Origin of the sequence: Burkholderia sp. SRS-25 (genome assembly GCF_004343765.1) — a bacterium.
GTDB lineage: Bacteria > Pseudomonadota > Gammaproteobacteria > Burkholderiales > Burkholderiaceae > Burkholderia > Burkholderia contaminans.
Window position 1 is genome coordinate 1 of record NZ_PTXM01000025.1, and the last position, 113,978, is coordinate 113,978.

General features: G+C 67.6%; 103 protein-coding genes, 1 tRNA gene, 1 pseudogene and 1 riboswitch (1 of these 106 running past the window's edge). Of the genes and pseudogenes, 64 read left to right on the forward strand and 41 right to left on the reverse strand.

The window, feature by feature from the left end; genetic code table 11:
* Positions 1-175 (reverse strand): annotated as a pseudogene (glyA, locus tag C5O79_RS30955) (serine hydroxymethyltransferase); the annotation flags it as partial.
* A gap of 137 nt (positions 176-312) precedes the next feature.
* Positions 313-413: riboswitch (ZMP/ZTP riboswitch) on the reverse strand.
* 180 nt (positions 414-593) lie between these two features.
* On the opposite strand from glyA, the gene C5O79_RS30965 reads away from it, so the two are divergent.
* From C5O79_RS30965 to C5O79_RS31005, 9 genes are all read left to right on the forward strand, one after another.
* Positions 594-1,340: an SDR family NAD(P)-dependent oxidoreductase gene (locus C5O79_RS30965; protein ID WP_131932022.1), complete on the forward strand. Its 747-nt coding sequence runs from the start codon at positions 594-596 to the stop codon at positions 1,338-1,340.
* Positions 1,341-1,441: 101 nt separating this feature from the next.
* Entirely contained in the window at positions 1,442-1,927 is a 486-nt protein-coding gene (gene ybgC / locus C5O79_RS30970) for a tol-pal system-associated acyl-CoA thioesterase (protein WP_039361271.1), read from the forward strand.
* Between the two features lie 130 nt (positions 1,928-2,057).
* Entirely contained in the window at positions 2,058-2,735 is a 678-nt protein-coding gene (tolQ, locus tag C5O79_RS30975; protein WP_021157170.1) for a protein TolQ, read from the forward strand.
* A gap of 10 nt (positions 2,736-2,745) precedes the next feature.
* On the forward strand, positions 2,746-3,195 hold the full coding sequence (gene tolR / locus C5O79_RS30980; RefSeq protein WP_122473594.1) for a protein TolR: 450 nt from the start codon (positions 2,746-2,748) through the stop codon (positions 3,193-3,195).
* On the forward strand, positions 3,192-4,247 hold the full coding sequence (tolA, locus tag C5O79_RS30985; protein WP_046545008.1) for a cell envelope integrity protein TolA: 1,056 nt from the start codon (positions 3,192-3,194) through the stop codon (positions 4,245-4,247). The genes tolR and tolA overlap by 4 nt, the downstream gene beginning before the upstream one ends.
* Before the next feature lie 109 nt (positions 4,248-4,356).
* Positions 4,357-5,652 carry a Tol-Pal system beta propeller repeat protein TolB gene (gene tolB, locus C5O79_RS30990; RefSeq protein ID WP_046545007.1) on the forward strand — a complete coding sequence of 432 codons (1,296 nt, stop codon included), beginning with the start codon at positions 4,357-4,359 and terminating at the stop codon, positions 5,650-5,652.
* Between the two features lie 17 nt (positions 5,653-5,669).
* On the forward strand, positions 5,670-6,182 hold the full coding sequence (gene pal / locus C5O79_RS30995; RefSeq protein ID WP_006484980.1) for a peptidoglycan-associated lipoprotein Pal: 513 nt from the start codon (positions 5,670-5,672) through the stop codon (positions 6,180-6,182).
* A gap of 19 nt (positions 6,183-6,201) precedes the next feature.
* Positions 6,202-6,951, forward strand: a complete 750-nt coding sequence (gene ybgF / locus C5O79_RS31000) for a tol-pal system protein YbgF (RefSeq protein WP_039361280.1) — start codon at positions 6,202-6,204, stop codon at positions 6,949-6,951.
* Between the two features lie 108 nt (positions 6,952-7,059).
* Positions 7,060-7,136 (forward strand) — tRNA-Lys (locus C5O79_RS31005).
* Between the two features lie 101 nt (positions 7,137-7,237).
* Here the strand turns inward: C5O79_RS31005 and C5O79_RS31010 are convergent.
* The 8 genes from C5O79_RS31010 to C5O79_RS31045 form a co-directional block, all read right to left on the reverse strand.
* Positions 7,238-8,227 carry a fatty acid desaturase family protein gene (locus C5O79_RS31010; RefSeq protein ID WP_122473593.1) on the reverse strand — a complete coding sequence of 330 codons (990 nt, stop codon included), beginning with the start codon at positions 8,225-8,227 and terminating at the stop codon, positions 7,238-7,240.
* Positions 8,224-8,841, reverse strand: coding sequence for a phosphatase PAP2 family protein (locus tag C5O79_RS31015; protein ID WP_122474501.1), 618 nt, complete (start codon positions 8,839-8,841; stop codon positions 8,224-8,226). Before C5O79_RS31015 ends, C5O79_RS31010 begins: the two co-directional genes overlap by 4 nt.
* On the reverse strand, positions 8,838-9,995 hold the full coding sequence (locus C5O79_RS31020) for a hypothetical protein (protein ID WP_122473592.1): 1,158 nt from the start codon (positions 9,993-9,995) through the stop codon (positions 8,838-8,840). Before C5O79_RS31020 ends, C5O79_RS31015 begins: the two co-directional genes overlap by 4 nt.
* Positions 9,992-10,741, reverse strand: coding sequence for a hypothetical protein (locus tag C5O79_RS31025; RefSeq protein WP_047850657.1), 750 nt, complete (start codon positions 10,739-10,741; stop codon positions 9,992-9,994). The genes C5O79_RS31020 and C5O79_RS31025 overlap by 4 nt, the downstream gene beginning before the upstream one ends.
* Positions 10,738-11,754: a hypothetical protein gene (locus tag C5O79_RS31030; protein ID WP_122473591.1), complete on the reverse strand. Its 1,017-nt coding sequence runs from the start codon at positions 11,752-11,754 to the stop codon at positions 10,738-10,740. Before C5O79_RS31030 ends, C5O79_RS31025 begins: the two co-directional genes overlap by 4 nt.
* Before the next feature lie 64 nt (positions 11,755-11,818).
* Positions 11,819-12,883, reverse strand: coding sequence for a glycosyltransferase family 2 protein (locus C5O79_RS31035; RefSeq protein ID WP_122474500.1), 1,065 nt, complete (start codon positions 12,881-12,883; stop codon positions 11,819-11,821).
* 139 nt (positions 12,884-13,022) lie between these two features.
* Entirely contained in the window at positions 13,023-13,466 is a 444-nt protein-coding gene (gene yiaA / locus C5O79_RS31040) for an inner membrane protein YiaA (protein ID WP_122474499.1), read from the reverse strand.
* A gap of 103 nt (positions 13,467-13,569) precedes the next feature.
* Positions 13,570-14,517 (reverse strand): AraC family transcriptional regulator, encoded by a 948-nt coding sequence (locus C5O79_RS31045; protein WP_046545003.1) that lies wholly within the window; start codon positions 14,515-14,517, stop codon positions 13,570-13,572.
* A gap of 129 nt (positions 14,518-14,646) precedes the next feature.
* Here C5O79_RS31045 and C5O79_RS31050 point away from each other — a divergent pair, with 129 nt between their 5' ends.
* The 4 genes from C5O79_RS31050 (at position 14,647) to C5O79_RS31065 (ending at position 18,389) form a co-directional block, all read left to right on the forward strand.
* Entirely contained in the window at positions 14,647-14,976 is a 330-nt protein-coding gene (locus C5O79_RS31050; protein ID WP_011351062.1) for a carboxymuconolactone decarboxylase family protein, read from the forward strand.
* Between the two features lie 212 nt (positions 14,977-15,188).
* Complete coding sequence (locus tag C5O79_RS31055) at positions 15,189-16,022, forward strand: class II glutamine amidotransferase (RefSeq protein ID WP_046545002.1); 834 nt, start codon at positions 15,189-15,191, stop codon at positions 16,020-16,022.
* Positions 16,023-16,717: 695 nt separating this feature from the next.
* Positions 16,718-17,314, forward strand: coding sequence for an adenylyl-sulfate kinase (gene cysC, locus C5O79_RS31060; protein ID WP_122473590.1), 597 nt, complete (start codon positions 16,718-16,720; stop codon positions 17,312-17,314).
* 262 nt (positions 17,315-17,576) lie between these two features.
* Positions 17,577-18,389, forward strand: coding sequence for a mechanosensitive ion channel family protein (locus C5O79_RS31065; protein ID WP_046545000.1), 813 nt, complete (start codon positions 17,577-17,579; stop codon positions 18,387-18,389).
* An 84-nt stretch (positions 18,390-18,473) separates the two neighbouring features.
* Here the strand turns inward: C5O79_RS31065 and C5O79_RS31070 are convergent, their stop codons facing one another.
* Positions 18,474-19,157, reverse strand: coding sequence for a DedA family protein (locus tag C5O79_RS31070; RefSeq protein WP_046544999.1), 684 nt, complete (start codon positions 19,155-19,157; stop codon positions 18,474-18,476).
* A gap of 173 nt (positions 19,158-19,330) precedes the next feature.
* On the opposite strand from C5O79_RS31070, the gene mutL reads away from it, so the two are divergent.
* Positions 19,331-21,331 (forward strand): DNA mismatch repair endonuclease MutL, encoded by a 2,001-nt coding sequence (mutL, locus tag C5O79_RS31075; protein WP_122473588.1) that lies wholly within the window; start codon positions 19,331-19,333, stop codon positions 21,329-21,331.
* Positions 21,328-22,308: a tRNA (adenosine(37)-N6)-dimethylallyltransferase MiaA gene (gene miaA / locus C5O79_RS31080; protein WP_046544997.1), complete on the forward strand. Its 981-nt coding sequence runs from the start codon at positions 21,328-21,330 to the stop codon at positions 22,306-22,308. Before mutL ends, miaA begins: the two co-directional genes overlap by 4 nt.
* A gap of 5 nt (positions 22,309-22,313) precedes the next feature.
* Here the strand turns inward: miaA and tetR are convergent, their stop codons facing one another.
* The gene (tetR, locus tag C5O79_RS31085) at positions 22,314-22,946 is read right to left on the reverse strand and encodes a tetracycline resistance transcriptional repressor TetR (protein ID WP_122473587.1); all 633 of its coding nucleotides are present in this window, start codon (positions 22,944-22,946) and stop codon (positions 22,314-22,316) included.
* Positions 22,947-23,009: 63 nt separating this feature from the next.
* On the opposite strand from tetR, the gene tet reads away from it, so the two are divergent.
* Positions 23,010-24,203 (forward strand): Tet(A)/Tet(B)/Tet(C) family tetracycline efflux MFS transporter, encoded by a 1,194-nt coding sequence (tet, locus tag C5O79_RS31090; RefSeq protein ID WP_063794572.1) that lies wholly within the window; start codon positions 23,010-23,012, stop codon positions 24,201-24,203.
* 22 nt (positions 24,204-24,225) lie between these two features.
* Here tet and C5O79_RS31095 read toward each other — a convergent pair whose 3' ends face one another.
* Complete coding sequence (locus C5O79_RS31095; RefSeq protein ID WP_047850665.1) at positions 24,226-24,621, reverse strand: SgcJ/EcaC family oxidoreductase; 396 nt, start codon at positions 24,619-24,621, stop codon at positions 24,226-24,228.
* Between the two features lie 112 nt (positions 24,622-24,733).
* The gene (gene purM / locus C5O79_RS31100; protein ID WP_006484927.1) at positions 24,734-25,789 is read right to left on the reverse strand and encodes a phosphoribosylformylglycinamidine cyclo-ligase; all 1,056 of its coding nucleotides are present in this window, start codon (positions 25,787-25,789) and stop codon (positions 24,734-24,736) included.
* Positions 25,790-26,039: 250 nt separating this feature from the next.
* On the opposite strand from purM, the gene hda reads away from it, so the two are divergent.
* From hda to panB, 6 genes are read left to right on the forward strand one after another with little or no spacing between them, the layout of a single operon-like run.
* Entirely contained in the window at positions 26,040-26,774 is a 735-nt protein-coding gene (gene hda, locus C5O79_RS31105) for a DnaA regulatory inactivator Hda (RefSeq protein ID WP_046544994.1), read from the forward strand.
* A gap of 11 nt (positions 26,775-26,785) precedes the next feature.
* Positions 26,786-27,463: an HAD family hydrolase gene (locus C5O79_RS31110; protein WP_039361346.1), complete on the forward strand. Its 678-nt coding sequence runs from the start codon at positions 26,786-26,788 to the stop codon at positions 27,461-27,463.
* A 5-nt stretch (positions 27,464-27,468) separates the two neighbouring features.
* A complete protein-coding gene (gene pcnB / locus C5O79_RS31115) occupies positions 27,469-29,019 on the forward strand; it encodes a polynucleotide adenylyltransferase PcnB (protein ID WP_046544993.1) in 1,551 nt (516 codons plus the stop codon).
* A gap of 35 nt (positions 29,020-29,054) precedes the next feature.
* Positions 29,055-29,597 (forward strand): 2-amino-4-hydroxy-6-hydroxymethyldihydropteridine diphosphokinase, encoded by a 543-nt coding sequence (gene folK / locus C5O79_RS31120; RefSeq protein WP_046544992.1) that lies wholly within the window; start codon positions 29,055-29,057, stop codon positions 29,595-29,597.
* A complete protein-coding gene (locus C5O79_RS31125) occupies positions 29,594-30,280 on the forward strand; it encodes a deoxynucleoside kinase (RefSeq protein WP_039361352.1) in 687 nt (228 codons plus the stop codon). Before folK ends, C5O79_RS31125 begins: the two co-directional genes overlap by 4 nt.
* Positions 30,281-30,325: 45 nt before the next feature.
* Positions 30,326-31,141, forward strand: coding sequence for a 3-methyl-2-oxobutanoate hydroxymethyltransferase (gene panB / locus C5O79_RS31130; RefSeq protein ID WP_046544991.1), 816 nt, complete (start codon positions 30,326-30,328; stop codon positions 31,139-31,141).
* 120 nt (positions 31,142-31,261) lie between these two features.
* Here the strand turns inward: panB and C5O79_RS31135 are convergent, their stop codons facing one another.
* The 5 genes from C5O79_RS31135 to grpE form a co-directional block, all read right to left on the reverse strand.
* Entirely contained in the window at positions 31,262-33,196 is a 1,935-nt protein-coding gene (locus C5O79_RS31135) for a bifunctional anthranilate synthase component I family protein/class IV aminotransferase (protein ID WP_122473586.1), read from the reverse strand.
* A 13-nt stretch (positions 33,197-33,209) separates the two neighbouring features.
* Positions 33,210-34,346, reverse strand: coding sequence for a molecular chaperone DnaJ (gene dnaJ / locus C5O79_RS31140; RefSeq protein WP_046544989.1), 1,137 nt, complete (start codon positions 34,344-34,346; stop codon positions 33,210-33,212).
* A gap of 267 nt (positions 34,347-34,613) precedes the next feature.
* Positions 34,614-36,566 carry a molecular chaperone DnaK gene (gene dnaK, locus C5O79_RS31145; protein WP_046544988.1) on the reverse strand — a complete coding sequence of 651 codons (1,953 nt, stop codon included), beginning with the start codon at positions 36,564-36,566 and terminating at the stop codon, positions 34,614-34,616.
* 147 nt (positions 36,567-36,713) lie between these two features.
* Positions 36,714-37,139, reverse strand: coding sequence for a thioredoxin family protein (locus tag C5O79_RS31150; protein ID WP_039361357.1), 426 nt, complete (start codon positions 37,137-37,139; stop codon positions 36,714-36,716).
* 10 nt (positions 37,140-37,149) lie between these two features.
* Positions 37,150-37,695: a nucleotide exchange factor GrpE gene (gene grpE, locus C5O79_RS31155; protein WP_039361358.1), complete on the reverse strand. Its 546-nt coding sequence runs from the start codon at positions 37,693-37,695 to the stop codon at positions 37,150-37,152.
* Between the two features lie 355 nt (positions 37,696-38,050).
* Between grpE and C5O79_RS38265 the strand changes: the two genes are divergently transcribed.
* Entirely contained in the window at positions 38,051-38,212 is a 162-nt protein-coding gene (locus tag C5O79_RS38265) for a hypothetical protein (protein WP_006476841.1), read from the forward strand.
* Here the strand turns inward: C5O79_RS38265 and C5O79_RS31165 are convergent.
* From C5O79_RS31165 to hrcA, 3 genes are all read right to left on the reverse strand, one after another.
* Positions 38,184-38,591 carry an RNA-binding S4 domain-containing protein gene (locus C5O79_RS31165; RefSeq protein WP_043189537.1) on the reverse strand — a complete coding sequence of 136 codons (408 nt, stop codon included), beginning with the start codon at positions 38,589-38,591 and terminating at the stop codon, positions 38,184-38,186. The genes C5O79_RS38265 and C5O79_RS31165 overlap by 29 nt on opposite strands.
* An 84-nt stretch (positions 38,592-38,675) precedes the next feature.
* The gene (gene hemH, locus C5O79_RS31170; protein ID WP_131932024.1) at positions 38,676-39,740 is read right to left on the reverse strand and encodes a ferrochelatase; all 1,065 of its coding nucleotides are present in this window, start codon (positions 39,738-39,740) and stop codon (positions 38,676-38,678) included.
* 147 nt (positions 39,741-39,887) lie between these two features.
* Entirely contained in the window at positions 39,888-40,910 is a 1,023-nt protein-coding gene (gene hrcA, locus C5O79_RS31175; protein ID WP_031399637.1) for a heat-inducible transcriptional repressor HrcA, read from the reverse strand.
* A gap of 131 nt (positions 40,911-41,041) precedes the next feature.
* Here hrcA and C5O79_RS31180 point away from each other — a divergent pair, with 131 nt between their 5' ends.
* Complete coding sequence (locus C5O79_RS31180; protein ID WP_046544985.1) at positions 41,042-41,944, forward strand: NAD kinase; 903 nt, start codon at positions 41,042-41,044, stop codon at positions 41,942-41,944.
* Between the two features lie 19 nt (positions 41,945-41,963).
* Positions 41,964-43,613 (forward strand): DNA repair protein RecN, encoded by a 1,650-nt coding sequence (recN, locus tag C5O79_RS31185; protein ID WP_122473585.1) that lies wholly within the window; start codon positions 41,964-41,966, stop codon positions 43,611-43,613.
* A gap of 119 nt (positions 43,614-43,732) precedes the next feature.
* On the opposite strand, the gene glnE is transcribed toward recN, so the two are convergent.
* Positions 43,733-46,534: a bifunctional [glutamate--ammonia ligase]-adenylyl-L-tyrosine phosphorylase/[glutamate--ammonia-ligase] adenylyltransferase gene (glnE, locus tag C5O79_RS31190; protein WP_131932026.1), complete on the reverse strand. Its 2,802-nt coding sequence runs from the start codon at positions 46,532-46,534 to the stop codon at positions 43,733-43,735.
* Between the two features lie 227 nt (positions 46,535-46,761).
* On the opposite strand from glnE, the gene C5O79_RS31195 reads away from it, so the two are divergent.
* The 3 genes from C5O79_RS31195 to tldD all read left to right on the forward strand — a co-directional run bounded on the left by C5O79_RS31195 (position 46,762) and on the right by tldD (position 53,404).
* Positions 46,762-50,961, forward strand: a complete 4,200-nt coding sequence (locus C5O79_RS31195) for an AsmA-like C-terminal region-containing protein (RefSeq protein WP_124473165.1) — start codon at positions 46,762-46,764, stop codon at positions 50,959-50,961.
* Between the two features lie 63 nt (positions 50,962-51,024).
* Positions 51,025-51,852: a carbon-nitrogen hydrolase family protein gene (locus tag C5O79_RS31200; RefSeq protein WP_046544982.1), complete on the forward strand. Its 828-nt coding sequence runs from the start codon at positions 51,025-51,027 to the stop codon at positions 51,850-51,852.
* Between the two features lie 85 nt (positions 51,853-51,937).
* Positions 51,938-53,404: a metalloprotease TldD gene (gene tldD, locus C5O79_RS31205; RefSeq protein WP_046544981.1), complete on the forward strand. Its 1,467-nt coding sequence runs from the start codon at positions 51,938-51,940 to the stop codon at positions 53,402-53,404.
* Between the two features lie 110 nt (positions 53,405-53,514).
* Here the strand turns inward: tldD and C5O79_RS38270 are convergent, their stop codons facing one another.
* Positions 53,515-53,814 carry a hypothetical protein gene (locus C5O79_RS38270; RefSeq protein WP_163008949.1) on the reverse strand — a complete coding sequence of 100 codons (300 nt, stop codon included), beginning with the start codon at positions 53,812-53,814 and terminating at the stop codon, positions 53,515-53,517.
* Between C5O79_RS38270 and aroG the strand changes: the two genes are divergently transcribed.
* Entirely contained in the window at positions 53,813-54,886 is a 1,074-nt protein-coding gene (gene aroG / locus C5O79_RS31210) for a 3-deoxy-7-phosphoheptulonate synthase AroG (RefSeq protein WP_046544980.1), read from the forward strand. The two genes, C5O79_RS38270 and aroG, sit on opposite strands and share 2 nt — an antisense overlap.
* A 79-nt stretch (positions 54,887-54,965) precedes the next feature.
* Here the strand turns inward: aroG and hmpA are convergent, their stop codons facing one another.
* Positions 54,966-56,174, reverse strand: a complete 1,209-nt coding sequence (gene hmpA / locus C5O79_RS31215; RefSeq protein WP_122473582.1) for an NO-inducible flavohemoprotein — start codon at positions 56,172-56,174, stop codon at positions 54,966-54,968.
* Positions 56,175-56,266: 92 nt separating this feature from the next.
* The gene (locus C5O79_RS31220; RefSeq protein ID WP_039361370.1) at positions 56,267-56,818 is read right to left on the reverse strand and encodes a cob(I)yrinic acid a,c-diamide adenosyltransferase; all 552 of its coding nucleotides are present in this window, start codon (positions 56,816-56,818) and stop codon (positions 56,267-56,269) included.
* A gap of 172 nt (positions 56,819-56,990) precedes the next feature.
* On the opposite strand from C5O79_RS31220, the gene C5O79_RS31225 reads away from it, so the two are divergent.
* From C5O79_RS31225 to proC, 6 genes are all read left to right on the forward strand, one after another.
* Entirely contained in the window at positions 56,991-58,400 is a 1,410-nt protein-coding gene (locus tag C5O79_RS31225) for an FAD-linked oxidase C-terminal domain-containing protein (protein ID WP_122474498.1), read from the forward strand.
* A 41-nt stretch (positions 58,401-58,441) separates the two neighbouring features.
* Entirely contained in the window at positions 58,442-59,935 is a 1,494-nt protein-coding gene (locus C5O79_RS31230; RefSeq protein WP_046544977.1) for an FAD-linked oxidase C-terminal domain-containing protein, read from the forward strand.
* 186 nt (positions 59,936-60,121) lie between these two features.
* Positions 60,122-61,210 carry a glycolate oxidase subunit GlcE gene (gene glcE, locus C5O79_RS31235; protein ID WP_071333943.1) on the forward strand — a complete coding sequence of 363 codons (1,089 nt, stop codon included), beginning with the start codon at positions 60,122-60,124 and terminating at the stop codon, positions 61,208-61,210.
* Positions 61,211-61,217: 7 nt separating this feature from the next.
* A complete protein-coding gene (gene glcF, locus C5O79_RS31240; protein ID WP_046544975.1) occupies positions 61,218-62,444 on the forward strand; it encodes a glycolate oxidase subunit GlcF in 1,227 nt (408 codons plus the stop codon).
* Positions 62,445-62,575: 131 nt separating this feature from the next.
* Positions 62,576-63,274, forward strand: a complete 699-nt coding sequence (locus C5O79_RS31245) for a YggS family pyridoxal phosphate-dependent enzyme (RefSeq protein WP_122474497.1) — start codon at positions 62,576-62,578, stop codon at positions 63,272-63,274.
* 53 nt (positions 63,275-63,327) lie between these two features.
* A complete protein-coding gene (gene proC / locus C5O79_RS31250; RefSeq protein ID WP_039361374.1) occupies positions 63,328-64,140 on the forward strand; it encodes a pyrroline-5-carboxylate reductase in 813 nt (270 codons plus the stop codon).
* Positions 64,141-64,299: 159 nt separating this feature from the next.
* Here proC and ubiA read toward each other — a convergent pair whose 3' ends face one another.
* From ubiA to recG, 7 genes are all read right to left on the reverse strand, one after another.
* A complete protein-coding gene (gene ubiA / locus C5O79_RS31255) occupies positions 64,300-65,163 on the reverse strand; it encodes a 4-hydroxybenzoate octaprenyltransferase (RefSeq protein WP_122473581.1) in 864 nt (287 codons plus the stop codon).
* A gap of 275 nt (positions 65,164-65,438) precedes the next feature.
* Positions 65,439-65,927, reverse strand: a complete 489-nt coding sequence (dpsA, locus tag C5O79_RS31260) for a non-specific DNA-binding protein DpsA (protein WP_039361381.1) — start codon at positions 65,925-65,927, stop codon at positions 65,439-65,441.
* 120 nt (positions 65,928-66,047) lie between these two features.
* The gene (locus tag C5O79_RS38865; protein ID WP_257791820.1) at positions 66,048-66,173 is read right to left on the reverse strand and encodes a hypothetical protein; all 126 of its coding nucleotides are present in this window, start codon (positions 66,171-66,173) and stop codon (positions 66,048-66,050) included.
* A 110-nt stretch (positions 66,174-66,283) separates the two neighbouring features.
* Entirely contained in the window at positions 66,284-68,470 is a 2,187-nt protein-coding gene (gene katG / locus C5O79_RS31265; RefSeq protein ID WP_122473580.1) for a catalase/peroxidase HPI, read from the reverse strand.
* Between the two features lie 100 nt (positions 68,471-68,570).
* Entirely contained in the window at positions 68,571-68,699 is a 129-nt protein-coding gene (locus C5O79_RS38870; RefSeq protein WP_256976531.1) for a hypothetical protein, read from the reverse strand.
* A 393-nt stretch (positions 68,700-69,092) separates the two neighbouring features.
* On the reverse strand, positions 69,093-70,052 hold the full coding sequence (locus tag C5O79_RS31270; RefSeq protein WP_039361386.1) for a hydrogen peroxide-inducible genes activator: 960 nt from the start codon (positions 70,050-70,052) through the stop codon (positions 69,093-69,095).
* 125 nt (positions 70,053-70,177) lie between these two features.
* Positions 70,178-72,508, reverse strand: coding sequence for an ATP-dependent DNA helicase RecG (recG, locus tag C5O79_RS31275; protein WP_122473579.1), 2,331 nt, complete (start codon positions 72,506-72,508; stop codon positions 70,178-70,180).
* A gap of 167 nt (positions 72,509-72,675) precedes the next feature.
* Here recG and queA point away from each other — a divergent pair, with 167 nt between their 5' ends.
* The 6 genes from queA to C5O79_RS31305 all read left to right on the forward strand — a co-directional run bounded on the left by queA (position 72,676) and on the right by C5O79_RS31305 (position 80,572).
* On the forward strand, positions 72,676-73,743 hold the full coding sequence (queA, locus tag C5O79_RS31280; protein WP_047851597.1) for a tRNA preQ1(34) S-adenosylmethionine ribosyltransferase-isomerase QueA: 1,068 nt from the start codon (positions 72,676-72,678) through the stop codon (positions 73,741-73,743).
* A gap of 214 nt (positions 73,744-73,957) precedes the next feature.
* Positions 73,958-75,145, forward strand: coding sequence for a tRNA guanosine(34) transglycosylase Tgt (gene tgt, locus C5O79_RS31285; RefSeq protein ID WP_039361392.1), 1,188 nt, complete (start codon positions 73,958-73,960; stop codon positions 75,143-75,145).
* A 256-nt stretch (positions 75,146-75,401) separates the two neighbouring features.
* Positions 75,402-75,725, forward strand: a complete 324-nt coding sequence (gene yajC / locus C5O79_RS31290; protein WP_006476868.1) for a preprotein translocase subunit YajC — start codon at positions 75,402-75,404, stop codon at positions 75,723-75,725.
* Between the two features lie 106 nt (positions 75,726-75,831).
* On the forward strand, positions 75,832-77,850 hold the full coding sequence (secD, locus tag C5O79_RS31295; RefSeq protein ID WP_046544969.1) for a protein translocase subunit SecD: 2,019 nt from the start codon (positions 75,832-75,834) through the stop codon (positions 77,848-77,850).
* Positions 77,851-77,866: 16 nt separating this feature from the next.
* Entirely contained in the window at positions 77,867-78,817 is a 951-nt protein-coding gene (secF, locus tag C5O79_RS31300; protein WP_039361396.1) for a protein translocase subunit SecF, read from the forward strand.
* Positions 78,818-79,018: 201 nt separating this feature from the next.
* Positions 79,019-80,572 (forward strand): S41 family peptidase, encoded by a 1,554-nt coding sequence (locus tag C5O79_RS31305; RefSeq protein WP_174242089.1) that lies wholly within the window; start codon positions 79,019-79,021, stop codon positions 80,570-80,572.
* 19 nt (positions 80,573-80,591) lie between these two features.
* Here the strand turns inward: C5O79_RS31305 and C5O79_RS31310 are convergent, their stop codons facing one another.
* The 4 genes from C5O79_RS31310 to C5O79_RS31325 all read right to left on the reverse strand — a co-directional run bounded on the left by C5O79_RS31310 (position 80,592) and on the right by C5O79_RS31325 (position 83,840).
* On the reverse strand, positions 80,592-81,869 hold the full coding sequence (locus tag C5O79_RS31310; protein ID WP_046544968.1) for an MFS transporter: 1,278 nt from the start codon (positions 81,867-81,869) through the stop codon (positions 80,592-80,594).
* 194 nt (positions 81,870-82,063) lie between these two features.
* The gene (locus tag C5O79_RS31315) at positions 82,064-82,645 is read right to left on the reverse strand and encodes a YceI family protein (protein ID WP_122473578.1); all 582 of its coding nucleotides are present in this window, start codon (positions 82,643-82,645) and stop codon (positions 82,064-82,066) included.
* 65 nt (positions 82,646-82,710) lie between these two features.
* Positions 82,711-83,271, reverse strand: a complete 561-nt coding sequence (locus C5O79_RS31320) for a YceI family protein (RefSeq protein WP_046544966.1) — start codon at positions 83,269-83,271, stop codon at positions 82,711-82,713.
* Positions 83,272-83,279: 8 nt separating this feature from the next.
* Entirely contained in the window at positions 83,280-83,840 is a 561-nt protein-coding gene (locus C5O79_RS31325; RefSeq protein WP_046544965.1) for a cytochrome b, read from the reverse strand.
* A 259-nt stretch (positions 83,841-84,099) separates the two neighbouring features.
* Between C5O79_RS31325 and C5O79_RS31330 the strand changes: the two genes are divergently transcribed.
* The 8 genes from C5O79_RS31330 to C5O79_RS31370 all read left to right on the forward strand — a co-directional run bounded on the left by C5O79_RS31330 (position 84,100) and on the right by C5O79_RS31370 (position 93,468).
* Complete coding sequence (locus tag C5O79_RS31330; RefSeq protein ID WP_046544964.1) at positions 84,100-84,765, forward strand: paraquat-inducible protein A; 666 nt, start codon at positions 84,100-84,102, stop codon at positions 84,763-84,765.
* The gene (locus C5O79_RS31335; protein ID WP_046544963.1) at positions 84,762-85,391 is read left to right on the forward strand and encodes a paraquat-inducible protein A; all 630 of its coding nucleotides are present in this window, start codon (positions 84,762-84,764) and stop codon (positions 85,389-85,391) included. Before C5O79_RS31330 ends, C5O79_RS31335 begins: the two co-directional genes overlap by 4 nt.
* Positions 85,384-87,003 (forward strand): MlaD family protein, encoded by a 1,620-nt coding sequence (locus C5O79_RS31340; RefSeq protein WP_047851601.1) that lies wholly within the window; start codon positions 85,384-85,386, stop codon positions 87,001-87,003. The genes C5O79_RS31335 and C5O79_RS31340 overlap by 8 nt, the downstream gene beginning before the upstream one ends.
* Positions 87,000-87,728 carry a PqiC family protein gene (locus tag C5O79_RS31345; protein ID WP_046544961.1) on the forward strand — a complete coding sequence of 243 codons (729 nt, stop codon included), beginning with the start codon at positions 87,000-87,002 and terminating at the stop codon, positions 87,726-87,728. The genes C5O79_RS31340 and C5O79_RS31345 overlap by 4 nt, the downstream gene beginning before the upstream one ends.
* A gap of 474 nt (positions 87,729-88,202) precedes the next feature.
* The gene (locus tag C5O79_RS31355) at positions 88,203-90,326 is read left to right on the forward strand and encodes a site-specific recombinase (RefSeq protein ID WP_122473577.1); all 2,124 of its coding nucleotides are present in this window, start codon (positions 88,203-88,205) and stop codon (positions 90,324-90,326) included.
* A 165-nt stretch (positions 90,327-90,491) separates the two neighbouring features.
* On the forward strand, positions 90,492-91,793 hold the full coding sequence (locus C5O79_RS31360) for a class I SAM-dependent RNA methyltransferase (protein ID WP_131932028.1): 1,302 nt from the start codon (positions 90,492-90,494) through the stop codon (positions 91,791-91,793).
* Positions 91,794-92,303: 510 nt separating this feature from the next.
* Positions 92,304-92,708, forward strand: a complete 405-nt coding sequence (locus tag C5O79_RS31365) for a VOC family protein (RefSeq protein ID WP_047851604.1) — start codon at positions 92,304-92,306, stop codon at positions 92,706-92,708.
* Positions 92,709-92,781: 73 nt separating this feature from the next.
* Positions 92,782-93,468 carry a YafY family protein gene (locus C5O79_RS31370; protein WP_046544958.1) on the forward strand — a complete coding sequence of 229 codons (687 nt, stop codon included), beginning with the start codon at positions 92,782-92,784 and terminating at the stop codon, positions 93,466-93,468.
* Positions 93,469-93,550: 82 nt separating this feature from the next.
* Here C5O79_RS31370 and C5O79_RS31375 read toward each other — a convergent pair whose 3' ends face one another.
* On the reverse strand, positions 93,551-94,474 hold the full coding sequence (locus C5O79_RS31375; RefSeq protein ID WP_046544957.1) for a carbon-nitrogen hydrolase family protein: 924 nt from the start codon (positions 94,472-94,474) through the stop codon (positions 93,551-93,553).
* 80 nt (positions 94,475-94,554) lie between these two features.
* On the opposite strand from C5O79_RS31375, the gene C5O79_RS31380 reads away from it, so the two are divergent.
* The 4 genes from C5O79_RS31380 to C5O79_RS31400 all read left to right on the forward strand — a co-directional run bounded on the left by C5O79_RS31380 (position 94,555) and on the right by C5O79_RS31400 (position 99,254).
* On the forward strand, positions 94,555-95,475 hold the full coding sequence (locus tag C5O79_RS31380) for a LysR family transcriptional regulator (RefSeq protein WP_122473576.1): 921 nt from the start codon (positions 94,555-94,557) through the stop codon (positions 95,473-95,475).
* A gap of 88 nt (positions 95,476-95,563) precedes the next feature.
* Complete coding sequence (locus C5O79_RS31385) at positions 95,564-96,073, forward strand: NUDIX hydrolase (RefSeq protein WP_046544955.1); 510 nt, start codon at positions 95,564-95,566, stop codon at positions 96,071-96,073.
* Positions 96,070-97,233, forward strand: coding sequence for a tRNA 2-thiouridine(34) synthase MnmA (gene mnmA / locus C5O79_RS31390; protein WP_047851607.1), 1,164 nt, complete (start codon positions 96,070-96,072; stop codon positions 97,231-97,233). The genes C5O79_RS31385 and mnmA overlap by 4 nt, the downstream gene beginning before the upstream one ends.
* 401 nt (positions 97,234-97,634) lie before the next feature.
* Entirely contained in the window at positions 97,635-99,254 is a 1,620-nt protein-coding gene (locus C5O79_RS31400) for an FMN-binding glutamate synthase family protein (RefSeq protein ID WP_046544953.1), read from the forward strand.
* A gap of 111 nt (positions 99,255-99,365) precedes the next feature.
* Here the strand turns inward: C5O79_RS31400 and C5O79_RS31405 are convergent, their stop codons facing one another.
* The gene (locus C5O79_RS31405) at positions 99,366-99,980 is read right to left on the reverse strand and encodes a glutathione S-transferase N-terminal domain-containing protein (protein WP_039361436.1); all 615 of its coding nucleotides are present in this window, start codon (positions 99,978-99,980) and stop codon (positions 99,366-99,368) included.
* Between the two features lie 184 nt (positions 99,981-100,164).
* Here C5O79_RS31405 and C5O79_RS31410 point away from each other — a divergent pair, with 184 nt between their 5' ends.
* The 10 genes from C5O79_RS31410 (at position 100,165) to C5O79_RS31455 (ending at position 110,692) form a co-directional block, all read left to right on the forward strand.
* A complete protein-coding gene (locus C5O79_RS31410) occupies positions 100,165-101,550 on the forward strand; it encodes an aminopeptidase P N-terminal domain-containing protein (protein WP_046544952.1) in 1,386 nt (461 codons plus the stop codon).
* Between the two features lie 40 nt (positions 101,551-101,590).
* Complete coding sequence (locus C5O79_RS31415) at positions 101,591-102,778, forward strand: UbiH/UbiF/VisC/COQ6 family ubiquinone biosynthesis hydroxylase (RefSeq protein WP_046544951.1); 1,188 nt, start codon at positions 101,591-101,593, stop codon at positions 102,776-102,778.
* 124 nt (positions 102,779-102,902) lie between these two features.
* Positions 102,903-103,970, forward strand: coding sequence for a tRNA dihydrouridine synthase DusB (gene dusB / locus C5O79_RS31420; RefSeq protein ID WP_122473575.1), 1,068 nt, complete (start codon positions 102,903-102,905; stop codon positions 103,968-103,970).
* Positions 103,967-104,200 carry a Fis family transcriptional regulator gene (locus tag C5O79_RS31425; RefSeq protein ID WP_006476892.1) on the forward strand — a complete coding sequence of 78 codons (234 nt, stop codon included), beginning with the start codon at positions 103,967-103,969 and terminating at the stop codon, positions 104,198-104,200. The genes dusB and C5O79_RS31425 overlap by 4 nt, the downstream gene beginning before the upstream one ends.
* A 44-nt stretch (positions 104,201-104,244) precedes the next feature.
* A complete protein-coding gene (purH, locus tag C5O79_RS31430; protein WP_046544950.1) occupies positions 104,245-105,810 on the forward strand; it encodes a bifunctional phosphoribosylaminoimidazolecarboxamide formyltransferase/IMP cyclohydrolase in 1,566 nt (521 codons plus the stop codon).
* Between the two features lie 154 nt (positions 105,811-105,964).
* Positions 105,965-106,507, forward strand: coding sequence for a crossover junction endodeoxyribonuclease RuvC (gene ruvC, locus C5O79_RS31435; protein WP_039361444.1), 543 nt, complete (start codon positions 105,965-105,967; stop codon positions 106,505-106,507).
* Between the two features lie 155 nt (positions 106,508-106,662).
* Positions 106,663-107,244: a Holliday junction branch migration protein RuvA gene (ruvA, locus tag C5O79_RS31440; protein WP_122473574.1), complete on the forward strand. Its 582-nt coding sequence runs from the start codon at positions 106,663-106,665 to the stop codon at positions 107,242-107,244.
* 119 nt (positions 107,245-107,363) lie between these two features.
* Positions 107,364-108,434 carry a Holliday junction branch migration DNA helicase RuvB gene (gene ruvB, locus C5O79_RS31445; RefSeq protein WP_046544949.1) on the forward strand — a complete coding sequence of 357 codons (1,071 nt, stop codon included), beginning with the start codon at positions 107,364-107,366 and terminating at the stop codon, positions 108,432-108,434.
* A gap of 24 nt (positions 108,435-108,458) precedes the next feature.
* Positions 108,459-109,412, forward strand: a complete 954-nt coding sequence (locus C5O79_RS31450) for an oxygenase MpaB family protein (RefSeq protein ID WP_046544948.1) — start codon at positions 108,459-108,461, stop codon at positions 109,410-109,412.
* Positions 109,413-109,564: 152 nt separating this feature from the next.
* On the forward strand, positions 109,565-110,692 hold the full coding sequence (locus C5O79_RS31455; RefSeq protein ID WP_122474495.1) for a ParB/Srx family N-terminal domain-containing protein: 1,128 nt from the start codon (positions 109,565-109,567) through the stop codon (positions 110,690-110,692).
* Between the two features lie 60 nt (positions 110,693-110,752).
* Here the strand turns inward: C5O79_RS31455 and C5O79_RS31460 are convergent, their stop codons facing one another.
* The 3 genes from C5O79_RS31460 to tyrS are packed head-to-tail and all read right to left on the reverse strand — an operon-like array spanning position 110,753 to position 113,135.
* The gene (locus C5O79_RS31460) at positions 110,753-111,415 is read right to left on the reverse strand and encodes a histidine phosphatase family protein (RefSeq protein ID WP_047851612.1); all 663 of its coding nucleotides are present in this window, start codon (positions 111,413-111,415) and stop codon (positions 110,753-110,755) included.
* 23 nt (positions 111,416-111,438) lie between these two features.
* The gene (dtd, locus tag C5O79_RS31465; protein WP_011350959.1) at positions 111,439-111,897 is read right to left on the reverse strand and encodes a D-aminoacyl-tRNA deacylase; all 459 of its coding nucleotides are present in this window, start codon (positions 111,895-111,897) and stop codon (positions 111,439-111,441) included.
* On the reverse strand, positions 111,894-113,135 hold the full coding sequence (tyrS, locus tag C5O79_RS31470; RefSeq protein WP_046544946.1) for a tyrosine--tRNA ligase: 1,242 nt from the start codon (positions 113,133-113,135) through the stop codon (positions 111,894-111,896). The genes dtd and tyrS overlap by 4 nt, the downstream gene beginning before the upstream one ends.
* Positions 113,136-113,277: 142 nt before the next feature.
* Between tyrS and C5O79_RS31475 the strand changes: the two genes are divergently transcribed.
* Positions 113,278-113,978, forward strand: the 5' portion of a protein-coding gene (locus C5O79_RS31475) for an anhydro-N-acetylmuramic acid kinase (protein WP_122473573.1). 448 nt of this gene lie beyond the right edge of the window; the window shows 701 of its 1,149 coding nt (coding positions 1-701); it begins with the start codon at positions 113,278-113,280; its stop codon lies beyond the right edge, outside the window.

Genomic DNA, 113,978 nt, shown 5'->3' on the forward strand with positions numbered 1-113,978 from the left:
CTTCCGCGTACTTGTTCGTGAGTTGCGAACCCTGTGCGGCCATCACCGCCGGGCTCGTGTAGTTTTCCGACGCGATCAGCTCGATGTGATCTTCCTGGCGGCGGTTTTCCTGCTCGATCGCGGCAAAGATTTCGGGATCGACGTTCGCAATGGTGCTTTGGGCTCTGTCAAACATACGGTTTCCGTTAAGTGTGTACAGGTTGACCGGAGCGGCCGAGTACGGTGCGCTGCTGGCGGGACCAGCTCGACGTGGCGGAAGAATCCGTATGACGCGAGGCAGGACAGCCACCGGCGATGCACGCGACGGCGCACAACGGCTGCCCAGGCGAACGGCAAAAACGGCGCCCCGCGCTTCACGGTGGGATGCTCCACCTTGAACCCCAAGGGTTCTATCGCCAGTCACGCGGGGGTGATGAGCGCATTAGTGTATTGGATGCGTCATGAATAGGCAACCGCACGGCGGTGCGCCGAAAGCAATTGGGGCCAGACTCTACGCGCCCGTGCGGGAACGCTGTGCCGCCTTGCCGCGGTGCGGCAATCTCAGTAGGCTTGCGGGATATCACTCGCTATTTTGTCAGCCACCAGGAGCAGCAATGATCGTGTTCGTCACAGGCGCGTCCGCCGGCTTCGGCGCCGCCATCGCCCGTGCCTTCGTCAAGGGAGGCCACCGCGTCGTCGCGACCGCGCGCCGCAAGGAACGTCTCGATGCACTCGCCGCGGAACTCGGCGATTCCCTTCTGCCGCTCGAGCTCGACGTACGCGATCGCGCGGCCGTCGAGGCCGTGCCGGCCGCCCTTCCCGCCGAATTCGCGGCGCTCGACGTGCTCGTCAACAACGCCGGCCTCGCGCTCGGCGTCGAGCCGGCCCAAAAGGCCAGCCTCGACGAATGGCACACGATGATCGACACGAACTGCACGGGCCTCGTCACGGTCACGCACGCACTGCTGCCCGGCATGATCGATCGCGGCCGCGGCCACATCTTCAATCTCGGCTCGGTCGCGGGTTCGTACCCTTATGCGGGCGGGAACGTCTACGGCGCGACCAAGGCTTTCGTCAGACAATTCAGCCTGAACCTGCGCGCCGATCTGCTCGGCACGCCGCTGCGCGTCACCGACATCGAGCCTGGCCTGTGCGGCGGCACCGAATTCTCGAACGTCCGCTATCGCGGCGACGACGCAAAGGCGGCGAACGTCTACAACAATGTCCAGCCGCTCATGCCCGAGGACATCGCCGATGCAATCTACTGGATCGCGACGCGCCCGGCGCATGTCAACGTCAATACGATCGAGCTGATGCCGATCGCGCAAGCCCCCGGCGGCCCGACCGTCCACCGCGGCTGAAGCCACGCGGGCCCCGCCCCTCGGGCCGGCCCGCAGTGTACTACGGCATACTACATTCCGTTACGAATCGGTTACGAATCAGGTCCTTGGCTTCCGGTAGAATGCGCGCCATGACCCAGCCTACCCGCTCCCCGGAAGCGCCGTCCGGCTTCATCTGGCCGGTGCGCGTGTACTACGAGGATACCGACGCAGGCGGCATCGTCTTCTATGCCAACTACCTGAAGTTCTTCGAACGCGCCCGCACCGAGTGGCTGCGCGCATGCGGCATCGACCAGCGCCAGCTCGCCGACGATACCGACGCGATCTTCGTCGTCCGCAGCACGTCGCTCGACTACCGCGCCCCGGCGCGACTCGACGACACACTGGCGATCACGAGTCGGCCCGGACGCATCGGCCGTGCATCGGTGGAATTCACGCAGGAAGCCTGGTGTGGAGACACGCTGCTCGTGGCCGGGCACATCCGCCTCGGCTGCGTCGACCGTACCGGCATCCGGCCTGCGGCCATCCCGCCGGCCGTGCTCGACGCGCTGCAGCGCGGGCCCGTCATCAACGACGGGCAGACTGCACTGTCAACGAAGCTCGCATGAGCGCCGTTTAGACAAAGCCTATGAACTTGCCTTTCTGATTCGATACTAAGCAAGGTTCGGCGCCAGGCATGGCCGGCGCGCCGCGCCACACGCATACCGGGCGCCCCGAAGGGACGTTACTCAAACCTCTATGAACACTTCTCAAGACCTGTCGATCATTTCCCTCGTCCTCAACGCGAGCGTGCTGGCCCAGGCCGTGATGGGGCTGCTGCTGCTGCTGTCGCTGATGTCGTGGACCTTCATCTTCCGCAAGTGGTTTGCGATCCGCCGCGCACGCGCGCAAACCGAACGCTTCGAGAAGGATTTCTGGTCGGGCGGCGACCTGCAGGCGCTGTACCAGAGCGCCGCCAACAACCGCCACACGATCGGCGCGCTGGAGCGGATCTTCGAATCGGGCATGCGCGAGTTCCTGAAGGCGAAGGAAAAGCGCATCAGCGATCCGGGCCTCGTGCTCGACGGTGCGCGCCGCGCGATGCGCGCGTCATTCCAGCGTGAAATGGACGTGCTCGAAGCGAACCTCGCGTTCCTCGCATCGGTCGGCTCGGTCAGCCCTTACATCGGTCTGTTCGGCACGGTCTGGGGGATCATGAACTCGTTCCGCGGCCTCGCGAACGTGCAGCAGGCCACGCTCGCGAACGTCGCGCCGGGCATCGCCGAGGCGCTCGTCGCCACCGCGATCGGCCTGTTCGCCGCGATTCCGGCGGTGGTTGCGTATAACCGCTACGCGCACGACATCGACCGCCTCGCGATCCGCTTCGAGACCTTCATCGAAGAGTTCTCGAACATCCTGCAGCGTCAGGCCCAGTAAGGAGCGCGCCATGGCAGGAAGCCCCATCCGATCCAGCATGCGCGGCGGTCGCTCGCGCCGCGCAATGGCCGACATCAACGTCGTGCCGTACATCGACGTGATGCTGGTGCTGCTCGTGATCTTCATGGTCACCGCACCGCTCGTCGCCCCGTCGATCATCAACCTGCCGACCGTCGGCAACGCCGCGCCGCAGGAGCAGACGCCGCCCGTCGTCGTCAACATCAAGGCCGATCGCACGATGAGCGTCAAGTACAAGGGCGACTCGGGCGCGACCCAGGAAGACACGATGACGAAGGCCGAGCTCGACAGCTTCATCGTGGCCCGGCAGGCTGACCATCCCGACCAGCCGGTCGTGATCGCGGCCGACAAGACCGTGGAGTACGATGCGGTCATGACCGTGATGTCCGATCTGAAGGCGCGCGGCGTCAAGCGCGTCGGCCTCCTCGTCAAATCGCAATGAACCGGCAGCAATCCACGCGCAGCTCCGCCTACCCGCCTCAGCCTCCCCGCGAGCGCGGCACCTGGCGCGCATTTGCGCTCGCCGCGCTGATGCACGTGCTGCTCGCGCTGTTTCTCTATCACGGCGTGCAGTGGCAGAACAGCACGCCGGCCGGCGCCGAAGCCGAGCTGTGGACCGAGGTGCCCGATGTCCCGGCGCCACGGCCCGTTGTCACACCCACACCGCCCGTCAAGGTCGCGCCGCCCCCTCCCCCGGTGCGCGACGAGCAGGCCGACATCGCGCTGCAGCAGAAGAAGCGGCAGCAGGAAGCAGCCGCGCGTGAAGCATTGCTCGAACAGCAGCGCCGCGCGCAGCAACTGAAAGCCCGGCAGGAAGAGGAAACGCGGCGCGCACAGCTCGCGGCGCAGCAGGCAGCCGCGCTCGCCGCGCAGAAGGCCGTGGAGCGCGACAAGCAGAAGCAGGCCGACAAGCTCAAGCAACAGCAGCTCGCCGAGCAGCAAAAGCTCGAACAGCAGAAACTTCAGCAGCAGAAGCAGGCGCAACTGGAAGCGCAGCAGGCGGCGAAGGCGAAGGCCGACGCGGCCGCGAAGGCAAAGGCGGATGCCCAGGCCAAGGCGAAGGCCGAAGCCACGGCGCGCGCGAAAGCCAACGCGGCAGCGAACGCGAAACTCGACCGCGAGCGCAGCGCACGCCTGGCACAGATGCAGGGCCTGTCCGGCGCCGGTGAAGGCGGCGGCGACGGCCTCGCGAAAAGCGGCACGGGCACGGGCTCAGGCGGCAATGCCGCGACGCCCGGCTATGCCGACAAGGTACGCCGCCGCGTCAAACCGAACATCGTTTGGGGCGGCGAGCGAGCAGGCCTGACCACCGTCGTCAAGATTCGGTGCACGCCGACCGGTGACGTATTGAGCGCATCGGTTTCCCGCTCCAGCGGGAATTCGGGGTGGGATCAAGCCGTGGTGAATGCGATCCACGCGTCGGTCCCGTTGCCGCCCGATTCTAACGGTCGTACCCCGTCGGACATTACGATTACCTTCAAGGCGGCGGAGTGAAAAGAAATGCGCTTACACTCCGGGCGTCGCTGTCGAACGGGAACGAATCGGGTATTTTTACTGTCTCTGCCGTTGCGCAGCGATCCAAGTCATACGGGAAGCAAGAAGCATGAGTTTGATGACAAAGCTAGGTTTCAGGGCACTCGTGGCCTCGTGTCTGATTACGGCGGGCAGCGCCGCTAACGCCCAGGTCAACGTGCTGATCACCGGTGTCGGGTCGACCCAGTTCCCCATCGCCACCGCGAATTTCGCGAATGAGGCGAACCTGCCGCAGCAGGTCACGTCGATCGTCCGGGCCGACCTCGCCCGCAGCGGCAAATTCACCAACATCGACGCAGGCAGCACGCCGGTGCCGGAGAGCGCATCGGTCGATCTCGGCGCATGGAAGGCCAAGGGCGCGAATGCGTTCGTCGCCGGCAGCGTGAACCGCGAGGCAAACGGCCAGTACAAGGTCAACTTCATCCTGTACGACACTGTGAAGCAGCAAAGCCTCGGCGGCCTGTCCCTGACGGCCACCGACACCACGCTGCGCACGGCCGGCCACAAGATCGCCGACTACATCTACCAGAAGCTGCTCGGCGTGCGCGGCGTGTTCGCCACGCGCCTGTCGTACGTGATCAAGACCGGCAACCGCTACCAGTTGCAGATCTCGGATTCGGACGGCCAGAACGCGCGCATCGCGCTGTCGAGCACCGAACCGATCATCTCGCCGTCCTGGTCGCCGAGCGGCACGAAGGTCGCGTATGTCTCGTTCGAGCGCAAGAAGCCGATCGTCTACATCCACGACCTGCCGACCGGCCGCCGCTACATCGTCTCCGACCAGAAGGGCAACAACAGCGCCCCGGCATGGTCGCCGGACAGCAACACGCTGGCCGTAGCGCTGTCGCTGACGGGCAACACGCAAATCTATACGGTCAACTCGACGGGCGGCGGCCTGCGCCGCCTCACGCAGAGCAGCTCGATCGACACCGAGCCGTTCTACTCGCCGGACGGCCACTGGATCTACTTCACGAGCGATCGCGGCGGCGCGCCGCAGATCTACCGGATGCCGGCACAGGGTGAAAGCGCCGGTGCCGCGCAGCGCGTGACTTTCACCGGCAGCTACAACACGAGTCCGCGTATCAGCCCGGACGGCAAGCTGCTCGCTTACATCTCCCGCACGGGTGGGGGCTTCAAGCTGTACGTTCAGGATCTGCAGACCGGCGCGGCGAACGCCATCACGAATACGAATCGCGACGAATCGCCGAGCTTCGCGGCAAACGGCCAGTACCTTCTGTACGCTACCCAATCGGGTGGTCGCAATGTTCTGGCAGCAGTGCCCTCCGACGGCAGCGCGCCGCCGCAAATCCTGTCCGTCCAGGGCGGCTCCGTTCGTGAGCCGTCGTGGGGGCCCTTCATGCAATGACCACAAGGAGAGTAAACATGATGTCGAATAAAGCTCGTCTGGCCCTGGCCGTGATGATGATCAGCGCGCTCGCAGCGTGCAAGTCGGGCGTGAAGCTCGACGACAAGGCAAACAACGCGGGCGCAGTCAGCACGCAACCGAGCGCCGACAACGTCGCGCAAGTGAACGTCGATCCGCTGAACGACCCGAACAGCCCGCTCGCGAAGCGCAGCATCTATTTCGACTTCGACAGCTATTCGGTGAAGGACGAGTACCAGCCGCTGATGCAGCAGCACGCTCAGTACCTGAAGAGCCACCCGCAGCGCCACGTGCTGATCCAAGGCAACACCGATGAACGCGGCACGAGCGAGTACAACCTCGCGCTGGGCCAGAAGCGTGCGGAAGCCGTCCGTCGTGCGATGGCGCTGCTCGGCGTGAACGATTCGCAAATGGAAGCCGTGAGCCTCGGCAAGGAAAAGCCGCAGGCAACGGGTCACGACGAAGCATCGTGGGCGCAGAACCGTCGCGCCGACCTCGTCTACCAACAGTAAGTAACGGAAGAATCGCCGTATGACGCACCGTGTATCCCTGCTGCGCGTTGCCGCAGCATTCTGCGTCGCCGGCGCGGCGTGGTCGGCCGCGCCGGCGCACGCCGGCGTGTTCGACGACAACGAAGCGCGCCGCGCCGTGCTCGATCTGCGCAGCAAAACCGACAACCTGGCGAGCCAGTTGTCCGCCGCCCAGCGTACGATCCTCGATCAATCCGGCCGTCTCGACCAGCTGAACCAGCAGGTCGCGACGCTGCGCGGCGAGAACGAGGACCTGACGAACCGGCTGACGACGCTCGAGCGGCAGCAGAAGGAGTACTACCAGGATCTCGACACGCGGCTCAAGAAGTTCGAGCCGCAGCAGGCGACGATCGATGGTGTCGAAGGCACCGTGCAGCCGGGTGAAACGGATGCGCTCAATGCGGCGCAGCAGCAGTTCCGCAACGGCAACTTCAAGGCGGCCGCGGCTTCGTTCCGCGCGTTCATCGCGAAGTATCCGCAGAGCCCCTACCAGCCGACCGCGCAGTACTGGTACGGCAATGCGCAATACGCGCTGCGCGACTACCGCGGCTCGACTGCAACGTGGCAAGGGATCGTCAGCAAGTTCCCGCAGCATCCGCGCGCGGCCGACGCCCTCGTGGCAATCGGCACGAACCAGCTCGAACAAGGCCAGAAGGCGGCCGCGAAGAAGACGTTCGAGCAGGTCGTGTCGCAGTACGCCGGGTCGAACGCTGCGCAGACCGCGCAGGGCAAGCTCGAGACGATCAAATAATTATCGCGGCGGGTTGTTGACAGCCTGACAACCCGTCGCTATAATCTTTTGCTCTTTAGGTCGTTGCCCAAGTTGTTGAAGCAACGAACCGACAGGTTTCAAGAACGTGGGGTGGTAACTCAGTTGGTTAGAGTATCTGACTTTTAATCAGAGAGTCGAGGGTTCGAGTCCCTCCCACCCTACCAACTATCTTCGATAGTGCAAATTAAAGCCTCCCAAGCGGAGGCTTTTTTGCGTCTGTCGCTTCCGTATCGCGCGCGACATCCCCATGATGTTCGTGACACACTCAGCCGCACCCGGCCGACTTGCCCGCACGCCAGCGCACACTGACGTCGCGCAGCACACCACCATATCCCGCGTACAGATTGCCGTCCGGCAGCAACCGCCGCTCGGCAAGCTGCCGATGCACGACCGGCAGGTGATGGAACGGCATTCGCGCGAACAGGTGATGCTCGATATGAAAATGAATCGCGTGCGGGCCGAACAGGAACGTCTGCCAGGAACGCCGGACGATCGTGCGCGCGTTGCGGCTCTGGTCCGCACAGGCCGGCAGCCCCGCGTGTTCGAAGATCGCCCGCACCTGCCCGGCGAGCGGCAGCAGCGTGACGGACGGCACGATCCACAACGTGACGTACAGCAGCGGATGCCCGGCCCATGCGAGCGCGCCGAACAGCACACCATTGCCGGCCAGCATCGACGCAACTTCCCAAGCGGCGTACGCACGCGACTTCCCGACCCTCGGCATCGCATGCGCAAACTCGCCGCGTGCGAGCTTCACGACGCTCGTCACGTAGCCGATCCCGCACGCGTACGCGAGCAGGCGGCCGATCAGCCGCCCGCGCGTCACCGGATAGTCGTGCACGCCGAACAGCAGCGCGACGGGATCGTCCTGCACCATCGGCGCTCGATGATGCTTCAGGTGGCCCGCACGATACGTACGCAGCGACAGCCACAGCGGGCCGGCCGCGAACAGTTGGCCCACCGCGTCGTTGACATGCCGGTTCCGCGCCAGCAACCCGTGCGCGCCTTCGTGCATCATCACCGCGAGCGCTAGCTGGCTGCGCGCGATCACGATCGCGGCCAACGCGTACACGAGCGGATGCCCAAACGCGATCGCAACCGCGAACGCTGCGGCAATCACCAGCCAGTCGCCCGCCAGTGCCGCACCCACACGCAACGCGCTCACGCGAAACAGCGCGGGATCGGGCACGAACCGCGCAAGCTCGACATTCGGCTCGACATTCGGCTCGGCATGATGAACATGGGCATCCGTCACGCGAACCTCCCCCGCAGCGAACGCCGCTCGACCCACCGCGCACTGACCATCGCGAGCGCCACGCCGCCCAGCACATCGACGACCGTATGCTGCTTGAGCGTCAGCGTCGACGCGCAGATCAGCAGGCCGACCGCCACGGTCACGAGCCGTCGCCGATCCACCAGCATCCGGCAGGCAAGGCACGTCACCGCGACATGCAGGCTCGGAAAACCATTGGCCGCGAGATCGAGCTGCCACATGCGCGCGAGACGGTGACGCACGAACGTGTTGCCGATCTCCGCGACGTCGGGCCGCGGCACGGCTTCCGGAAACAGCAGGAAGCACACGACACCGAGCACGAACGCGATCAGCACAGCCTCCTTGAACGCGGCGAACGCGGGTGGCCGTGCATACGCGGCAAGCGCAATCACGAACGGAAAGAAGCCGACATAGACGAACCACGACCACGCGATGAACGGAATCCGCGCATCGATCGACGTGGCAAACACGTAGCGCGGCGTGACGCTACGCTCCAGCACAAAGAAGATCGCGAGGCCGGCTGCCATGCCGAACGTCGCGGCCAGCATCTGCCGGATATCGGGCCGGCGATCGTCACGAAACGACAGCGAACTCATCGTGGCGCCGGCGCCTCGCATCGCGTCTCCGTATCGGTCAGCTTCGCATGCGGACGCAGCGCGAGGAGGCGTGACGCCCATGCGTCGACACGTGCACGCGCGTGCTCGCGGCCGGCGATCGTTCCTGCCTGCGTACCGGGATGGCGCATCAGTTCGGCTGCGGCCTGCCCGACGTCCCGCCGGAACGCGGCCGCATCGCCGCGCCACGTGACGACGCGATGCACGAGTTGCAACCGCGCGGCGCGCGCGGCGTTGCTCACCTGCTCGGGCTGGTCGGACTGCACGAGCAGGATCGGGCGCTGATACACGCGTGCGATCGACAACGCGGCCATGCCGGGCGCCGACACGATCAGCGGTGCATGGGCGGCGCGCGTCACCCAGTCGGCGTCGACGCCGGTCCAGCCGCCGTGCCCGGCATAGCCCTCGCCCACGCGATGGGTGGCGAGCCCCGCGTCGCGCATGCCGGCCGACAACGCATCGGCGAGCGCGATATCGCGAAAGTGCGGGTTCAGATAGATGGCGGCTGCAGCCGGTTCCGAAACCGGCCGCTCGGCGACGATCGGCACCGGCGTCGGTAGACGGTAATGGACGCACGATCGCCGAACGTCATCGGCGGCATCGTATGCAAAATCGTGTTCGATGCAGCACCGCGCCGAATCGATCTGCCAGTCGACGATCCGTGCAAATGCACGCGCCAATGCGCGCGGCAGACGTGCATCGAAATTCGCGGTCAACGCGCGGCGCAGGCTGCCGCCATACACGTGGACGATGCGCCGTCGCCAGCCCGGCATCGCCCCCATGAACAACAGCGCCGGATGAAACGAGTCGTTGATCACGAGCTCGGCATCGCAGACGATCGCACGCAGCCGAATGATGTCACGCAGCATGCGCGTCGGCCGAAACACGTAGTGCGCGACATTGCGATCGGTTGCGTCGCGCAGCATGTTCTGCCGTTCGTCGAACTGCACTGCGTAGTGACGGGACAGCACGGCCGCGTCGATGTCGAACGCAGCCAGGAACGCCTGCCCCGCATCGGAAGTCGTCAGCACGTCGACCTGCGCGCCAGCCGTACGCAGCGCATGCACGAGCAGTTGCGCGCGCATCAGGTGGCCGCGTGCGTCGGCCGTCGCGAGATAGACGATCCGCGGCATCATGCGCGCGGACGAAGCGACTGGAGCCAGCCGGCCGCGACCATCGCCAGCGCTCCCGTCACGCCGAAACCGGCTTCGATCGCGCGGATCTCGTCCAGCAACACGGCGAGATGCGCTGCCTCGGACGGCGCAACGAGACGGCGCAGCGTGTCCGAGCAGAGCCGGACATGCCGCGTCTCGTCAGCGAGCACGCGCGAGAGTAGCGGGTACAGCGGATGTGCATCGCCGATCGTCGCGCAGTGACGCGCAAGCACGCGCATCGCCATCTGTTCCGCACACAGACCCGTCGCATAGGCCGGCACGAGCACGCCTTGCGAGAAATGCGGCGCATGGCGCTGCGCGAGCCGGCGCCATCGCATGATCTTGCGCCGGCTCAACCAGTCGGGCTCATGCGGTGCTGTCGACGGCGCGACGCCGCGCTCGCGCAGCGCATCGGCGAACGCCGCGGCATGGCGACGCTCGTCCGCGAGATGCTGCTCGATCCGCGGCGCAAGCCAGTCCGGCGGCTGTCCGGTCCAGTCCTCGTGCAACGCGCACTCGGTCGCTTCCTCGCCGATCAGGTACATGCGCAGCACCCAGCGCTCGCCATGTGTACTGCGATGCAACTGCCGAATCGCCGCCCGCTTGAGGCGATCGACGAGGTACGCGCGCACCCGCGCCGCCCCGCGCGGCACGGGCGCCTCGAGACAATCGAAGCGTCCATCGTGCGCTGCCTGCAGCGATGCCGGGAGTTCGCCTGCCGCGCTCATGCCGGCTCGCCTCGAACAGAAGCAGATTTCGTCGCAGCCGCCGCAGCGCCAGCAGGATCACGACGCCATCCGAGGATCAGGCCGATGAAGCTTTCCTGCATGAACGCGTGCGCGGATGCGGTCGCACCCGCAAATGCCTCCTCGCGGCCGTTAACGCGCAGATAGCCGTTACCGTCACGCGCACCGAATTCGATCCGGTCGTTCTTTCTGAAGCCGCGCGTGAGCATGTCCTTCACCAGCGCGCTGCCGTCCAGGCCGAACAGGAACAGCTCGCGCTGGGCGACCCACACCGGAATGTGATTGCTCAGCGCATCGAAACGAATCGTCCACGTGCCGGATGCGAGCGCGCGATCGACGTCGGCATCGAGCGGCGCGTTCGACGTAAAGCTCGCACGCGCGACCGACTTCGTCAGGCCGCCGACGCCAAGCGCGATCGTGATGTCGTCCGCGGACGGCTGCTTCGGATCGGTCGCACTCACCTTCACGAGATGCCGCGCGAGTCTCGATGCCAGCGACGGATGCGCGAACAGCGCCTGCGTTTCGTCCGGCGTGAGCACGTCACGCTCGGCATCGCCCTCCTTCACGCGCACGCGATACGGATCGATCCGGACATCGGTGAACCTGCCACGCACGGGCGCATGGACGTACACGTCGCGGTCCCATTTCGCGCCGGCGCGACGCAGCAGCACGTGCACGCTCAGCGGCACGCGCCGGCCGTCGCCGTCGACACCCGTGCCCTGCAGCAGCACGTCGCCAAGCACGTCCTTCGTGCGGCGCGTCGCATCGCTCGAGAAGACGATCGCGTGCGCATCGGTGTCGATGCTCGCGTGAACGTCCGGCGCATCGAGCGCGACGCGATTGCAGTCCGCGGCGGCCGCGTTCGCGAACGGGCAGCCGCTTTGCGAAGCGAAGTGGTAGATCCCGCGCCCCGCATGATCGACCGGTGCGGCATGGGCGCCGGCGCTGGCGGCAAACAGGGCGAGGCAGGCAACACGGGTGGCGAGAGAGGGCATGGTCGTTGTCAGGATGGATGCAGGCTGCGGCGTGTCGTGGCCGCGCGTGATGCGCGGCGCCGGTTCAATGACGGTGATAGGACAGCGCTTCGAGATCGCGCCGGGCCGATGCACGCCCGGTGAGACCCAAACCGCGTGCGAGTGCGCCGAGCGTATCGACGGCGGACGCCGCGATCGTGACGCCAACGGCCGCGAGATAGCGGACGGCGCCAAGCCGCGGCAACTGCTGGCGATTCAGCGCGCGCAGGCTGTAGCCGAGCCGCATCGCCATCACGCAGAACGGGCCGAGCGGGCCGCTTCGGCCGAGCCACTGCCAGCCGCGCGGCAGGTACGCGTTCACGAGATACGGTGTCAGGCCGACGCTGTCCTCGCCGCGCATCCAGCGCAGCTTCAGCGATTCGCGTTGCGTGTCCGGCAGCCGATGTTCGGTGTGCGCGGCCGGTGCGAACTCGACGGCCACGCCGGCTGCCTGCATCCGCAGCCCCATCACCTGGCAATGCGCGCGATAGACACCGTCGAGCGGTTCGTAGCGAAATTGCGCGAACACGTCGCGCCGGAACGCGACGTTGTTCGCGTAGAAATTGCGCGTCGCACCTTCACGCAGCGGGCTCGGGAAATACATGAAATCGATCGACGTCAGCGCGATGCCGAGGACGTTCGGCGCATAGCTGGTGCGCCCCGCCACCGCGGCGGGCGCATCGCCGGCTTCGCGCGCGAACGGTGCGAGCAGTTGCTCGAGCCAATCGTCGGCCGGCCGGCAGTCGGCATCGCCGAACACGACGATGTCGCAGCGCGCCGCGTCGACGCGATCGAACCCGTCGTTCTTCGCATCGTAGTAGCCGGTGCTCGCGCCGATCTCGACGAAATCGATCGGGCGGCCGGCCAGCGCGGCAATCTCCGCGCACGCATCGGCCGGCAGGCCGTCGTGCGTGATGATCCATTGCGCGAGCGCCGCGGGCGGCACGGTCTGCTTCGACAGCGCCGAGACGAGGCGCTTCAGGCTGTCGACGGCCTGCGCAAGCCCCGCACCGCCGCGCAGGTTGTTCGTCTCCAGCACGAGCGCGGTGTGCGCCGCCACGGCATGGGCGGCCGCGCGGAAGCGCCGCGTGGTTTCTGTGAAGTCAGGCATCCGGAATATCTCCATCGTCATGCGCACCGGCATGGATGAAACGAATGGGCGGGAAGCCCGCGACGCATCGTCGAATGCGGGTCGCCCGCGACCGTCGTCGCAAAGCGGGCGGCCGGGAAGGCGCCCGCTTTGCGAGCCGTCACTCCTGGACGGACGGCGCCGATTCGGCGTCGGTATAGCGCGGCTTCGCGTTCTGCAGGTCGCGCGTATTCTTCTGCACGGCGACCGAGCCGAACAGCGCGAGCACGAACGACATCGCGTAGAAGCCCTTCTCGCTCAACTGCAGCGTCGCGTTGAAGAGGCCGACGACCAGCAGCGCGATCGACAGCAGCAGCGCGATCCAGCTGAGGCCGTAGTAGATGGCGGTGACGGGAATGCCTTCCGCGCGGTCGCGGACGCTCTTCTGCAGCGAGATTGCCGCATAGAGACCGAACACCAGCACGGTGAAGTAGTAGCCCTTCTCGTTGAGCTGCATGCCGGCGTTCCAGAGACCGATCAGGAATGCCGCGAAACCGGCGAGCAGCGCGGCCCACGACGCGGCCACGAACGCGAACGACGGCTGCTGGATGGTGGTCTGGTTCATTGCTTTGCCCTCTCTTTCTTCTTGTTCGAAATCGTTTTCGTTGAACTGCGTTTCGCGCATGGTAGCAGCTTTGGCGCGTGCCACGACAGCCGCGCTTGCAGTCTTACATGCCGCGCTGCGCGCGCCGCCAGCGTCCCGGCGTCGTGCCGAGCACCGCGCGAAACGCCTTCCCGAAGGCGGCCTCGGACTGGTAGCCGACCGCCTGACCGATCTCCGCCTGCCCGCGCTGCGTGTCCTGCAGCAGCGCGCACGCGTGCATCATCCGGATCTGCGCGACGAATGTGCCGACGCTCATCCCGGCCCGCTCGCGGAAATGCCGTGCGTACGTCGCGCGCGACATCGCGGAGGCATCGCCGAGCGACTCGACCGTCCACGGTTTCTCCGGCGCCTGCAGAACGGCCTGGACCGACGGGCCGAGCCGCGCGTCGGCCGCCAGCGCCAGCCAGCCGGACGGCACGCGCGCACCCCGACCGTATGCGCGCAACGCGTACGCGAGCAGCGCCTGGCCGAGCGCGTTCACGATCGCGCCGGCGCCCGGCTGCCCGTTCGACGCCTCGGTGCGCAGCACGCTCGTCAACAGTTGCAGCGGCGCGAACCCCGACGCCTCGCGCAACCCGACATGCAGCACATGCGGCAACGTGCGCATCAGCAGTTCGCCCGCGCCGCGCGCATAGACGAACCGCCCGCACAGCAGGTCCACGCTCGCGCCGCCCGGTTCGGCCGGATCGAGATTCGACTTGACCGGCAGCACCGCGCCGCCTCCGGCGCCCTGTTCGCGCAGCGCCGCAGCCGGCCGCGACCGGCCGGCCCCTGCGTCGAGCAGGTCGTGCGCGCCGCCCGCGGGCAGCAGCACGAAATCGCCGTCCGCGAGCTGCAGCGTGCGCCCGTCCGCGGTACGCAGCCGGCAGGTTCCGGCCAGCACCAGGTGAAACGCCGCCTCGCCGGACGGCAACGGGTCGTGCGGCATCGCGAACGGCCCGTCGAGCAGGCAGCGCACGTCGAGCTCGACATGGCTGCGGCCCAGCGACAGGAGTTGACTCAACGCATCCATGAGACGATCGCGCTAAAAATTGACACTCTAGCGTATCGAAACCCTCAGCGCGAACGATCAGAATAGCCCTGCATCGCCGAGATCGCGGCACCCGCCGCCCTCCCTCACCCAAACTCGAAAGGACGCATCATGCTGAACTGGAACGAATACCGGAAGGAACTCTCGACGCGTATCGGCGAGATCGCCAAGCTGTCGCCCGATACGCTGGCCGGCTACAAGGCGCTGTCGGGCGCCGGTGCCAAGACGGGCCATCTCGACGCGAAGACGCGTGAACTGATCGCGCTCGCGGTCGCCGTCACGACGCGCTGTGACGGCTGTATCGCCGTGCACACCGCGGAAGCGGCCAAGCATGGCGCGACCAAGGAGGAAGTGGCGGAAGCGCTCGGCGTCGCGATTGCGCTGAACGCGGGTGCGGCGCTCGTCTATTCGGCGCGTGTGATGGACGCGCTCGGCGAGTGAACCGACGGCCGCGGCGGCGCCGTCGTGTGGCGGCGCCCGGTCGGATTGCCGGATGACCGCCCGGTTGAGCGTCGCGGACGCGGAGCCGGGCAAGCGATGTATGACGATTGGCCAGCGTACCTGCCCGAAGGGCCGGCCGGGCGGTGTACAAGCACGGACGCACCGCGAAGTCGGCTACCATGCGCGAACGATCCATCGTGAAGGAGCGCTCCATGTGCCGCTGGCTCGCCTATACGGGTAATCCGATTCACCTCGAGACGGTACTGTTCCGCGCGAAGCATTCGCTGATCGACCAGAGCCTGCATTCGGAACTGGGGGCGACGACCACCAACGGCGACGGCTTCGGCATCGGCTGGTACGGGCACCCCGACGAACTCCCGTTCCGCTACCGCTCCGTGCATCCCGCGTGGAACGACCGCAACCTGCGCGAAGCCGCGCGCGCGATTCGCTCGCGAATGTTCATTGCGCACATCCGCGCGGCGACCGACACCCCCGTGCAGGAGACCAACTGCCACCCGTTCCGCCACGGCCGCTGGCTGTTCGCGCACAACGGGCTGATCCGCGACTTCCACAAGCTGCGCCGCGACCTGACGATGAAGGTCGATCCCGCGCTGTTCCCGACGCTCGAAGGTTCGACCGACTCCGAACTGATGTTCCGCCTCGCGCTGACCTACGGCCTCGAGCAGACGCCGCTGCCGGCGCTCGAGCGGATGGTCGGCGTGATCGAGGAGAGCGCCACGCAGCATCGCGTGGCCGACCCGCTCAACATGACGATCTGCGCGACCGACGGCGAACGGATCATCGCGGTGCGCTACTCGAGCGAACGGCAGTCGCGCTCGCTGTTCCACAGCACGTCGTTCAAGCACCTGCACGAGCTGTATCCGCACAACCCGCGCATCGCCGAAGCCGGCGACGACGCGTTCATGGTCGTGTCCGAGCCGCTCGTCGACCTGCGGGGTGCTTGGGAGGAAGTGCCGGAGAGCACGGCGATCGTCGCGCAGGGCGCCGATGTCCAGCAGCGGCCGTTCAGTCCGCGGCACAAGTAACTCACGAAGTCGTTGTAACGTAACGAGTATTCAGGTTGAATCGCGCGCCCTGGATCGACTCAAGTGAGTCCTCAACAGTCCGAATCTGAATATTCAAAAATAACCACACCTCCATTTCTCTGCGACTGCGACGAAATACTAATTTAATAATCCTTCGAATCCAATCAGGAGCACTCGACCCGGTGCCGCTTCCGCAATGCGCACGCCCACACATTTGATATGACGTCACATATCCTGACGCGAAATGAAATTCACCACTCCTCCAATAAATTCACCCAAAATCCGCGAAGCCATACTTGATTCATTGCCCGCCCCGCCCCGCCCCCGCCAGCGAAAGCGACAGCATCACGTTCAAAGATCACGCTCGCGTTATCGCGAATTTTCGATCGCACCCCGAATAACCTATCGCGCGTCACCTGCGCAACTAGCGCTCCAGCGGTGAACTTCCTCACGCTCTCATTCTGTGCGTGGGCGCCCAGTGTCGACCTGGGACTATAAGAGAGTAACGTTTCCGCCCGACTCCCCCCCAGCCCATTTCCCAATCCGCAGTAGTTACGACTCTATCCATGAAAGATTTCGTAACCTATGAATCACCATGAATTTTGTTAAAAATTCGAGAAAATGCGTTACAATTCTCATACATTCATATGTAGATATAAAAATGATCCCACGATCATCAGCACATTAAATCCGAGATGATTGAAGATTGTAAAAATCTACTGCCCGCCACACTATCAGGCTGTCAATTGGTACATCCTCGCGTGCAACGGAATCGAGCCTTTGTGGTGTGGTTGACTGGCGTTTCCGGCGCCGGCAAGTCGACGTTGGCGAATCTGCTGAAGGAGCAGCTTGATGCTCGCGGACTTCGCACGTATCTGCTGGACGGCGACATCCTACGTGAGGGACTGAACCAAGATCTCGGATTCAGCGATGCTGATCGACACGAAAATATCCGACGCACCGCCGAAGTCGCTCGGCTGATGGTGGATGCAGGACTCATCGTCATTGCCGCACTGATCTCGCCATTTCACGAGGCGCGCGCCAAAGCCCGTGAACGCTTTGCTGCCGGCACGTTTATCGAAGTCTTCGTCGACGTGTCATTGGAAGTGGCAGAGGCCCGCGATCCGAAGGGCCTGTATGTGTTGGCACGGCGGGGAGCGATTCGGCAGTTCACGGGGATAGAGTCGACCTACGAGAAGCCATTGTCGCCTGACGTGCACGTCAGGACAGCCGAGACAGGTCCCCTGGAGTGTGTGGCCGCAATCATCCGCAAGCTCCCGCTGAACGACTGACGCCACTGACGACGATCGGCATATTCGCTGCCGGACGATATAGTCGTTCACGGAGCGTCACGCACGTGCCATTCGAGCCGTTTCAGACGCCACTTGCACGAGACCGGCACCCGCCAACGGGCAGCACGCACACGCGTCCTGCCCGTTTTTCATTACGTCAAGCAATGTCAGGCCGGTTGCCCGCCCCTTACTGGTCAGGTTATAAAAGCGCCACCCATCCGGTGCATGCGCCGCCCCTTCTACCCCTGACTTCGGAGAACGCATGATCGATCTCGCCACAGCCCAGCAATTCCTGATGACCCGCGGCCTCGACTTCGGACTCAACCTCCTCGCCGCGATCGTCTTATGGTTCGTCGGCCGCTGGGCGATCCACATCGCCACCCGCCTGCTCGGCAAGGTCGTGCGCCGCAGCGGCAAGGTCGACCCGACACTGACCGACTACCTGACCTCCGTCGTCGGCGTGCTGCTGACGATCCTGCTGATCCTCGCGATCCTGCAGATCTTCGGCGTGCAGACGACCTCGTTCGCCGCGCTGCTCGCCGGCCTCGGCCTCGCGATCGGCACCGCCTGGGGCGGCCTGCTCGCGCACTTCGCCGCCGGCGTGTTCATGCAGGTGCTGCGCCCGTTCAAGATCGGCGACGTGATCAGCGCAGGCGGCGTCACGGGCACGGTAAAGGAGCTTGGCCTGTTCGGCACGACGATCATCACCGCCGACAACATCGTGACGATCGTCGGCAACAACAAGATCTTCTCGGACAACATCGCCAACTACAGCGCGACGTCGCACCGTCGCGTCGACCTGACCGCGAAGATCGCGAACGGGGTCGATGCGGTCGACGCGATCAACCGCCTGAAGTCGTCGATCCAGCAGATCCCGAACGTGCTGGCCACCCCGGTGCCGGACGTCGGCGTGCTGCAGTTCACGCCGGAAGGCCCGCTGCTGTTCGTGCGCCCGTCCGCGGCACCCGAGCACTACTGGCAGGTGTACTGCGACACCAACCGCGTGATCCTCGAAACGTTCCGCGACGCGCAATACCCGACGCCCGAAACGCCGGTCGCGCACCGCACCGCGTAACAGCATCGGCGAACGAAAAAAAAGCGTGGCAGTTCACAACTGCCACGCTTTTTTACTGCCGCAAAGAAATGGAAACGCGCGTGCTCAGCGCCCACCCGCCTTCGGCACATTATCCGACTGCTTCCCGCGCACCAGCTTCCACACCGCGCCAAGCGCGACCGGCACGATCGCCGCCCCGATCCCGACCAGCACGATCACGTTCAGGTACTGGCGGATGAACGGGATGTTGCCGAAGAAATAGCCGAGCAGCACGAGCAGCAGCACCCACACCAGCGCACCGATCACGTTGAAGAGCTGGAAGCGCGCGGCGCTCATCGACGACGCACCCGCGACGAACGGCGCGAACGTGCGCACGACCGGAATGAAGCGCGCGAGCACGATCGTCTTGCCGCCGTGCTTGTCGTAGAACGAGTGGGTTTTCTGCAGCGCGGCGCGGTCGAGGAAGCGCTCGAGCACGGGGATATGCGTATTGAACACCTTAGGGCCGATCCAGCGGCCGATCAGGTAGTTCACGGTGTTACCGGAAATCGCCGCGACGAGCAGCAGCACGATCAGCAGGCCGACATTCATTTCGCCCGTCGCCGCGAACGCGCCGCCGATGAACAGCAGCGAATCGCCGGGCAGGAACGGGAACACGACGAGCCCCGTCTCGCAGAACACGATCAGGAACAGCACGAGATAGACCCACGCGCCGTACTGCCGGATGAAATCGCCGAGGAAGGTGTCGATATGCAGGACAAGGTTGACGAAATGAAGCAGCGTATCCAAATGCGATTCCTCGAAGGCGATAGGGCCGGAACGGCCGAAAAAGGCTGAAGTGCCCACCGGTCAAGGCCGGGCGTGTGACGGACCCATGATACCGAAACTACCTTAAGGCTCCGTGAAAAAACGTAACCGCCGGTCGCCCCGGCACGCGTTCGCCGCCTCGCTATAATTCGGCCATGTCCGATATCACCGAAACGGCCGCGGGCACCGCGCCCGCCCCCGCTCCGCGCCCGCTGCGCGCGATCCAGCCCCTGCCCGACCAGCTGATCAGCCAGATCGCCGCCGGCGAGGTCGTCGAACGCCCGGCGTCGGTCGTCAAGGAGCTGCTCGAGAACGCGATGGACGCCGGCGCCAGCACACTGCGCATCGTGCTGGAAGAAGGCGGCGTCAAACGCATCTCGATCACCGACGACGGCTGCGGAATTCCGCCGGACGAGCTGGCGCTCGCACTGATGCGCCATGCCACCAGCAAGATCCGCTCGCTCGAGGAGCTCGAAGCGGTCGCCACGCTCGGGTTCCGCGGCGAAGCGCTCGCGTCGATCGCGTCGGTCGCCGAGATGTCGATCACGAGCCGGACGGCCGATGCCGCGCACGCGATGAAGATCGACGCGCAGACGGGCGTGCTGTCGCCGGCCGCCGGCGCAACCGGCACGACGATCGAGGTCCGCGAGCTGTACTTCAACACGCCCGCGCGCCGCAAGTTCCTGAAGAGCGAGCAGACCGAGTTCGGCCATTGCCTGGAGATGATCCGCCGCGCAGCGCTCGCGCGGCCGGACGTCGCGATCTCGGTGCTGCACAACGGCAAGGCGGTCGAGCACTGGAATGCGACCGAGCCGGCACAGCGCGTCGCGAAGATCCTCGGCGACAGCTTCGCGACCGCGCACCTGCCGCTCGACGAGCAGGCCGGCCCGCTCGCGGTGTACGGCTGCGCCGGCCTGCCGACCGCAAGCCGCGGTCGCGCCGACCAGCAATACTTCTTCGTCAACGGCCGCTTCGTGCGCGACAAGCTGCTGACGCACGCGGTACGCGCGGCCTACGAAGACGTGCTGCACGGTGACCGCTACCCGTCGTACGTGCTGTTCCTCGACCTGCCGCCCGAAGCCGTCGACGTGAACGTGCACCCGTCGAAGATCGAGGTGCGCTTCCGCGATTCGCGCTCGATCCACCAGTACGTGTTCCACGCGGTCCAGCGCGCGCTTGCTCGCCACGCGGGCGCGTCGCCGGAAACCACCGCGGGCGGCCATGCCGCGCATATCGAGCCCGCCCCGCGCGGGCCGGCATCGTTCCTCGACACGCCGCTCGGCCAGAGTCCGGGCGGCGCCGGCGGCATTGGCGGTAGCGGCGGCAGCGGCTTCTCGTCGCCGTCGTCGTCCTCATCGTCAGGCAACACCTGGATGCGCCAGGCGCGGATGACCCAGGGCACACTGCCCGTCGCGCAGCCGCTCGCGCTCTATGACGCGCTGTTCGGCCGCAAGGACACGGGCGCGGGCACGCCGGACGGCACGACGACCATCGCGCGCGATTCGGCCGACGCACCGATCGTGCCGCTGCCGGGTTTCGCCGCATCGCCGATCGCCGCCACCGCGCACGACGAGCAGCCGCTCGGCTTCGCGCTGGGCCAGATCCACGGCATCTACGTGCTCGCGCAGAATGCACACGGGCTCGTGATCGTCGACATGCACGCGGCACACGAGCGGATCCTGTACGAACAGTTCAAGAACGCGCTCGCCGACCGCTCGGTCGCCGTACAGGCGCTGCTGCTGCCGATCTCGATGACGGCCACGCCGGTCGAGATCGGCACGGTCGAGGAAGAACGCGACACGCTCGAATCGCTCGGCTTCGACCTGGCGGTGCTGTCGCCGACGACGCTCGCGATCCGCGCGGTGCCGGCGCTGCTGAAGGATGCCGACCTGCAGTCGCTCGCGCGCGCGGTACTCGCCGACCTGCACGCGTTCGGCGGCTCGCGCGTGCTCACCGAGCGTCAGCACGAACTGCTCGGCACGCTCGCGTGCCACCACGCGGTGCGCGCGAACCGGCGCCTGACGCTCGACGAGATGAACGCGCTGCTGCGGCAGATGGAAGCGACCGAACGCGCGGACCAGTGCAATCACGGCCGGCCGACGTGGTATCAGCTCACGCTGAACGATCTCGACCGCCTCTTCATGCGCGGCCAATGAGCGCAGCACCGCACGCCAACCCCAGCCCGACGACGATCGCCTGCCTGCTCGGCCCCACCGCTTCGGGCAAGACGGCCGCGGCGCTGGCGCTCGCCGCACGCCGCCCGATCGAGATCGTCAGCGTCGATTCGGCGCTCGTCTACCGCGACATGGATATCGGCACCGCGAAACCGTCGCTCGACGAGCGCGCGAGCGTGCCGCATCACCTGATCGACATCATCGATCCGGCCGACGTATATTCGGCCGCGAGTTTCCGCGCGGACACGCTGCGCCTGATCGGCGAGATTGCCGCCCGCGGTCGCACGCCGCTGCTCGCGGGCGGCACGATGCTGTACTACAAGGCGCTGACGCAGGGGCTCAACGACCTGCCGGGCGCCGATCCGGACGTGCGCGCGACGCTCGATGCCGAAGCCGAGCGCGATGGCTGGCCCGCGTTGCATGCGCGGCTCGCGCAGGTCGATCCCGACACGGCCGCGCGGCTCGCGCCGAACGATTCGCAACGGATCCAGCGGGCGCTCGAAGTGTTCATGCTGAGCGGGCAGCCGATGTCGGTGCTGCTCGCCGCACCGCGTCGCACGGACGATGCGGCCGCGGCTTACCGCTTCGTGCCGGTCGCGCTCGAACCGTCGGATCGCGCGGTATTGCACAAACGGATCGCACAGCGCTTCGATGCGATGCTCGACGCGGGCTTCATCGACGAAGTCGAGCGGCTGCGCCGTCGCGAGGACCTCCATCCCGACCTGCCGTCAATGCGCTGCGTCGGCTACCGGCAGGCATGGGAATTCCTCGACGGCGACACCGACTACCGGACGATGCGCGACAAGGGCATCTTCGCGACACGCCAGCTCTGCAAGCGCCAGATCACCTGGCTGCGCGCGATGCCGGAGCGGATCGTCGTCGACTGCATCGCGCCGGACTCGACGGCCCGCGCACTCGACGCGCTCGAACGCGTGCTCGACGGCAGCCCGCGGGGCTGACCGCGTCAGCCGCGCCTGCGCGCTGCCAGGCGCGCGCGGGCGCCGTCGACTATCCACGCGACACCACGCTCGAACGCCTCGTCGCCGCTGCGCTCGCGCAGCGCGGCCCAGCCCTCGGCGAGCAGCGGATACTCGGCCGCGTCCGGCAGCGGCGCATCGGCGTCGCCGTCCCGTTCCGCCTGCTCTTCCAGCACCCATCCGACCACGAAGCGGCCCAGCGCATACATCACGTCGACCGCCTCGTCCGGCGCGAAACCCGCGTCGCCGAGCAGTGCGACCTTGCGCTCGATCGAGCTGAAGTGCAGCGCGCGCGGCCGCGTGCCGGCATGCAGGCGCGCGCCGTCGCGATAGGCCAGCAGCGCGCGCCGGAAACTGCGCGCGTTGTCTAAAAGCCATGCATCCCACGCTTCGCCCGGCCGCGGCTGCGACGCATCGTGACGCTCGAGCATGATCGCCTCGGCCATCGCATCGAGCAGCTCACCCTTGTTCTTGAAATGCCAGTAAAGCGTCGGCGACTGCACGCCGAGCCGCTCGGCGAGCCGCCGAGTCGACAGCCCGTCGATGCCGACTTCGTCGAGCAGTTCGAGCGCCGCGCGCAATACCGTGTCGCGCGTCAGCCGCGCCCCTGTGTCCTTCATCTCTATCACCGATAGGGAAAGCTGTGGAATAATCACCACTCTATCACCGATAGAGTCACACTCTTGAATCCGTCCCTGATTGCCATCCTGGCCACGGTCCTGCTCGACGCGATCGGCGTCGGGATCGTGATGCCGATCCTGCCCGGGCTGCTGCGCTCGCTCGCCAGCGCAGGCAGCACCGACACCCATTACGGGATCCTGCTCGCGCTGTACGCGTTCGCGCAGTTCCTGTGCGCGCCGCTGCTCGGCGCGCTGAGCGACCGCTTCGGCCGCCGGCCCGTGCTGCTCGCGTCGCTCGCGGGCGCCGCGCTCGACTATCTGCTGATGGCGCTCGCGCCGACCCTCGCGTGGCTTTACGTGGGACGGCTGATCGCGGGCATCACCGGCGCGAACGTCGCGGTCGCAACCGCCTATGTCACCGACGTCACCGCCGAACCCGATCGCGCACGACGCTTCGGCCAGCTCGGCGCGATGATGGGCATCGGCTTCATCGCTGGCCCGCTGATCGGGGGCCTGCTCGGCGCGCTGCACCTGCGCGCGCCGTTCGTCGCGGCCGCCGTGCTCAACGCGCTCAACCTCGTGCTCGTCTGGCGCGTGCTGCCGGAATCGCGGCCGCGTCCGGCCCGCGAAGGCCATGCGGTTGGCGCGCTCAATCCGTTCACCAGCCTGCGCCGGCTGAGCGGCGCACCGGCGCTCGTGCCGCTGATCGGCATTTACGTGATCGTGGCGCTGGTGTCGCAGGCACCCGCGACGCTGTGGATCCTGTACGGCCAGGAGCATTTCGGCTGGTCGGCGCCGATCGCGGGGCTGTCGCTGGCCGGCTACGGCGCGTGCCACGCACTCGCGCAGGCATTCGCGATCGGTCCGCTGATCGCGCGGCTCGGCGAGCGCCGCGCACTCGCACTGGGCCTTGCGGGCGACGCGATCGGGCTCGCGGCGATTGCTTTCGCAACCGCCGCGTGGGTGCCGTTCGCGCTGCTGCCGCTGTTCGCGGCGGGCGGGATGACGTTGCCGGCACTGCAGGCGATGCTCGCGCGACAGGTCGACGATGCGCGCCAGGGTGAACTGCAAGGCGCGCTCGCGAGCGTGGCGAGCCTGATCGGCGTCGCGGGGCCGCTGGTCGTCACCGCGACCTATGCGGCGACCCGCGCGACGTGGCCGGGGCTCGTCTGGGCCGCGGCCGCACTGCTTTACCTGCTCGTCCCGCCGCTGCTGGCCGGTGCGCGGCCGGCGGGCGCGACACGGCCGTCCGCATGAGCGCCGGCAGGTACCGTCGCGCTCACGGCGCGAGCGTCACCAGATTCGCGTCGCGCACGAGCTGCCAGCGGCCGTCGGCCTTGCGGAAGATCGTCAGCGTATGGCCCGACCGCCGGATCGTCTCGCCGCCCGGCGGCGTCGCGTCGATCTCGATGAAATTGCGCATGTACGCCCAGTCGCCCAATACGCGCAGTTCGTCGATCCGGTAACGGCCGTCGATCTTCGGCGCGTTGCCGCCCCCGGCGTTCGCGTCGCGCGACGCGGCCGCAAACGCCGCCTTGTCGAACGGCGGCTTGCCGGCCACCATGAAGATCGCGTCGTCGGCGATCAGGTCGAGCACGGTCGCCAGGTCGCCGCGCCGGCTCGATACGAACCAGTTGTCCACGAGCTCGCGGATCGCGCGTTCGTCTTCGGTCATCGTCGCCCCTCCTTCATCGGCGCGCGCCCGTACGCCAAGCCGCGCCCGAAAAAAAAGCCGCCCGGATCGACTCCGGGCGGCTTTCCTTGCTGCATCTGCTGCTGGCAGTGCGTCAGACCACGACCGTCTGCGCCTCGCCTTCGCGGGTCGCACGCACGGTGCCGATCTTCCACACCTGTTCGCCGGCGGCGGTCAGGTCGGCGATCGCTGCGTCGGCATCGGCCGCCGAAACGATCACGGCCATGCCGATGCCGCAGTTGAACACGCGGTGCATTTCCGCATCGGCGACACCACCGTGCTCCTGCAGCCACTTGAACAGCGGCGGCAGCGGCCACGCGTTCTGGTCGAGTTCGGCGGTAAGGCCCTCGCGCAGCACGCGCGGAATGTTCTCGACGAGACCGCCGCCCGTGATGTGCGCCATGCCCTTCACCGACAGCTTCTGCATCAGCGCGAGCAACGGCTTCACGTAGATGCGCGTGGGCGCCATCAGCGCATCGGCCAGCGAGCGGCCGTGGAAATCGGCCGACAGGTCGGGGTTCGCGCGCTCGATGATCTTGCGCACCAGCGAGAAGCCGTTCGAGTGGATGCCGCTCGATGCGAGGCCCAGCACCACGTCGCCTTCGGCGATCGTGCTGCCGTCGATGATCTTGCTCTTCTCGACCGCGCCGACTGCAAAGCCGGCCAGGTCGTACTCGCCGTCCGGGTACATGCCCGGCATTTCGGCCGTTTCACCGCCGATCAGCGCGCAGCCCGACAGTTCGCAACCCTGCGCGATGCCCTTGACGACCGTTGCAGCGGTGTCGACGTCGAGCTTGCCGCACGCGAAGTAATCGAGGAAGAACAGCGGCTCGGCGCCCTGCACGAGGATGTCGTTCACGCTCATCGCGACGAGATCCTGGCCGACGGTGTCGTGTTTGTTCAGATGAAACGCCAGCTTGAGCTTGGTGCCCACGCCGTCGGTGCCCGACACGAGCACGGGCTCCTTGTACTTCTTCGGCACTTCGAACAGCGCGCCGAACCCGCCGATGCCGCCGAGCACGCCGTCGCGCAGGGTTTTCTTCGCAAAAGGCTTGATCTTGTCGATGAGTGCGTCGCCCGCGTCGATGTCGACACCTGCGTCGCGATAGGACAGACCCTGAGCGTCGGGAGCGGATTTCGGAGGATTCATGGGGGAATGCGAGAAGGTCGGTAAAATGCGATTTTACCCGAAGCCGGCCCGTTGGCCGGAATTCCCAGCACCGAATCGTCAGGGATTGCATCTTGGTCAACACGTCCCCGTTTTCATCGCCGAGCGAACCGCGCCGAAACCGGCGTGGCGCCGTGCGTGCGGCCGCGCGTGAAGCCCGTGAAGACGCAAGCCCCGGCGCGTGCCCGGCGTACGGCGCGCGTATTTTCAACCGACCCGCATTGTGACTGTTGTGTCCCGTCAACTGACGCTCGATCTCGGCACGCCGCCGCCCGCCACGTTCGACAACTTCATCATGAACGAGGAGAACGACGAGCTCATCTCGCGCCTGCAGAAGCTCGACCTCGCGCTCGCGGCGGGCCCCGTGCCGGATCGGTCGTTCTACATCTGGGGCGAGCCCGGCTGCGGCCGCACCCATCTGCTGCAGGCGCTCGTGAGCGACGCGTCGTACGGCTATGCGCGCTACCTGACGCCGCAGAGCCCGCTCGGCGCGTTCACGTTCGATCCGCGCATCGGCATCTACGCGATCGACGACTGCGACCGGATGAGCGACACGCAGCAGGTCGCGCTGTTCAACCTGTTCAACGAAGTGCGCGCGCACCCGTCGAGCGCGTTCGTCGCGGCAGGCCCCGCGGCGCCGCTCGCGCTCGACGTGCGCGAGGATCTCCGCACGCGCCTCGGCTGGGGGCTCGTGTTCCACTTGTCGCCGCCGTCCGACGCCGGCAAGATCGCCGTGCTCAAGCTCGCGGCGAAGGAGCGCGGGATCGCGCTCACCGACGACATCGCCGCCTACCTGCTGACCCATTTCCGCCGCGACATGCCGAGCCTGATGGCACTGCTCGACGCGCTCGACCGCTTCTCGCTCGAGCAGAAACGCGCCGTCACGCTGCCGTTGCTGCGCCGCATGCTGGCGCGTCCCGGCGACGACATCCAACCACCGGGCACGGGCCCGAACCGCTTCGAGTAAAATGCGCTTCCATGACTAATCTGGCACTCTTTGACCTCGATCACACGCTGATCCCGACCGATAGCGACCACGAATGGGGCCGCTTCATGGTGAAGCTCGGCATCGTCGACGCGGAAAGCTTCTCGCGTCAGAACGATCAGTTCTTCGCCGACTACAAGGCCGGCAAGCTCGACATCCACGCGTACCTCACGGCGATGCTCACGCCGCTCGCGAAGTATTCGCGCGCGCAGCTGGCCGAATGGCACGAGCAGTACATGCACGAGGTGATCCGGCCCGCAATGACACCCGCCGCGCTCGAACTCGTGCGCAAGCACCTCGATGCGGGCGACCTGTGCTGCGTGGTGACGGCGACCAACGAATTCATCACGCGCCCGATCGCCACCGCGTTCGGTGTCGACACGCTGATCGCCTGCGAGGTCGAAACGACCGACGGGCATCCCGATTCGCCGTACACGGGCCGGCCGACCGGCACGCCGAGCTATCGCGAAGGCAAGATCGTGCGGACCGAAGCGTGGCTCGCGTCGCTCGGCAAGCAATGGAGCGACTTCACGCACACCTACTTCTACAGCGACTCGCACAACGACATCCCGTTGCTCGAGAAAGTCACCGACCCGATCGCGACCAACCCTGACGACACGCTGCGTGCGCATGCAAGCAATCGCGGCTGGCGCATCCTCGATCTCTTCTGAACGTCGTGATCAAAAAATTCATCCGCAAGCTGCTCGGCCAGGACGAAACCGAGCAAACGTCTCCCGCAGCGGCCCCGGCCGACGAAGCGGCCCCTGCTACCCCGCGCGCCCCGAAGGGCGCCCGCGGCGGCGGCACGAAGAAACCGCGCAGCAACCATGAACCGACCGTCGTGCCGGCCAGCGTGCATGGCATCAACCCGGCGCTGATCTCGAAGAATGCCGTGCGCGTGACCGACACGCTGCAGCAGGCGGGCTTCCGTGCGTTCATCGTCGGCGGTGCGGTACGCGACCTGCTGCTCGGCATCGCGCCGAAGGACTTCGACGTCGCGACCGACGCAACCCCGACCGAGGTGCAGCGCCTGTTCCGCCGCGCCCGCCTGATCGGCCGCCGCTTCCAGATCGTGCACGTGCAGTTCGGCCAGGAGCTGATCGAGGTGTCGACGTTCCGCGCGCTGGTCGACGCGCCGCCCGAGGCGGCCGCTGCCGAGCCGCCGAAGCGCCTGAAGCGCGACGAACTCGATCGCCGCACGCACGCGGTGGACGCGAGCGGCCGCGTGCTGCGCGACAACGTGTGGGGCGAGCAGCACGAAGACGCCGCACGCCGCGACTTCACGATCAACGCGATGTATTACGACCCGTCGACGCAGACGGTGCTCGACTACCACGACGGGATGGCCGACGTGCGCGCCCGCCTGTTGCGGATGATCGGCGATCCGGCCACGCGCTTCCGCGAGGATCCGGTGCGGATGCTGCGCGTCGTGCGCTTTGCAGCCAAGCTCGGTTTCGAGATCGAGCCGCACACGCGCGAACCGATCAACGCGCTCGCCGACCTGATCAACAACGTGCCGGCCGCGCGCCTGTTCGACGAAATGCTGAAGCTGCTGCTGTCCGGCCACGCGCTCGCGTGCCTGCAGCGGCTGCGCAAGGAGGGCCTGCACCACGGGCTGCTGCCGCTGCTCGACGTCGTGCTCGAACAGCCGCAGGGCGAGAAGTTCATCACGCTCGCGCTGAACAACACCGACGCGCGAGTGCGCGCCGGCAAGACGGTGTCGCCGGGCTTCCTGTTCGCGACGCTGCTGTGGCACGACATGCGCCAGCGCTTCGAGCAATACACGGCCGAAGGCGAAATCCCGGTGCCGGCGCTCCATCGCGCGATGGACGACGTGCTCGACATGCAGACCGAGAAACTCGCGATCCACAAGCGTTACTCGGCCGACATGCGCGAGATCTGGGGCCTGCAGCTGCGCCTCGAGAAACGCTCGGGCCGCAGCGCGATGCGGCTGCTGGAACACCAAAGGTTTAGAGCGGGGTATGATTTCCTCCTGTTACGCTGCGAATCCGGCGAGCTCGATGCGGAAGTCGGACAGTGGTGGACGGATTTCATCGAAGGCGACGCGGCCGCTCGCGAGGCATTGCTCACGCAGGGCGGCACGAAGGAAAAATCGCCCCGCAAGCGGCGGCGCCGCGGCGGTGTGCGAAACCGCAAGCCGGGTGAAGGTGCCGCCGAGCAGGCACCGGACGCCTCGGGCGATACCGCGAGCGGTTCCGACGACTGACGCGCTCGCCGGCGAACGACGTAGGAAGTGATGCCATGACGGTTGCATATATCGGACTGGGGGCGAATCTCGGCGATGCGCGCCAGACCCTGAAGGACGCGGTGGTGTGCCTTGCGCAGCAGCGCACCATCTCGATCCTCGGCAAATCGAGCCTGTATCGCACGGCGCCCTTCGAAGCGGGCGGCGACGACTACTACAACTGCGTCGTCAAGCTCGACACGACGCTGTCGGCCCGCGAACTGCTCGCGCTGTGCCAGAAGATCGAACATCACTTCGGCCGCGAGCGCCCGTATCGCAACGCGCCGCGCACGCTCGATCTCGACATCCTGCTGTTCGGCGACGCTTCCATCGACGAGCCCGACCTGATCGTCCCGCACCCACGCCTCACCGACCGTGCGTTCGCACTCGTGCCGCTCGTCGAGATCGAGCCGACACTCGACATCCCCGCGCGCGGCCGGGCCGATGCCTTCCTCGCCGCCGTCGCAGACCAGCGCGTCGAGAAGGTGCAGACCTGCCAGTGCCTGATGCAGAAGGCGCTCGCTGCCAGCGAAGCCGCCGACAAGAACCGCTGCCGATGACCCCGACTCCCCTCACCGTCACCGCGCCCGACCTGCGCGCCCCGCACCGCTATCTCGTGATCGAAGGCCCGATCGGCGTCGGCAAGACGACGCTCGCGCGCCTGCTCGGCGAACGCTGGTCGATGCAGACGCTGCTCGAGCGCCCGCAGGACAACCCGTTCCTCGAACGCTTCTATCGCGACACCGCACGCTACGCGCTGCCCGTGCAGCTGTCGTTCGCGCTGCAGCGCGCGCAACAGGCACGCGAGCTGATCGGTGCGCTCGAAACGGGCCGCCCGGTCATCGCCGATTTCATGCCGCAGAAGAACGACATCTTCGCGCGGCTGAACCTGCCGGAAGACGAGTGGCAGCTCTATCGCTCGGTCGCGACGCACGTGGACGTGCCGCAGGCGCCGTCGCCCGACCTCGTCGTCTACCTGCAGGCGAGCCCGGAAGTGCTGTTCTCGCGCATCCAGAAGCGCGGGCTGCCGATGGAACTGCAGATCAGCGATGCGTACCTGCGCTCGCTCGTCGACGCGTACAACGAATTCTTCTACCACTACGACCGCACGCCGGTGCTGACGGTCGCCGCGGAACACCTGAACCCGCTGGATTCCCCCGAAGATCTCGCCCTGCTGGTCGAGCGCATCGAGACGATGCGCGGCCGCAAGGAATTCTTCGTCAAGGGCGAAACGACGCGCTGACGCGTCCTCGCCTGTCGTTCCTCACCCATTCGAACCGGATTTCCCATGACCTATCTCCAGGAATCGAGCCGGCCTGCCGTCACGGTGCCCAAGCTGCAGGCAATGCGCGACGCCGGCGAGAAGATCGCGATGCTCACCTGCTACGACGCGAGCTTTTCCGCGCTGCTCGACCGTTCCGGTGTCGACGTGCTGCTGATCGGCGATTCGCTCGGCAACGTGCTGCAGGGCCACACGACCACGCTGCCCGTGTCGCTCGACGACATCGCGTATCACACCGCCTGCGTCGCCCGTGCGCAGCCGCGCGCGCTGATCATGGCCGACCTGCCGTTCGGCACGTACGGCACGCCGGCCGAGGCATTCGCAAGCAGCGTCAAGCTGATGCGCGCCGGTGCGCAGATGGTCAAGCTGGAAGGCGGCGAATGGCTCGCCGAGACGATCCGCTTCCTCGTCGAGCGCGCGGTGCCCGTGTGTGCGCACGTGGGCCTCACGCCGCAGTCGGTGCACGCATTCGGCGGCTTCAAGGTGCAAGGCAAGACCGAAGCCGGCGCCGCGCAACTGCTGCGCGACGCGCGCGCGGTCGAAGCGGCCGGTGCGCAGGTCGTGCTGCTCGAAGCCGTGCCGACGCTGATCGGGTCCGAAGTCACGCACATGCTGCGCGTGCCGACGATCGGCATCGGCGCAGGCGCCGACTGCTCGGGCCAGGTGCTCGTGCTGCACGACATGCTCGGTGTGTTCCCCGGCAAGCGGCCGCGCTTCGTGAAGGATTTCATGCAGGGCGAGTCGAATATCCAGGCGGCCGTCGAAGCGTACGTGCGCGCGGTGAAGGACGGTTCGTTCCCCGGCCCCGAGCATTCGTTCTGACGTCCGGCGAAGTGCCGGCGATGCGTTCGCCGGCGCCTCGATGAAAAAAGCGCGGCGCCCTTTGCGGGGCGCCGCGCTTTTTCTTGCTTACGCTGCCAGTAGCAGTCGATTATCTGCTGGTTACTTCAGTACCGCGTCGAGCGCGCCGCGCAGCGCGTTGGTCAGCAATAGCGCCTCCGCACGCGCGAGATCGTCGCGAGTCACGACCCGCTCCGTCGCGCCGAACGCACGATCGTCGAGCAGCACGCCGCGCATCACGCCCGGCAGCACGCCGGACTCGAGCGGCGGCGTCACCCACTGGCCGTCGAGCTTCACGAACAGGTTCGAGCGCCCGCCTTCCGTCACCTCGCCGCGCTCGTTGATGAACAGCATGTCGAAACCGCCGAGCGCCTCCGCCGCCTGCCACGCGCGATCGTATTCGGCGCGGCGCGTGGTCTTGTGCAGCAGCAGCGCATCGTTCGCACGGGTCGGTGAGAAGCCGTGCGCGGACGCCAGCAGCACGCCGACCGGCCCCGCCGGCAGCGGCTTGAGCGGTGCCGCGATGATCTCGATCGTGCCGTCCTTCGCGAGCGCAAGCTTCATCCGGTAAGCGCCGTCGCCATCGAGCGCCGCGCAGCGCGCGTCGATCTCGCGGCGCAACGCGTCGGCGTCGAAGCGGAAGCCGAACGCATCCGCGCTACGCTGCAGCCGCGCAAGATGGCGATCGAGATGCCGGATGCCGTCCGCACGCGTGGCGGCCGTCGTTTCGAACAGCTGGAAGCCGGGATCGGCGTCCGTCAGGAATCGCGCTTTCAATTCGCACTCCGCATATTCGTCCGCCGCGACACTGTCGAGCACGATGCCCGCGCCGACACCCATCGTGCCGCGGCGCCGGCCGGCGATTGCCGTTGCCGGATTGCGTGTTTCGGCATCGGCTCCCGTCACACCCTCGCAGTCAGCGCCTTCGCCGGCTGCATCGAGCGTCAGCGTGCGGATCGCGACCGACAGGCAGAAATCGCCGCAACCGGCCGGGCGATCGACGGGCGCGTCGGAACCGGCGCGTTGCTTCGCAGCGTCAAGCCAGCCGATCGCGCCCGTATAGAGCCCGCGCGGCGTCGACTCGATCGCGTCGATCAGTTCCATCGTCTTGTGCTTTGGCGCACCCGTGATCGATCCGCACGGAAACAGCGCGCGCAGCATCTGCGCGAATGTCGTCCCGTCGCGCCAGCCGGCCTCGACCGTCGACGTCATCTGCCACACCGACGCATACGGCTCGACGGAAAACAGCGCCGGCACGCGGACCGTGCCGGTGCGCGCGATCCGCGACACGTCGTTGCGCAGCAGGTCGACGATCATCACGTTTTCCGCGCGGTTCTTCGGATCGTTCGCGAGAAACGCAGCGGCCGCCGCATCGTCGCGCGGGTCGGCCGAACGCGGCGCGGTGCCCTTCATCGGCCGCGCGCGCAGCACGTCGCCGTGCTTCTCGACGAACAGCTCGGGCGAGCACGACACGACCCACGTGCCGCCGGGCAACGCGATCAGCGCGCCGTAGCGCACGGGCTGGCGCGCACGCAGCCGCCGGTACAGCGCGAGCGGCGTGCCGAACACGTCGAAGTTCAGCCGGTACGTGTAGTTGACCTGATAAGAATCGCCCGCGCGCAGCGCGTCGTGCACCGCGGCGATCGCCGCGTCGAACGCATCGCGCGACACGCTCTTCCCGACATGCGCGACGCCCGCGATCGACGGCGTACCGCCGCCGTCCTGCTGCGCGAGCCACGCGTCGACTTCGTCGCGCGACAGGCGCTCGCAGCGCGCATACAGCAAAAAGCGCAGCGGGGCATGGCCCGGCTGCGCTCGTTGCAGGTTGCGTCCGAATTCGTAATCGCCGACGACGACCGCGTGCAGCCCGTCGCGCAGGTCCTGCGCCACGGCCGCGTCGACCTCGTCGAGCCGAGCCGGATCCGTGCACACGCGTTCGCGCACGAACCCCGAATACAAACGACTCGACTGCGCGAGCGCGGTCGAGTCGCAATCGTCCAAGAGCGCGAACGACGCGCTCTCGTTGCCTTCAGTCATGCTGTTACTCGAGTTACTCGAAGAAGCTCTTCACACGGTCGAACCAGCTCTTGCTCTGCGGGCTGTGACGCGCGCCGCCCTCGGCCAGCGATTTCTCGAACTGCTTGAGCAGGTCGCGCTGGTTGTCGGTCAGCTTCACCGGCGTCTCGACCTGCACGTGGACGTACAGATCGCCCGCGATGCTCGAACGCAGCCCCTTGATGCCCTTGCCGCGCAGGCGGAACGTCTTGCCCGACTGCGTGCCTTCCGGCACCGGGAACGAAGCACGACCGGCCAGCGTCGGCACCTCGATCTCGCCGCCGAGCGCGGCGGTTGTGAACGGGATCGGCATCTGGCAGTGGAGATCGTCGCCGTCGCGCTCGAACACCGAGTGCGGCTTGATGTGAATCTCGACGTACAGGTCGCCCGGCGGCCCGCCGTTGATGCCCGGTTCGCCGTTGCCGGCCGAGCGGATCCGCATCCCGTCGTCGATCCCGGCCGGGATCTTCACTTCGAGCGTCTTGGTTTCCTTCACCTTGCCCGACCCGTGGCAATGCACGCACGGCTCGGGGATGTAGGTGCCCGTGCCATGACACTTCGGGCAGGTCTGCTGGATGCTGAAGAAGCCCTGCGACATGCGCACCGTGCCCTGGCCGTGACAGGTCGGGCAGGTTTCCGGCTTCGTGCCGGGCTTCGCGCCCGACCCGTGGCAGACCTCGCACGACACCCAGCTCGGCACGCGGATCTGCGTGTCGTAGCCGTGTGCGGCCTGCTCGAGCGTGATTTCCATGCTGTAGCGCAGGTCCGCGCCGCGATACACCTGCGGGCCGCCACGGCCGCCGCGCGCGGCACCGCCCGCGGCCTGGCCGAAGATGTCGCCGAAGATGTCGCCGAACGCGTCCGCGAAACCGCCGAAGCCCTGTGCGCCCGCACCGCCCATGTTCGGATCGACGCCCGCGTGGCCGTACTGGTCGTACGCCGCCCGCTTCTGGTCGTCCGACAGCATTTCATAGGCTTCCTTCACCTCCTTGAAATGCTCTTCCGCATCCTTGTTGTCCGGATTGCGGTCAGGGTGATACTTCATCGCAAGCTTGCGATACGCCTTCTTGATTTCGTCGTCGCTCGCATTCTTCGCGACGCCCAGAACCTCGTAGTAATCCCGTTTCGCCATATCGATTCACTGTGCCGCCGCGCATCGCGCACACGGCGGCTCCTTTCGCCTGCAGTAAAGTCTCTCGACTCGTCTGGCGCTGCGCCCGCCGCGGACGGCTCGCGCAGCACCCGCCAAAAAACAAATGTGCCCGGAGGGCCGTGAGGCCCGCCAGGCGTGGAGTCGATCCGGCCATCCGGAAGGAAAGACAGACCGCTTGTCAGCCAACCCGTCAGCCGCGCCGCGCGCGGGTTGCGCGCGCGGCGTGCGGCACCGGGGCAACCCGGCTTAGTCCTTCTTCACTTCCTTGAACTCGGCGTCGACGACATCGTCGGCAGCCTGCTGCGCGCCGCCCGCGTGAGCAGCGCCTTCCGCTGCACCCGCTGCGCCGGCCGCACCTGCTTGCTGGGCCTGCATGTCGGCGTACATCTTTTCGCCGAGCTTTTGCGAAACCTTGCCGAGCTCCTCGACCTTCGCGTCGATCGCAGCCTTGTCGGCGGACGCGTCCTTCAGCACTTCCTCGAGCGACTTCAGCGACGCTTCGATGGCTTCCTTCTCGCCCGCGTCCAGCTTGTCGCCGTACTCGGTCAGCGCCTTCTTCGTGCTGTGGACCAGCGCGTCGCCCTGGTTGCGCGAATCAGCCAGCTCGCGCAGCTTGTGATCTTCCGCTGCGTTCGCTTCCGCGTCCTTGATCATCTGGTCGATTTCAGCCTCGGACAGGCCCGAGTTCGCCTTGATCGTGATCTTGTTTTCCTTGCCGGTCGCCTTGTCCTTCGCGCCGACGTGCAGGATGCCGTTCGCGTCGATGTCGAAGGTCACTTCGATCTGCGGCACGCCGCGCGGTGCCGGCGGGATGCCTTCGAGGTTGAACTCGCCGAGCAGCTTGTTGCCGGCTGCCATTTCGCGTTCGCCCTGGAACACCTTGATCGTCACGGCGCCCTGGTTGTCATCCGCCGTCGAGTACACCTGAGCGTGCTTCGTCGGGATCGTCGTGTTCTTGCTGATCATCTTCGTCATCACGCCGCCGAGCGTCTCGATACCGAGCGACAGCGGGGTCACGTCGAGCAGCAGCACGTCCTTGCGGTCGCCCGACAGGACTTGGCCCTGGATCGCCGCGCCGACTGCGACGGCTTCGTCCGGGTTCACGTCACGGCGCGGATCCTTGCCGAAGAATTCCTTCACCTTCTCCAGCACCTTCGGCATACGCGTCTGGCCGCCGACCAGGATCACGTCGTCGATGTCCGACACCTTGACGCCGGCGTCCTTGATCGCGATGCGGCACGGTTCGATCGTGCGCTCGACCAGGTCTTCCACCAGCGCTTCCAGCTTCGCGCGGGTGATCTTCAGGTTCAAGTGCTTCGGGCCCGATGCGTCAGCCGTGATGTACGGCAGGTTGATTTCGGTCTGCTGGCTCGACGACAGCTCGATCTTCGCCTTTTCAGCGGCTTCCTTCAGGCGCTGCAGCGCGAGCACGTCCTTCGACAGGTCGACGCCCTGCTCCTTCTTGAACTCGCCGATGATGTAATCGATGATGCGCTGGTCGAAGTCTTCGCCGCCGAGGAACGTGTCGCCGTTGGTCGACAGCACTTCGAACTGCATTTCGCCGTCGACGTCCGCGATTTCGATGATCGACACGTCGAACGTACCGCCGCCGAGGTCATACACGGCGATCTTGCGGTCGCCCTTCTCGGCCTTGTCGAGGCCGAACGCGAGCGCAGCCGCGGTCGGCTCGTTGATGATCCGCTTGACTTCGAGGCCTGCGATGCGGCCGGCGTCCTTGGTTGCCTGGCGCTGGCTGTCGTTGAAGTACGCCGGCACCGTGATCACGGCTTCCGTGACCGGCTCGCCGAGGTAGTCTTCGGCCGTCTTCTTCATCTTGCGCAGCACTTCCGCCGAAACCTGCGGCGGCGCGAGCTTCTCGCCGTGCGCTTCAACCCATGCATCGCCGTTGTCGGCCTTGATGATGGTGTACGGCATCAGGCCGATGTCCTTCTGGACTTCCTTCTCTTCGAAGCGGCGGCCGATCAGGCGCTTCACTGCGAACAGCGTGTTCTTCGGGTTGGTCACCGACTGGCGCTTGGCCGGCGCGCCAACGAGCACTTCATTGTCGTCCATGTAGGCGATGATCGACGGCGTGGTGCGCGTGCCTTCCGAGTTCTCGATGACCTTGACCTGGTTGCCTTCCATGATGGCGACGCACGAGTTCGTGGTGCCGAGGTCAATACCGATGATCTTTCCCATTTTTCCTAATCTCCAGAAATGCTTGTTTGCTGCGCAAAACGCCGCGTTTGGGGGCGGTTTCGCGCGCCAGAATTCAACTCTGTTCCCGAAATGCGTCCGTCCGATCCGTTTTCAAGACCCGACGAGCGATGCGGATATTAAATTTTTTCAATCGCTGCCGGCTAGCGGATCGCCGCCCGGCGGATCGCCGCCCGACGCGGCGATTTTCGCGCGTGCCGCCGACACCGCTGCCTGGAACTGCGCGAGGCCATGCCAGCCCGTCGCACGCCCGAGCCGCTTGCCGCGGTGGAAGAAGAACCACGTCGGCACGCCGTGCAGCCCGAAGCGGCGCCCCAGCTGGTGGTGTTCGTACACGTTGCAATGGAACCACTTCAGGTCCAGCGCGCGGATCGCGTCGGGCTGGGCGAGCATCGCCTTCTTCGCGATCTCGCAGTTGAAGCAGTCGACGCCCCAGAAGAACACCACCGCGAGCGCATCCCCCGCGCCGCCGATCGCCGCGTCGAACGTGCCGGCGTCCAGCGCCTGCATGTCGAACGCGTTGAACGCGGCCGGATCGACGCCGGCTGGCAGCATCGCGACGGCCTTACTTCGGCTGCGCGACGGTGACGAGCGCCGGGCGCAGCACGCGGTCGGCGATCGTGTAGCCCTTTTGCAGCACGGTGACGACGGTGTTCGGCTCCTGCTCGGCCGGCACCATCGAAATTGCCTGGTGCTGATGCGGATCGAACTTCTCGCCGACCGGGTTCAGCGCGACGACGCGGCCCTTCTCGAGCGCGCTCGTCAGCTGGCGCAGCGTCAGCTCGACGCCTTCGCGCACCTTCGCGATGTCGCCGGACGTATCGTTGACGGCCGCTTCCAGGCTGTCCAGCACGGGCAGCAGGTGCTCCGCGAAGCTCTCGATCGCGAACTTGTGCGCCTTCGCGACGTCGTCCTGCGCGCGGCGGCGGACGTTCTCGGTTTCGGCCTTCGCCCGCAGGTAGCTCTCCTGCAGCTCGGCGACCTTGGCTTGAGCCTCCGCGAGCGCCGCGTCGGCTGCTTCGGCCGCGGGAGCAGCGCCTTGCGCCGCCTGCTTCTCGCTGCCGATATCTTCGGCCGATTGGGATGCCGGGTTCTCTTGCGTGTTTTCCATGTCGCTGAAAGTCGATTAGAGGTTGAAGCCAAATCGGCAACCGCCGGACCGTATATCCGGAGGCACCGCACATTGCTGGTGCAAATAAGGGCAAAAACGACGATTTCAAGAGGGTTATTCGCCGGCATTCTCCAATACCGCGAAACAACCGCGCGTCACGCCGGGGCATCGGCCGCATAGTCCGCCAGATCGGGCGAAACGGCCGGTAACAACGCTTACTTGGCAAGTACTAGCTTGGCACGGGCCCGCTGCACTACACTCTCCTCAAGCGTCGGAAAAGCGTGTTTACCCCTAGCTGACCGTCGCCTGACATCCACCTGGCGCCGTTTTCACCCTTCTTCTCGAGGGGAGTACCATGAAACTGACCTTTGCGATCTCGGTGGTCGCGCTGGTACTCATTGCCGGCACCACCACCATCTGCCTGTCGGGAGCCGTCACCGACCGCACGACCGAATACGGAAGCGCGCGGGCGACGTTCGACCAGATGTTCAGCTCCCACCAGAAAATCTGTCGATGATGCGCCGGTCGCGCTTCGTCGGCCGGCCGTGCAATTCGGCTGCCGGCTCGCGATACGTGCGGCGCCGCTCCAGTTCGGCGAGCCGCGCAGCCCGCCCTGCTTCCGTTTCCGCGTAAAGCGTCTGTGCGACGCTCGCCGGCCCGCGCACGTCGCACACGCCGAGCACGGCAATGTGCCAGACGATGCCGTCGATCGCAATCTCGACCTCGTCGCCCACGCGCACGTCCTTCGCCGGCTTGACCGCCGCGCCGCCGATCTTCACGTGCCCCTTGTCGACCGCATCGGTCGCGAGCGAGCGCGTCTTGAAGAACCTGGCCGCCCACAGCCATTTGTCGATGCGCAGCTTCGCGCCCGGTTCGGTCGAAATCTTGTAGTTCATCGCAGCCTCCGCCGGGCCGCCCCAAGGAGGCTGACCGCCCCCTCGGGGGGCAGTGAACGAAATGAGCGTGGGGGTCGTTTCATCTCAACCCACGGTTTCGGGCTGCACGGCCCTGACCGGCCAGCCCTGCAGATTCTCGGCGACGATCTCGCCGAGCGCACCGATCCACGCGGGCGCGCCATTCAGGCATGGAATGCGGTGGAACGCCTTGCCGCCGCCGGCGAGGAACTCGTCACGCACTTCCATGCCGATCTCCTCGATCGTCTCCAGGCAGTCGGCCGTGAAACCGGGACAGAACACGTCGGCCCGCCGCACGCCGGCCTCGCCGAACTCGCGCAGCGTCGGCGCGGTGTAAGGCTGCAGCCATTCGGCCTTGCCGAAGCGTGACTGGAACGTGACGCGGCATTCGGTCGTCGACAGCCCGAGCGCGGCCATCAGCAGCGCACCCGTTTGCTGGCACTGGTCGTGATAAGGGTCGCCGAGGTCGAGCGTGCGCTTCGGCACGCCGTGAAAGCTCAGCACGAGCTTGTCGCCGCCCGCGAAGTCGGGCCGGCCGTGCTGCGCCCAATACTGGCGCACCTGCTCGGCCAACGCATGGATATAGGCCGGATGGTCGGCGTAGTGCCGCACCGTGCGCACCTCGGGCTGGTTGCGCATGCGCGCGAGCGCGTCGAAGGCGGCGTCGAAGGCCGTGGCCGTGGTCGACGCCGAATATTGCGGGTACATCGGCATCAGCAGCACGCGCTCGACACCCGCGCGCTTGAACTGCGCGAGCGCGTGCGAAATGTTCGGGCTGCCGTAGCGCATCGCGTAGTCGACCTGCACTTGATAGCCGTTCGACACGAGCAGGTGCCGCACGCTGTCGGTCTGGCGCTCCGTGTACACGCGCAGCGGCGACCCCTCGGGCATCCAGACGGCTGCGTATTTCTTTGCGGACGCGCGGCCGCGCAGCGGCAGGATCACCGTGCGCAGCAGCACCTGCCAAATGGCCTGCGGAATCTCGACGACCCGCGGATCCGACAGGAATTCGGCCAGGTAGCGCCGCACCGCGCGCGGCGTGGGTGCGTCGGGCGTGCCGAGATTGATCAGCAGCACGCCGATGCGATGGGCAGCCGCGGTGCTCGAAGGCGGCTCAAGATCGAAACGCATGGGCAATAACGTGCTCGGGGCACGGGACCGGACGGCTCTCAATTATAGCGGGCCGCTGCGCGCCGGTCGGCTGGCCGTTCGGCCGACTGCCGGCACACGCGGTGCCGCGGCACGATGACGGGGCAGGATCGGGCTGGCGACGGCAGGCTACTGCTGGCTCAGCGTGAGCGACAGCAGGCGCGCGGTGATGTCGACGATCGGTATCACGCGGTTGTACGCCATGCGGGTCGGGCCGATCACGCCGAGCGTGCCAACTATCTGCCCGTTCACCTCGTAAGGCGCGGTCACGACGCTCATTTCCTCGATAGGCACGAGCGTCGATTCGCCGCCAATGAAGATCTGCACGCCCTGGGCGTGGCTCGACACGTCGAGCAGTTGCAGGAGGCCCGTCTTTTGGTCGAATACGTCGAACAGCTTGCGCAGCCGAGCCATGTCGGACGACAGATCCGCCACTTCGAGCAGGTTGCGCTCGCCGGAAATCAGCACGGTGTCCTCGGTGTCCGGCACCTCGGTGCTGGCCGTCACGGCGGCATGCATCAGCGCGGTCATGTCGCCGCGCAACTGGTCGATCTCGTCGCGCAGGCGGCGGCGCACCTCGTCGAACGACAGTCCGGCGAAATGCGCGTTGATGTAGTTGGACGCCTCGGTCAGTTGCGACGGCGAGTAATCGCGCGGCGTCGCGAGCATCCGGTTCTGCACGTCGCCCTCGGGCGTGACGATGATCAGCAGGATGCGCTTGTCCGACAGGCGCATGAACTCGATCTGCTTGAACACGTGGCTGCGGCGCGGCGTCAGCACCACGCCCGCGAACTGCGACAGGTTCGACAGCACACTCGCGGCGGCCGCCACGACGCGCTGCTGCGGCTCGCCGGCCTGCAGCGTGTTCTGCACCTGCCGCGCGACGGCCTCGGCGTCGATCGGCGCCTCGACCGTCAGCATCGTGTCGACGAACAGCCGGTAGCCGCGCGGCGTCGGCACGCGGCCGGCCGACGTGTGCGGGCTCGACACGAGGCCGAGCTCCTCCAGGTCGGACATCACGTTGCGGATCGTTGCCGGGCTCAGCTCGAGCCCGGAGTAACGGGACAACGTGCGCGATCCGACTGGCTGACCGTCGGCGATATACCGTTCGATCAGGGTTTTCAGGAGGGTTCGTGCGCGAGGATCTAGCATGGTGGAAAATTTTAGCGCAACCGCGCGACCGCGGCGAGTGGCGTCGGTTGCCGTTGCGCGGGCCGGCCCGATCCGGCCCCGTCTGCGCACAGCCGGTTCTTTTCGTCAACGAGCTATGGTGTAATGCCGGCATGAAAACCGGTAATCAGTTCAACACTGTCGCGCTCGTCGGCCGGAGCAACACGCCCAACATCGCCGAGCCGCTCGCCACACTGGCCGCCTGCATCGCCAAACGGGGCTTCGAGGTCGTCTTCGAAGCCGAGACCGCGCGCGAGATCGGCATCACCGGCTATCCGGCGCTGACCCCGGCCGAAATCGGGGCGCGCGCCGACGTGGCGGTCGTACTGGGCGGCGACGGGACGATGCTCGGCATCGGCCGTCAGCTCGCGCCGTACAAGACACCGCTGATCGGGATCAACCACGGGCGGCTCGGCTTCATCACCGACATCGCGGCGGCCGACATGCAGGCGCTCGTCCCGGTGATCCTGTCGGGCAAGTTCGAGCGCGAGGAGCGCGCGCTGCTCGAGGCCCGGATCATGCGCGACGGCGAACCGATCTACCACGCGCTCGCCTTCAACGATGTCGTCGTGAACCGCAGCGGCTTCTCCGGGATGGTCGAGCTGCGCGCGTCGGTCGACGGCCGATATATGTACAACCAGCGTTCGGACGGCCTGATCGTCGCGACGCCGACCGGCTCGACCGCTTACGCGCTGTCGTCGGCCGGCCCGATCCTCCATCCGCAGCTGGCGGGCATCGTCCTCGTGCCGATCGCACCGCACGCGCTGTCGAACCGGCCGATCGTGCTGCCCGACGATTCGAAAATCGCGATCCAGATCGTCGGCGGGCGCGACGTCAACGTGAACTTCGACATGCAGTCGTTCACCGCGCTCGAACTGAACGACACGATCGAGGTGCGCCGCTCGAAGCACACGGTGCCGTTTCTGCACCCGATCGGCTACAGCTACTACGCGACGCTGCGCAAGAAGCTGCACTGGAACGAACACGCCTCGAACGAAGACGACAAGGCGTCCTGACGCCGCTCCGCCCGACACCATGCTCCGCCACCTCTCGATCCGCGACTTCGTCATCGTCGCCGCGCTCGATCTCGAATTCGACAGCGGCTTTTCCGTCTTTTCCGGCGAAACCGGCGCCGGGAAATCGATCCTGATCGATGCCCTCGCCCTCGCGCTCGGCGAACGTGCCGACGCGAGCGTCGTGCGCACCGGCTGCGGCCGCGCCGACATCACCGCCGAATTCACGCCGCACGACCGCGTCGCGCGCTGGCTCGACGAACACGCGTTCGACACCGAGGACACCGTGATGCTGCGCCGCGTGATCGATGCGAACGGCCGGTCGCGCGCGTTCATCAACGGCACCAGCGCAACGCTCGCGCAGCTGCGCGAGCTCGGCGAAATGCTCGTCGACATCCACGGCCAGCACGCGCACCAGCTGCTGATGCGGCCCGACGCGCAACGCGAGCTATTCGATACGCACGCGGGCCTCGTCGCCGATGCCGCGAACGTCGCGCGCGCATGGCGCGTGTGGCGCGACGCGACGCAGGCGATCGAGGCAGCCAAAGCGCACGAGCGCGAGCTGCAGCTCGAACGCGAAAAGCTCGCCTGGCAGCTCGCCGAACTCGACAAGCTCGCGCCGCAAGCCGGCGAATGGGACGAAGTCAGCAACGAGCACAAGCGCCTGTCGCATTCGGCGAACCTGATCGAAGGCGTGCGCGGTGCGCTGAACGCGCTGTCCGAGTCCGACGACGCGATGCTCGCGCAGCTCGGCGCGATCGTGTCGAAGCTGCGCAGCCTCGCCGACTACGATACCTCGCTCGGCGACGCGCTCGCGTCGCTCGAACCGGCCGAGATCCAGTTGCAGGAAGCCGTCTATTCGCTGTCTCACTATGCGCAGCGCGTCGATCTCGACCCCGAACGGCTCGCGCAGGTCGAATCGCGCCTCGATGCGCTGCACTCGACCGCCCGCAAGTTCCGCTTGCCGCCCGACACGCTGCACGAAGAACACGCGGCACGCCGCGCGCAGCTCGCCGCACTCGATGCGGCGGCCGATCTCGGTGCGCTCGTGGCGGTGCAGGCCCAGGCGCGGGAAGCCTATCTCGCCGACGCCAGGCATCTGTCCAAGGCACGCACGCAGGCCGCCAAGGCGCTCGGCACGGCCGTCACGGCCGGCATGCAGGAGCTGTCGATGGCGGGCGGGAGCTTCGAAGTCGCGCTCGTGCCGCTCGCCGACGGCGGCCCGCACGGGCTCGAACAGGTCGAATTCCGGGTCGCCGGGCACCCCGGCGTGCCACTGCGGCCGCTCGCGAAGGTTGCGTCGGGCGGCGAGCTCGCGCGGATCAGCCTCGCGCTCGCGGTGATCGCCAGCGCGGCAAGCCCGACGCCGACGCTGATCTTCGACGAAGTCGATACGGGGATCGGCGGCGGCGTCGCCGAAGTGGTCGGCCGCCTGCTGCACCAGCTCGGGCGCGATCGCCAGGTGCTGTGCGTGACACACCTGCCGCAGGTCGCTGCGCGCGGGGATCACCACTACCAGGTCGCAAAAGGCGCCGACGACCGTGGCGGTACGGTGTCGACCGTCGTCGCACTCGACCGCGCCAGCCGCATCGAGGAAGTCGCACGGATGCTCGGCGGGCTCGAGATCACGGCGACCACGCGAAAGCACGCGAAGGAAATGCTGGCCGCCTGACGCAGGCCACCCGTTATCCGTTCATCGAACGCAAAAAGACCGGCGCACGACGCGCCGGTCTTTTTTTGGCCCGGTGGCGCAATCGCGTCCGCCCTGCCGCACCGCATCGAACGGCCGTTTCAACTATCCGTTTCAACCGCCCCGAACACGCGCTCCCACAGCGCCGTGACAGCGGCCCGCTCGTCGGCCACCACCGCCGGATCGACCCGCGCCTTTTCCATGCCATCGAGCCGCAGCTTGTGCTGCAGCTTCCGGTACTTCCGGTACGCCGCACCCACCCGCTCGGCCTCGTCCTCGCCCATCAACCCGAAGCGCGCGACCTCGCGCAGCAGCGCGATGTTGCCCGTGTTGCGGATCAGCTCGGCATCGCTCGACGCGTGCAGCAGCACCCAGTACTGGACGATGAACTCGATGTCGACCATCCCGCCGCGATCGTGCTTCAGGTCGAACAGCTCGGTCTGGTTCGGGTGGCCGGCGAACACCTTGCCGCGCATGTCGACGATTTCCTTCGCGAGCACGCCGCCGTCGCGCGGCGTCGTCAGCACCTGCTGGCGGATCGCCTCGAAGTCCGCGCCGATCTGCGCGTCGCCCGCGCTGTAGCGGGCACGCGTCAGCGCCTGGTGCTCCCAGACCCACGCGGTATTCGCGGCGTCGCCCTCGCGCAGCTGGTAGCGGCGGAACGCGTCGAGATCGGTGACGAGCAGCCCGGCCTCGCCGTTCGGCCGCAGCCGCAGGTCGATGTCGAACAGCGCGCCCGCCCCGGTCGCCGTGGTGAGCCACGTGATCAGGCGCCGCGTGAAGGTCGTGTAGACGTCAGCCGAGCGCTCGTCGGCGTCGTCGTACAGGAAGATCAGGTCGAGATCCGATGCGTAGCCGAGCTCCTTGCCGCCCAGCTTCCCGTACGCGATCACCGCGAACTTCGGCACATCGCGATGGCGCTTCGCGAGCTGCGACCAGACGACTTCGATCGTCACGTCGAGCACCGCGTCGGCCAGCTCGGACAGCCGGTCGCTCACGTGCTCGACCGACAGTTGCCCGGCCAGATCGATCAGCAGGATCCGGAATACTTCCGCGTGCTGGGCGTGCCGCAGCAGGTCCATCTGTTGCTCGGGGCCGTCGGCCGCGGCAAGTCGTGCGCGCAGTGCGTCCTTGAACGCGGGCCAGTCGAACGGGCTCGCGATCGCCTCGTCGTCGAGCAGTTCGTCGAGCAGCTGCGGATGGCGAATCAGGTAGCCGCCGCCCCAGCGCGTCGCACCGAGCACCGACAGCACGCGGTCGAGCGCGGCCGGATATTCGGTCAGCAGCGCGAGATAGACGCCGCGCCGGCTGACCGTCTCGAGCAGGTCGAACAGGCGCACGATCGTGTCGTCGCGGCGCGCGGCGTCGATGTTCGGCGCGGCGTCGAGCGCCCGCTGCGCGACGCTGTCGAAGCGCTGCCGGCTCTTTTCCGGCAGGCCCGTGTAGCGCGACGACTGCCAGATCGCGCGCAGCCGGGCGAGCACGGTGGCCGGATCCTTGAAACCGAGGCCGTCGAGACGCGCGACCAGCGCGTCGTCCTCGCCGTCGTCGGCCAGCGCGCCGCTCCAGATCCACGCGGCTGCCGTGTCGTCGCCGGCCGCGCAGGGCGCGCCGCTCGCCTTGTCGGCAAAAATCTGGTCGAACTGCGCTTCGACGAACGTGCGGTGGCCGTCCAGCACCGTCATCAGCGCCGCATAGTCGGTAAAGCCCAGCGACGCGGCCAGCGCCGCGCGTTCGTCCGGCTCGACCGGCATCGCGTGCGTCTGCGCGTCGTTGCGGTACTGCAGCCGGTGCTCGAGCGTGCGCAGGAAGTTGTAGGCATCGGTCAGGCGCGCGCGCACATCCTCGCCGATCAGCCCGCGCGCCTGCGCATGGCGCAGCACCGCGAGCGTCGGCCGTACGCGGAATTCCGCATCCTGGCCGCCGCGGATCAGCTGGAACACCTGTGCACTGAATTCGATCTCGCGGATCCCGCCGCGCCCGAGCTTGATGTCGTCGGCCTTGTCGGGCCGCATCGACGCGCGGCGCGCGGCTTCCTGCCGGATCTGCTGGTGCAGCGAGCGGATTGCGCCGATCACGCCGAAGTCGAGGTAGCGGCGGTATACGAACGGCTTGACGAGCGACTCGAGTTGCGACTCCAGCCGTTGCGCCGCGTCGCTTTCGCCTTCCGACACGAGCCGCCCCTTGATCCACGCATAGCGCTCCCACTCGCGGCCCTGCACGTAGAAATATTCCTCGAGCATGCCGAGGCTGCAGACGAGCGGCCCCGAATCGCCGTTCGGACGCAGCCGCATGTCGACGCGAAACACGTAGCCGTCGGCCGTGACTTCCGACAACACGCCGATCAGCCGCCGGCCGAGCCGCGTGAAGTATTCCTGCGTGGACAGCGGCGAACGCGCGCCGCCGGTCGTCTCGCCGTCGTCCTCGTAGACGAAGATCAGGTCGATGTCCGACGACACGTTCAGCTCGCGGCCGCCGAGCTTGCCCATCCCGACCACGCCGAGCACGACGCGCTGGCCGTCGGCGCCGCGCGGCTCGCCGTACTGCGCCTCGAGCTCGTCCGACAGCAGCGCGAGCGAGCGCTGCACGGCCACTTCCGCGAGGTCGGTCATCGCGCCCGTCACCTCGGCGACGTCCGCCAGCCCGCGAAGGTCGCGCTCCGCCACCGCGCCGAATGCCTCCGCGCGCAGTTGCCGCAGTGCGCGCTTCAGTTGCTCGTCGGTCGGCGCGGCCGTGCCGGCCGGCGTCGCGAGCAGTTCGGTCAGGCGCGCGTCGAGCTGCGCGCGACCGAGCGGCGCGGCCGCCCACGCGGCAACCTGGTCGGTGAGCGCGGGTCGCGCGCCGGCCGCTCGGGCCAGGTAACGGGAATAGGACGTGCAGATCAGGGCGGAAGCGTCGGTCATCGAGAAGCGGGCCTGGCGGAACGGCCGGCCGGCACGGGAAACGCACGCGCGCCCCGCTCCCGACCGGCTCCATGGACTCGGCGCGGCGTCGCGGGGCGGCTGCGCCCGTCGCGAAACCGCGCGCCGGAAAGCCCGTGCCGTGCTGCCGCAACGGCCGCCGGCACGAACCCGTGTGATACATTTCAACGTCAGTCTGCAAAACTACCATATCGCCGCCCGTCCGCCGCATGTCCGACCGTCAGGAATCCGCCGTAGCTGCGCCCGAAGCGGGACCTCCGAAGCACGATCATCCGGTCCTGCGTCGCGTGTTCAGGGTGACGCTGGCAGTCGGGATCGGCACCTACTTCGTCGCGTCCGGCGCGTTCCTCGGGCTGCGCTACGTCCTGCTGCCCCGCATCGACGAATTCCGCCCGCGCATCGAACGCGCGGTGTCCGACAAGCTCCACGCGCAGCTTTCAATCGGGAAGCTTTCCCCGAACTGGTCCGGCATGCAGCCGGGTGTCGAACTCACGAACCTGACGATCCGCGGCCGTGACGGCAAGGTCGCGCTGTCGGTGCCGCATGCGACGGCCGCGCTGTCGTGGATGTCGCTGCTGCGGCTGTCGCCCGCGCTGTCGAGCCTGATCGTCGACCAGCCCGATCTGGTCGTCGCGCGTGCCGCCGACGGCTCGCTGAGCATCGCGGGCGTCGGCGTGGCGACCACCCACGGCGGCAACGACACGTTCGGCACGTGGCTGCTGAACCAGGAGGCGATCGTGCTGCGCGGCGGCACGCTGCGGTGGCGCGACGCGCAGCATGACGCGCCGGAGCTCGTGCTGTCGGGCATCCGGCTCGCGGTGCTCAATGCCGGCCGCGTGCACAAGGCCGCGCTGCAGGCGCCCGCGAACGGCACGCTGCTGCTCGGCCCGCTCGACTTCCGTGCGCGCTTCAAGCACAAGCCGCTCGCGCCGGTCGGCAAGCCGGGGAACTGGACGGGCGACGCGTACCTGTCGACGGGCCCGGTCGACCTGCAGACGCTGGCGCGCTACCTCGACGTGCCGCTCACGATTCACGCGGGCCGGATCGACAACGCGATCTGGGCTACCTTCAGCGACGGCCACCTGCATTCGGCGGGCGGCGACTTGCAAGGCGCGGACGTCGCGCTGCGCGTGCGCCCGACGCAGCCGCGGCTCGACGTGCCGACGGTCGGCTTCGGCTGGGACATGCAGCTCGACGCCGGCCACGACTACAAGCTGCACCTGACACGCTTCAACGCGGAGCTCGGCCAGCCGCCGCTGCCGGACGGCACGCCGCTCGCCCGCTCGCTCGCGCTGTCGACGCTGACGGCCCGCTACCGCGTGCCGACCGCGAACCAGGGGCAGTTGTTGAGCGTCGTCGGCGACCGCGTCGATCTCGGCATCCTCAGCGAATTCATTCGCGGGCTGCCGCTGCCGGCACGCCTGCGCAACGAGCTGATCAAGATCGACCCGCGCGGAATGGTGTCGAACTATCACATCGAGGTCGAACGCGCGAAACCCGCGCACGCGGACCTCGCCGACGAGGAGCGGCGCATGGGCGCCGCGCCGATCGTGCGCTACCGCTTCCTCGGCGACCTGCAAGGCATCAGCTTCGCGGCGCAGGAGCCGCCGCCCGGGCTCTCGCCCCGCGGCCACCCGCGCGCCGGCTGGCCGGGTGTCGAGAACCTGTGGGGCCGCGTCGACGCGAACGAGACAGGCGGCTCGGCACATTTCGACACGGTCAATGCGGCCGTCACGGTGCCCGGCGAATTCGACGAGCCGCGCCTGACGTTCGACCGCCTGCGCGGCAATGCCAAATGGACGATCACGCCCGCGCCCGGCGAGAAGCACGCGCGCGTCGACGTATCGCTGCCCGACCTGCTCGTCTCGAACCCCGATGCCGAAATCGCGGTGTCGGGCTCGTACGCGAACCCTGGCCACGGCCGCGGCTCGCTCGACCTGCGCGCCGATTTCGCCCGCGCGTCGGTGGCGCGCATCCCCCGCTACCTGCCGACCGGCATGTCCGAACACCTGCGCGACTATCTCGGCCACGCGCTGCAGGACGGCCAGGTGACCAAGGGCGCGTCGATCGTCGCCCGTGGCCCGCTCGAGAAATTCCCGTTCGAACACGAGCCGGACGCCGGCGTATTCCACATCGTCGCGCCGTTCACCGGCGGCCGCTTCGAACCGACGCCGTACCCGCCGCGCAAGCTCGCGAACGGCACGCCGAGCGTCTGGCCTGCGCTCGACGGGATCGACGGCGTGTTCGAACTCGCGCAGAACAAGCTGCGCTTCGACATCCACCGCGCACACTACAAGCGCGTCGCACTGACGAAGGTCGCCGGCCGCATCGACGATCTCGGCAATCCGACCCACTCGCCGCTCATCATCGACGGCCATGCGCAGGGCCCGCTCGCCGACCTGATCGACTATGCGGACAACAGCTCGCTCGGCACGATGAGCGGGCACATCGGCCAGCGGATCGATGCGCAGGGGCCCGCGTCGCTCGGGCTCAAGATCACGATTCCGCAGCACGTCGCGCATCCGCACACGCACGTCGAAGGCGCACTCGCATTCGGCGGCAACACGCTGACGACCAATGGCGTGCCGCCGCTGTCGGCACTGCGCGGCAGTGTCCGGTTCACCGAGGCCGGCGCATCGCTGCACGACCTGTCGGGACGCTTCCTCGGCGGCCCGGTGCGCGCGAACGGCAACTTCCAGTCGCACGGCCCGTACACGGTAGACGTCGACGGCCGGCTCGCGCTCGACGCCGCACGCGGCCTGAACCTGCACGGCCCGGCCGCCGCACTGCTCGAGCACGTGGTCGGCGACGCACCGTACAAGGTCGCCGTGCGCGGCGCACCGGGCCGCTTGCCCGACATCAGCGCGCACTCCGACCTGACCGGCGTCGCGCTGAATTTCCCCGCGCCGTTCGCGAAGGCGGCCGGCACGCCGATGCCGTTCAGCTTCACGCTGCAGCCGGCGCCGCAAACCGACGGCAAGCGCCTCGAACACGCGGACCTGACACTCGGCCCCGTGTCGGCCACCTACCTGCTCGACGCGACGCGCGGCCAGCCGCTGCGCGCGGTGCGCGGCGCGATGGGCATCCACCGGATGCCCGACATGCCGCAGGACGGCGTGAGCGCGGCCGTCGACGTCAACGAGCTGGACGCCGACGCCTGGCTCGCGCTTGCCCATACGCTGAAGCCCGACACGCCGCGCGCGCCGGAGCCGCAGGCCGCGCCGCGGGTCGATTTCGCAAGCTTCGCGCCGAAGCGTTTCGCACTCCACTTCGGCACGCTGAAGCTGCTCAAGCGCAACTGGGAAAACGTGATCATCGGCGCGTCGCACGTCGACGAGCTGTGGCAGGCGAACATCGCGTCGAACCAGGTGTCTGGCTACCTGTCGTGGGCGCCGGGCGGCGGCCACAACGGCGCGGGCGTGCTGAACGCGCGGCTCGCGAAGCTCGTGGTGCCCGACAGCGCGCAGCACGATCTCGTCGGCCGCGCGATGAACCTGCCGACACCGACCGACCGCCCGATGCCGTCGATCGACCTGATCGTCGACCAGGTCGTCGCGCGCAACCACGACATCGGCCGCCTCGTCGTCAACGCGCGCAATATCGATGAAGCCGGCACGCCGGTCTGGCAGCTCGACAAGCTGGAGCTGTCGAACCCGGACGCGAAGCTGACGGCGACCGGCAACTGGCGCACGTCGCGCCGCGCGCTCGCCCGCGGCGCCGACGAGAGCGACGCACCGCGCCGTACCGTGTTCGACTTCAAGCTCGACATCGGCAACGCGGGTGCACTGCTCGACCGCGTCGGCCTGCCGCGCACGCTGGCGGGCGGCCATGGCGCGGTGACCGGCAAGGTCGGCTGGCGCGGCGGCCCGACCGCGCTCGACTTCCCGTCGCTCGGCGGCCAGATCGCGATCGATCTCGAACACGGCCAGATCCTGAAGGTCGACCCGGGTGCGGCGAAGCTGCTCGGCGTGCTGAGCCTGCAGAGCCTTGCGCGCTTCCTGACGCTGAATTTCCGCGACGTGATCGGCAAGGGGCTGCCGTTCGACAAGATCACCGGCACCGGCCAGATCTCGAACGGAATCGCCCGCACCGACGACTTTTCGATGATGACGGGGCCCGCGAACGTCGCCGTGCGCGGCGCGGTCGATCTCGGCGCCGAGACGCAGGACCTCCATGCGCACGTCGCACCGAAGATCAGCGCGGGCGCCGCCGCGATCGGGGCTGCCATCATCAACCCGCTGCTCGGCGTCGGCGTGCTGGCCGCGAACTACGCGCTGTCGGAAACGCTGTCGCGCGCGTTCGCGCTCGACTACGCGATCACCGGCTCGTGGGCGCACCCGCACATCGAGCGGGTGCGGGGCGATCAGGGTAAGATGAATCACGGTCCGGCCGATGCGGCGAATCATTGAGCCGCGCGTCGAATCACACACGGTGCCGGGCCGCACCCCATTTATGACGCAACCGATCCTGCGATGACCGACCACACCCGTTCCGCCACGCCCTTCCAGGTCGCCGCGCTGCAGATGGTGAGCACGCCGGACGTCGCGCGCAATCTCGCCGAAGCCCGCCGCCTGATCGCGGAAGCCGCCGGTGAAGGCGCGCAGCTCGTGCTGCTGCCCGAGTATTTCTGCTTCATGGGCCACCGCGACACCGACAAGCTCGCGCTCGCCGAACCCTACCAGGACGGCCCGATCCAGCACTTCCTCGCGGACGCCGCGCGTCGCCACGGGATCTGGGTGATCGGCGGCACGCTGCCGTTGAAGGCGCCGGAGCCCGATCGCGTGCTCAACACGACGCTCGTGTTCGATCCGTCCGGCAACGAAGCCGCGCGCTACGACAAGATCCATCTGTTCAACTTCGAGAAAGGCGACGAATCGTTCGACGAGGCGCGCACGATCCGCGCGGGCGATACGGTCGTCGCATTCGACGCGCCGTTCGGGCGGGTCGGCCTGTCGGTCTGTTACGATCTCCGCTTTCCGGAGCTGTATCGCAGGATGGGCGACTGCGCGCTGATCGTCGTACCGTCGGCGTTTACGTATACGACGGGCCGTGCGCACTGGGAAACGCTGCTGCGCGCGCGGGCCGTCGAGAACCAGTGCTACGTGCTCGCGGCCGCGCAAGGCGGCAAGCACGAGAACGGCCGGCGCACCTGGGGCCACAGCATGCTGATCGACCCGTGGGGCGAGATCGTCGCGGTCCGTGACGTCGGTGCCAGCGTCGTGCTCGGCGCGATCGATCCGCAGCGCATCGCCGACGTGCGCCAGAGCCTGCCCGCGTGGCGGCACCGCGTGCTGACCTGAATCCGCCGCGCCGCTTGAAACGCCGCGCGGCCAACCCATCTGCCCAGAAGCACCCGACAACTTTTTGAGAAACCCCGATATCCGCATGAACATCATCGAACCCGGCATCCGCAACCTCGCGCTGGCGAAGGACATCCTGCTCACGCCGTACGGCCTCGACGAAAGCCTGCTCACGCGCACGATCGCCGACATCTTCACGCATCGCGTCGACTACGCAGACCTGTACTTCCAGGCAACCCGCAGCGAAGCGTGGAGCCTCGAGGAAGGCATCGTCAAATCGGGCAGCTTCAGCATCGACCAGGGCGTCGGCGTGCGCGCGGTCGCGGGCGACCGCACCGCGTTCGCGTATTCCGACGACCTGTCGCCGGAAGCCATCGCGCAAGCCGCTGCGGCCACCAAGGCAATCGCGGCCGCCGGCGGCGGCCGCCAGAAGATCAAGGCGGCATCGTCGCTGAAGGGCATCTCGGGCCGCGACCTGTACCTGCCGTCCGATCCGCTCGCGTCGCTCGACGCGACGGCCAAGGTCAAGCTGCTCGAGCGCATCGAGCAGATGGCACGCGGCCGCGACCCGCGCATCACGCAGGTGATGGCAGGCCTCGCCGGCGAATACGATGTCGTGCTGGTCGCGCGCAGCGACGGCGCGCTCGCGGCCGACATCCGCCCGCTCGTGCGCGTGTCGGTCACGGTGATCGCCGAGCAGAACGGCCGCCGCGAGATCGGCTCCGGCGGCGGCGGCGGCCGCTTCGACTACGGCTACTTCACCGACGACGTGCTGTCGCGCTACGTCGACGACGCCGTGCATGCGGCGCTCGTGAACCTCGACGCCCGCCCCGCGCCGGCCGGCGCGATGACGGTCGTGCTCGGGCCGGGCTGGCCGGGCGTGCTGCTGCACGAAGCGATCGGCCACGGCCTCGAGGGCGATTTCAACCGCAAGGGTTCGTCGGCATTCGCGGGCCGGATCGGCGAACGCGTCGCCGCGAAGGGTGTGACCGTCGTCGACGACGGCACGCTGCCGAACCGCCGCGGCTCGCTGAACATCGACGACGAAGGCAACCCGACGCAGTGCACGACGCTGATCGAGGACGGCATCCTGAAGGGCTACATCCAGGACACGCTGAACGCGCGCCTGATGAAGATGCCGGTCACGGGCAACGCGCGCCGCGAGTCGTACGCGGCGCTGCCGATGCCGCGCATGACCAACACGTACATGCTGAACGGCGACAAGGATCCGCAGGAAATCATCGCATCGGTGAAGAACGGCCTGTACGCGGTGAACTTCGGCGGCGGCCAGGTCGACATCACGAACGGCAAGTTCGTGTTCTCGGCGTCCGAGGCGTACATGATCGAGAACGGCAAGGTCACCTACCCGGTGAAAGGCGCGACGCTGATCGGCAGCGGCCCCGAATCGCTGAAGGACGTGAGCATGATCGGCAACGACATGTCGCTCGACTCGGGCGTCGGCGTGTGCGGCAAGGAAGGCCAGAGCGTGCCGGTCGGCGTCGGCCAGCCGACCCTGCGGATCGACAGGATGACGGTCGGCGGTACGGCATAACCGCATCGCGGCGCAGACATTCCGCGCGTTTTCTTCAAAATGCGCGGAATGTCCGCATTTTTGACGTTTCCCGGTTGCCAGCCGCACGGCGACGGGGTATAAATTCCGAATCAACTTTTTTGACGAACCGAATCTCCGTCATGTCCGCCAAGTTTTATTTTTACTTTTTTTGGCATCTCAGACCGCTGGCGGATCGAGAGGGTTGATAGCGCGTAAAGCGCAACCGAAATTCCCGAAAAAACCGCCGGCGAACCCGGCGGTTTTTTTTCGCCCTTCGCCACCCGGTCGGAGCCGCAGCGGTCCCGCGGCTCCGACCGAAACCACTGAATTGCTTGAATTGATGAATCTGCCGCACGCGCACTCGCACTCGCACTGACCGAACCGCGCCCGGAACCAAGGAGAAACAGCATGCCCCCGCATAACACCGACGACGTCCGCATTCGCGAACTCAAGGAACTGACGCCGCCCGCCCACCTGATCCGCGAATTCGCGTGCTCCGAAGCCGCGTCCGAGTTGATCTACAACTCGCGCCAGTCGATGCACCGCATCCTGCACGGGATGGACGACCGGCTGATCGTCGTGGTCGGGCCGTGCTCGATCCATGACACGAAGGCGGCGATCGAATACGCGGGCCGGCTGGTGAAGGAGCGCGAGCGCTTCAAGGGCGAACTGGAAATCGTGATGCGCGTGTACTTCGAGAAGCCGCGCACGACGGTCGGCTGGAAGGGCCTCATCAACGATCCGCACCTCGACAACAGCTTCAAGATCAACGAAGGGCTGCGCACCGCGCGCGAGCTGCTGCTGCAGATCAACGAGATGGGTCTGCCGGCCGCGACCGAATACCTCGACATGATCAGCCCGCAATACATCGCCGACCTGATCTCGTGGGGCGCGATCGGCGCGCGCACGACGGAATCGCAGGTGCACCGCGAACTCGCGTCGGGGCTGTCGTGCCCGGTCGGCTTCAAGAACGGCACCGACGGCAACGTGAAGATCGCGGTCGACGCGATCAAGGCCGCCTCGCAGCCGCACCATTTCCTGTCGGTGACGAAGGGCGGCCATTCGGCGATCGTGTCGACGGCGGGCAACGAGGACTGCCACGTGATCCTGCGCGGCGGCAAGGCACCGAACTACGACGCGGACAGCGTGAACGCCGCGTGCGCGGACATCGGCAAGGCCGGCCTCGCCGCGCGCCTGATGATCGATGCGAGCCACGCGAACAGCTCGAAGAAGCACGAGAACCAGATCCCCGTCTGCGCCGACATCGGCCGCCAGATCGCGGCCGGCGACGCCCGCATCGTCGGCGTGATGATCGAATCGCATCTCGTCGAGGGGCGCCAGGACCTGAAGGAAGGCTGCGAGCTGACCTACGGCCAGAGCATCACCGACGCGTGCATCGCGTGGGACGACAGCGTGAAGGTGCTCGAAGGCCTCGCGGAATCGGTGAAGGCCCGCCGTGTCACGCGCGGCAGCGGCAACTGATCGCCTCACCTGCCAGAGCAAAAAAGCCCGGCTCACGCCGGGCTCTTCTTTCATTGGCCGAAGCCCTTCCGCCCGTGCATCACTCGAGCGCGCCCGAGCCGAAGATTTCGGTGTTCACGCGTTCCGGCGCGACGCCGAGCGCGACGAGCGCGTCACGCTGCGCCTTCATGAACCCGATCGGGCCACAGATGTAGTAGTCGGCGTCCGGCACCAGCGCATATTGCTGCACGCGTTCCGGCGTGAGGCGCCCTTCCTGGTCGTGGTCGATGCCGACGCGATCATGCGGGCCGACCACCTCGTACAACACCGAGCGCTTGACGTTCGCATGCTCGCGCACCGTATCGTTCAGCCAGTCGCGGAACGCGTGCACCGCGCCCGAGCGGCAAGCATGAACGAACCGCACGTCGCGCTGGCTGCCCTCGGCGATCAACGTCGACGCCATCGACATCATCGGCGTGATGCCGACGCCGCCGGAAATCAGCACCACGGGCGTCTCGACGCCACGCTTCAGCGAGAATTCGCCCATCGGCGCGGTCACTTCGACGATCGCGCCCTCTTCCACGCCGTCGTGCATCAGCGTCGACACCTTGCCGGCCGGAATGACTTCCGGCTTGCCGGCTTCACGCTTCACCGAGATGCGCAGCCACTTGCGGTGCGGCGCGTCGGACAGGCTGTACTGGCGTGGCTGGTCGACGCCCAGGTCACCGACGAAGCGCTTCACCGTGATGTACTGGCCGGGCTCGAACGTCGGCGCCGCGCCGCCGTCGGCCGGTGTCAGGTAGAACGACGTGATCTCGTCGCTTTCGCGCACCTTGCGCTCGACCTTGAACGGACGGAACCCGCTCCACGCGGCGCCCGCGTACAGGTCGGCCTCGACGCCGATCAGGATCTGCGCGAGCTGGCCGTACGCGACGCGCCACGCCTCGAGGGTTTCGGCATCGACCGCGTCGCCCAGCACCTCGACGATCGACGCAAGCAGGTTCTCGCCGACGATCGGGTAATGCTCGGGGCGGATGTTCAGGCTCGCATGCTTGTGCGCGATCTTGGTCACGGCGCCGCCCAGCGCGCCGAGGTTGTCGATGTTCGCCGCATACGCGTAGACGGCCTTCGCGAGCGTTTCCGGCTGGCTGCCCGTCTTCTGGTGCGTCTGGTTGAACAGGTTCTTCAGTTCCGGATGGCGCGCGAACATGCGCTGGTAGAAGTGCTTCGTGATCGTCGCGCCGTGCACGGCGAGGACAGGGGCAGTGGCCTTCACGCGAGCCATCTGGTCAGCGGTGATGTGGGTCATGTTCGTTCTCCGTTAAACATGCGCACACAATACATCTTTAAAAATCCATGTCCCCCGGGCAAATTGTCGCAGTGCGTCAAAGGGGCAAACCGTCAGCGGACGCGGCCGCGCTCCCACAGCACGTCCGATCCGCCATCCGTGCGGTTCAGCACGCGCGCCAGCACGAACAGCAGGTCCGACAGCCGGTTCACGTAGCGCCGCGGCGCATCGTTGAGTGTCTCGGTGCGCCCGAGCGCGACGATCGAACGCTCCGCGCGGCGGCACACGGTTCGGCACACGTGCGCGAGCGACGCCGCGCGCGAGCCCGCCGGCAGGATGAATTCCTTCAGCGGCGGCAGCGTCGCGTTGTAATCGGCAAGCCAGCGGTCGAGACGCGCGAGATGCGTGTCGTCGAGCACGGTATGGCCGGGAATGCACAATTCGCCGCCGAGATCGAACAGGTCATGCTGGATCGTCACGAGCGCCGTGCGGATCTCGTCCGGCAGCGTTTCGGCGAGCAGCACGCCGAGGTTCGAGTTCAGTTCGTCGACGTCGCCGATCGCGGCGATCCGCGTGTCGTCCTTGCCGATGCGCCGGCCGTCGCCGAGGCCGGTGGTGCCATCGTCGCCCGTGCGCGTGGCGATCTTGCTCAAGCGGTTGCCCATGCGAATGTCCTCTCGTGCGCGGCCGCAAGGCGGCCCGGTTGCGTTCGAACGCGATTATCGCAGCCCGTGGTGGCGGGCGCAGCGGGCGTTCAGCGTAGAATGGGCCGAAACCCTGCAGCACGGGAGCCGGGCCTGCGCCAACGCGCTCACCCGGATCGACAAGGAGACGTACGTGAATCACCCTGCCCAGCCGGCCGCCACGCGCCGCCCCCTTCCCCCCGCCATGCTCGATGCGCTGCGCGCCGCCTTCGGCGAGCGCGTGTCGACTGCCGACGCCGTCCGCGCCCACCATGGCCGCGACGAATCGCCGTTCGACCCGCAACTGCCCGACGCCGTCGTGTTCGCGCACAGCGCGGACGACGTGCGCGAAGTCGTGTCGCTGTGCTCGCTGTACAGCGTCCCGCTGATCCCGTACGGCGCCGGCTCGTCGCTCGAAGGCCACCTGCTCGCGGTGCGCGGCGGCGTCTCGCTCGACCTGTCGGAAATGAACCGCGTGCTGTCGATCAACCCCGAAGACCTGACCGTGACGGTCGAGCCGGGCATCACGCGCAAGGCGCTCAACGAAGCATTGCGCGACACCGGCCTGTTCTTCCCGATCGACCCGGGCGCCGACGCGAGCATCGGCGGGATGACCGCGACGCGCGCGTCGGGCACCAACGCCGTGCGCTACGGCACGATGCGCGAGAACGTGCTCGGCCTGACCGCCGTGCTCGCCGACGGCCGCGTGGTGAAAACCGGCTCGCGCGCCCGCAAGTCGTCGGCCGGCTACGACCTCACGCGCCTGTTCGTCGGCTCCGAAGGCACGCTCGGCGTGATCACCGAGATCACGCTGCGCCTGCATCCGCTGCCCGAAGCCGTATCGGCCGCGATCTGCACGTTCCCGTCGATGGGCGACGCGGTGCGCACCGTGATCGAGACGATCCAGATCGGCGTGCCGATCGCGCGTGTCGAATTCGTCGATGCGCTCGCGGTACGCTCGATCAACCGCCATTCGAACCTGACACTGGCCGAAGCGCCGACGCTGTTCTTCGAATTCCACGGCACCGAGGCCGGCGTGAAGGAACAGGCCGAGCTCGTACAGGCACTCGCCGGCCAGAACAACGGCCAGGGCTTCGAATGGGCCACCCGCCCCGAGGACCGCAGCCGGCTCTGGGCCGCCCGCCACAACGCGTATTTCGCGATGCTGCAGTTGAAACCCGGCTGCCGCGCGGTGACGACCGACGTGTGCGTGCCGATCTCGCAACTCGCCGCGTGCGTCGAGGAAACCGAGGTCGACCTGCGCGCGTCGTCGCTGCCCTGCCCGATCGTCGGCCACGTCGGCGACGGCAATTTCCACGTCGCGATCCTGATCGACCCCGACAAGCCCGAGGAAATCGCCGAAGCCGAGCACATCAACGACCGGATCGTCGAGCGCGCGCTGCGCCTCGGCGGCACCTGTACGGGCGAGCACGGCGTCGGGCTGCACAAGATGCGCTTCCTGCCGAAGGAGCACGGCGACAACGCGATCGATACGATGCGTGCGATCAAGCTCGCGCTCGATCCGCGCAACCTGATGAATCCGGGCAAGATTTTCACGTGCTGACACGGCGGCGCGACGCCGCGCCGCCTGCTGCAGGAGACCCCATGAACGCTCCCGTCGAACTGTCGAGCGCGGCACGCGCGCAGCGTCAGCGCGAAGTCGTGCAGGCGCTGATGGCCGTGCTGCCGACGCACTGCCTGCTGTACCGCGACGAAGACACGGCGCCGTACGAATGCGACGGCCTGTCGGCGTACCGCCGCCTGCCGCTCGCGGTCGCGCTGCCCGAAACGGAATCGCAGGTGCAGCGGATCGTGCAGATCTGCCGCCGCATGGAGGTGCCGATCGTGCCGCGCGGCGCGGGCACGAGCCTGTCGGGCGGCGCGTTGCCGATCGCGCTCGGCGTCGTGCTGTCGCTGGCGCGCTTCACGCGCATCGTCGAAGTCGATCCCTACGCGCGCACGGCGACCGTGCAGCCCGGCGTGCGCAACCTCGCGATCTCGGAAGCCGCGGCGCCGTACGGCCTGTATTACGCGCCCGATCCGTCGTCGCAGATCGCGTGCACGATCGGCGGCAACGTCGCGGAAAATTCCGGCGGCGTCCACTGCCTGAAATACGGGCTGACCGTGCACAACGTGATGCGCGTACGCGCCGTGACGATCGACGGCGAGATCGTCGAATTCGGCTCGCTCGCGCTCGACATGCCGGGCCTCGACCTGCTCGCCGTGATGATCGGCAGCGAAGGGATGTTCGCGATCGTCACCGAGGTCACGGTGAAGCTGATCCCTAAGCCGCAAACGGCCCAGCTCGTGATGGCGAGCTTCGACGACGTGGTCAAGGGCGGCGAGGCGGTTGCGGCGATCATCGCGTCGGGCATCATCCCGGCCGGGCTCGAGATGATGGACAAGCCGGCCACGCAAGCCGTCGAGGCGTTTACGCACGCCGGCTACGACCTCGACGCGAAGGCGATCCTGCTGTGCGAATCGGACGGCACGCCGGAAGAAGTCGCCGAGGAAATCGTGCGGATGACGGCCGTGCTGCGCGAGCATGGCGCGACGCGCATCCAGGTGTCGCGAAACGAACAGGAGCGACTGCGCTACTGGTCGGGCCGCAAGAACGCGTTCCCGGCCGCCGGCCGCATTTCCGCCGACTATTACTGCATGGACGGCACCGTGCCGCGCCGCGCGATCGGCCCGCTGCTTGCGCGCATCGAACAGCTCGAGACGCGCTACGGGCTGCGTTGCATCAACGTGTTCCATGCGGGCGACGGCAACATGCATCCGCTGATCCTGTACAACGCGAACGATCCGGACGAACTGCACCGCGCCGAGCAGTTCGGCGCGGAAATCCTCGAATGCTGCGTGGAATTCGGCGGCAGCGTGACGGGCGAGCACGGTGTCGGCATCGAGAAGCTCAATTCGATGTGCGTACAGTTCTCGCCGCAGGAGCGCGATGCGTTCTTCGCGGTCAAGCGCGCGTTCGATCCGGCGGGGCTGCTGAACCCGGACAAGGGCATCCCGACCCGCGCGCGTTGCGCCGAGTACGGTCGCCAGCACGTGCGCGGCGGGCTGCTGCCGCACCCCGACCTGCCGCGCTTCTGAGCATCGCGCGCGGTGCGCGGCCCGTGCCGGCGGCCGGGTCGCGGCGGCGGACCGCGCCCGTGTGCCCCGCTCGCGCGACGGCGCAAGCATGCGGCCTGCAAATACGGGGCTTAGGGATAGTCGCGATGTGGATTCGCGCCACCCCGGTACAATCGACCGAACAACAAGTCGAGGCAGCAAGAGAACATGGAAGAGGACGACATCGTCGCCGGTTGGGCCGAGCGCATCCGCGCCGCCAGTGCCGACGGCCGGCCGCTGCGGATTCGCGGCGGCGGCACCAAGGACTGGTACGGCCAGGCGCTCGAGGGCGAAATACTCGACACGCGCGCGTTTCAGGGCGTCGTGTCGTACGATCCGGCCGAACTCGTCGTCACGGTCCGCGCGGGCACACCGCTCGCGCAGCTTGAAACCGTCCTCGCCGAGTGCGGCCAGATGCTGCCGTTCGAGCCGCCGCATTTCGGCCGTGCGGCCACCGTCGGCGGCTGCATCGCGGCCGGTCTCGCTGGCCCGCGGCGCGCCACCTGCGGCGCACCGCGCGATTTCGTGCTCGGCGTCACGCTGATGAACGGTCGCGGCGAAATGCTGCGCTTCGGCGGCCAGGTCGTGAAGAACGTCGCGGGATACGACGTGTCGCGGCTGATGGCCGGCGCGCTCGGCACGCTCGGGCTGATGCTCGACCTGTCGATCAAGGTGCTGCCGATGCCCGTCGCCGAAGTCACGCTGAAGTTCGAGATGACCGCGACCGACGCGGTGCGCAAGCTCAACGAATGGGGCGGCCATCCGTTGCCCGTCAGCGCGAGCGGCTGGCGCAACGGCACGCTCGTGCTGCGCCTGTCGGGCGCCGAAGCGGCCGTGAAATCCGCGAAGACGCTGCTCGGCGGCGAAGTCGTCGACGCGGTCGAAGCCGAGCGCTTCTGGGCCGGCCTGCGCGAGCACACCGACCCGTTCTTCAACGGCATCCCGCCAGGCTACGCACTGTGGCGTCTCGCGCTGCCGTCGATCACCGAACCGATGCACCTGCCCGGCACCCAACTGATGGAATGGGGGGGCGCGCAGCGCTGGTGGATCACCGATGCCGATGCTCAGACCGTGCGGATGAGCGCGAAGCAGGCCGGCGGCCACGCGACGCTTTTCCGCGCGGGCGACGCGTACGACCGCAGCGCGGGCGTATTCACGCCGCTTCCCGCCCCGATGATGAAAATCCACCGCGGGCTGAAGGCCGCGTTCGATCCCGCGCGCATCTTCAACCGCGGCCGGCTCTACCCTGATCTCTGAGGGATCGATGCAAACGAACCTCGCCGATTTCATCCGCAATACGCCCGACGGCGACGAAGCCGACGCGATATTGCGCAAGTGCGTGCATTGCGGGTTCTGTACCGCGACCTGCCCGACCTACCAGTTGCTCGGCGACGAACTCGACGGCCCGCGCGGCCGGATCTACCTGATCAAGCAGATGGTCGAAGGCGCGCCTGTCACGCGCAGCACGCAGCAGCACCTCGACCGCTGCCTCACGTGCCGCAGTTGCGAGACGACCTGCCCGTCCGGCGTCCAGTACGGCCGGCTCGTCGAGATCGGCCGCAAGCACGTCGAGGCGCAGGTGCAGCGCCCGGTGCAGCAGCGTCTCGTGCGTCGCCTGCTCGCGAGCCTCGTGCCGAACGCCGCGCTGTTCTCGCCGGTGATGCGGCTTGGCCAGCACGTGCGTCCGCTGCTGCCGAAGCGGCTGCGCGACAAGGTGCCGCCGCGCACACGGCTGCTCGAATGGCCGCACCGCACGCATACGCGCAAGATGCTGATGCTCGGCGGCTGCGTACAGCCGTCGATGCTGCCGAACATCAACATCGCGACCGCGCGCGTGCTGGACGCGCTCGGCATCGAGACGGTCGTCGCGCCCGATGCAGGCTGCTGCGGCGCGATCCGCCTGCACCTGAACTATCACGACGAAGCGCTCGACGACGCGCGCCGCAACATCGACGCGTGGTGGCCCCACGTCGAACAGGGCGTCGAGACGATCGTGATGAATGCGTCGGGTTGCGGAGCGACGGTGCTCGAATACGCACACCTGCTGCGCGACGACCCGGCCTACGCGGAGAAGGCGCAGCGCATCGTGTCGCTCACGCGCGACATCTCCGACGTGCTGCTCGCGTTCGAGGCCGAGCTCGCGACGCTCGCGCGGCGCCGCGCGATCCATACGGTCGCGTACCACCCGCCGTGCACGCTGCAGCACGGCCAGCAGTCGCGCGGCAAGGTCGAACGCCTGCTCGAGACGCTCGGCATCGACGTGCGGCTGCCGGCCGACAGTCATCTGTGCTGCGGGTCGGCCGGCACCTATTCGCTGACGCAGCCGTCGCTGTCATACCGGCTGCGCAAGCAGAAGCTGCTGAAGCTGCAGGCGCTCGAACCGCAGATGATCGTCTCCGGCAACATCGGCTGCATCGCGCACCTGCAGAGCGGCACGCAGATTCCGGTCGCCCACTGGATTCAGCTCGTCGAGCATCTGCTGTACGGTTAGAGCATGCTCATGCGAATGACGGACGGGCGCTGGGCCTCGCGCGCGGCGTCCGTATAATGGGCGGATCGATGCGTCGCGTGCCGCGGCGCATCCGCACCATGCCCGCTTCCGTGCCTGCTTTCGTGCCCGTCATGTCCGATCTCGCCGCCCGCCTCGAATCCGTTCATCGCCGCATCGCCGACGCCGCCCGCGCGGCCGGCCGCGATCCCGCCACCGTATCGCTGCTCGCCGTGTCCAAAACGTTTCCCGCCGACGACGTGCGCGCCGCGCATGCGGCCGGGCAGCGTGCCTTCGGCGAAAACTACGTGCAGGAATCGATCGACAAGATCGACGCGCTCGCCGACCTGCGTGCGGACCTCGAATGGCATTTCATCGGGCCGCTGCAATCGAACAAGACGCGCCCGGTTGCCGAGCGCTTCGACTGGGTTCATTCGGTCGACCGGCTGAAGATCGCGCAGCGCCTGTCGGAACAGCGCCCCGCGCACCTGCCGCCGCTCAACGTATGCGTGCAGGTGAACATCAGCGGCGAGGCGTCGAAGAGCGGTGTCGCGCCGACCGACGTGGCCGAGGTTGCACGCGCGGTCGCCGCGCTGCCGTCGCTGCGGCTGCGCGGCCTGATGGCGATTCCCGAACCGGCCGGCGACACCGACGCGCAACGCGCGCCGCATCGTGCGCTGCGCGCACTGTTCGACACGTTGCGCGCCGACGGCCTGCCGCTCGACACATTGTCGATGGGCATGTCCGCCGATCTCGACGCGGCCGTGCTCGAAGGCGCGACGATCGTGCGCGTCGGCACCGCGATCTTCGGCGCGCGCGATTACTCGCACTGAACGCCGCGCCCTTTTCCGCCTTTCCGTTCACTCACTCGCTCATTCCCGACATCATGAAAATCGCATTCATCGGCGGCGGCAACATGGCCGCGGCCCTGATCGGCGGCCTGATCAAGCGCGGCGTCGCCGCTGACGGCCTGTATGCCATCGACGTCAACGAAGAAGTACGCGCGCGCGCCGCGCAGCAGTTCGGCGTGCGCACCGGCGCAGCCATCGACGCGACGCTCGCCGACTACGACGCGGTCGTGCTCGCGGTGAAGCCGCAAGTGCTGAAGGACGTCGCGCAGGCGCTCGCGCCGCACCTGAAGTCGCAGCTCGTGATCAGCATCGCGGCCGGCATCCGCGGCAGCGATCTCGCACGCTGGCTCGGCGACTACGCGCGCGTCGTGCGCACGATGCCGAACACGCCCGCGCTCGTCGGCATGGGCGTGACGGGCCTCGCCGCACTGCCGGGCGTCGACGCGGCGGGCCGCGAACTCGCATCGAACGTGCTCGGCGCGGTCGGCGAGATCGTGTGGTTCGACGACGAATCGAAGCTCGACGCCGTCACGGCCATTTCGGGCAGCGGGCCCGCGTACGTGTTCTATTTCATCGAAGCGCTGCAGGAAGCCGCGCGCCAGCTCGGCATGAACGACGAACAGGGCCGCGCACTCGCGGTCGCGACGTTCACGGGCGCGGCGCAACTCGCCGCGCAATCGGGCGAGCCCGCGAGCGTGCTGCGCGAGCGCGTGACGTCGAAGGGCGGCACGACGGCCGCCGCGCTCGCGTCGTTCGACGCGCAAGGCGTGAAGGATGCGATCGTGCGCGGTGCGCTCGCGGCCGAAGCGCGTGCGAAGGAGATGGGCGACGAGCTCGGCCGCGCGTAAGCGCGCCGGCGATGTCTGGCCGGCACGGCGCTCGCTACACGGGTGAAGCGCCCTGCCCCGTCATGCTGATGTGCACGCACAACAAAAAAGCGGCCCAGGCCGCTTTTTTGTTGATGCCGCGTTCCGCACCGCATATCGCCTGCGGCGAGATCGGGAAACTCAGCTCCCTGCCAGCAGGTAATGCACCGCGATCCCGGCGAACAGCACGCCGCCGAGCCAGTTGTTGTGCCGGAACGCCGCGAAGCACGGCATCCGCTCGCGGTCCTTGATCAGCGTGTAGTGATACAGCGCGCAGCCGACCGCCGCGGCCCAGCCGGCCCAGTACGCGAGGCCGAAGCCGAGCGTCACGCCGATCCACACGTAGATGCCGAGCGTCACCGCGTAGCACAGCATCACGGCCGCGACGTCGAAGCGGCCGAACGTCAGCGCGGACGTGCGGATGCCGATCTTGATGTCGTCGTCGCGATCGACCATCGCGTATTCGGTGTCGTACGCGACCGACCAGAAAATGTTCGCGACCAGCATCACCCACGCGATCGTCGGCACCGTGTCCTGCACGGCCGCGAACGCCATCGGGATGCCGAAGCCGAACGCGATGCCCAGATAGGCCTGCGGAATCGCGAAGAAGCGCTTCATGAACGGATACGAGCCCGCAACGAACAGCGCGACGACGGACAGCTGCTTCGTCAGCGTGTTGAGCGGCAGGATCAGCAGGAACGAGACGAATGCGAGCCCGACCGCGATCGCGATGGCTTCCCACGCGCGGATCTTGCCCGACGTCAGCGGCCGGTCGGCCGTGCGTTTCACATGGCGGTCGAAGTCGCGGTCGGCGTAGTCGTTCATCGCGCAGCCGGCCGAGCGCATCAGCAGCGTGCCGAGCGAGAAGATCACGAGCAGCGGCCAGCGCGGATGGCCGTCGGACGCGATCCACAGCGCGTTGAGCGTCGGCCACAGCAGCAGCAGGCTGCCGATCGGCTTGTCCATCCGGACGAGCCGCAGATACAGGGGAAAGCGGGCAAGCATGGCGAAGCACCGGGAAGATAACCCCGGCATTTTAGAGCCGAGCGGTGCTTCGCGTCATGTCGGCGCGGCTCGCAGGCGGTAGCGCCCGGACGCCATCGCGCTGCCAGCGCCCGCCGCACGCGGCCGAGCCGCAGCGCGCATCAATCAAGGGACAGAGCCGGCGCACGCGTGGATCCGCGCAAGGCACCGGCCGTGATTCGGCCCGACGGGGGTGGACCAATCAGGGCCGGAGCCAGTATGCGCAGATCTCAGCCGGCATGCCGCGCGCTGCACGCTTACGCGAGCAACGACCGCAGCATCCACGCAGTTTTTTCATGAATCTGCAGGCGCTGCGTCAGCAGGTCGGCGGTCGGCTCGTCGCTCGCCGCATCGGCAAGCGGAAAGATCGCACGCGCGGTACGCACGACGGCCTCGTGCCCTTCGACGAGCTGGCGGATCATGTCTTCCGCGGCCGGCACGCCCTTCGCTTCCGGCACCGACGACAGTTTCGCGAAATCGCCGAAGGTGCCCGGCGCGACGACGCCGAGCGTCCGAATGCGTTCGGCAACCGAATCGACCGCGAGCCATAGTTCGTTGTACTGCTCCTCGAACATCAGGTGCAGCGTGTTGAACATCGGGCCCGTGACGTTCCAGTGGAAATTGTGGGTCTTCAGGTACAGCGTGAACGTATCGGCAAGCAGGTGCGACAGGCCCTCCGCGATCTTCTTGCGGTCCTTGTCGCTGATGCCGATGTTGATCTGGGCAGCTTGAATTTTCCTGGCCATGTTCCGGACTCCTTATTCAAGAAAGCAGAGCAATGAAAGCGAATCGGGTTACCTGCCTGTAGATACCGCACTGGCCGCATACGGGGCTCGCCACGGCGCGTGGCGCGTGAAACGCCGCGTTCAGGCGATCGCGTGCAGCGCCTGCGACACCAGTTCGGCCGCACCGCCGATAACGATGGCGGATCCGACAACGTATCGCGCGACCTCGGCCGGCGTCGCCAGTGCAGCGCGCATGTTGTGCATCATTTGCGTCATGATCGTCACTCCTTCAACAAAACTCGGGGTCGGGAGAAACGGCCGGTCGGACGACCGGCCGTTTCTCGTTACTGCCTCACCGCACTACTGCGCGGCGACGCTTACGCAAGGTCGAAGCGGTCCAGGTTCATCACCTTGTTCCATGCCGCGACGAAGTCTTGCGCGAACTTCTCCTTCGCATCCGCGCTGCCGTACACCTCGGCCAGCGCGCGCAGTTGCGAGTGCGAGCCGAAGATCAGGTCGACACGCGTGCCCGTCCACTTGACTGCACCCGTCGCGCGGTCGCGCCCTTCGAACACGTCGTTCGCGGCCGACACCGGCTTCCATTCCGTGCCCATGTCGAGCAGGTTCACGAAGAAGTCGTTCGTCAGCGCTTCCGGACGGTCGGTGAACACGCCCTGCTTCGCATCGCCGGCGTTCGCACCCAACACGCGCAGACCACCGACGAGCACCGTCATCTCGGGCGCGGTCAGCGTCAGCAGTTGCGCCTTGTCGACCAGCAGCGCCTCGGCCGGTGTCTTGTATGCGTGCTTCAGGTAGTTGCGGAAACCGTCCGCCACCGGCTCGAGCACGGCCATCGCTTCGATATCGGTCTCTTCCTGCGACGCATCCGCACGGCCCGGTGCGAACGGCACCGTCACTGCGATACCCGCATTCTTCGCGGCCTGCTCGACACCGGCCGCGCCGGCCAGCACGATCAGGTCGGCGAGCGACACCTTCTTGCCGCCCGTCTGCGCATCGTTGAACGCCTTCTGCACGCCCTCGAGCGTCTCGAGCACCTTCGCGAGTTCAGCCGGACGGTTCACTTCCCAGTCCTTCTGCGGCGCCAGGCGGATACGCGCACCGTTCGCACCGCCGCGCTTGTCCGACCCGCGGAACGTCGCAGCCGACGCCCATGCGGTCGACACGAGCTGCGACACCGACAGGCCGGATGCAAGCACCTTCGCCTTCAGCGCCGCGACGTCGGCGTCGTCGATCAGCGGATGATCGACGGCCGGGATCGGGTCCTGCCACAGCAGGTGTTCCGCCGGCACGTCCGGGCCGAGATAGCGGGAACGCGGGCCCATGTCGCGGTGCGTGAGCTTGAACCACGCGCGTGCGAACGCGTCGGCGAACTCGGCCGGGTTCTCGTAGAAACGGCGCGAAATCTTCTCGTAGGCCGGGTCGAAACGCAGCGACAGGTCGGTCGTCAGCATCGTCGGACGATGCTTCTTCGACGCGTCGAATGCATCCGGAATCACTTCGCCTGCGTCCTTCGCGACCCACTGGTGCGCGCCGGCCGGGCTCTTCGTGAGCTCCCACTCGTAGCTGAACAGGTGCTTGAAAAAGTCGTTGCTCCACTGCGTCGGCGTCGAGGTCCACGTGACTTCGAGGCCGCTCGTGATGGCATCCTTGCCCTTGCCCGTGCCGAACGTGCTCTTCCAGCCGAGACCCTGCTGCTCGAGGCCCGCGGCTTCCGGCTCGGGGCCGACGTTCGAGGCCGGACCCGCGCCGTGCGTCTTGCCGAACGTGTGGCCGCCCGCGATCAGCGCGACCGTCTCTTCGTCGTTCATCGCCATGCGCGCGAACGTCTCGCGGATGTCATGCGCAGCGGCAACCGGGTCGGGGTTGCCGTCCGGGCCTTCCGGGTTCACGTAGATGAGGCCCATCTGCACCGCGGCGAGCGGGCTTTCGAGCTCGCGCTTGCCCGAGTAGCGGCTGTTCGGGCCGCCGCTCAGTTCCAGCCAGATCTTTTCCGAACCCCAGTACACGTCGTCCGGTTCCCACGTATCGACGCGGCCGCCGGCGTAACCGAAGGTCTTGAAGCCCATCGATTCGAGCGCGACGTTGCCGGTCAGGATCAGCAGGTCGGCCCACGAGATGTTGCGGCCGTACTTCTGCTTGATCGGCCACAGCAGGCGGCGCGCCTTGTCGAGACTGACGTTGTCAGGCCAGCTGTTGAGCGGCGCGAAGCGCTGCTGCCCGCCGCCCGCGCCGCCGCGGCCGTCGGCCGTGCGGTACGTGCCGGCGCTGTGCCAGGCCATGCGGACGAACAGGCCGCCGTAGTGGCCGAAGTCGGCCGGCCACCAGTCCCGCGACGCCGTCATCAGCGCGTGCAGGTCATTCTTCACCGCCTCGAGGTCCAGCTTCTTGAACGCTTCGGCGTAGTCGAAATCCGGGTCCATCGGATCGGACAGCGCCGAATGCCGATGCAGGATGTTCAGGTTCAGCTGATTCGGCCACCAGTCCTTGTTCGTCGTGCCGCCACCAGCGGTGTGGTTGAACGGGCACTTCGTTTCGTTCGACATGCATTTTCTCCTTGTCTTGCTCGTAAGCCCCCACGTGCCAGGCGCGGTTCGTGGAGCATTGCGGGGGGATGAAACGGAACAGGCGGTTCCTCCTGTCGTACTACGGGACGTCGTGCGCGGCCTGCGACCCGCTTTCCCGCTGCGACGCGCCGCAGGCAGGGCGCTCGGGAAAGCGGCTGCCGGCAGTCGTCGTGCCGGCGAGGCGGGCGGCTTTTCGGGTATCGGACATGCAATGCTCCCTCATGGCTCGGCGGCAGTTAGTCGGGGGAACACAGGACCGGTGTGCGGCGGCGCTCAACCGCCATACACCCGGTCCGCCAGGTACGCGAACGCAATCGGACGCAGGCTGCGAACCGCCGCCCTGGCGCGATGTACGACCGCGTCGCGCGACGGGATGTTCCGCTGCGCGTGCTGCAATACCGACCGCATCATGACATCCTCCTTTGACGCTTGCATTCAACGTGCTGATCAGTCGCCGACATCACGTTGATCCATGTTGAGGATTCTATCTAAATCTATCGATTTATTAAATTTGATAAATGTTATCTATTCGATAGAGAAAAATAAACGGGGTCGCAAGACCCCGTTCATCGTGCTGCCACACGCGCATGCCGCAGCGTGCTCAGTTCATCGTCGCCGGCATGTCGAGCTTCGCGACACCCGGCAGCTCGCACGCGGAAATCGCGTCGCTGATCGCGTCGATCGCGGGCATCCGCGTGAAGCTCTTGCGCCACACGAGGACCACGCGGCGGTCGGGCACCGGCTCGTTGAACGGCACGTACGACAGCAGTTCGGCATCGGGGCCGTTCGCGCGCGGGCCGACCTCGGCGACCGACATCCGCGGCAGCACGGTGATGCCGACGCCGCTTGCGACCATGTGGCGGATCGTCTCGAGCGACGAGCCCTCGAAAGTCTTCTGGATGCCGTCGGCCGTCTGCGAGAAACGCATCAGCTCCGGGCACACGCCGAGCACGTGATCGCGGAAGCAGTGGCCGTTGCCGAGCAGCAGCATGGTTTCCTGCTTGAGATCCTCGGCGTCGATTTCGTGGCGCTTTTCCCACGGATGACCAGCCGGCAGCGCGACGACGAACGGTTCATCGTACAGCGGGCGAACCATCAGGCCCGTTTCCGGAAACGGCAGCGCCATGATCGCGGCGTCGATTTCGCCCTGCTTCAGCAGTTCGAGCAGCTTCAGCGTGTAATTTTCCTGCAGCATCAGCGGCATCTGCGGGACACGCTGGATCATCTGCTTGACGAGCGTCGGCAGCAGATAGGGCCCGATCGTGTAGATCACGCCGAGGCGAAACGGGCCGACCAGCGGATCCTTGCCCTGCTTGGCGATCTCCTTGATCGCGAAGGTCTGCTCGAGCACGCGCTGCGCCTGCGTGACGATCTGGTCACCGATCGGCGTCACGCTCACTTCGCTCGCGCCGCGTTCGAAAATCTGCACGTTGAGCTCGTCTTCGAGCTTCTTGATCGCCACCGACAGCGTCGGCTGGCTCACGAAGCATGCTTCGGCCGCGCGGCCGAAATGCCGTTCGCGCGCGACCGCGACGATGTATTTCAATTCAGTCAGCGTCATTGTGGGTCAATCAGAGATATACAGGCGATAGGTTTAATTTATACACCCTGTGACACCGGTTCGCCAAGTTTCTCTGCATCGGAATGCTTCAAACGGCGGTTTTAAATCCGGCCCCGACCCGCGGATCAGGCCTTCAGATACTGCTCCCGCGCGCCGAGCCAGCGCGCGAGATGCTGCGTGACGATCTCGGGATACGCGGCAATCAGCCGCGCCGCGGCTTCGCGGGCCGGTTCGATCAGCCAGCCGTCGGTCTCGAGGTTCGCGAAGCGCAGCATCGCCGCGCCCGACTGGCGTGCGCCGAGGAATTCGCCGGGGCCGCGGATCTCGAGGTCGCGCCTTGCGATCTCGAAGCCGTCGGTCGTCTCGCGCATCGTCTTCAGCCGCTCGCGGCCCGTGGGCGACAGCGGCCCCGTGTACAGCAGCACGCACACCGACGCCGCGGTGCCGCGCCCGACCCGGCCGCGCAACTGGTGCAGCTGCGCGAGGCCGAAGCGCTCCGCGTGCTCGATCACCATCAGCGACGCGTTCGGCACGTCGACGCCGACCTCGATCACGGTCGTCGCGACGAGCAGCTGCACGTCGTTGCGCGTGAACGCTTCCATCACGGCCGCCTTGTCGGCCGGCGACAGCCGGCCGTGCACGAGCCCGACCTTCAGCTCCGGGAGCGCGGCGGCCAGTGTCTCGTATGTCTCGACGGCCGTCTGCAGCTGCAGCGTCTCGCTCTCCTCGATCAGCGGGCACACCCAGTACACCTGGCGTCCGGTCAGCGCGGCCTCGCGCACGCGGGCGATCACCTCCTCGCGCCGCGCATCGCCGACGAGGCGCGTCAGCACGGGCGTGCGGCCCGGCGGCAGTTCGTCGATCGTCGAGACTTCGAGATCCGCGTAATACGTCATCGCGAGCGTGCGCGGAATCGGCGTGGCCGACATCATCAGCTGGTGGGGCTGGAAGTCGCGCGCGCCGTTGGCCGCATTCGCGGCCTTCGCACGCAGCGCGAGCCGCTGCTCGACGCCGAAACGGTGCTGTTCGTCGACGATCACGAGGCCGAGCCGCGCGAATTCGACCGTGTCCTGGATGATCGCGTGCGTGCCGATCACGAGCTGCGCGGTGCCGAGCGCGGCCGCCTCGATCGCCGCACGCTTCTCCTTCGCCTTCAGGCTGCCCGCGAGCCACGCGACCGTGACGCCGAGCGGCTCCAGCCACGCGCGCAATTTGCGCGCGTGCTGTTCCGCGAGGATTTCGGTGGGCGCCATCAGCGCGGCCTGGTAGCCGGCATCGATCGCCTGCGTGGCGGCCAGCGCCGCGACGACCGTCTTGCCGCTGCCGACGTCGCCCTGCAGCAGGCGCTGCATCGGGTGCGCGAGGGTAAGATCGTTCGCGATTTCGTCGACGACGCGCGCCTGCGCGCCCGTCAGCGTGAACGGCAGCGCAGCGTAGAGCCGGGTCGTCAATGCATCGGCATCGCTCGCGGCGCGGCGCGGCATCGCGGGCGCCGCACGCGTGCGGCGCTCCTCGTGCGCGCGCTTGAGCGACAACTGCTGCGCGAGCAGCTCTTCGAACTTGATGCGCGTCCACGCCGGATGCGAGCCGTCCATCAGCGCGGCTTCGTCCGAATCGACGCGCGGGTGGTGCAGGATGCGCACCGCCTGCTCGAGCGTCGGCACGTCGAGCGGCTTCAGATAGTCGCGCTGGATCTCGGGCGGCAGCAGCTCGGGCAGCGGCGTGCGCTCGACCGCGTTCTCGATCGCCTTGCGCAGATAGGCCTGCGACACGCCGGCCGTGCTCGGATAGACGGGCGTGAGCACCTGCGGCAGCGGCGCATCCGCTTCGACGACACGCACCGCCGGATGCACCATCTCCATCCCGAAGAAGCCGCCGCGCACGTCACCGCGCACGCGCAGCCGCTGGCCGACGGCCATCTGCTTGACCTGCGAGCCGTAGAAATTCAGGAAGCGCAGCACGAGGTGCTCGCCGTCGTCGTCCTGGATCTTCACGACCAGTTGGCGGCGCGGCCGGTACGCGACCTCGTTGTCGAACACGACGCCTTCGGTCTGCGCGATGCCGCCCGGCAGCAGCTCGCCGATCGGCGTGAGCGTGGTTTCGTCCTCGTAGCGCATCGGCAGATGCAGCACGAGATCGATCGAGCGCGTGAGGCCGAGCTTCGCGAGCTTGTCGACGGTCTTCACGGGTTTGTCGGCGGCGGGCTTCTTCTTGCGCTTCGCGCCGGCCGCGCCTGCCGCGTCGATTTCAGCCGCGCCATCGGCATCGGGCGCGGAGGCAGCCGGCTGCGCGAGCCTGCCGTCGGCGCCGCGCTTCGGGCCGGCGCGGCGCGGCGCGGCGCGCGCCGCGGAATCACGCTCCCCCGCGCCTTGCGCGGGCGGCGCGACATCCTCCGCGTCGAACGGATCGGCGGAATCGGCAACGGCAGCGGGGGAACGGCGTGGTGACACAGGCATCGGATCGTCTGGGTGCTTCTCAAGGCAAGTACAATAGCGGCTTTCACGTCGTCCGAACGAACGACGCCGGCCAGGCCGCGCATCCCGTCATCATAGCGGCTCGCGCGCCCCATTTACGCGTTTCCGCCCTGCCGGCGACGCCCGCCGGCCGCTTCGAACCAGCCCGCATGTTCACGCTTTCCGATTTCGATTTCAATCTGCCGCCCGAGCTGATTGCACAAACCGCGCTGCCCGATCGCACCGCGAGCCGCCTGCTCGAGGTCGACGGCACCGTCGCGCCCGCGCGCCTCGTCGACCGCCATTTCACCGAGCTGCCGTCGTGCATCGCGGCCGGCGACCTGCTCGTCTTCAACGATACCAAGGTATTGAAGGCGCGTTTCTTCGGCCAGAAGGCCAGCGGCGGCAAGATCGAGGTGCTGATCGAGCGCGTGACCGGCACGCACACGGCGCTCGCGCAAATCCGCGCGAGCAAGTCGCCGGGCGCCGGCACGACGCTGCGGCTCGCCGATGCGTTCGACGTGACGGTCGGCGAGCGCGTCGACCCGTTCTTCACGCTGAACTTCCCCGCGCCGTGCCTCGACCTGATCGAGCAGTACGGCCGCCTGCCGCTACCGCCCTATATCGAGCACGATCCGGACGCGACCGACGAGACGCGCTACCAGACCGTCTACGCGAGCAACCCGGGCGCGGTCGCCGCGCCGACGGCCGGGCTCCACTTCGACCAGCCGATGCTCGACCGGCTCGACGCGATGGGCGTCGAGCGCGCGACGCTCACGCTGCACGTCGGCGCCGGCACCTTCCAGCCGGTGCGCGTCGACAACATCGCCGAGCACAAGATGCACAGCGAGTGGTACGACCTGCCGCAGTCGCTCGTCGACAAGATCGCCGCGACCCGTGCACGCGGCGGCAACGTGATCGCGGTCGGCACGACGTCGATGCGCGCGCTCGAAGCCGCGGCGCGCTCGGCCGACGAAGCGGGCCGCCCGCTCGCGGCCACGCAGGCCGAGACCGACATCTTCATCACGCCCGGCTATCGTTTCCGCGTGGTCGACCGGCTCGTCACGAACTTCCATCTGCCGAAGTCGACGCTGCTGATGCTGGTGTCCGCGTTCGCAGGCGTCCAGACGATCCGCGCCGCGTACCGGCACGCGATCGACGAGCGCTACCGCTTCTTCAGCTACGGCGACGCGATGCTGCTCACGCGGCGCGACGTGGCGGAGGCGCCGAGCGCGTGAAGCACGGCGGGCGCGACGGCCCGCGCAGCCACCGTTGCAGCGCAGCGCCCGTTTTCCCTTTGTGCGCGCGACGCTTTTGCGCGCACCCGCTTTTCCCCGCCGCCGGTTTCTCGGCAGCGTTTCCAACATGCGCCGGACTTGCGATCCAGAGTTAGCGCTTTAGCGGTTACTCTGGTCCCATGCAGAGCAGCCCGGTAGCAAGGAGAATGACTCGATGACCGAAGGTTCATCCCACGATACGCACGCCCCCGTGCAGGACCGCCCGGCGAACGGGCTCGAATTCGAACTGCTGACGACCGACGGCCATGCGCGCCGCGGCCGCGTGAAGCTCAACCACGGCGTGGTCGAGACGCCGATCTTCATGCCGGTCGGCACGTACGGCACGGTGAAGGCGATCCAGCCGCGCGAGCTGCACGAGATCAAGGCCCAGATCATCCTCGGCAACACGTTCCACCTGTGGCTGCGCCCGGGCCTCGACACGATCGACGCGCACGGCGGCCTGCATGGCTTCATGGGCTGGAACAAGCCGATCCTGACCGACTCGGGCGGCTTCCAGGTGTTCTCGCTGGGCGACCTGCGCAAGATCACCGAGGACGGCGTGACGTTCGCGTCGCCGATCAACGGCGACAAGCTGTTCCTGTCGCCGGAAGTGTCGATGCAGATCCAGAAGGTGCTGAACTCCGACGTCGTGATGCAGTTCGACGAGTGCACGCCGTATGCGACCAACGGCGTGCCGACCACGCACAAGGAAGCGGCCGACTCGATGCGCATGTCGCTGCGCTGGGCGAAGCGCTCGCTCGACGAGTTCGACCGGCTCGGCAACCCGAATGCGCTGTTCGGGATCGTCCAGGGCGGGATGTTCGAGGACCTGCGCGACGAATCGCTCGCGGGCCTCGCCGAACTCGGCTTCCACGGCCTCGCGATCGGCGGGCTGTCGGTCGGCGAGCCGAAGGAAGACATGATGCGGGTGCTGCAGCACGTCGGCCCGAAGCTGCCGGCCAACAAGCCGCACTACCTGATGGGCGTCGGCACGCCGGAGGACCTGGTCGAGGGCGTCGCGAACGGCATCGACATGTTCGACTGCGTGATGCCGACCCGCAACGCGCGCAACGGCTGGCTGTTCACGCGCTTCGGCGACGTGAAGATCCGCAACGCGACGCACAAGAATTCGCTGAAGCCGCTCGACGCGAGCTGCACGTGCTACACGTGCCAGAACTTCTCGCGTGGCTACCTGCATCACCTGCACCGCGTCGGCGAGATCCTCGGCGCACAGCTCAACACGATCCACAACCTGCACTACTACCTGCAGCTGATGAGCGAGATTCGCGAAGCGATCGAGACCCACACGTTCGACGCGTTCCGCCAGCGCTTCGCGGAGGATCGCGCCAGAGGGGTCGACTGACCGGCGGTCGTACCGCCCTTGATAAGACAAGCACTAAACGGATCGACAATCTGCTGGGACTCGTCCTAAACAATTGAGTCCCAACTGCCGCTCGGATCCGACAAACATTACAATTGCCTTTCCATGCAAGTCGCAACGGTACCGGTTCGCGCTTTAACAGCTTGATCCGAAAGCGCATTTGCCGAGCCGTTTGCGCATGGGGCCGGTGGTAGAATAACCGGCTTATTTTTCGATCTTCCCCTACGGAGAGACCAACGTGCCGTTCATTTCCAACGCGTTCGCCCAAGGTGCCGGTGGCGCCGAATCGAGCCTGATGAGCTTCCTGCCGCTCATCCTGATGTTTGCCGTGCTCTACTTCATCATGATCCGTCCGCAGATGAAGCGTCAGAAGGAGCACCGCAACATGCTCGCGGCCATGGCCAAGGGCGACGAAGTCGTCACGAGCGGCGGCCTCGTGGGCAAGGTGACGAAGGTCACCGAAGGCTACATCGGCGTCGAAATCGCCGAAGGCACCGAAATCACCGTGCAGAAGGCTGCGGTCACGACCATTCTGCCGAAGGGCACGATCAAGTCGCTGTAAGCCCTTCACCGAGCGTCCGGCTCCCCGCGCCGTGCCCGCCTGAGAGAGCGGGCCGACGCGGCGCCGGACGCGACGCTTTCACGCCAACCACCCGTTCGGCCCCCTCATGAATCGTTACCCACTCTGGAAATATGTCGTGATGGTCGTGGCGCTCGCCATCGGCCTTCTGTACACATTGCCCAACTTCTTCGGCGAAGCGCCGGCGGTGCAGGTGTCGAGCGGCAAGGCCACGGTCAAGCTCGACTCGACCACGCTGACCCAGGTCGAATCCGCGCTCGCCTCCGCGCAGATCACGCCGGACGACGTCACCTTCGAGAACACGGCGTCCAACGCGAACATCCGCGTGCGCCTGAAGGACACCGATACGCAGCTGCGCGTCAAGGACCTGCTGCAGAAGTCGCTGAACGCCGACCCGAACGATCCGCAGTACGTCGTCGCCCTGAACCTGCAGAGCGCGTCGCCGCGCTGGCTGACCTCCCTGCACGCGCTGCCGATGTATCTCGGCCTCGACCTGCGTGGCGGCGTCCACTTCCTGCTCCAGGTCGACATGACGGGCGCGCTGACGAAGAAGCTCGATTCCGACGCGTCCGACGCGCGCACGCTGCTGCGCGACAAGAACATCCGCGACGGCGGCGTGAGCCGCGTCGACCAGTCCGTGGTCGTCAACTTCAGCGATGCGCAGACGGCGGAAGACGCCCGCAAGCTGCTCGCACTGTCGATCACCGAGCTGCAATGGGCGACGCAGCCCGGCGGCGGCGGCACTCAGGTCGTCGGCACGTTCACGCCGGCCGTGCAGAAGTCCGTCGAGGACGCCGCGCTCAAGCAGAACCTGACGACGCTCCACAACCGCGTGAACGAACTCGGCGTGTCCGAGCCGATCCTGCAGCAGCAAGGTAGCGACCGCATCGTCGTCGAGCTGCCGGGCGTGCAGGACACCGCGAAGGCGAAGGACATCATCGGCCGCACCGCGACGCTCGAAGCGCGCCTTGCCGACCCGATCAACACGCACCCGAACCCGAACGACCCGGTGCCGCCGGGTGAAGAGCTGTTCACGCAGGGCAACCAGGCGCCGGTGCTGCTGAAGAAGGAAGTGATCTTCACGGGCGACCGCATCATCGATGCATCGGCCGGCTTCGACGATCACCAGCGTCCGTCGGTCAACATCCGCCTCGATTCGGCGGGCGGCCGCTCGGTGCGCGCGGTCTCGCGCGAGAACATCGGCAAGCCGATGGCGATGGTGCTGTTCGAGAAGGGCAAGGGCGAAGTGCTGACGGTCGCGACGATCCAGTCGGAACTCGGCGACCGCTTCCAGATCACGGGCCAGCCGACGCCGCAGGCCGCGGCGGACCTCGCGCTGCTGCTGCGCGCCGGTTCGCTCGCAGCGCCCATGGACATCATCGAGGAGCGCACGATCGGCCCGAGCCTCGGCGCGGACAACATCAAGATGGGCGTCCACTCGGTGATCTGGGGCTTCTGCGCGATCGCCGTGTTCATGATCGCGTACTACATGCTGTTCGGCGTGGTATCGGTGATCGGCCTGTCGGTGAACCTGCTGCTGCTGGTCGCCGTGCTGTCGCTGATGCAGGCGACGCTGACGCTGCCGGGTATCGCCGCAATCGCGCTCGCGCTCGGTATGGCGATCGACTCGAACGTGCTGATCAACGAGCGCGTGCGTGAAGAACTGCGCGCGGGCCAGCCGCCGCAGACCGCGATCCAGGCCGGCTACGCGCATGCGTGGGCGACGATTCTCGACTCGAACGTCACGACGCTGATCGCCGGCCTCGCGCTGCTCGCGTTCGGCTCGGGCCCGGTTCGCGCGTTCGCGATCGTGCACTGCCTCGGTATCCTGACGTCGATGTTCTCCGCGGTGTTCTTCTCGCGCGGGATCGTCAACCTCTGGTACGGCGGCCGCAAGAAGCTGAAGTCGCTCGCGATCGGCCAGGTGTGGAAGCCGGAAGGCGCCGCCGCCGCGTCGTTCACCGACGCCGACGAATCGACCGACACCGCCCGCGCCGCGAAGCTCGCCGCCCCCGCGAAGGGCAACGCGCCACGCGCCGGCAAGCCGCAGTTGCGCAACCGCGCGCAGCAAGGCGTGTCGCCGAAGAAACCGGGCTCGACCCAATAAGGCCCCGGAGAAGACCATGGAATTTTTCCGCATCCGTAAAGACATTCCGTTCATGCGGCACGCGCTGGTGTTCAACGTGATCTCGCTGGTCACGTTCCTCGCCGCCGTGTTCTTCCTGTTCCATCGCGGGCTGCACCTGTCCGTCGAATTCACCGGCGGTACGGTGATCGAAGTGCAGTACCAGCAGGCGGCGGAGCTCGAGCCCGTGCGTGCGACGCTCGGCAAGCTCGGCTATGCCGACGCGCAGGTGCAGAACTTCGGCACGTCGCGCAACGTGCTGATCCGCCTGCAGCTGAAGGAAGGCCTCACGTCCGCGCAGCAGAGCGACCAGGTGATGGGCGCGCTGAAGGCGCAGAACCCCGACGTCACGCTGCAGCGCGTCGAGTTCGTCGGCCCGCAGGTCGGCCGGGAGCTCGCGACCGACGGCCTGCTCGCGCTCGCGTGCGTCGTGATCGGCATCGTGATCTACCTGTCGTTCCGCTTCGAGTGGAAGTACGCAGTGGCCGGCATCATCGCCAACCTGCACGACGTCGTGATCATTCTCGGCTTCTTCGCGTTCTTCCAGTGGGAGTTCTCGCTGGCGGTGCTCGCGGCGATCCTCGCGGTGCTCGGCTACTCGGTCAACGAGTCGGTCGTCATCTTCGACCGGATCCGCGAAACGTTCCGCCGCGAGCGCAAGATGAGCGTGCAGGAAGTGATCAACCACGCGATCACGACCACGATGTCGCGTACGATCATCACGCACACGTCGACCGAAATGATGGTGCTGTCGATGTTCTTCTTCGGCGGCCCGACGCTGCACTACTTCGCACTCGCGCTGACGGTCGGCATCATGTTCGGCATCTACTCGTCGGTGTTCGTCGCGGGTTCGCTCGCGATGTGGCTCGGCATCAAGCGCGAAGACCTGATCAAGGAAAAGAAGTCCGCGCACGATCCGGACGATCCGAACGCAGGCGCGCAGGTTTAAGCGCCACGCTGCTTCGGCACAGACCAAAAGCCGGCCCGGTTGGGCCGGCTTTTTTCATGCCCGCGCCACTGCCGTGCATCGCGCCGCCCGCTCGCCCTGCCCCGTCACGCGCGTCGGCTACAATCGTGACCGTCCCGCCGCGCCGCCCGCCGTGCGTCAGCGGAACAGCACCTTCGCTCTCCGTTCAAATGCGCGGTCCCGATGATGCCTTCCACGCGTGTCGTTCTTCGCCTTGCCGTTTGCGCTGCCGTCACGGCCACGCTCCTGCCGTGCGTGTCGTCCGTCGGTGCGCAACAGCCGGCGTCCGCCCCGCCCGCGTCTGCCGCCTCTGCACCCGCCGCGTCGCCCGCCAAGGCCCAGCCGCCCTCGCCCTGCCCGCCCGACTGGGAGCCGCAGATCTGCGAGCTCAAGGCGGCCGTCGAATTGCTCAAGAAGCAGCACCTGACCGACATCGACATCGGCGCGCTGCTCGACGCAACGACCCACGCGGGAATCAAGACGCTGCCGTACGCACGTTTCTTCGACGCGAAGGAGGAACAGGAGCGGCGCGACGACGAACGTCGCGCGCGCGACGGCACGCCCGGCATCGGCATCGTGTTCGAGACGCGGCCCGACGGGCTGCACATCGTCGACGTGACTCCCGACGCGCCCGCGGAAAAAGCCGGCGTGCGCCCCGACGATCTCGTCGTCGCGATGAACGATACGAGCGTCGTCGGCATCGATGCCGCCGACCTGGCCAAACTCGCCAAGGGCGACGCAGGCGTGCCGCTGAAGCTCACGGTCCAGCGCGGCCCGTCGCACGCGGTGCTGAGCTTCGCGCCCGTGCGAACGATCCTCAAGCCGCATCCGGCGACCGCGAAACGGCTCGACGGCGACATCCTGTACACGCGGCTGTCGAGCTTCCCGGAACCGGCGGTCGGCGACTACGTCGACGCAGTACAGGCCGCGCGCCGCGCGGGGCCGCCGGTGAAAGGCGTGATTCTCGACCTGCGCATCAACGGCGGCGGCGCACTCAATGCCGCGATCGGCATCACCGCGCTGTTCGCGGGACGCGATCGCACCGCGATGGTGACGGTCGAGCGCGGCGACGCCAACCGCCGCCGCTACACGACCAACTGGCCCGACTACGAATTGCCGGTCATGCACGGCCAGGATCCGCTCGCGCCGCTGCTGGCCGACGACTGGTGGCGCACCGTGCCGCTCGTCGTACTCGTCGACGGGCAGAGCGCATCGGCCGCCGAAGCGACCGCGGCGGCGCTGAAGGATCTCGGCCGCGCGAAGCTGCTCGGCATGCCGACCTACGGGAAGGGGCTCGCGCAAACGGGCGTCGACCTGATCGACGGCACGCGCCTGAATTTCACGTACGCGCGCAACCTGCGGCCGAACGGCTGCCCGATGGACGGCTACGGCGTCGTGCCGGACTGGCTCGTGCCGCCGCGTCGCGACTCGGACGTCGACGGCGTGCTGCTGTGGTACCGGGAAGCCGATCTCGCCCGTGCACCGTATGCGGACCGGCTTGCGCCCGATCCGTTCGCGAAGGTGCGCAAGGAACGGCAGAAGCTGCGCGAGCAGCGTGCGCTCGCGAAGATCGATACGGCGAAGAGCGCGGCGCTGCCGCAGCGCGAGTTCGGCACGGCAACCGACTGGCAGCTCGATCAGGCGCTTGCGGCACTCGCCGGGCGCCCGGTGCGGACCGTCGAAGCCAGACCGCAGCTGATGCCGGCGCAGCCCGTATGCGAGCGCGCCGGCAACTGACGCGCGCCGCTCCGTCCTGTCACCGAAAGCCGAACCGCTTGCGCAGCACGACCAGCGCCACGAGGCTCAGCACGGCCGCGAACATCAGGTAGAAGCTCGGCGCGGTCTTCATCCCGGTCGCCTTGATCAGCCACGCGATGATGAACGGCCCGAAGCCGCCGAAGATCGTCACCGCCACGTTATACGCGAGCGACATTCCGGTCGTGCGCGTCTGCACCGGAAACACTTCGGACAGCAAACCCGGCAGCGCCGCGAAATAGCCCGTCATCAGGAACGCGAGCAGCACCTGCAGCGCGATCAGCGTGCCGAAGCCCGGATGGGCGACCAGGTACGCGAATGCCGGGTAGATCAGCACGAGGATGCCGACGGCCGGCGCGATCATCACGCGTACGCGGCCGTAGGTGTCCGACCAGTGGCCGACGAGCGGCGCGAACGCCATCTGGATCACGCCGACGACGAGGATCGCCGCGAACGCGGCCGACGGCGCGAGGCCGAGTTGCTTCACGCCGTAGGTCGGCATGAACAGCACGAGATAGGTCGCGACGGTGCCGAGCACGACCACGCCCATCGCGGCGACGAGGCGCGCCTTGTGCGACGCGAACGTGTCGCGCAGCGGGTTCGCGGTGCCTTCCGCGGCGAGGAATTCCGGCGTCTCGTCGACCTTCGTGCGGATGTAGTACGCGACCGGCCCGAGCAGCAGGCCGAAGAAGAACGGCACGCGCCAGCCCCACGACGCCATCTGCGCGGCCGTGAGCTGCGCGTTCAGCACGGTGCCGAAGCCGGCGGCGAGCAGCGTCGTGAGCCCCTGGCTCGCGACCTGCCAGCTCGCGAAGAAGCCGCGCCGGCCCGGCACGTGCTCGGCGAGGAACGCAGTCGCACTGCCGAACTCGCCGCCGGCCGAGAAGCCCTGCATCAGCCGCGCGGCGACGAGGATCACCGGCGCCGCGACGCCGATCGTCTCGTACGTCGGCAGCACCGCGATGATCAGCGTGCCGCCCATCATCAGCAGGATCGACAGCGTGAGCGCGGCCTTGCGGCCCGCGCGGTCGGCATACGCGCCGAGCACGATCGCGCCGAGCGGGCGCATGAAGAACGACACGCCGAACGTGCCGAGCGTGAGCAGCAGCGACACGGTGTCGTTGCCGGCCGGGAAGAACAGCTTCGAGATCGTCACCGCGAAGAAGCCGTAGACGACGAGATCGAACCACTCGAGCGCATTGCCGATCGACGCGGCGACCACCGCGCGCCACACGCGCGGCGACGAAGCAATGGAGCTGGACTGCGTGACGGCATGCATCGGCGATCTCCTTGTCGTTGTACGTTCTGTGCGGGGCGGCCGCTCGCGCGCCGTCGGCCTGCCCGGCGCCGCATGGCCGCATGCTGCGCTCGGGCGATTATAGGCGCGCAAAAAAAACCGCCGCGCCCCCGGTAACGGGAGCGCGGCGGTTTGCACGCGGCGGCCGGTGCGACGGCCGGCCTCGCCGGGAAGTCTTACTGCTGCTTGACCGCTTCGGCCGTGATCAGCAGCTTCGTCTTCATCTTGAAGCCGTACTGCTTGCCGTAGTCGAGGCCGAAATCGTCGCGGCTGAATTCGCCGACGGCGTCGACACCGCACACTTCACGCTTGAGCATCGGGTGCGGCATGCACTTGAACGAATCGATCTTCAGCGTCAGCGGCTTCGTGACGCCATGCAGCGTCAGGTTGCCGACCACCGATACCGGCTTGTCGCCGTCGAACTTGATCGTGCCCTTGTAGTTCGCCTGCGGGAACTTCGCTGCATCGAAGAATTCGGCCGTCTGCAGGTGCTCGTCGAGCTTCGCGCTGCCGGTGTGGATCGACGCGATGTCGGTCGTCACGTCGACCGTGCCCGTCTTCGCCGCGCGATCGAGCGTCACGGTGCCGCTCGACTTGTCGAACTTGCCGCGCCAGACCGACAGGCCGCCGAAGTGGTCGGCCTCGAAGCTCGGGTACGTGTGGCTCGGGTCGAACTGGTACGTTGCGGTGTCGGCAAACGCCGAGAACGACAGCGAAGCGGCCAGCGCGCCTGCGGCGATGATCAGATGCTTTTTCAAACTTTTTCTCCTGGGAACGGCGCCGCGCCCTCGCGCGGCATTCAGTTGAGGCGGCAACCCGCCGCTTACTTCGTGGCGACGAGATGGAACTTGATCTGCACTTCGTCCGCGACGATCGACGTGTCCTTCCACTCGCCGGTACCGACGTTGAAGGCCGAACGCTTGATCGGCAGCACGCCGTCGAAGGTCTGCGTCGCGCCGTTTTGCGCGACCGTGACGGGCACCGTGACGGTCTCGGCCTTGCCCTTGATCGTCAGCTTGCCGGTCACGTTGTACTTGTTGCCGCCGGCCGGCGCGATCGCCGACGACACGAACGTCGCCTGCGGATAGGCTTTCGCGTCGAACCAGTCCTTGCCCGCGACCTGGTCGTTGTACATCTTGTCGCCGAGGTCGAAGCTCGCGACGTCGATCGTCATTTGCGCGCTGCCTTGCGCAGCTTTCGCCGGGTCGAACTTCACCTGCGCGGAAAACTTCTTGAACGCGCCTTCGGTCGGTACGTTCATCTGTTTCGACACGGCGGACACCTTGCTCTTCGCGAGATCGACGTCGGCATGCGCCGCGCCCGACGCGACAAGCGCCGCCGCGGCGAACGCGGTCAGCATGGAGCGGGAGAAAGACACTTTCATGGGATCCTTCATTTGGCAAAGGGAAGCATGCGCGACAACAGGCCGTCGCGGTCCAACAGCTGGTGCTTGAGCGCCGCGAGCACGTGCATCGCGACGAGCGCAAGCAGAATGTAATTCAAAGACACATGCAGCGTCTTGAAGGTTTCCTTGAGCGCCGGATCGGGGTCGATCAGGCGCGGCAGCGGCACGATGCCGAGATAGACGACCGGGATGTTCGACGCCGAGCTGTACAGGTAGCCCGTCACCGGGATCGCGATCATCAGCACGTACAGCAGCATGTGCACGCCGTGCGACGCCGCGCGCTGCCACGCGGGCGTACCGCCCGGCAGCGCCGGCGGCACGTGGGTCGCACGCCACAGCACGCGCACGACGGCCAGCGCGAACACCGTCACGCCGATCCACTTGTGCCACGAGAAGTACTTCAGCTTGGTCGGCGTGAAGCCGGGAATGTCCGTCATTACCCAGCCGAGCGCGAAGCCGCAGACGATCAGCAGCGCGATCAGCCAGTGCAGTGCGATCGCGGTATGCGCGTAGCGTGCCGGCACGGCCGGCGGCGATTTCGATGCCATCTTGGGTTCCTCAGTTCAGCGAACGGCTGCGCCGGTAAATTCGTCCGACGCATGTCAAGGGCGCCATGCTACCGCAACCTTTTGACGCGCGCGGACTCTGAAGACAGGCCCGCCAGCCGGCTGACAGCTTCCCGTCATGTTACCGATCAGTCACCGAACCCTCGATCGTTGACACGCCGAAAAAGGCCTTTTGGTAAGATTGGCGCGGGTTCCGGCCCCGTCGACGCGTCTCCCCAGCCGTCGCACCACTGCCTTTTCCATGCAACGAAACGACCTGATTGCCTGCCACGAGTGCGACGCACTGTTGCACAAACCGCGCCTGAGCGGACGTGAAATCGCGCGCTGCCCGCGCTGCGATGCGCTGCTCTATCGCAACAGCACCGCGCAGATCGAGCGGATCTGCGCGCTCGCGCTCGCGGCGCTGATCACGTTCTCGATCGCGCAGGCGTTTCCGATCCTCGAAATGGACGTGAACGGCAACCGCGTGCAGACCACGCTGATCGGCGCGATCGATTCGCTGTGGCACCAGGACATGGCGATCGTCGGCGTGATGGTGTTCTGCTCGACCGTGCTGTTCCCGCTCGTCGAGATGTCCGCGCTGCTGTACCTGCTGCTGCCGATACGGCGCGGCGTCGTACCGCCCGGCTTCAACCTGGTGCTGCGCGCGATCGAGCTCGTGCGGCCGTGGGGCATGATCGAGGTGTTCATGCTCGGCATCCTCGTCACGATCGTGAAGATGGTGAGTCTCGCAAGGGTCGTTCCCGAGGCCGCGCTGTTCGCGTTCGCCGCGCTCACGCTGATGATCGCCGTCGTGCTGATGTTCGATCCGCGCACGCTGTGGGACATCGCCGACGACCTGCGCGCCGGCCGCTCGCCCGGGCAGCCCGACGATGCCGCCCCGCCGCCGGAAGCCGCCCGCCGATGACGATCCCGACCGCCGCCCGCGAGGGCTACGCCAGCTGCCACGCATGCGGCCTCGTGCAGACGCTCGACCACCCGCACGCACATTGCGCGCGCTGCGGCAGCGCGCTCCATTTCCGCACGCCGAACAGCCTGATGCGCACGTGGGCGCTGCTGCTCGCCGCCGCGATCCTCTACATTCCCGCGAACCTGCTGCCGATCATGCGCACCGCGTCGATCGTCGGCTCGCAGGAAGACACGATCATGAGCGGCGTGATCTATTTCTGGGTCTCCGGCGACTGGCCGCTCGCCGTCGTCGTGTTCGTCGCGAGCATTCTCGTGCCGATGCTCAAGCTCGGCGTGCTGCTGATCCTCGTGATCAGTGCGCAGCGACGCACCGCCTGGCGGCCGCTGCAGCGCACGCGCCTGTTCCGGATCGTCGAACGCATCGGCCGCTGGTCGATGCTCGACATCTTCGTCGTGACGCTGACCGTCGCGCTCGTCCATTTTCGTTCGCTCGCCATCATCACGGCCGGCCCCGGCGCGCTCGCGTTCGGTTCCGTCGTGATCCTGACGATGCTCGCATCGATGCAGTTCGATCCCCGCCTGATCTGGGATCCAGTCGAAACCTCAGGGAATCACCATGAATAGTCCACAAGGCCCGCAGCAGGACGCGCCCCGGCCGCCCGATCCGACGATCTCGACGAAAAGCGGCTGGCTGCCGTCGCTCGTCTGGCTCGTGCCGCTGATCGCCGCGCTGATCGGCATCGGCCTCGTGATCAAGTCCGTGCGCGAGCGCGGCCCGGAAATCACGATCAGCTTCCATAGCGCCGAAGGACTCGAGCCCGGCAAGACCCAGGTCAAGTACAAGGACGTCGAGATCGGCATGGTCAAGACGATCAAGCTGTCGAAGGACCTGTCGCGCGTGCTCGTCCAGGTGCAGCTCAAGAAGGAAGCGGAGGACTTCGCGGTCAAGGGCTCGCGCTTCTGGATCGTGCGGCCGCGCGTCGGCGCGACCGGCGTGTCGGGGCTCGGCACGCTGCTGTCGGGCGCGTACATCGGCGTCGACGCCGGGCGCTCGGAGGATACGCTGACCGACTTCACGGGCCTCGAGACGCCGCCCGCCGTCACGGGCGACCAGAAAGGCACGCAGTACGTGCTGCGCGGCGATTCGCTCGGCTCGGTCGACATCGGCTCGCCGGTCTACTACCGCCGCGTGCAGGTCGGCCAGGTGGTCGGCTTCTCGCTCGACAAGGACGGCACGGGCGTCACGTTCAACGTGTTCGTCAATGCGCCGTACGACCAGTACGTCGGCGTGAACTCGCGCTGGTGGCAGGCAAGCGGCGTGGACCTGCGGCTCGACTCGAGCGGCCTGAAGCTGAACACCCAGTCGCTCGCGACGGTGATCCTCGGCGGCATCGCGTTCCAGACGCCGCCGAACCAGGGCTCCGGCGCGACGGCGCCGAACAACACGACGTTCCGCCTCGCGTCCGACGAGGGCGACGCGATGCGCGACCCGGACGGCCAGCCGCTGCAGGTCGTGATGAACTTCAACCAGTCGCTGCGCGGGCTCGCGGTCGGCGCGACGGTCGACTTCCGCGGCATCGTGCTCGGCGAAGTGACGAATATCGGCATCGACTTCGATCCGAAGACGAAGAACTTCCGGATGCCGGTGACGATGAACGTGTATCCGGAACGCCTCGGCCGCCGCTTCCGCGAAACGATCGAGAGCAAGGGCGAGCCGGCCCGCCGCGAGATCGTCGAGCGGCTCGTCCAGCACGGGCTGCGCGGCCAGTTGCGCACCGGCAACCTGCTGACGAGCCAGTTGTACGTCGCGCTCGACTTCTTCCCGAAGGCGCCGGCCGTGAAGATCGACACGGCGCGCCAGCCGCTCGAGCTGCCGACCGTGCCGAATACGCTCGACGAGCTGCAGCTGCAGGTCGCCGACATCGCGAAGAAGCTCGACAAGGTGCCGTTCGACCAGATCGGTGCGAACCTGAACAGCGCGCTCGCGAATGCCGACAAGCTGTTCAAGCAGCTCGACACGCAGGTCGCGCCGGAAGCGCGCGACACGCTGTCGGCCGCGAAGCAGACCTTCTCGACCGCCGAAGCGACGCTGCAGCAGGATTCGCCGCTGCAGTCCGACGTGCGCGGCGCGCTGAAGGAGCTCACGCGCACGCTGCAATCGCTGAACGCGCTCGCCGACTATCTGGAGCGCCACCCCGAATCGCTGCTCAAGGGCAAGCCAGGAGATAAACAATGACGACGACACGCGTGAACGGTTTCGTGAGCGGCGCGGCGGCGGCTGTCGCCGCCCTCGCGCTCACCGCGTGCAGCTCGCCGCCCGCGCGGTTCTACACGCTCAGCCCGGCTGACGCCGCGGCGCCGCTGCGGACCGCGCCTGCCAACCCGGCGTTCCTGATCGAGGTGCCGGCGGTCGGCGTGCCCGAGCAGGTCGCGAAGAGCCAGTTGGTCGTGCAGAAGAACGCCGCGCAGGTCGACGTGCTCGAGCAGGAACGCTGGGCGTCGCCGCCCGCCGACGAAATCCGCCGTGCGCTGTCGGACGATCTCGCCGCGCAGCTCGGCACGATCGACGTCGCGAATTCCGCGTACCCGCCCGGCGTGCCCGTGTATCGGATCAGCGTGAACGTGCAGCGTTTCGAATCGTGGCCGGCCAGGCGCGCGGCGGTCGACGCCGTGTGGAGCGTGCGCTCGCTCGCCACGCAGGCCGTGATGACGTGCCGCACGAGTGTCGCGGAACCCGTTGCCGACGGCTACGACGCGCTCGTCGCCGGCCACCGGCGCGCGCTCGACGTGATTGCCACGCAAGCCGCGGCCGGCGTGCGCGCGATGGCCGCGCGACGCGGCACTGCGGCTGCCACGGCGCCCGCTGCCGGCAGCAGGACGGCCGCCGCGCCGGTCGTGCCGTGCCCGGCCAACCCGACCTCCGGCGGCGACGCCGGCGCAACGGGCAAGTCCGGCGCGTAAGCAGGCTGGGCGAAGGCGAGCGCTCGGCGGCAGGCTCGCCAGCGCGGTTTCGGGCGGCGTGATCGGGATCGTCGCCAACGCACTGGCCGCCGTCGGCGTTGCGGCACCGGCCGCCTTCCATCACGCTCATCGGCCAAAAGGCCACTTTGCATTGTTTGTCAAAGTCGGCCGGAACCGGCGCCATGCCATACGGTCGGCTTGCGTTTTCCGGCCCGATTGACGATCCTACGCACTTTCCGGCTCGCGCCGTTCGTCGTGCGCGCCAGCCAGCGGCGCCGGGCCGCGCTCGGCCCGACGGCCGTGCCTCCCGGCGCCCGCACGCGATCGGCGTGCACCGCAGCGGGGCAGCCGCATCGCGGGTCGCCGCGCATCGTCCGGCAACCGGCCCCCGTCTCACCCGTTCTCCCCGGCGCCGCGCCGTTTCCCCGGCCGGCATCCCGAACCCGCCCGCCGAGGGCTTTCGCTATTCCGTTTATGTTTCGTTCCCTGACGACCCTGATCAAGAAGTGGCGCGCGTCGCGCAATGCCGGTCACCAGCTCGATGCGCTGCTCGCGCACGCCGACGCCGATGCGTCGTACGCCGAGCGCAGCGAATGGCTGATCGAGCTCGCGCACTGGCTGCGCCGCACCGGCACGATGCAGGCCGCGCACGACGCGCCGGCCGATCGCGACGCCGATGCGCGCGCGTATCCGGCCCATGCGCGGTTGCGCTACCTGTTCCACGTGCTCGATCGCAATCCCGCGTGGAAAACCCACGCCGCGCGCATCCTGCGCGGCATCCTGCGCGAGTGCGACGGCATTTCGTTGCTGTGCGACGCCGGCATGCCCGTGCACTCGGGGTTCTTCGGCGCGCTGTTCGAGCGGATCGACTCGTCGCTGATCCCGCCCGCGCCGAACCGCCGCGAGCTGTCGGCGCTCTTCACGCTGATGTTCCCGACGCCGGAAGACGCGCAATGGATCGACGCGTTGCCCGACGATCTCCTCACGCGCCTCGCCGAACTGCTCTCGTTCGACGTCACCGACGAAGAGCGCCACGAGCCGGGCTCGTTCTCGCGAGACCTGCTGGCCGCGCTGCACAACCTGACCTGCCAGATCAGCTCGACCGGCCTGTCGCAGACGGTGCGCAGCCGGCTCTCCGACGACGATGCGCGCAAGCCGCTCGAAACGCAGCCGTTCTACCGCCTCACGCGCGCGATGCTCGCGGTCGAGACCGCACATGCGGCCGTCGAGGACGGCGGCGACCCGAGCAAATTGCTGCACGAAGTGAACTACCTGCGCGTGCTGCTCGACGAATGCCGGATCGCCGTCGACGACGTGTTCTCGCACCTGTACCGCAACGGCGTGTCGGTAGACATCGTGTTCCAGGTCGAACGGATGCGCATGCGCATCGTGCGCGCCGAGATGCTGCTGAACGCGTGGATGGCGCGCGACGACCTGCACGGCATGGCGCACCTGACAGCCGAGCTCGTCGACGCGAACCACAACAGCCAGAGCGTGTCGCACCTCGTGCGCAGCAACTTCTCGCTGTTCGCGCGCAAGCTCGTCGAGACCAACGCGGACACCGGCGAGCACTACATCTCGCGCGGCCGCACCGAGTACCTGAAGATGCTGCGGATGGCCGCGGGCGGCGGCCTCGTCACCGTCGTGACCGTGTGCGTGAAGTTCGCGATCACGGGCGCGCACCTGCAGTCGATGCTCGAGGGGCTGCTTGCGGGCGTCAACTACGCGGCCAGTTTCATGCTGATGCACTTCCTGCACTTCACGCTCGCGACCAAGCAGCCCGCGATGACCGCGCCGACCCTCGCGCGCGAGCTCGACGACACCGGCAACGAGGAAGGCGTGAAGGCGTTCGTCGCGTCGGTGATCGCGCTGATCCGCACGCAGGCCGCCGCGATTTCCGGCAACGTGCTCGTCGTGCTGCCCGTGTGCCTGCTGGTGCAACTGTTCGCGGGCAACCTGCTGCACGCGAACCTGATCTCGCCGGAGAAGGCGCATGCGACGCTGCACTCGTTCTCGCTGCTCGGCCCGACGCCGCTCTACGCGGCGCTGACCGGCGTGCTGCTGTGGGCGTCGAGCCTGCTCGCCGGCTGGGCCGACAACTGGTTCGTGCTGCACCGGGTCGGCGACGCGCTCACGTACAACCGCCGGCTGCGCCTCACGCTCGGCAAGGCCGGTGCCGCGAAGCTCGCGCACTTCTGCCGGTCGAACGTGGCCGGCGTGGTCGCGAACGTCGGGCTCGGCCTGATGCTCGGCCTCGTTCCGGCGATCGTCACCGTGATCCTGTTCCCGTTCGAGGTGCGGCACGTGACGCTGTCGGCCGGCTCGATCGGCATCGCGCTCGGCGTGCTGGGCAAGGATGCGCTCGGCACCCCCGAGCTGTGGTGGGCCTGCGCCGGCGTGCTCAGCATGGCGATCCTCAACGTGCTCGTGAGCTTCGCGCTCGCGTTCACGATGGCCGTGCGCTCGCGCAGCCTGCGCCGGACCAAGGTGCGCGCGCTCGTCGCCGCGATCGTCCGCACGGTGCTGTCGAATCCGCTCGCGCTGTTCTGGCCGGGCAGCGGCCAGGCCGCGCGCGCCGGCCAGCCGGGCTCGCACTGAGCCCGCAGCGGCATGGCGGTGCCCGCCCGGGCACCGCCGCGCGGCCTGCTGGCACGCCTGTGCGGCGCCCCGGCCCGCGCCGCAGCACCGAAACGCGACGCAACGCCGGCCCCGGCCGCCCGCGCCGCGTACAATAGTGGACTTTTGCACGTCCTCACCCGCCTTATGTCCTCGCCCACCCTGTACGAATTCTTCGCTCCCTGCCCGCGCGGCCTCGACGCGGCGCTTGCCGCCGAGCTGGCCGAAATCGCCGGCCGCCATCTGAACGGCGCGCCGTTCACCGCGGGCGCGCAGGTGCCGGGCGGCGTCCACTTCAGCGGCGGCTGGGCCGCCGGCATGGCCGCGAACCTCCATTCGCGGATCGCGAGCCGGGTCCTGCTGAAGATCGCGCACCGCGCGTACCGCAACGAGCAGGACGTCTACGCACTCGCGCTCGAGCAGCCGTGGGAGCGCTGGTTCGCGGCGACGCAGACGCTGCGCGTCGACATCACCGCGATCAAGTCCCCGCTGAAGAGCCTCGAATTCGCGACGTTGCGCGTGAAGGACGCGATCTGCGACCGGATGCGCGACAAGACCGGCGCGCGCCCGAGCATCGACACCGGTGCGCCGGACGTGCGCGTGTTCGCGTTCCTGACGGCGGGCGAGTGCACGCTGTACCTCGACACGTCGGGCGAGCCGCTGTTCAAGCGCGGCTGGCGTCTCGACAAGGGCGCGGCGCCGCTGCGCGAAAACCTCGCGGCCGGCATCCTGCGCCTGACGGGCTGGACGCCCGGCACGGCGCTGTACGACCCGATGTGCGGCAGCGGCACGTTCCTCGCGGAAGCCGCGCAGATCGCGCTCGGCGTCGCGCCGGGCGTCGAGCGCCGGTTCGGCTTCGAGAAACTCAAGCAGTACGACATCACCGCGTGGCAAGGGCTGAAGGTCCCGGCGCTGGACGCGAAGCGCGCGGCGCGCGGCAAACGCGGCGAAGCGCTCGGCGTGTACGGCAGCGACATCTCCGGCGACATGCTCGAGAAGGCGCGCGCGAACCTCGAGCGTGCAGGCGTGCCGTCGGTATGGCTCAAGCAGGTCGACGCGCGCGGAATGACGCCGCCGTGCGACGGCCCGGGCATCATCCTCGCGAACCCGCCGTACGGCGAGCGGATCGAAGTGCGCGGCCGCAGCGCGCGCGGCGAGGTGCGCGAGACGGGCCGCAATCGCGGCAACGACGACGCATTCCGCCGCACCCACACCGACGCCCCCGACAGCGAGTTCTTCAACGCGCTCGGCGATGCGCTGAAGCAGCGCTTCACGGGCTGGCAGGCGTTCCTGCTGACGTCCGACCGTTCGCTGCCGGGCCAGCTGCGGCTGCGCGAATCGGCGAAGACGCCGCTGTTCAACGGCGCGCTCGAATGCCGGCTGTTCCGCTTCGACCTGATCGCCGGCAGCGTGAAGGCGCGTCCGGCCACGCCGGAAGGCGACGCGTAAGCCGCACCGTCGCGCGGGGCCGCCGGCGCGGCGCCCGCGCATGCTGCCGGCGCGCGTCGGTGCTTCGGCAGCGCGCACGAAAGCACGTTCCCCGTCTCGAGCAGCCTCTCCAGGCGTGTTCGCACGGGCGGCCAGCCGCCGCGAATCTCCGAATCATCCCCGGTTCATCTCCGAGCCGGGCACGACCGTCTTGCGTGACGGCCAGCCTCACGACACCGTCGTATGGCTCGAGCCGATCGATCACGCGCGATCCCCCCTCCTTGAACGCGTGCGCCATCTGACGTCCAGCCGGCGCGGCGGATCGCTCTCGGCCGCTTCGCCGAGATGTCGGCCCGCGGCGGATCACCGTCATCCCGACGCGCTCGCCGCGAACCCGGCCGCCATCCATGTCAGGGCTGACAACTCTACTGACAATACGGTGTCAGCAGCCCGCGCTCACACTGCAATCCCGGCGCAATGCAGGCTGGCTTTACTCCCGAACCCGAATAACAACGCAACAAGGAGCTCGTCATGACGTCCGCAACTGCTACTGCCACGCTGGAGCGCGCGATCGCGTGGTTCGACATTCCGTCCCTCGATTTCGACCGGGCGATCCGTTTTTACGAAACCGTGCTGCAGACGACGCTGCAGCGCGCAGTCATCGGCGGCGTGCCGATGGCCACGTTCGACCGCGACGCATCGAGCACGGGCGGCAGCATCGTGTTCGATCCGCAGCAGATGAAGCCGAGCGCGAACGGCGTGCTCGTCTACCTGAACGCCGGCGAATCGGTCGTCGCGGCGCTCGAACGCGCGAAGCGTGCGGGCGGCGTCGTGCAGGGCTCGGTCGTCGAGCTGCCGAACAACTACGGCTATGTCGGCTACCTGATCGACACCGAAGGCAACCGCGTCGGCCTGCACGCACCGAAATGCCACTGAGCACGGCGGCCGTCGGGCGCGCGCGGCGCTATCATCGCGAAGTCCCCACTGCCGTTGGAATCGAGGTGCCGTCATGACGCGCCGTGCCGACCGCCTGTTCCAGATCGCCGAGCTGCTGCGCGGGCGTCGTCTCACGACCGCGCAGCAGCTGGCCGACTGGCTGTCGGTGTCGCCGCGCACGGTCTATCGCGACGTGCGCGACCTGCAACTGTCAGGGGTGCCGATCGAAGGCGAAGCCGGCATCGGCTACCGGCTGAACCGCAACGCGAGCCTGCCGCCGCTCACGTTCACGGCCGAGGAGCTCGCGGCGCTCGCCACCGGCGCACGCATGCTCGAAACCTGGGGCGGTGCGCGCTTCGCGAGCGGTGCGCGTTCGGCGCTCGCGAAGATCGCATCGGCGATGCCGGCCGACAAGCGCACGGCGCTCGACCGCCTGCCCGTGTTCGCGCCGTCGTTCCACATCGACGAGACGTTTTGCGCGAAGGTCGACGCGATCCACCAGGCCATCGATACGCGCCACGTCGTCAGCTTCGACTACCGCGACCGGCTCGGCGCGCATTCGCAACGCCGCGTGTGGCCGCTCGGGCTCGTCTACTGGGGCGGGCGCTGGACGATCGGCGCGTGGTGCGAGCTGCGCGAGGATTTCCGCACCTTCGACATTGCGCGGATGGGCGACATCATCGTGCACGAGCAGTTTCCGGACATGGAGGGTCGGCGGATCGCCGACTACATGCGGATCGCGGAAGCGCCGATGCGCTGACGCGGCACGACGGCACGCGCGTTGCGCGCCGCCGCGGTTCGCGCGCCGCGCTGCCGCACGGCGCCCGGCTCACCTCCGCTCCCTACCCGCCGAACACGACCGTCCGCTTCGGCCGCTCGTCGACGTGCAGCGAGAACACGTCGGGGCGCGCGTAATGCCCGACCACGTCGAAGTCGTAGCGCGCCCGCACGAGTTCATCGGTATCGATACGCGCGGTCACGAGCCCGGCTTCGCCGATCAGCGGCTCCGTCAGCAGGTCGCCGAGCGGCCCGACGATCACGCTGCCGCCACGGATCAGCGGCCGCTCAGGATCCCAGCCCGGCACGTCGATGCCGAGCGCACGCGGCGACGGCTGCACCTGGCACGCGCTGACGACGAAGCAGCGCCCCTCGTGCGCGATATGCCGCATCGAGCTCTGCCAGACGTCGCGCTCGTCGACGGTCGGCGCGCACCAGATCTGCACGCCCTTCGCGTACATCGCGCAGCGCAGCAGCGGCATGTGGTTCTCCCAGCAGATCGCGGCGCCCGCGCGGCCCGCGGCCGTGTCGACGACGGGCAGCGTCGAGCCATCGCCCTGCCCCCAGATCAGCCGCTCGGTGCCGGTCGGCATCAGCTTGCGATGCTTCGCGACGAGCCCGTCGCGCGGATCGAAAAACAGCGCCGTGCAGTACAGCGTGCTGCCGCCGCGCTCGATCACGCCGACCACGAGGCTTGCGCCCGTGCGCTGCGACAGCGCGGCCAGCTCGTCGGTTTCGGGCCCCGGCACGTCAATCGCCTGCGCGGCATAGCGCGCGTACGCGTCGCGGCCCTCGGGCAGCCGGTAGCCGAGCCGCGTGCCGAAGATCTCGCCTTTCGGATAGCCGCCGAGCACGGCCTCGGGCAGCACGACGAGCGACGCGCCGCTGTCGCGGATCGCGGTTTCGTAGCCGAGGATCGTGTCGAGCGTGGCGCGCGTGCCGGCGGGCGATGCGCCGATCTGCAGCGCGGCGATGACTGACGTGGACATGAAGGCGTCTCCGGTGAATGAGGTAACGCCATCTTTATCGATATGATGTCATCGATCAAATCGATAGAACGATAAGTGTCATGAATGCAGATGATATCGCCGGCCTCGACCTGAACCTGCTGAAGGTGTTCGAGGCGCTGTACGAGGAAGGCGGCGCGAGTCGCGCGGCGCTGCGGCTCGGCCTCACGCAGTCGGCGGTGAGCGCGGCGCTCGCGCGGCTGCGCGTGATCTATGCCGATCCGCTGTTCGTGCGCACCGGCCGCGGGCTCGCGCCGACGCCGCGCGCGGACGAACTGAAGCCGATCCTGTCCGACGCGCTCGACCGTTGCCGCGAAAGCCTCGCGATCGCGGCCGACGGCGGCGACCGCCTCGGCCGCACGATCTCGATCGGGCTGTCGGATGACTTCGAGATCGCGCTCGGCCGCGCGCTGATCGACGCCGTCGCGCGGGAAGCCGCCGGCATCCGGCTGATCTTCCGCCAGACGCACAGCGGCATCGCCGGCGACGCGCTGCTGCGCCATGGCGTCGACCTTGCCATCGCATCCGGCGGCTTCTCGGCGAACGGGCTCAGCCGGCGCGCGGTCGCGACGGGCGGCTACGCGTGCCTGATCGACCCGGCCGCCCGCGAGCGGCCGCCGCGCACGCTGACGCTCGCCGATTTCCTGCGGCGCGACCACCTGCTCGTATCGTCGGGCGGCGTGATCGGGATCGTCGACGAGGCGCTGGCCACGCTCGGCCACAAGCGGCACGTCGCGGCGTCGACCACGCATTTCGCCGCGTTGCCGTACCTGCTCGCCGGCTCCGATGCGATCGCGACGATTCCCGCGCACGCGGCGCGCGCGATCGCGCAATCCACCCCGCTGCGCGCGCTCGCATGCCCGGTCGACCTGCCGCACTACCCGGTCGAAATCGGCTGGCGCACGAGCACGCAGCGCGACCCGGCGATCGTGCGCGTACGCGACTCGATCGCCGCATGCGTCGCCCATCTCGTCGCACCGTGAAATCGACAAGACGGACGAATTCAAAGGGTCCGATTCGTTTAGCGCAGCGACCGGCAGCGTTCGGGCGCAACCGGTAAAATGCCGAACCATGAAACCTGAAATCTGGACCCCGCATGTGACGGTCGCCGCGCTCGTCGAGCACGCCGGCCGCTTTCTCATGATCGAGGAAGAAACCTCGTCGGGCCTGCGCATCAACCAGCCGGCAGGCCATCTCGAAGCCGGCGAAACGCTGGCCGACGCCGTGATCCGGGAAACGCTCGAGGAAACCGCGCACCCGTTCACGCCCGACGCGCTCGTCGGCGTCTATCTCGCGCACTACGACCGTCCCGGCACCGCCGGTGCAACCTACCTGCGCTTCACGTTCTGCGGCGCGGCGGGCGAGCCGATCGCGGGCCACACGCTCGACGACGGCATCGTCCGCACGCTGTGGATGACCGCCGATGAACTGCGCGCCTGCAGCGAGCGCCATCGCTCGCCCGCGGTAATGCGCTGCGTCGACGATTACCTCGCCGGGCGGCGCATTCCGCTCGATTTCGTGCACACGCATTCGGTCGCACCGCGCCCCGAAGCATTCGAACGTCAGGCGGTCAACAAATGAGCAAGCGCCGTGTAGTGGTGGGCATGTCGGGCGGCGTCGATTCGTCGGTGACCGCGTGGCTGCTCAAGGAACAGGGTTACGACGTGGTCGGCCTGTTCATGAAGAACTGGGAAGACGACGACGACGGCGAATACTGCTCGACGCGCCAGGACTGGATCGACGTCGTGTCGGTGGCCGACCTGATCGGCATCGACGTGGAAGCCGTCAACTTCGCGGCCGAATACAAGGACCGTGTATTCGCCGAATTCCTGCGCGAATACTCGGCCGGCCGTACGCCGAACCCCGACGTGCTGTGCAACGCCGAGATCAAGTTCAAGGCGTTCCTCGATCACGCGATGTCGCTCGACGCGGAAATGATCGCGACCGGCCACTACGCGCGCGTACGCGAGCGTGACGGGCGTTTCGAACTGCTGAAGGCCTTCGATCACACGAAAGACCAGTCGTACTTCCTGCACCGGCTGAACCAGGCGCAACTGTCGAAGACGATGTTCCCGCTCGGCGAGATCCCGAAGACGAAGGTGCGCGAGATCGCCGCGCAGATCGGGCTGCCGAACGCGAAGAAGAAGGATTCCACCGGCATCTGCTTCATCGGCGAACGGCCGTTCCGCGATTTCCTGAACCGCTATCTGCCGACCAAACCCGGCCCGATGAAGACGCCGGACGGCAAGGTCGTCGGCGAGCACATCGGCCTCGCGTTCTACACGTTCGGCCAGCGCAAGGGCATCGGCCTCGGCGGCAGCAAGACCGGCAACGGCGATCCGTGGTTCGTCGCCGCGAAGGACATCGCGTCGAACACGCTGTACGTCGTGCAGGGCCACGATCATCCGTGGCTGCTCGCGCGCGAGCTGGTCGCCGGCAACGTGAGCTGGGTCGCCGGCGAACCGCCGGCCGAAGGTTTCGCGTGCGGTGCGAAGACGCGCTACCGGCAGGCCGACGCGGCGTGCGCATTCGGCGCCGCCACGCCCGGCCCGGCTGGCGAAGCACGCTTCTCGCTCGCGTTCGACGACGCGCAGTGGGCCGTCACGCCCGGCCAGTCGGCCGTGCTGTACGACGGCGAGATCTGCCTCGGCGGCGGGATCATCGAATCCGCGGCCGCCGGCCAGCCCGGTCAGGCCGCCTCGGCGGGCGGCCCCGCGCAGGTGCTCGCCGAAGCACGCTGACACCTATTCGGTTTAGACTTGCGGCACGCCGCGCCCGGCGGAACACGATTCCGCGGCGGTCGGCGTGTCGCCGCGCAGCGTACGCATGGCGGCATTTCAAGATGCAGGGTCTATTCATGTATGGAACGCGCATGCGTTGCCACGAGAAGGGCCGCTCGCGAGGCGCGCGACACTGCGAATACTGAGGTATTCGCAAGGAGCGCAACGCGGCGAGCGGCCCTTCTCGTGGCAACCCCAAAATTTACAAATTCATTCCACGGGAATGCCCGAAATTGCCCGCATGGCGGCGTCGTTCGTCTCTTGTTTGGCTGCGCCAAACGGCGCTCCTCACTCCTTGCTCTGCGAGCGATTTCGGGCATTCGCATGTGCGTTCCATACATGAATAGACCCTAGGAGTCCCCATGCTTTCACGACGCTATCTGGCGATGTGGTGCGCCGTCCTGCTGCTCGTCGCTTCGGCCGCGCTCGCCTCGATCCACGTGCTTTCCTGGTTCTGGATCATCATTCCCGTCGCCCTCGTCGCCCTCGGCCTGTACGACCTGAAGCAGGACCGCCACGCGATCCTGCGCAACTACCCGCTCTGGGGCCACTTCCGCTTCCTGTTCGAGTTCATCCGACCTGAAATCCGCCAGTATTTCGTCGAGGACGACACCGACGAGAAGCCGTTCTCGCGCGCGCAGCGCAGCCTCGTCTACCAGCGCGCGAAGAACGTCGCCGACAACCGGCCGTACGGCACCGAGCTGAACGTGAAGGCCGTCGCGCACGAATGGATCAGCCACTCGCTCGCGCCGACGAAGCTGCCGAACCACGATTTCCGTATCCGCGTCGGCGCGAACCGCGCGCAACCGTACGACATTTCGATCTTCAACATCTCGGCGATGAGCTTCGGCTCGCTGTCCGCGAACGCGATCCGCTCGCTGAACCTCGGCGCGAAGAAAGGCGGTTTCGCGCACGACACGGGCGAAGGCTCGCTGTCGAAGTACCACCGCGAAAACGGCGGCGACATCATCTGGGAAATCGCGTCCGGCTACTTCGGCTGCCGTAACGACGACGGCACGTTCAACCCCGACAAGTTCGCGAAGCAGGCCGCCGATCCGCAGGTCAAGATGATCGAGGTGAAGCTGTCGCAAGGCGCGAAGCCCGGCCACGGCGGCGTGCTGCCGGCCGCGAAGATCACGCCGGAAATCGCCGAGACGCGCGGCGTGCCGATGGGCAAGGACTGCATCTCGCCCGCGACGCACTCGGAGTTCTCGACGCCGCGCGGGCTGCTCGAATTCGTCGAACGGCTGCGCACGCTGTCGGGCGGCAAGCCGACCGGCTTCAAGCTGTGCATCGGCCATCCATGGGAATTCTTCGGGATCGCGAAGGCGATGCTCGAAACCGGCATCGTGCCGGACTTCATCGTCGTCGACGGCGCGGAAGGCGGCACGGGCGCGGCGCCGCTCGAATTCACCGACCACGTCGGCGTACCGCTGCAGGAAGGGCTGCTGCTCGTGCACAACACGCTCGTCGGGATCGGCGTGCGCGATCGCGTGAAGCTCGGCGCGAGCGGCAAGATCATCACCGCGTTCGACATCGCGCGTACGCTCGCGATCGGCGCGGACTGGGTGAACTCGGCGCGCGGCTTCATGTTCGCAGTCGGTTGTATCCAGGCGCAGCACTGCCATACCGATCGCTGCCCGACCGGCGTCGCGACGCAGGACCCGGTGCGCCAGCGCGCGCTCGTCGTGCCCGACAAGGCCGACCGCGTGTACAACTTCCACCGCAATACGCTGCACGCGCTGCAGGAGCTCGTGCAGGCAGCCGGCCTCGCGCATCCGTCGGAGCTGCGCGCACATCACATCGTGCAGCGGGTCGCGCCGCATGAAGTGCGGCTGATGTCGCAGTTGCTGAAGTACCTGAAGCCCGGCGCGCTGCTCGACGGCCAGACCTGCGGCTTCTCGCTGTACGACAAGTGGTGGCCGATTGCGCGCAGCGATTCGTTCACGCTCGGCGAAGCCGTGTACGCGTCGATCGAATGACGCGGGCCCCCGCCCCCGCCGCGGGGCGGCCCGGCAAAAAGAAAAGCGCCCCGCGGGGCGCTTTTCTTTTGTCTGCCGAATGCGTAATCGCGTGAATGCGTCGCGTGCGGTTCAGTTCTGCGGCAGCGTGTCGGCGAACGACGGCCGCTGCAGCAGCTTCGCGAAGTGCTTGTCGAGGTTCGGGTGGCGATCGCGCCAGTTGAGCTCGGGCATCCGGAAGTCGAGATAGCCGAGCGCGCAGCCGAGTGCGATGTCGGCGAGCGTGTAATGATTACCGACGCACCACGTCTTGCCGCCGAGGCCCTGCGACATCGCGACGAGACCGTCGTCGATCTTGCGTTGCTGGCGCGCGATCCAGCTCGCGCTGCGCTGCGCCTCGTCGCGCATCGTATGTTCGACGCGAATCGCGACCGCCGCGTCGATCACGCCGTCGCCCAGCGCTTCCCAGCACCGCACCTCGAGGCGCTCGCGGCCCGACGGCGGAATCAGCTTGCCGACCGGCGACAGCGTATCGACGTATTCGCAAATCACGCGGGAATCGAACACCGCGGCACCATCCTCCATCACGAGGCACGGGACCTTGCCGAGCGGATTCGATGCATGAATATCCGTCTCCGGCGCCCACACGTTCTCGAGCTCCAGCTTGTAGTCGATCTTCTTTTCAGCCAGCACGATCCGCGCCTTGCGGACGTACGGGCTGCTGAGCGAACCGATTAATTTCATCATCTGCCTTTTTAAGGGAACCGCCGAGAGTATACGTTGTCGCCGATCATAACCGGCCAGCGTCGCGCGACAGAAAATCGCCCGGACGGCCTGTGGATGGTTTGCAACAACCGCCGCGCGGGCCTTCCGGGGCGGCTTCCCGCCCCCTCTCTCACGCATGGCGTCCCGCGGCGCTACAATCGCACGAATGAACGCGCCCCTCGATACCGCCATCGCCGTCGACGTCTACCGCCAGCGCCGTGAACGCGTGCTTGCCGCACTGCGTGCCGCCGGCGGCGGCGTCGCCATCGTCCCCACCGCGCCGGAAGTGCCGCGCAACCGCGATACGGACTATCCGTACCGGTTCGACAGCTACTTCCACTACCTGACAGGCTTCAGCGAGCCGGATGCCGTGCTCGTGCTCAACGCGGCCGCGCCGCACGGCGCGCCGGAGTCGATCCTGTTCTGCCGCGGCAAGAATGCCGACCGCGAAATCTGGGAAGGCTTCCATTACGGGCCCGAAGCCGCGCGCGACGCATTCGGCTTCGATGCGGCGTTCGCGGTCGACGTGATCGATACCGAGATGCCGCGCCTGCTCGCCGACGCGGGCACCGTGCACTACCGGTTCGGCGCCTCGGCCGATTTCGAGCGTCAGCTCGCAGGCTGGCTCGACGCGGTGCGCGCGCTGGCGCGCACGGGTGTCGCCGCACCGGACGCGATGCTCGACCTCACGCCGCTGCTCGACGACATGCGGCTCGTGAAGGACGAACACGAACTCGCGATCATGATGCGCGCCGCGCACATCTCCGCACTTGCGCACCGCCGCGCGATGCAGGCGTGCCGCCCCGGCATCCGCGAATACGAACTCGAGGCCGAGCTGCTGTACGTATTCCGCAAGCACGGCGCGCAGTCGCCCGCGTACGGCTCGATCGTCGCGGCCGGCGCCAACGCATGCGTGCTGCACTACCCGGCCGGCAACGCGACCGCACAAGATGGCGACCTGATCCTGATCGACGCCGCGTGCGAACTCGACGGCTACGCGTCGGACATCACGCGCACGTTCCCGGCCAACGGGCGCTTTTCGCCCGCGCAACGTACGCTGTACGACATCGTGCTCGCCGCGCAGCAGGCCGCGATCGACGCGACGCGCGCCGGCGTGCCGTTCGAGGCGCCGCACGACGCTGCCGTGCGCGTGCTCGCGCAGGGGCTGCTCGACACCGGCATCATCCCGAAAACGCGCTTCTCGAACGTCGACGACGTGATCGCCGAGCGCGCCTACGCCCGCTTCTACATGCATCGCACCGGCCACTGGATCGGCATGGACGTGCACGATTGCGGCGACTACCGCGAGCGGCTCGCCGAACGCGACGGCAACGGCGCGCTGCCGTGGCGCACGCTGAAAGCCGGCATGACGCTGACGATCGAGCCCGGCCTGTACGTGCGCGCCGCCGACGACGTGCCGCCCGAGTACTGGAACATCGGCATCCGCATCGAGGACGACGCGATCGTGCGCGAGCACGGCTGCGAGCTGATCACGCGCGGCGTGCCCGTCGCGGCGGACGAGATCGAAGCGCTGATGCGCGCGGGCGCATGACCGGCTGCCGCCGACCGTTACTTCCGTTTCACGAATCAAGATGACGACCGCCTCCTCCCCGGCCACGCCGGACTACGATCTCGCCATCGTCGGCGCGGGCCCCGTCGGGCTCGCGCTCGCCGGCTGGCTCGCGCGCCGCAGCGCCACGCAGCACGCATCGATCGCACTGATCGATGCACGCGAACCGGCCGCGAGCACGAACGATCCGCGCGCAATCGCCGTGTCGCACGGCAGCCGCGTGCTGCTCGACACGCTCGCGTGGCCCGCCGACGCCACGCCGATCGAACATATCCACGTCTCGCAGCGCGGCCATTTCGGCCGCACGCTGATCGACCGCGACGAGCACGGCGTCGCCGCGCTCGGCTATGTCGTGCGTTACGGCTCGCTCGTGCAGGCGCTCGCGGGTGCCGTGCGCGGCACGCGCGTCGACTGGCTCACGTCGACCACCGCACGCGCGCCGCAGCAGGATGCCGACGGCGTCACGCTGACGCTCGATGGCCCGCAGGGCGAGCGTACGCTGCGCGCACGCGTCGTCATCAATGCCGAAGGTGGCCTGTTCCACGAACAGCAGGCCGACGCCGGCAAACATCGCCGCGACTACGGACAGACCGCGATCGTCGGCACGGTCACGGTATCGGCGCCGCGCCCGAACGTCGCATGGGAACGCTTCACGCACGAAGGCCCGCTCGCGCTGCTGCCGCTCGGCGGACCGCGCCAGGCCGAGTACGCGCTCGTCTGGTGCTGCACGCCCGACGAAGCGGCGCGCCGCGCCGCGCTGCCCGACGATGCGTTCCTGCGCGAGCTCGGCACCGCATTCGGCGCACGCATGGGCGACTTCGTCGCGATCGCGGGCCGCGCATCGTTCCCGCTCGGCCTGAGCGCCGCGCAGACGCTCGTCAACGGCCGCGTCGCGATCGTCGGCAATGCCGCGCAAACCCTGCACCCCGTCGCGGGCCAAGGGCTCAACCTCGGGCTGCGCGATGCGCATACGCTCGTCGATACGCTGTCCGCGCAAGGCTTCGAAGCAACCGCACTCGCCACCTTCAACGCGCGCCGCGCACTCGACCGACGCTTCACGATCGGCGCGACCGACACGCTGGCACGCCTGTTCACGATCGACTCGGGCCCGCTCCCGCTGCTGCGCGGCGCCGCGCTCACCGCGCTGGAGTTCGTGCCGCCGCTCAAGAAGGTGATTGCGCGCCAGATGATGTTCGGCCAGCGCAACTGACCCGCGGCGCGCACAGTCGCGCCACTCAAACCGGGTCAAATCGGCGGGGCATGGGAATACGGTAAAATGCGCGTTTCCGTCTGCCCTTTCCCTGCCCGCGCCCGCCGCGGGCGGTGCCATTGCGATGCCCGTTATCGGCCCTCACGTATTGCGTAACAACCTGTTCGTCGCGCCGATGGCCGGCGTGACGGATCGTCCGTTCCGCCAGCTCTGCAAGCGGCTGGGAGCCGGTTACGCCGTGTCCGAGATGGTCGCGTCCAACGCGCAGCTGTGGAAAAGCGCGAAGACGATGCGGCGCGCGAACCACGAAGGCGAGGTGGAACCGATTGCGGTCCAGATCGCCGGCGCCGATCCGGCGATGATGGCCGAAGCGGCCCGCTACAACGTCGACAACGGCGCGCAGATCATCGACATCAACATGGGCTGCCCGGCGAAGAAGGTCTGCAACGTCGCGGCCGGCTCCGCGCTGCTGCAGAACGAGCCGCTCGTGCAGCGCATCGTCGAGGCCGTCGTCGCGGCCGTCGGCACCGGGCCCGATGCGGTGCCCGTCACGCTGAAGATCCGCACCGGCTGGGATCGCGAGCACAAGAACGCGATCACGGTTGCGCGCCTGGCCGAAGCCGCCGGCATCTCGATGCTCACCGTGCACGGCCGCACGCGCGCCGACCTGTACCGCGGCGACGCCGAATACGACACCATCGCCGCCGTGAAGGCGGCGGTGCGGATTCCGGTGGTCGCGAACGGCGACATCACGTCGCCCGCGAAGGCGAAGGCCGTGCTCGACACCACCGGCGCCGACGCCCTGATGATCGGTCGTGCCGCGCAAGGCCGGCCGTGGCTGTTCCGTGAAATCGATCATTTCCTGCAAACCGGCGAGCTGCTGCCCCCGCCGCGGATCGACGAGATCCAGCACGTGATGAACGAACACCTGGAAGACCATTACGCTTTCTATGGTGAATTCACGGGAGTCCGTACTGCGCGCAAGCACATCGGCTGGTACACTCGCGGCCTTTCCGGTGCCAACGGGTTCCGGCACAGGATGAACACGCTCGATTCCACCCGCGAGCAGCTCGCCGCCGTCAATGCATTCTTCGAGGCGCAAAAGGCGCTGTCGGACCACCTCGTCTACGTCGATGACGAAGAGGAAAACGGCCAGGGCGAGTCGGACGACCATAACCAGTTAGCAGCATGAGCAAGCACAACATCGAACAATGTGTCCGCGAGAGCCTGGACGTGTATTTCCGGGATCTAGACGGCTCCAATCCGCACGACGTCTATGAAATGGTGATGTCCTGCGTCGAAAAGCCGATGCTCGAGGTCGTGCTCGTACAGGCAGGCGGCAACCAGTCGCTCGCCGCGGAGTACCTCGGCATCAATCGCAATACGCTGCGCAAGAAGCTGCAGCAGCACGGCCTGCTGTAGGCAGCCGTCCCGTCCCCGTTTCCCTGGCTATTGGTGGTTCCATCATGATCAAGCAAGCGCTCATTTCCGTTTCCGACAAGACCGGCATCGTCGACTTCGCGAAGTCGCTGTCCGACCTCGGCGTCAAGCTGCTGTCGACGGGCGGCACCGCGAAACTCCTCGCCGACGCCGGCCTGCCCGTGACCGAAGTGGCTGATTACACGGGCTTCCCGGAAATGCTCGATGGGCGCGTGAAGACGCTGCACCCGAAGGTGCACGGCGGCATCCTCGCCCGCCGCGACCTGCCCGAGCACATGCAGGCGCTGGAGCAGCACGGCATCCCGACGATCGACCTGCTCGTCGTGAACCTGTACCCGTTCGTCGCGACGATCGCGAAGGACGACTGCACGCTCGCCGACGCGATCGAGAACATCGACATCGGCGGCCCGACGATGCTGCGCTCGGCCGCGAAGAACCACCGCGACGTGACGGTCGTCGTCGATCCGGCCGATTACGCGGTCGTGCTCGATGAAATGAAGGCGAACGGCAACGCGGTCGGCTACGCGACCAACTTCCGCCTCGCGACGAAGGTGTTCGCGCACACCGCGCAATACGACGGCGCGATCACGAACTACTTGACGAGCCTGACCGACGAGCTGAAGCACGCGTCGCGCAGCGCGTACCCGGCCACGCTGAACATGGCGTTCGACAAGGTGCAGGACCTGCGCTACGGCGAGAACCCGCACCAGAGCGCCGCGTTCTACCGCGACCTCGCGACGCCGGCCGGCGCGCTGGCAAACTACCGCCAGCTGCAGGGCAAGGAACTGTCGTACAACAACATCGCCGATTCCGATGCAGCGTGGGAATGCGTGAAGACGTTCGACGCACCGGCCTGCGTGATCATCAAGCATGCGAACCCGTGCGGCGTTGCAGTCGGCAACGATTCGGCCGACGCGTACGCGAAGGCATTCCAGACCGACCCGACGTCGGCGTTCGGCGGCATCATCGCGTTCAACCGCGAAGTCGACGAAGCGGCTGCCCAGGCTGTCGCGAAGCAGTTCGTCGAAGTGCTGATCGCACCGTCGTTCTCCGACGCCGCGAAGCAGGTGTTCGCCGCGAAGCAGAACGTGCGCCTGCTCGAGATCGCACTCGGCGACGGCCATAACGCATTCGACCTGAAGCGCGTGGGCGGCGGCCTGCTCGTGCAGTCGCTCGATTCGCGCAACGTGCAACCGAGCGAGCTGCGCGTCGTCACGAAGCGCCAGCCCACCGCGAAGGAAATGGACGACCTGCTGTTCGCGTGGCGCGTCGCGAAGTATGTGAAGTCGAACGCGATCGTGTTCTGCGGCAACGGCATGACGCTCGGCGTCGGCGCCGGCCAGATGAGCCGCGTCGATTCCGCGCGCATCGCGAGCATCAAGGCGCAGAACGCAGGCCTGACGCTGGCCGGCTCGGCCGTGGCATCGGATGCGTTCTTCCCGTTCCGCGACGGCCTCGACGTCGTCGTGGCAGCCGGCGCGACCTGCGTGATCCAGCCGGGCGGCTCGATGCGCGACGACGAAGTGATCGCGGCGGCCGACGAACACGGCATCGCGATGGTCCTGACGGGCGTGCGCCACTTCCGTCACTGATCACGGCATGCGGCCCGCGCGGCCGCTGCACGACAACCCGGCGGCATCTCCCCCGCCGGGTTTTTTATTGCGCGGCGCCTTCGCGCACGACCGGGCGACCGGCTTGCCGCACCAATCGTTGTAGTATCGCTGCATCACGCCACTCTCCTCACTCATGCGAATTCTCGGCATCGACCCCGGCCTGCGCGTCACCGGCTTTGGCGTCATCGACGTCAGCGGCCACCGGCTCGCCTATGTCACGAGCGGCGTGATCCGCACGCCGACGGCCGATCTGGCCACCCGGCTCGGCACGATCTTCCAGGGCGTCTCGACCATCGTGCGCGAGCACGCCCCCGACCAGGCCGCGATCGAAAAGGTGTTCGTCAACGTGAACCCGCAGTCGACGCTGCTGCTCGGCCAGGCGCGCGGCGCCGCGATCTGCGGGCTCGTCGCGGGCGGCCTGCCGGTCGCCGAATACACGGCGCTGCAACTCAAGCAGGCGGTGGTCGGCTACGGCCGCGCAACCAAGACGCAGATGCAGGAAATGGTCACGCGGCTGCTCAACCTCTCCGGACAACCGGGCTCCGACGCGGCCGACGCGCTCGGCATGGCGATCTGCCACGCGCACGGCGGCGATACGCTCAGCACGCTCGGCGGCCTCGCGCCGGCGCTCGCGAAGAAAGGGCTGCGCGTGCGGCGCGGGCGGCTGGTCGGCTGACACCGGCGCCCCCTTCACACGGCACGCCGGATCGGCCGCCGTGCCCGCGCGCGATGCACACGCGCCGTGCATCGCCCCGCCCTGATGGCCGAGTCCGTCGGCATCGCGCCGCACGTGCGCTACACTCGCGCTTTCTTCCTCGCATCAAGCCATCCATGATCGGTCGCATCGCCGGCATCCTGCTCGAAAAGAACCCGCCCCACCTGCTCGTCGACTGCAACGGCGTCGGCTACGAGATCGACGTGCCGATGAGCACCTTCTACAACCTGCCGCAAACGGGCGAACGGGTCGTGCTGCTCACGCAGCAGATCGTCCGCGAGGACGCGCACCTGCTGTACGGCTTCCTGACGCCGCAGGAACGCACGACCTTCCGCGAGCTGCTGAAGATCACCGGCATCGGCGCACGCATGGCGCTCGCCGTGCTGTCCGGCATGAGCGTGCAGGAACTGGCGCAGGCCGTGACGATGCAGGACGCCGCGCGCCTCACACGCCTGCCCGGCATCGGCAAGAAGACGGCCGAACGCCTGCTGCTCGAACTGAAGGGCAAGCTCGGCGCCGATCTCGGCACGCTCGCCGGCGCCGCCTCGCCGTCCGACCACGCGACCGACATCCTCAACGCGCTGCTCGCGCTCGGCTATTCCGAAAAGGAAGGCCTCGCCGCGATCAAGAACGTGCCGGCCGGCACCGGCGTATCCGAAGGCATCAAGCTCGCACTGAAGGCGCTGTCGAAGGTGTAACGCCCGCATGACGCACCGCCAACCGGTGCGTTGAAGCCAGTGTCGCGCAGCCGCGCGACGCTCGCCAGTCGGCCGTTCGGCCAGGTGGGCGCGACAGCGGCGCGCGGTACAATGGCCGCATGATTGAAACCGACAAACTCGCCACCGAGCAGCGGATCATCGCCGCCACGCCCGCCTCGTCGCACGAGGAGGTGTTCGAACGTGCGCTGCGGCCGCGCCAGCTCGACGACTACGTCGGCCAGGAAAAGGTGCGCGGCCAGCTCGAGATCTTCATCGAAGCCGCCAAGCGCCGCTCCGAGCCGCTCGACCACGTGCTGCTGTTCGGGCCGCCGGGCCTCGGCAAGACGACGCTCGCGCACATCATCGCGCGGGAGATGGGCGTGAACCTGCGCCAGACGTCGGGCCCCGTGCTCGAGCGTGCGGGCGATCTCGCCGCGCTGCTGACGAACCTCGAAGCGAACGACGTGCTGTTCATCGACGAGATCCACCGGCTGTCGCCGGTCGTCGAGGAAATCCTGTATCCGGCACTCGAGGATTACCAGATCGACATCATGATCGGCGAAGGCCCGGCCGCGCGCAGCGTGAAGCTCGACCTGCAGCCGTTCACGCTCGTCGGCGCCACCACCCGCGCCGGGATGCTGACCAACCCGCTGCGCGATCGTTTCGGGATCGTCGCGCGCCTCGAGTTCTACGATGCCGATCAACTGTCGCGCATCGTGCGGCGCTCGGCGTCGCTGCTGAACGCGCAGATCGATCCGAACGGCGCGCTCGAAATCGCGAAGCGTTCGCGCGGCACGCCGCGGATCGCGAACCGGCTGCTGCGCCGCGTGCGCGACTTCGCGGAAGTGAAGGCCGACGGCCAGATCACAGCGGCCGTCGCCGATGCCGCGCTCGCGATGCTCGACGTCGATCCGGTCGGCTTCGACCTGATGGACCGCAAGCTGCTCGAGGCGATCCTGTACAAGTTCGACGGCGGCCCGGTCGGTATCGACAACCTCGCGGCGGCGATCGGCGAAGAGCGCGACACGATCGAGGACGTACTCGAGCCGTACCTGATCCAGCAGGGCTTCCTGCAGCGCACGCCGCGCGGGCGCGTCGCGACGCTGCTCACGTATCGCCACTTCGGGCTTTCCGCGCCCGACGCCGGCCGCACCGAACGCGGCGAGTGGGATACCCCCGACGGGAAGTAACCCGTCGCCCGAACCGCAACCGCCATGACGACGCCGCCCAGCTCCCGCCCCGCCGCACCCGCATCGGGCCCGCGCTGGGCCGAGCCGATCCGCAAGCGGCTCGTAGCCGGCGTCACGCACCTGACCGTGGGCGGCGGCGGCCCGTCGCTCGACCTCTCTTCGCCGCCGGGCGACCCTGGCCTGTTCGGCCCCGACGCGATCTGCTGGCGTGTGCATGCCGACTTCACGTCGATGATGACGGGCGGCATCGCCGCGCTGCTGCTGCAGGCGCTCCACCCGCTCGCGCTCGCGGGCGTCTGGGATCACTCGTCGTTCCGCACCGACATCCTGGGCCGCCTGCGACGCACCGCCACGTTCATCACCGGTACGACGTTCGGCAGCCGCGCGGACGCACTCGCGCTGATCGAGCGCGTGAAATCGATCCACGCGCACATTTCGGGCACCGCGCCGGACGGCCGCCCGTACCGCGCCGACGATCCGGCGTTGCTGACGTGGGTGCACGTCGCGGAAGTGTCGAGTTTCCTCGCCGCGCATCTGCGCTATGTGAATCCCGCGCTGCCGGGCGAGTTGCAGGACCGCTACTACGCCGAAACGGCATTGATCGCCGAACTGCTCGGCGCCCACGAGGTGCCCCGTTCGCGTGCCGAGGTGGCCGCCTATCTCGCGCGCATGCAGCCTGAGCTCGAGGCCGGGCCGCGCACGTTCGACGTGATGTCCATCCTGTTGAACGTGCCGGTCGCGAAGCCCGCGCTGCGGCCGGCCGCGTCGCTGGTGATGCATGCTGGAATCGACCTGCTGCCGCCGTGGGCGCAGCGCATGCTCGGCGTGTCGGCGTTCGCGCCGCTGCGCCGCGCCGTGGTCCGGCCGGGCATCCGGGTCGTCGCGCCCGTGCTGCGCTGGGCGCTCGTGAACGGCGCGTCAAAGCGTGCGCGCCGCCGCGCCACCGCGACACCGCCCGACGGCAACCCGCCTGCCTGACGATTAGCTTTCTCCAATCATTTCAATTTACTGTCAAATATCTGTGACAAGCTGACGGGCTTGCACCCGCGCACGGCCGCACGCGCCGTCCGTCCCGCCTGTCCGTGACCCGCGCGGTGTCCCGCCCACCCGACCGACACCCGATGCCCGCGATGCCACGCCTGCCGATCCGTTTTGCCCTTGCCGCCAGCCTGTCCACCGTCTTCGCCCTCACTGCCTGCGGAGGCGACGATGTCGCCGCCGTCGCGCGTTCGGATGCGCAAACGCCGTCCGGCGGCACCCCGGCCGCACCGGCTCCCACGCCGCCGGCCACCGTCACGCCGCAACCGGGCAAGTGGAAGGCCGCTCGCGCGGGCGACCTGATCGACGTGACGCTCGGCGACCTCCACCCGACGCAAGGCGCGATCGGCTACGACCAGATTTACTACAAGCTCGGCCGCTACGAACTGCAGCCCGACAAGAAATTCGACGACTTCTGCGCGGACGAAGGCCTCGGCGGCGTCGCTTCGGGCGGGTACACGGCCAAGTCGGTGCTGCGCGAGCCCGCGAGCTACACGTGTGCGACGACTGACGCGAACGCCCGCGACCGCTCGGTGCTGAACCCGGTCGTGATCGGCCCGAACGGCGATGCGCTGTACCTGACCGACGGCCATCACGGGCTGTCGACCTACTACGAGACGCCCGACGGCGGCCCCGCGCTGCACGTGCACGTCGTCGTCAAGGACAACCTCAGCGACTACTCGGGCGACGCGTTCTGGCAGCAGATGCAGAGCCGCGGCTATCTGCGCCTCAAGGACGGCGACGGCAAGCCGATCACGACCGCGCAACTGCCGACCGGCCTCGGCCTGAAACTCGGGATGACGAACGACCGTTACCGCTCGCTCGTCTATTTCACGCGCGACATCGGCTACAGCAAGCCCGCACAAGCCACCGACTATCTCGAGTTCTACTGGGCCGACTGGCTGCGCGCACAACCGGGCACGTTCGCGCTCGCCGGCTATGACCTGACGCGCGCCGGCACAACCGACCCGGATCCGGCGAAGGCCGACACGGGCTACCTGAACGCGGTCTGGAATGCGTCGACGCGCATGGTCACGGCCACCGATCCGGTGATCGACGGCAAGACGGGCGCCGACCTCGGGCGCGCGGACGCGATCAACGGCGGGAAGAAATACAACAAGGGGGAATTCGACAAGCTGCGCCAGCCGATCACGGCGGACAAGCCCGGCAAGATCGCGTACGCGCTCGACTACAAGACGCGCCACGCACTGCCGCAGTAAGCAGCCGGCACCGCGCAGGAAGGAAACCCCGACCGGCGATGCCGGACGGGGCCCGCAGGCTCAGAGCACCTTGCGGTACCCATCGTCGTCGCTTGCGGCGTCCAGGTGCGAGACGTCGGCCCACTGCACGACCTGCGCGCGGCCATCGACGTAATCGACGACGTTGATGCTCGTGTTGAGCAGCTGATAATTGCGCGGCGCCGACAGCTCGATGCCGTTCGCAAAACGATAGACGCAGTCGAGCACGCCGCCATGCGCGACGCACGCGATCCGGCCACCCGGATGCTCGGCGACGATCGGTTCGAGCGCATGCAGCACGCGGTGGTAGAACTCGCGCTGCGACTCGCCGCCCTCCGGCGCGAAGCCGGGGTCGCGCGTCTGCCAGGCCGCGTAGGCGTCGGGGAACAGCGTCTCGATCTCGGCGCTGTCGTGCCCCTGAAACTGGCCGTACGAGCGTTCGCGCAGCCCTTCCCGCAGCCGCGGCGTAAGCCCGAGCGCGTCGGCGAACGGCTGCGCGGTCTGCTGCGCACGCATCAGGTCGCTCGAATAGATCGCGTCGAGCCGTGCACCGTCACGCGCGTCGCGCGCGAGCCTCACGGCAAGCCGCTGCGCCTGGTCGAGACCCGTTTCTGCCAGCGGGATGTCGATATGACCCTGGATGCGCTTGATGCGATTCCAGGCCGTCTCGCCATGACGGATGAAAAGAATCTGCGTGGTGGCCATCGCGGCGCGTCTCCGGGGAAGAATCAGGGCCGCACTTGCAGCCAGAATGTCACGGGGCCGTCGTTGACGAGCGACACCTGCATGTCGGCGCCGAACTCGCCCGTCTCGACGACCGGATGGCGCGCACGCGCGGCCGCGACGAAATAGTCGAACAGCCGCGCGCCTTCGTCGGGCGGCGCGGCCGGCGTGAAGCTCGGACGCAGCCCGCTATTGGTATCGGCCGCCAGCGTGAACTGCGACACGAGCAGCAGGCCGCCTGCGCGGCCCTCGCCGTCGATATTCGACACCGGCAGGTTCATCTTGCCGGCGGCGTCGCTGAACACGCGGTAGCCGAGCATCTTCGCGAGCAGCTTGTCGGCCGCTGCGTCGGTGTCGCCGCGCTCCGCACAGACCAGCGCGAGCAGGCCCGCGCCGATCTCGCCGGTCGTGCGGTCGCCGACGCGCACGTCGGCGCGCTTCACGCGCTGGATCAGCGCGATCATGCCGTCAGCGTGACGCGTGCGAAGCGGCGCTTGCCGACCTGCACGACGAACTCGCCGGCTTCGACCTTCAGGCCCTTGTCCGACACGGTCGCGCCGTCGATCTTCACGCCGCCCTGCTCGATGTTGCGCAGTGCCTCGCTCGTCGACGGCACGAGGCCGGCCTGCTTCAGCAACTGGCCGATCGCGAGCGGCGCGCCCGCGAGCGTGACCGACGGGATGTCGTCCGGCACGCCACCCTTCGCGCGGTGGTTGAAGTCCTCGAGCGCACGCTCGGCGTCGGCCTGCGAGTGGAAGCGCGCGACGATTTCCTGCGCGAGCAGCACCTTGAAGTCGCGCGGGTTGCGGCCGCCTTCGATCTCGCGCTTGAAGCCGGCGATCTCGTCCATCGGGCGGAACGACAGCAGCTCGAAGTAACGCCACATCAGCGTGTCCGAGATGCTCATCAGCTTGCCGAACATGTCGTTCGGCTGCTCGCTGATGCCGACGTAGTTGCCCTTCGACTTCGACATCTTCTCGACGCCGTCGAGGCCCTCGAGCAGCGGCATCGTGAGAATGCACTGCTGTTCCTGGCCATACTGCTTCTGCAGTTCGCGCCCGACCAGCAGGTTGAACTTCTGATCGGTGCCGCCAAGCTCGAGGTCGGCGTTCAGCGCGACCGAGTCGTAGCCCTGCATCAGCGGATACAGGAATTCGTGGATCGAGATCGGCACGCCGCCCTGGAAGCGCTTCGTGAAATCCTCGCGCTCGAGGATCCGCGCGACCGTGTAGCGCGACGCGAGCTTGATCATCCCGTCCGCGCCGAGCGGCATCGACCATTCGCTGTTGTAGCGGATTTCGGTCTTGTCGCGGTCGAGCACGAGCGCGGCCTGCTCGAAGTAGGTCTTCGCGTTCGATTCGATCTGTTCGCGCGTGAGCGGCGGGCGCGTCGCGTTGCGGCCCGACGGATCGCCGATCAGCGACGTGAAATCGCCGATCAGGAAGATGACCGTGTGGCCGAGATCCTGCAGCTGACGCATCTTGTTCAGCACGACCGTATGGCCGATATGGATGTCAGGCGCGGTCGGGTCGAGGCCGAGCTTGATGCGAAGCGGCGTGCCCGTGGCCGCGCTGCGCGCGAGCTTCTGCGCGAACTCTTCCTCGACCAGCAGCTCGTCGACGCCGCGCTTCGTGACGGCGAGCGCATGCCGGACTTCGTCGGTGATCGGGAAAACAGGCTTGGAACTGGGTTCGGTGCTCATCGGTGCCAGGAAGAATGTCGCAAAAGCAGGGATTTTCCCATAACTTGCGCGCGCATCGCTTAACGGCGCGTCATGTTGCGCGGATAATCGGGCGCAAGGCGCGCGGCACCGGCCCGCGCCGCACGATTCAGGAGAACCCCACGTGCCGCAACGACAGCCGCCAAACGCCCATCCGGCCGACGGCATCTACTTCGGGCTGATGTCGGGAACCAGCATGGACGGCGTCGACGGCGTCGCCGCGCGTTTCGAGTCCGGCAAGCCGCCGGTCGTGCTCGCGGAAGCGTTCGTCGGCTTCGCGCAATCGCTGCGTGACGCGCTGTTCGCGCTGCAGCAGCCCGGTGACGACGAGATCGACCGCGAAGCGCGCGCGGCGAACGCGCTGGTCGCGCGCTATGCGGTTTGCTGCCACGAGTTGCAGCGCACGGCCGGGCTGTCGCGCGACGAGATCCGCGCGATCGGCGTGCACGGCCAGACCGTGCGCCATCGCCCCGAGCGCGGCTATACGCGGCAGATCAACAACCCGGCCCTGCTCGCCGAACTGACCCAGGTCGACGTGATCGCCGATTTCCGCAGCCGCGATGTCGCCGCAGGCGGCCACGGCGCGCCGCTCGCACCGGCCTTCCATGCGACGGTATTCGGCGCGCCGGGCGAGACGCGCGTCGTCTGCAATCTCGGCGGGATCAGCAACATCACGATCCTGCCCGGCGAAGGTGGCGACGTGCGCGGCTTCGACTGCGGCCCCGCGAATGCGCTGCTCGACGAATGGGCGACCCGCCATCTCGGCAAGCCGTACGACGACGGCGGCAAGTTCGCCGCGCGCGGCACCGTCCACGCGCCGCTGCT

Excerpts from the sequence above, each read along its gene's own strand:
- C5O79_RS30965 (WP_131932022.1), top strand. The coding sequence starts at position 594 with ATGATCGTGTTCGTCACAGGCGCGTCCGCCGGCTTCGGCGCCGCCATC.
- ybgC (WP_039361271.1), top strand. The coding sequence starts at position 1,442 with ATGCGCGCCATGACCCAGCCTACCCGCTCCCCGGAAGCGCCGTCCGGC.
- tolQ (WP_021157170.1), top strand. The coding sequence starts at position 2,058 with ATGAACACTTCTCAAGACCTGTCGATCATTTCCCTCGTCCTCAACGCG.
- tolR (WP_122473594.1), top strand. The coding sequence starts at position 2,746 with ATGGCAGGAAGCCCCATCCGATCCAGCATGCGCGGCGGTCGCTCGCGC.
- tolA (WP_046545008.1), top strand. The coding sequence starts at position 3,192 with ATGAACCGGCAGCAATCCACGCGCAGCTCCGCCTACCCGCCTCAGCCT.
- tolB (WP_046545007.1), top strand. The coding sequence starts at position 4,357 with ATGAGTTTGATGACAAAGCTAGGTTTCAGGGCACTCGTGGCCTCGTGT.
- pal (WP_006484980.1), top strand. The coding sequence starts at position 5,670 with ATGATGTCGAATAAAGCTCGTCTGGCCCTGGCCGTGATGATGATCAGC.
- ybgF (WP_039361280.1), top strand. The coding sequence starts at position 6,202 with ATGACGCACCGTGTATCCCTGCTGCGCGTTGCCGCAGCATTCTGCGTC.
- C5O79_RS31015 (WP_122474501.1), bottom strand. The coding sequence starts at position 8,841 with ATGAGTTCGCTGTCGTTTCGTGACGATCGCCGGCCCGATATCCGGCAG.
- C5O79_RS31020 (WP_122473592.1), bottom strand. The coding sequence starts at position 9,995 with ATGATGCCGCGGATCGTCTATCTCGCGACGGCCGACGCACGCGGCCAC.
- C5O79_RS31025 (WP_047850657.1), bottom strand. The coding sequence starts at position 10,741 with ATGAGCGCGGCAGGCGAACTCCCGGCATCGCTGCAGGCAGCGCACGAT.
- C5O79_RS31030 (WP_122473591.1), bottom strand. The coding sequence starts at position 11,754 with ATGCCCTCTCTCGCCACCCGTGTTGCCTGCCTCGCCCTGTTTGCCGCC.
- C5O79_RS31035 (WP_122474500.1), bottom strand. The coding sequence starts at position 12,883 with ATGCCTGACTTCACAGAAACCACGCGGCGCTTCCGCGCGGCCGCCCAT.
- yiaA (WP_122474499.1), bottom strand. The coding sequence starts at position 13,466 with ATGAACCAGACCACCATCCAGCAGCCGTCGTTCGCGTTCGTGGCCGCG.
- C5O79_RS31045 (WP_046545003.1), bottom strand. The coding sequence starts at position 14,517 with ATGGATGCGTTGAGTCAACTCCTGTCGCTGGGCCGCAGCCATGTCGAG.
- C5O79_RS31050 (WP_011351062.1), top strand. The coding sequence starts at position 14,647 with ATGCTGAACTGGAACGAATACCGGAAGGAACTCTCGACGCGTATCGGC.
- C5O79_RS31055 (WP_046545002.1), top strand. The coding sequence starts at position 15,189 with ATGTGCCGCTGGCTCGCCTATACGGGTAATCCGATTCACCTCGAGACG.
- cysC (WP_122473590.1), top strand. The coding sequence starts at position 16,718 with ATGATTGAAGATTGTAAAAATCTACTGCCCGCCACACTATCAGGCTGT.
- C5O79_RS31065 (WP_046545000.1), top strand. The coding sequence starts at position 17,577 with ATGATCGATCTCGCCACAGCCCAGCAATTCCTGATGACCCGCGGCCTC.
- mutL (WP_122473588.1), top strand. The coding sequence starts at position 19,331 with ATGTCCGATATCACCGAAACGGCCGCGGGCACCGCGCCCGCCCCCGCT.
- miaA (WP_046544997.1), top strand. The coding sequence starts at position 21,328 with ATGAGCGCAGCACCGCACGCCAACCCCAGCCCGACGACGATCGCCTGC.
- tetR (WP_122473587.1), bottom strand. The coding sequence starts at position 22,946 with ATGAAGGACACAGGGGCGCGGCTGACGCGCGACACGGTATTGCGCGCG.
- C5O79_RS31095 (WP_047850665.1), bottom strand. The coding sequence starts at position 24,621 with ATGACCGAAGACGAACGCGCGATCCGCGAGCTCGTGGACAACTGGTTC.
- purM (WP_006484927.1), bottom strand. The coding sequence starts at position 25,789 with ATGAATCCTCCGAAATCCGCTCCCGACGCTCAGGGTCTGTCCTATCGC.
- C5O79_RS31110 (WP_039361346.1), top strand. The coding sequence starts at position 26,786 with ATGACTAATCTGGCACTCTTTGACCTCGATCACACGCTGATCCCGACC.
- folK (WP_046544992.1), top strand. The coding sequence starts at position 29,055 with ATGACGGTTGCATATATCGGACTGGGGGCGAATCTCGGCGATGCGCGC.
- C5O79_RS31125 (WP_039361352.1), top strand. The coding sequence starts at position 29,594 with ATGACCCCGACTCCCCTCACCGTCACCGCGCCCGACCTGCGCGCCCCG.
- panB (WP_046544991.1), top strand. The coding sequence starts at position 30,326 with ATGACCTATCTCCAGGAATCGAGCCGGCCTGCCGTCACGGTGCCCAAG.
- C5O79_RS31135 (WP_122473586.1), bottom strand. The coding sequence starts at position 33,196 with ATGACTGAAGGCAACGAGAGCGCGTCGTTCGCGCTCTTGGACGATTGC.
- dnaJ (WP_046544989.1), bottom strand. The coding sequence starts at position 34,346 with ATGGCGAAACGGGATTACTACGAGGTTCTGGGCGTCGCGAAGAATGCG.
- dnaK (WP_046544988.1), bottom strand. The coding sequence starts at position 36,566 with ATGGGAAAGATCATCGGTATTGACCTCGGCACCACGAACTCGTGCGTC.
- C5O79_RS31150 (WP_039361357.1), bottom strand. The coding sequence starts at position 37,139 with ATGCTGCCAGCCGGCGTCGATCCGGCCGCGTTCAACGCGTTCGACATG.
- grpE (WP_039361358.1), bottom strand. The coding sequence starts at position 37,695 with ATGGAAAACACGCAAGAGAACCCGGCATCCCAATCGGCCGAAGATATC.
- C5O79_RS38265 (WP_006476841.1), top strand. The coding sequence starts at position 38,051 with ATGAAACTGACCTTTGCGATCTCGGTGGTCGCGCTGGTACTCATTGCC.
- C5O79_RS31165 (WP_043189537.1), bottom strand. The coding sequence starts at position 38,591 with ATGAACTACAAGATTTCGACCGAACCGGGCGCGAAGCTGCGCATCGAC.
- hemH (WP_131932024.1), bottom strand. The coding sequence starts at position 39,740 with ATGCGTTTCGATCTTGAGCCGCCTTCGAGCACCGCGGCTGCCCATCGC.
- hrcA (WP_031399637.1), bottom strand. The coding sequence starts at position 40,910 with ATGCTAGATCCTCGCGCACGAACCCTCCTGAAAACCCTGATCGAACGG.
- C5O79_RS31180 (WP_046544985.1), top strand. The coding sequence starts at position 41,042 with ATGAAAACCGGTAATCAGTTCAACACTGTCGCGCTCGTCGGCCGGAGC.
- recN (WP_122473585.1), top strand. The coding sequence starts at position 41,964 with ATGCTCCGCCACCTCTCGATCCGCGACTTCGTCATCGTCGCCGCGCTC.
- glnE (WP_131932026.1), bottom strand. The coding sequence starts at position 46,534 with ATGACCGACGCTTCCGCCCTGATCTGCACGTCCTATTCCCGTTACCTG.
- C5O79_RS31195 (WP_124473165.1), top strand. The coding sequence starts at position 46,762 with ATGTCCGACCGTCAGGAATCCGCCGTAGCTGCGCCCGAAGCGGGACCT.
- C5O79_RS31200 (WP_046544982.1), top strand. The coding sequence starts at position 51,025 with ATGACCGACCACACCCGTTCCGCCACGCCCTTCCAGGTCGCCGCGCTG.
- tldD (WP_046544981.1), top strand. The coding sequence starts at position 51,938 with ATGAACATCATCGAACCCGGCATCCGCAACCTCGCGCTGGCGAAGGAC.
- aroG (WP_046544980.1), top strand. The coding sequence starts at position 53,813 with ATGCCCCCGCATAACACCGACGACGTCCGCATTCGCGAACTCAAGGAA.
- C5O79_RS38270 (WP_163008949.1), bottom strand. The coding sequence starts at position 53,814 with ATGCTGTTTCTCCTTGGTTCCGGGCGCGGTTCGGTCAGTGCGAGTGCG.
- hmpA (WP_122473582.1), bottom strand. The coding sequence starts at position 56,174 with ATGACCCACATCACCGCTGACCAGATGGCTCGCGTGAAGGCCACTGCC.
- C5O79_RS31220 (WP_039361370.1), bottom strand. The coding sequence starts at position 56,818 with ATGGGCAACCGCTTGAGCAAGATCGCCACGCGCACGGGCGACGATGGC.
- C5O79_RS31230 (WP_046544977.1), top strand. The coding sequence starts at position 58,442 with ATGAACGCTCCCGTCGAACTGTCGAGCGCGGCACGCGCGCAGCGTCAG.
- glcE (WP_071333943.1), top strand. The coding sequence starts at position 60,122 with ATGGAAGAGGACGACATCGTCGCCGGTTGGGCCGAGCGCATCCGCGCC.
- glcF (WP_046544975.1), top strand. The coding sequence starts at position 61,218 with ATGCAAACGAACCTCGCCGATTTCATCCGCAATACGCCCGACGGCGAC.
- C5O79_RS31245 (WP_122474497.1), top strand. The coding sequence starts at position 62,576 with ATGTCCGATCTCGCCGCCCGCCTCGAATCCGTTCATCGCCGCATCGCC.
- proC (WP_039361374.1), top strand. The coding sequence starts at position 63,328 with ATGAAAATCGCATTCATCGGCGGCGGCAACATGGCCGCGGCCCTGATC.
- ubiA (WP_122473581.1), bottom strand. The coding sequence starts at position 65,163 with ATGCTTGCCCGCTTTCCCCTGTATCTGCGGCTCGTCCGGATGGACAAG.
- dpsA (WP_039361381.1), bottom strand. The coding sequence starts at position 65,927 with ATGGCCAGGAAAATTCAAGCTGCCCAGATCAACATCGGCATCAGCGAC.
- C5O79_RS38865 (WP_257791820.1), bottom strand. The coding sequence starts at position 66,173 with ATGATGCACAACATGCGCGCTGCACTGGCGACGCCGGCCGAGGTCGCG.
- katG (WP_122473580.1), bottom strand. The coding sequence starts at position 68,470 with ATGTCGAACGAAACGAAGTGCCCGTTCAACCACACCGCTGGTGGCGGC.
- C5O79_RS38870 (WP_256976531.1), bottom strand. The coding sequence starts at position 68,699 with ATGTCCGATACCCGAAAAGCCGCCCGCCTCGCCGGCACGACGACTGCC.
- C5O79_RS31270 (WP_039361386.1), bottom strand. The coding sequence starts at position 70,052 with ATGACGCTGACTGAATTGAAATACATCGTCGCGGTCGCGCGCGAACGG.
- recG (WP_122473579.1), bottom strand. The coding sequence starts at position 72,508 with ATGCCTGTGTCACCACGCCGTTCCCCCGCTGCCGTTGCCGATTCCGCC.
- queA (WP_047851597.1), top strand. The coding sequence starts at position 72,676 with ATGTTCACGCTTTCCGATTTCGATTTCAATCTGCCGCCCGAGCTGATT.
- tgt (WP_039361392.1), top strand. The coding sequence starts at position 73,958 with ATGACCGAAGGTTCATCCCACGATACGCACGCCCCCGTGCAGGACCGC.
- secD (WP_046544969.1), top strand. The coding sequence starts at position 75,832 with ATGAATCGTTACCCACTCTGGAAATATGTCGTGATGGTCGTGGCGCTC.
- secF (WP_039361396.1), top strand. The coding sequence starts at position 77,867 with ATGGAATTTTTCCGCATCCGTAAAGACATTCCGTTCATGCGGCACGCG.
- C5O79_RS31305 (WP_174242089.1), top strand. The coding sequence starts at position 79,019 with ATGATGCCTTCCACGCGTGTCGTTCTTCGCCTTGCCGTTTGCGCTGCC.
- C5O79_RS31310 (WP_046544968.1), bottom strand. The coding sequence starts at position 81,869 with ATGCATGCCGTCACGCAGTCCAGCTCCATTGCTTCGTCGCCGCGCGTG.
- C5O79_RS31320 (WP_046544966.1), bottom strand. The coding sequence starts at position 83,271 with ATGAAAGTGTCTTTCTCCCGCTCCATGCTGACCGCGTTCGCCGCGGCG.
- C5O79_RS31325 (WP_046544965.1), bottom strand. The coding sequence starts at position 83,840 with ATGGCATCGAAATCGCCGCCGGCCGTGCCGGCACGCTACGCGCATACC.
- C5O79_RS31330 (WP_046544964.1), top strand. The coding sequence starts at position 84,100 with ATGCAACGAAACGACCTGATTGCCTGCCACGAGTGCGACGCACTGTTG.
- C5O79_RS31335 (WP_046544963.1), top strand. The coding sequence starts at position 84,762 with ATGACGATCCCGACCGCCGCCCGCGAGGGCTACGCCAGCTGCCACGCA.
- C5O79_RS31340 (WP_047851601.1), top strand. The coding sequence starts at position 85,384 with ATGAATAGTCCACAAGGCCCGCAGCAGGACGCGCCCCGGCCGCCCGAT.
- C5O79_RS31345 (WP_046544961.1), top strand. The coding sequence starts at position 87,000 with ATGACGACGACACGCGTGAACGGTTTCGTGAGCGGCGCGGCGGCGGCT.
- C5O79_RS31355 (WP_122473577.1), top strand. The coding sequence starts at position 88,203 with ATGTTTCGTTCCCTGACGACCCTGATCAAGAAGTGGCGCGCGTCGCGC.
- C5O79_RS31360 (WP_131932028.1), top strand. The coding sequence starts at position 90,492 with ATGTCCTCGCCCACCCTGTACGAATTCTTCGCTCCCTGCCCGCGCGGC.
- C5O79_RS31365 (WP_047851604.1), top strand. The coding sequence starts at position 92,304 with ATGACGTCCGCAACTGCTACTGCCACGCTGGAGCGCGCGATCGCGTGG.
- C5O79_RS31370 (WP_046544958.1), top strand. The coding sequence starts at position 92,782 with ATGACGCGCCGTGCCGACCGCCTGTTCCAGATCGCCGAGCTGCTGCGC.
- C5O79_RS31375 (WP_046544957.1), bottom strand. The coding sequence starts at position 94,474 with ATGTCCACGTCAGTCATCGCCGCGCTGCAGATCGGCGCATCGCCCGCC.
- C5O79_RS31380 (WP_122473576.1), top strand. The coding sequence starts at position 94,555 with ATGAATGCAGATGATATCGCCGGCCTCGACCTGAACCTGCTGAAGGTG.
- C5O79_RS31385 (WP_046544955.1), top strand. The coding sequence starts at position 95,564 with ATGAAACCTGAAATCTGGACCCCGCATGTGACGGTCGCCGCGCTCGTC.
- mnmA (WP_047851607.1), top strand. The coding sequence starts at position 96,070 with ATGAGCAAGCGCCGTGTAGTGGTGGGCATGTCGGGCGGCGTCGATTCG.
- C5O79_RS31400 (WP_046544953.1), top strand. The coding sequence starts at position 97,635 with ATGCTTTCACGACGCTATCTGGCGATGTGGTGCGCCGTCCTGCTGCTC.
- C5O79_RS31405 (WP_039361436.1), bottom strand. The coding sequence starts at position 99,980 with ATGATGAAATTAATCGGTTCGCTCAGCAGCCCGTACGTCCGCAAGGCG.
- C5O79_RS31410 (WP_046544952.1), top strand. The coding sequence starts at position 100,165 with ATGAACGCGCCCCTCGATACCGCCATCGCCGTCGACGTCTACCGCCAG.
- C5O79_RS31415 (WP_046544951.1), top strand. The coding sequence starts at position 101,591 with ATGACGACCGCCTCCTCCCCGGCCACGCCGGACTACGATCTCGCCATC.
- dusB (WP_122473575.1), top strand. The coding sequence starts at position 102,903 with ATGCCCGTTATCGGCCCTCACGTATTGCGTAACAACCTGTTCGTCGCG.
- C5O79_RS31425 (WP_006476892.1), top strand. The coding sequence starts at position 103,967 with ATGAGCAAGCACAACATCGAACAATGTGTCCGCGAGAGCCTGGACGTG.
- purH (WP_046544950.1), top strand. The coding sequence starts at position 104,245 with ATGATCAAGCAAGCGCTCATTTCCGTTTCCGACAAGACCGGCATCGTC.
- ruvC (WP_039361444.1), top strand. The coding sequence starts at position 105,965 with ATGCGAATTCTCGGCATCGACCCCGGCCTGCGCGTCACCGGCTTTGGC.
- ruvA (WP_122473574.1), top strand. The coding sequence starts at position 106,663 with ATGATCGGTCGCATCGCCGGCATCCTGCTCGAAAAGAACCCGCCCCAC.
- ruvB (WP_046544949.1), top strand. The coding sequence starts at position 107,364 with ATGATTGAAACCGACAAACTCGCCACCGAGCAGCGGATCATCGCCGCC.
- C5O79_RS31450 (WP_046544948.1), top strand. The coding sequence starts at position 108,459 with ATGACGACGCCGCCCAGCTCCCGCCCCGCCGCACCCGCATCGGGCCCG.
- C5O79_RS31455 (WP_122474495.1), top strand. The coding sequence starts at position 109,565 with ATGCCACGCCTGCCGATCCGTTTTGCCCTTGCCGCCAGCCTGTCCACC.
- C5O79_RS31460 (WP_047851612.1), bottom strand. The coding sequence starts at position 111,415 with ATGGCCACCACGCAGATTCTTTTCATCCGTCATGGCGAGACGGCCTGG.
- dtd (WP_011350959.1), bottom strand. The coding sequence starts at position 111,897 with ATGATCGCGCTGATCCAGCGCGTGAAGCGCGCCGACGTGCGCGTCGGC.
- tyrS (WP_046544946.1), bottom strand. The coding sequence starts at position 113,135 with ATGAGCACCGAACCCAGTTCCAAGCCTGTTTTCCCGATCACCGACGAA.